The 115,343-nt window shown below is 43.1% G+C and carries 102 protein-coding genes (1 of these 102 only partly in view); 52 read left to right on the forward strand and 50 right to left on the reverse strand.

All coding sequences use genetic code 11. The features are described 5' to 3' along the window. On the reverse strand, positions 1 to 206 hold the 5' end (the start) of the coding sequence (locus tag HUO09_RS09565) for an AraC family transcriptional regulator (RefSeq protein WP_188233829.1). Its footprint begins 709 nt before the window's first position; only the first 206 of its 915 coding nucleotides appear in the window; its start codon is at positions 204 to 206; the stop codon falls past the left edge of the window. Positions 207 to 310: 104 nt separating this feature from the next. Here HUO09_RS09565 and HUO09_RS09570 point away from each other — a divergent pair, with 104 nt between their 5' ends. Further along, the gene (locus HUO09_RS09570; RefSeq protein ID WP_223159379.1) at positions 311 to 1,045 is read left to right on the forward strand and encodes an SDR family oxidoreductase; all 735 of its coding nucleotides are present in this window, start codon (positions 311 to 313) and stop codon (positions 1,043 to 1,045) included. Positions 1,046 to 1,240: 195 nt separating this feature from the next. On the opposite strand, the gene HUO09_RS09575 is transcribed toward HUO09_RS09570, so the two are convergent. After that, complete coding sequence (locus HUO09_RS09575) at positions 1,241 to 1,723, reverse strand: porin (protein ID WP_167411852.1); 483 nt, start codon at positions 1,721 to 1,723, stop codon at positions 1,241 to 1,243. A 99-nt stretch (positions 1,724 to 1,822) separates the two neighbouring features. After that, positions 1,823 to 5,752, reverse strand: a complete 3,930-nt coding sequence (gene hrpA / locus HUO09_RS09580) for an ATP-dependent RNA helicase HrpA (RefSeq protein ID WP_188233830.1) — start codon at positions 5,750 to 5,752, stop codon at positions 1,823 to 1,825. A 183-nt stretch (positions 5,753 to 5,935) separates the two neighbouring features. Here hrpA and HUO09_RS09585 point away from each other — a divergent pair, with 183 nt between their 5' ends. From HUO09_RS09585 to HUO09_RS09595, 3 genes are all read left to right on the forward strand, one after another. Then, positions 5,936 to 6,523 (forward strand): FMN-dependent NADH-azoreductase, encoded by a 588-nt coding sequence (locus HUO09_RS09585; protein WP_167411854.1) that lies wholly within the window; start codon positions 5,936 to 5,938, stop codon positions 6,521 to 6,523. A gap of 207 nt (positions 6,524 to 6,730) precedes the next feature. Beyond that, entirely contained in the window at positions 6,731 to 7,093 is a 363-nt protein-coding gene (locus HUO09_RS09590) for a hypothetical protein (protein WP_188233831.1), read from the forward strand. Between the two features lie 102 nt (positions 7,094 to 7,195). After that, positions 7,196 to 7,642 carry a TerB family tellurite resistance protein gene (locus HUO09_RS09595; protein ID WP_167411856.1) on the forward strand — a complete coding sequence of 149 codons (447 nt, stop codon included), beginning with the start codon at positions 7,196 to 7,198 and terminating at the stop codon, positions 7,640 to 7,642. Between the two features lie 59 nt (positions 7,643 to 7,701). On the opposite strand, the gene HUO09_RS09600 is transcribed toward HUO09_RS09595, so the two are convergent. Further along, the gene (locus tag HUO09_RS09600) at positions 7,702 to 8,232 is read right to left on the reverse strand and encodes a 3'-5' exonuclease (RefSeq protein ID WP_188233832.1); all 531 of its coding nucleotides are present in this window, start codon (positions 8,230 to 8,232) and stop codon (positions 7,702 to 7,704) included. Between the two features lie 310 nt (positions 8,233 to 8,542). On the opposite strand from HUO09_RS09600, the gene HUO09_RS09605 reads away from it, so the two are divergent. The 4 genes from HUO09_RS09605 to HUO09_RS09620 all read left to right on the forward strand — a co-directional run bounded on the left by HUO09_RS09605 (position 8,543) and on the right by HUO09_RS09620 (position 15,132). Further along, complete coding sequence (locus tag HUO09_RS09605) at positions 8,543 to 9,175, forward strand: DUF2760 domain-containing protein (protein ID WP_167411858.1); 633 nt, start codon at positions 8,543 to 8,545, stop codon at positions 9,173 to 9,175. Further along, the gene (locus tag HUO09_RS09610; RefSeq protein ID WP_188233833.1) at positions 9,175 to 11,079 is read left to right on the forward strand and encodes an Hsp70 family protein; all 1,905 of its coding nucleotides are present in this window, start codon (positions 9,175 to 9,177) and stop codon (positions 11,077 to 11,079) included. Before HUO09_RS09605 ends, HUO09_RS09610 begins: the two co-directional genes overlap by 1 nt. 206 nt (positions 11,080 to 11,285) lie before the next feature. After that, positions 11,286 to 14,102, forward strand: a complete 2,817-nt coding sequence (locus HUO09_RS09615) for an Hsp70 family protein (RefSeq protein WP_188233834.1) — start codon at positions 11,286 to 11,288, stop codon at positions 14,100 to 14,102. 481 nt (positions 14,103 to 14,583) lie between these two features. Then, a complete protein-coding gene (locus HUO09_RS09620) occupies positions 14,584 to 15,132 on the forward strand; it encodes a hypothetical protein (RefSeq protein WP_167411861.1) in 549 nt (182 codons plus the stop codon). A 110-nt stretch (positions 15,133 to 15,242) separates the two neighbouring features. On the opposite strand, the gene HUO09_RS09625 is transcribed toward HUO09_RS09620, so the two are convergent. Together HUO09_RS09625 and HUO09_RS09630 are read right to left on the reverse strand one after the other, a co-directional pair. Next, a complete protein-coding gene (locus HUO09_RS09625; RefSeq protein ID WP_167411862.1) occupies positions 15,243 to 15,470 on the reverse strand; it encodes a hypothetical protein in 228 nt (75 codons plus the stop codon). 161 nt (positions 15,471 to 15,631) lie between these two features. Then, positions 15,632 to 16,411 (reverse strand): GNAT family N-acetyltransferase, encoded by a 780-nt coding sequence (locus tag HUO09_RS09630; RefSeq protein ID WP_223159380.1) that lies wholly within the window; start codon positions 16,409 to 16,411, stop codon positions 15,632 to 15,634. A gap of 291 nt (positions 16,412 to 16,702) precedes the next feature. Between HUO09_RS09630 and HUO09_RS09635 the strand changes: the two genes are divergently transcribed. Further along, a complete protein-coding gene (locus HUO09_RS09635; protein WP_188233835.1) occupies positions 16,703 to 18,676 on the forward strand; it encodes a GGDEF domain-containing protein in 1,974 nt (657 codons plus the stop codon). Here HUO09_RS09635 and queC read toward each other — a convergent pair. Both queC and queE read right to left on the reverse strand, forming a co-directional pair. Beyond that, a complete protein-coding gene (gene queC / locus HUO09_RS09640) occupies positions 18,642 to 19,331 on the reverse strand; it encodes a 7-cyano-7-deazaguanine synthase QueC (protein WP_167413441.1) in 690 nt (229 codons plus the stop codon). The genes HUO09_RS09635 and queC overlap by 35 nt on opposite strands. Positions 19,332 to 19,342: 11 nt before the next feature. Continuing rightward, the gene (gene queE, locus HUO09_RS09645; RefSeq protein WP_188233836.1) at positions 19,343 to 19,993 is read right to left on the reverse strand and encodes a 7-carboxy-7-deazaguanine synthase QueE; all 651 of its coding nucleotides are present in this window, start codon (positions 19,991 to 19,993) and stop codon (positions 19,343 to 19,345) included. Between the two features lie 259 nt (positions 19,994 to 20,252). Between queE and yidA the strand changes: the two genes are divergently transcribed. Beyond that, entirely contained in the window at positions 20,253 to 21,062 is an 810-nt protein-coding gene (gene yidA, locus HUO09_RS09650; protein WP_188233837.1) for a sugar-phosphatase, read from the forward strand. A 101-nt stretch (positions 21,063 to 21,163) separates the two neighbouring features. Here yidA and HUO09_RS09655 read toward each other — a convergent pair whose 3' ends face one another. Continuing rightward, positions 21,164 to 22,105, reverse strand: coding sequence for a bifunctional precorrin-2 dehydrogenase/sirohydrochlorin ferrochelatase (locus tag HUO09_RS09655; protein ID WP_188233838.1), 942 nt, complete (start codon positions 22,103 to 22,105; stop codon positions 21,164 to 21,166). A gap of 459 nt (positions 22,106 to 22,564) precedes the next feature. Between HUO09_RS09655 and HUO09_RS09660 the strand changes: the two genes are divergently transcribed. The 6 genes from HUO09_RS09660 to HUO09_RS09685 all read left to right on the forward strand — a co-directional run bounded on the left by HUO09_RS09660 (position 22,565) and on the right by HUO09_RS09685 (position 28,168). After that, complete coding sequence (locus tag HUO09_RS09660) at positions 22,565 to 23,593, forward strand: amino acid ABC transporter substrate-binding protein (RefSeq protein ID WP_167413445.1); 1,029 nt, start codon at positions 22,565 to 22,567, stop codon at positions 23,591 to 23,593. A gap of 68 nt (positions 23,594 to 23,661) precedes the next feature. After that, entirely contained in the window at positions 23,662 to 24,867 is a 1,206-nt protein-coding gene (locus tag HUO09_RS09665) for an amino acid ABC transporter permease (RefSeq protein ID WP_188233839.1), read from the forward strand. 1 nt (position 24,868) lies between these two features. Continuing rightward, the gene (locus tag HUO09_RS09670; protein WP_167413447.1) at positions 24,869 to 25,966 is read left to right on the forward strand and encodes an amino acid ABC transporter permease; all 1,098 of its coding nucleotides are present in this window, start codon (positions 24,869 to 24,871) and stop codon (positions 25,964 to 25,966) included. A 22-nt stretch (positions 25,967 to 25,988) separates the two neighbouring features. Continuing rightward, positions 25,989 to 26,744, forward strand: a complete 756-nt coding sequence (locus tag HUO09_RS09675) for an amino acid ABC transporter ATP-binding protein (RefSeq protein ID WP_167413448.1) — start codon at positions 25,989 to 25,991, stop codon at positions 26,742 to 26,744. Positions 26,745 to 27,054: 310 nt separating this feature from the next. Continuing rightward, positions 27,055 to 27,717 carry a Bax inhibitor-1/YccA family protein gene (locus tag HUO09_RS09680; protein WP_167413449.1) on the forward strand — a complete coding sequence of 221 codons (663 nt, stop codon included), beginning with the start codon at positions 27,055 to 27,057 and terminating at the stop codon, positions 27,715 to 27,717. Between the two features lie 121 nt (positions 27,718 to 27,838). Continuing rightward, complete coding sequence (locus HUO09_RS09685; protein WP_167413453.1) at positions 27,839 to 28,168, forward strand: TusE/DsrC/DsvC family sulfur relay protein; 330 nt, start codon at positions 27,839 to 27,841, stop codon at positions 28,166 to 28,168. Between the two features lie 57 nt (positions 28,169 to 28,225). Here the strand turns inward: HUO09_RS09685 and yccX are convergent, their stop codons facing one another. After that, positions 28,226 to 28,501, reverse strand: a complete 276-nt coding sequence (yccX, locus tag HUO09_RS09690; protein WP_167413450.1) for an acylphosphatase — start codon at positions 28,499 to 28,501, stop codon at positions 28,226 to 28,228. Positions 28,502 to 28,723: 222 nt separating this feature from the next. Here yccX and HUO09_RS09695 point away from each other — a divergent pair, with 222 nt between their 5' ends. Beyond that, entirely contained in the window at positions 28,724 to 29,917 is a 1,194-nt protein-coding gene (locus HUO09_RS09695; RefSeq protein ID WP_188233840.1) for a class I SAM-dependent methyltransferase, read from the forward strand. 61 nt (positions 29,918 to 29,978) lie between these two features. Here HUO09_RS09695 and HUO09_RS09700 read toward each other — a convergent pair whose 3' ends face one another. After that, positions 29,979 to 32,876, reverse strand: coding sequence for a diguanylate cyclase (locus HUO09_RS09700; protein ID WP_188233841.1), 2,898 nt, complete (start codon positions 32,874 to 32,876; stop codon positions 29,979 to 29,981). Between the two features lie 507 nt (positions 32,877 to 33,383). Between HUO09_RS09700 and HUO09_RS09705 the strand changes: the two genes are divergently transcribed. After that, a complete protein-coding gene (locus HUO09_RS09705; protein ID WP_188233842.1) occupies positions 33,384 to 34,748 on the forward strand; it encodes a sensor domain-containing diguanylate cyclase in 1,365 nt (454 codons plus the stop codon). A 180-nt stretch (positions 34,749 to 34,928) separates the two neighbouring features. Here the strand turns inward: HUO09_RS09705 and aguA are convergent, their stop codons facing one another. Genes aguA through aguB form a run of 3 tightly spaced genes read right to left on the reverse strand, consistent with a single transcriptional unit; the run spans position 34,929 to position 38,297 of the window. Continuing rightward, positions 34,929 to 36,023: an agmatine deiminase gene (gene aguA / locus HUO09_RS09710; protein WP_188233843.1), complete on the reverse strand. Its 1,095-nt coding sequence runs from the start codon at positions 36,021 to 36,023 to the stop codon at positions 34,929 to 34,931. Next, positions 36,020 to 37,411: an APC family permease gene (locus HUO09_RS09715; RefSeq protein WP_188233844.1), complete on the reverse strand. Its 1,392-nt coding sequence runs from the start codon at positions 37,409 to 37,411 to the stop codon at positions 36,020 to 36,022. Before HUO09_RS09715 ends, aguA begins: the two co-directional genes overlap by 4 nt. A gap of 10 nt (positions 37,412 to 37,421) precedes the next feature. Continuing rightward, entirely contained in the window at positions 37,422 to 38,297 is an 876-nt protein-coding gene (aguB, locus tag HUO09_RS09720) for an N-carbamoylputrescine amidase (protein WP_188233845.1), read from the reverse strand. Between the two features lie 106 nt (positions 38,298 to 38,403). Here aguB and HUO09_RS09725 point away from each other — a divergent pair, with 106 nt between their 5' ends. After that, the gene (locus HUO09_RS09725; protein WP_167413586.1) at positions 38,404 to 39,297 is read left to right on the forward strand and encodes a LysR family transcriptional regulator; all 894 of its coding nucleotides are present in this window, start codon (positions 38,404 to 38,406) and stop codon (positions 39,295 to 39,297) included. A gap of 104 nt (positions 39,298 to 39,401) precedes the next feature. Here HUO09_RS09725 and HUO09_RS09730 read toward each other — a convergent pair whose 3' ends face one another. Together HUO09_RS09730 and HUO09_RS09735 are read right to left on the reverse strand one after the other, a co-directional pair. Then, complete coding sequence (locus HUO09_RS09730) at positions 39,402 to 40,229, reverse strand: DUF5718 family protein (RefSeq protein ID WP_223159382.1); 828 nt, start codon at positions 40,227 to 40,229, stop codon at positions 39,402 to 39,404. A gap of 29 nt (positions 40,230 to 40,258) precedes the next feature. After that, positions 40,259 to 40,903 (reverse strand): TetR/AcrR family transcriptional regulator, encoded by a 645-nt coding sequence (locus tag HUO09_RS09735; protein ID WP_167413587.1) that lies wholly within the window; start codon positions 40,901 to 40,903, stop codon positions 40,259 to 40,261. Between the two features lie 261 nt (positions 40,904 to 41,164). On the opposite strand from HUO09_RS09735, the gene HUO09_RS09740 reads away from it, so the two are divergent. From HUO09_RS09740 to HUO09_RS09790, 11 genes are all read left to right on the forward strand, one after another. Next, positions 41,165 to 42,694, forward strand: coding sequence for an ABC transporter ATP-binding protein (locus HUO09_RS09740; RefSeq protein ID WP_188233846.1), 1,530 nt, complete (start codon positions 41,165 to 41,167; stop codon positions 42,692 to 42,694). After that, positions 42,687 to 43,793 carry an ABC transporter permease gene (locus tag HUO09_RS09745; protein WP_188233847.1) on the forward strand — a complete coding sequence of 369 codons (1,107 nt, stop codon included), beginning with the start codon at positions 42,687 to 42,689 and terminating at the stop codon, positions 43,791 to 43,793. The genes HUO09_RS09740 and HUO09_RS09745 overlap by 8 nt, the downstream gene beginning before the upstream one ends. Further along, positions 43,793 to 44,722: an ABC transporter permease gene (locus HUO09_RS09750; protein ID WP_167413085.1), complete on the forward strand. Its 930-nt coding sequence runs from the start codon at positions 43,793 to 43,795 to the stop codon at positions 44,720 to 44,722. Before HUO09_RS09745 ends, HUO09_RS09750 begins: the two co-directional genes overlap by 1 nt. 412 nt (positions 44,723 to 45,134) lie before the next feature. Then, on the forward strand, positions 45,135 to 46,211 hold the full coding sequence (locus HUO09_RS09755) for a BMP family ABC transporter substrate-binding protein (RefSeq protein WP_167413086.1): 1,077 nt from the start codon (positions 45,135 to 45,137) through the stop codon (positions 46,209 to 46,211). 160 nt (positions 46,212 to 46,371) lie between these two features. Next, positions 46,372 to 47,781, forward strand: a complete 1,410-nt coding sequence (gene xdhA, locus HUO09_RS09760; protein ID WP_188233848.1) for a xanthine dehydrogenase small subunit — start codon at positions 46,372 to 46,374, stop codon at positions 47,779 to 47,781. Continuing rightward, complete coding sequence (gene xdhB / locus HUO09_RS09765; RefSeq protein WP_188233849.1) at positions 47,774 to 50,140, forward strand: xanthine dehydrogenase molybdopterin binding subunit; 2,367 nt, start codon at positions 47,774 to 47,776, stop codon at positions 50,138 to 50,140. The genes xdhA and xdhB overlap by 8 nt, the downstream gene beginning before the upstream one ends. Beyond that, positions 50,124 to 51,065 (forward strand): xanthine dehydrogenase accessory protein XdhC, encoded by a 942-nt coding sequence (gene xdhC, locus HUO09_RS09770; RefSeq protein WP_188233850.1) that lies wholly within the window; start codon positions 50,124 to 50,126, stop codon positions 51,063 to 51,065. Before xdhB ends, xdhC begins: the two co-directional genes overlap by 17 nt. Then, the gene (gene uraD, locus HUO09_RS09775) at positions 51,062 to 51,553 is read left to right on the forward strand and encodes a 2-oxo-4-hydroxy-4-carboxy-5-ureidoimidazoline decarboxylase (protein WP_167413090.1); all 492 of its coding nucleotides are present in this window, start codon (positions 51,062 to 51,064) and stop codon (positions 51,551 to 51,553) included. The genes xdhC and uraD overlap by 4 nt, the downstream gene beginning before the upstream one ends. Beyond that, positions 51,550 to 51,873 carry a hydroxyisourate hydrolase gene (gene uraH, locus HUO09_RS09780; protein ID WP_188233851.1) on the forward strand — a complete coding sequence of 108 codons (324 nt, stop codon included), beginning with the start codon at positions 51,550 to 51,552 and terminating at the stop codon, positions 51,871 to 51,873. Before uraD ends, uraH begins: the two co-directional genes overlap by 4 nt. A 1-nt stretch (position 51,874) precedes the next feature. Continuing rightward, positions 51,875 to 53,242 (forward strand): guanine deaminase, encoded by a 1,368-nt coding sequence (gene guaD / locus HUO09_RS09785; RefSeq protein WP_188233852.1) that lies wholly within the window; start codon positions 51,875 to 51,877, stop codon positions 53,240 to 53,242. Further along, positions 53,188 to 54,450: a urate hydroxylase PuuD gene (locus tag HUO09_RS09790; protein ID WP_188233853.1), complete on the forward strand. Its 1,263-nt coding sequence runs from the start codon at positions 53,188 to 53,190 to the stop codon at positions 54,448 to 54,450. The genes guaD and HUO09_RS09790 overlap by 55 nt, the downstream gene beginning before the upstream one ends. Before the next feature lie 75 nt (positions 54,451 to 54,525). Here HUO09_RS09790 and HUO09_RS09795 read toward each other — a convergent pair whose 3' ends face one another. Next, a complete protein-coding gene (locus HUO09_RS09795) occupies positions 54,526 to 55,044 on the reverse strand; it encodes a cysteine hydrolase family protein (protein ID WP_188233854.1) in 519 nt (172 codons plus the stop codon). A gap of 115 nt (positions 55,045 to 55,159) precedes the next feature. Between HUO09_RS09795 and HUO09_RS09800 the strand changes: the two genes are divergently transcribed. Further along, positions 55,160 to 56,074 (forward strand): GlxA family transcriptional regulator, encoded by a 915-nt coding sequence (locus HUO09_RS09800; protein ID WP_188233855.1) that lies wholly within the window; start codon positions 55,160 to 55,162, stop codon positions 56,072 to 56,074. 263 nt (positions 56,075 to 56,337) lie between these two features. Next, positions 56,338 to 56,682, forward strand: a complete 345-nt coding sequence (locus tag HUO09_RS09805; protein ID WP_167413096.1) for a YajD family HNH nuclease — start codon at positions 56,338 to 56,340, stop codon at positions 56,680 to 56,682. Positions 56,683 to 56,822: 140 nt separating this feature from the next. On the opposite strand, the gene HUO09_RS09810 is transcribed toward HUO09_RS09805, so the two are convergent. Further along, positions 56,823 to 57,476: a glutathione S-transferase family protein gene (locus HUO09_RS09810; RefSeq protein WP_188233856.1), complete on the reverse strand. Its 654-nt coding sequence runs from the start codon at positions 57,474 to 57,476 to the stop codon at positions 56,823 to 56,825. 96 nt (positions 57,477 to 57,572) lie between these two features. On the opposite strand from HUO09_RS09810, the gene HUO09_RS09815 reads away from it, so the two are divergent. From HUO09_RS09815 to nlpI, 6 genes are all read left to right on the forward strand, one after another. After that, positions 57,573 to 58,466 (forward strand): LysR family transcriptional regulator, encoded by an 894-nt coding sequence (locus HUO09_RS09815; RefSeq protein WP_223159383.1) that lies wholly within the window; start codon positions 57,573 to 57,575, stop codon positions 58,464 to 58,466. A gap of 212 nt (positions 58,467 to 58,678) precedes the next feature. Next, positions 58,679 to 59,623, forward strand: coding sequence for an alpha/beta hydrolase (locus HUO09_RS09820; protein WP_188233857.1), 945 nt, complete (start codon positions 58,679 to 58,681; stop codon positions 59,621 to 59,623). A 150-nt stretch (positions 59,624 to 59,773) separates the two neighbouring features. Next, positions 59,774 to 60,232, forward strand: coding sequence for a GNAT family N-acetyltransferase (locus tag HUO09_RS09825; protein ID WP_188233858.1), 459 nt, complete (start codon positions 59,774 to 59,776; stop codon positions 60,230 to 60,232). A 50-nt stretch (positions 60,233 to 60,282) separates the two neighbouring features. Continuing rightward, on the forward strand, positions 60,283 to 60,753 hold the full coding sequence (locus tag HUO09_RS09830) for an N-acetyltransferase (RefSeq protein ID WP_188234151.1): 471 nt from the start codon (positions 60,283 to 60,285) through the stop codon (positions 60,751 to 60,753). A gap of 20 nt (positions 60,754 to 60,773) precedes the next feature. After that, a complete protein-coding gene (locus HUO09_RS09835; RefSeq protein WP_223159384.1) occupies positions 60,774 to 61,106 on the forward strand; it encodes a hypothetical protein in 333 nt (110 codons plus the stop codon). A 421-nt stretch (positions 61,107 to 61,527) separates the two neighbouring features. Next, positions 61,528 to 62,463, forward strand: coding sequence for a lipoprotein NlpI (nlpI, locus tag HUO09_RS09840; protein WP_188233859.1), 936 nt, complete (start codon positions 61,528 to 61,530; stop codon positions 62,461 to 62,463). A 183-nt stretch (positions 62,464 to 62,646) separates the two neighbouring features. On the opposite strand, the gene HUO09_RS09845 is transcribed toward nlpI, so the two are convergent. The 7 genes from HUO09_RS09845 to HUO09_RS09875 form a co-directional block, all read right to left on the reverse strand. After that, positions 62,647 to 62,991, reverse strand: coding sequence for a DUF3316 domain-containing protein (locus HUO09_RS09845; RefSeq protein WP_188233860.1), 345 nt, complete (start codon positions 62,989 to 62,991; stop codon positions 62,647 to 62,649). A 780-nt stretch (positions 62,992 to 63,771) separates the two neighbouring features. After that, entirely contained in the window at positions 63,772 to 64,983 is a 1,212-nt protein-coding gene (locus tag HUO09_RS09850; protein ID WP_188233861.1) for an acetyl-CoA C-acetyltransferase, read from the reverse strand. A 15-nt stretch (positions 64,984 to 64,998) separates the two neighbouring features. Further along, positions 64,999 to 65,733 (reverse strand): 3-oxoacyl-ACP reductase FabG, encoded by a 735-nt coding sequence (gene fabG / locus HUO09_RS09855; protein ID WP_188233862.1) that lies wholly within the window; start codon positions 65,731 to 65,733, stop codon positions 64,999 to 65,001. Positions 65,734 to 65,777: 44 nt separating this feature from the next. Further along, the gene (locus HUO09_RS09860; protein ID WP_188233863.1) at positions 65,778 to 67,367 is read right to left on the reverse strand and encodes a CoA-transferase; all 1,590 of its coding nucleotides are present in this window, start codon (positions 67,365 to 67,367) and stop codon (positions 65,778 to 65,780) included. Positions 67,368 to 67,464: 97 nt separating this feature from the next. Then, a complete protein-coding gene (locus HUO09_RS09865) occupies positions 67,465 to 68,418 on the reverse strand; it encodes a LysR family transcriptional regulator (protein WP_188233864.1) in 954 nt (317 codons plus the stop codon). Beyond that, a complete protein-coding gene (locus HUO09_RS09870; protein WP_188233865.1) occupies positions 68,418 to 69,047 on the reverse strand; it encodes a response regulator transcription factor in 630 nt (209 codons plus the stop codon). Before HUO09_RS09870 ends, HUO09_RS09865 begins: the two co-directional genes overlap by 1 nt. After that, positions 69,044 to 70,429: a cache domain-containing protein gene (locus HUO09_RS09875; protein WP_188233866.1), complete on the reverse strand. Its 1,386-nt coding sequence runs from the start codon at positions 70,427 to 70,429 to the stop codon at positions 69,044 to 69,046. The genes HUO09_RS09870 and HUO09_RS09875 overlap by 4 nt, the downstream gene beginning before the upstream one ends. Positions 70,430 to 70,634: 205 nt before the next feature. On the opposite strand from HUO09_RS09875, the gene HUO09_RS09880 reads away from it, so the two are divergent. The 3 genes from HUO09_RS09880 (at position 70,635) to HUO09_RS09890 (ending at position 73,686) form a co-directional block, all read left to right on the forward strand. Next, complete coding sequence (locus HUO09_RS09880) at positions 70,635 to 71,705, forward strand: TRAP transporter substrate-binding protein (RefSeq protein ID WP_167412714.1); 1,071 nt, start codon at positions 70,635 to 70,637, stop codon at positions 71,703 to 71,705. Positions 71,706 to 71,771: 66 nt separating this feature from the next. Next, a complete protein-coding gene (locus tag HUO09_RS09885; protein WP_188233867.1) occupies positions 71,772 to 72,314 on the forward strand; it encodes a TRAP transporter small permease subunit in 543 nt (180 codons plus the stop codon). Continuing rightward, a complete protein-coding gene (locus HUO09_RS09890) occupies positions 72,301 to 73,686 on the forward strand; it encodes a TRAP transporter large permease subunit (protein WP_167412716.1) in 1,386 nt (461 codons plus the stop codon). Before HUO09_RS09885 ends, HUO09_RS09890 begins: the two co-directional genes overlap by 14 nt. Before the next feature lie 81 nt (positions 73,687 to 73,767). On the opposite strand, the gene HUO09_RS22545 is transcribed toward HUO09_RS09890, so the two are convergent. Both HUO09_RS22545 and HUO09_RS09900 read right to left on the reverse strand, forming a co-directional pair. Next, entirely contained in the window at positions 73,768 to 75,066 is a 1,299-nt protein-coding gene (locus tag HUO09_RS22545) for a PAS domain-containing methyl-accepting chemotaxis protein (RefSeq protein WP_188233868.1), read from the reverse strand. 469 nt (positions 75,067 to 75,535) lie between these two features. Then, positions 75,536 to 76,534: a branched-chain amino acid aminotransferase gene (locus HUO09_RS09900; RefSeq protein WP_188233869.1), complete on the reverse strand. Its 999-nt coding sequence runs from the start codon at positions 76,532 to 76,534 to the stop codon at positions 75,536 to 75,538. 319 nt (positions 76,535 to 76,853) lie between these two features. Between HUO09_RS09900 and sbmA the strand changes: the two genes are divergently transcribed. Continuing rightward, the gene (gene sbmA / locus HUO09_RS09905) at positions 76,854 to 78,062 is read left to right on the forward strand and encodes a peptide antibiotic transporter SbmA (protein ID WP_373563689.1); all 1,209 of its coding nucleotides are present in this window, start codon (positions 76,854 to 76,856) and stop codon (positions 78,060 to 78,062) included. Between the two features lie 132 nt (positions 78,063 to 78,194). On the opposite strand, the gene HUO09_RS09910 is transcribed toward sbmA, so the two are convergent. From HUO09_RS09910 to HUO09_RS09930, 5 genes are read right to left on the reverse strand one after another with little or no spacing between them, the layout of a single operon-like run. Continuing rightward, a complete protein-coding gene (locus HUO09_RS09910) occupies positions 78,195 to 79,436 on the reverse strand; it encodes an allantoate amidohydrolase (protein WP_223159385.1) in 1,242 nt (413 codons plus the stop codon). Positions 79,437 to 79,446: 10 nt separating this feature from the next. Further along, positions 79,447 to 80,697 (reverse strand): alanine--glyoxylate aminotransferase family protein, encoded by a 1,251-nt coding sequence (locus tag HUO09_RS09915; RefSeq protein ID WP_167412721.1) that lies wholly within the window; start codon positions 80,695 to 80,697, stop codon positions 79,447 to 79,449. 1 nt (position 80,698) lies between these two features. Further along, complete coding sequence (locus HUO09_RS09920) at positions 80,699 to 82,264, reverse strand: gamma-glutamyltransferase family protein (protein WP_188233870.1); 1,566 nt, start codon at positions 82,262 to 82,264, stop codon at positions 80,699 to 80,701. Then, a complete protein-coding gene (locus tag HUO09_RS09925) occupies positions 82,261 to 83,463 on the reverse strand; it encodes an amidase (protein ID WP_188233871.1) in 1,203 nt (400 codons plus the stop codon). The genes HUO09_RS09920 and HUO09_RS09925 overlap by 4 nt, the downstream gene beginning before the upstream one ends. 25 nt (positions 83,464 to 83,488) lie before the next feature. After that, positions 83,489 to 84,484: a bile acid:sodium symporter family protein gene (locus HUO09_RS09930; RefSeq protein WP_167412724.1), complete on the reverse strand. Its 996-nt coding sequence runs from the start codon at positions 84,482 to 84,484 to the stop codon at positions 83,489 to 83,491. A gap of 299 nt (positions 84,485 to 84,783) precedes the next feature. Between HUO09_RS09930 and HUO09_RS09935 the strand changes: the two genes are divergently transcribed. Together HUO09_RS09935 and puuE are read left to right on the forward strand one after the other, a co-directional pair. Beyond that, positions 84,784 to 85,446: a GntR family transcriptional regulator gene (locus tag HUO09_RS09935; protein ID WP_188233872.1), complete on the forward strand. Its 663-nt coding sequence runs from the start codon at positions 84,784 to 84,786 to the stop codon at positions 85,444 to 85,446. 41 nt (positions 85,447 to 85,487) lie between these two features. Next, positions 85,488 to 86,417 carry an allantoinase PuuE gene (gene puuE, locus HUO09_RS09940; RefSeq protein WP_188233873.1) on the forward strand — a complete coding sequence of 310 codons (930 nt, stop codon included), beginning with the start codon at positions 85,488 to 85,490 and terminating at the stop codon, positions 86,415 to 86,417. An 85-nt stretch (positions 86,418 to 86,502) separates the two neighbouring features. Here the strand turns inward: puuE and HUO09_RS09945 are convergent, their stop codons facing one another. Next, positions 86,503 to 87,033 carry a DUF3299 domain-containing protein gene (locus HUO09_RS09945; protein ID WP_373563693.1) on the reverse strand — a complete coding sequence of 177 codons (531 nt, stop codon included), beginning with the start codon at positions 87,031 to 87,033 and terminating at the stop codon, positions 86,503 to 86,505. Positions 87,034 to 87,249: 216 nt separating this feature from the next. Between HUO09_RS09945 and HUO09_RS09950 the strand changes: the two genes are divergently transcribed. The 5 genes from HUO09_RS09950 (at position 87,250) to HUO09_RS09970 (ending at position 92,514) form a co-directional block, all read left to right on the forward strand. Next, the gene (locus HUO09_RS09950; RefSeq protein ID WP_373563690.1) at positions 87,250 to 88,740 is read left to right on the forward strand and encodes an alkaline phosphatase; all 1,491 of its coding nucleotides are present in this window, start codon (positions 87,250 to 87,252) and stop codon (positions 88,738 to 88,740) included. Positions 88,741 to 89,092: 352 nt separating this feature from the next. After that, on the forward strand, positions 89,093 to 89,854 hold the full coding sequence (gene kduD, locus HUO09_RS09955) for a 2-dehydro-3-deoxy-D-gluconate 5-dehydrogenase KduD (protein WP_167412729.1): 762 nt from the start codon (positions 89,093 to 89,095) through the stop codon (positions 89,852 to 89,854). 252 nt (positions 89,855 to 90,106) lie between these two features. After that, a complete protein-coding gene (locus tag HUO09_RS09960; protein ID WP_167412730.1) occupies positions 90,107 to 90,745 on the forward strand; it encodes an RpiB/LacA/LacB family sugar-phosphate isomerase in 639 nt (212 codons plus the stop codon). 203 nt (positions 90,746 to 90,948) lie between these two features. After that, positions 90,949 to 91,878, forward strand: coding sequence for a sugar kinase (locus HUO09_RS09965; RefSeq protein ID WP_167412731.1), 930 nt, complete (start codon positions 90,949 to 90,951; stop codon positions 91,876 to 91,878). A 9-nt stretch (positions 91,879 to 91,887) separates the two neighbouring features. Beyond that, positions 91,888 to 92,514 carry a bifunctional 4-hydroxy-2-oxoglutarate aldolase/2-dehydro-3-deoxy-phosphogluconate aldolase gene (locus tag HUO09_RS09970; RefSeq protein ID WP_188233876.1) on the forward strand — a complete coding sequence of 209 codons (627 nt, stop codon included), beginning with the start codon at positions 91,888 to 91,890 and terminating at the stop codon, positions 92,512 to 92,514. A gap of 222 nt (positions 92,515 to 92,736) precedes the next feature. On the opposite strand, the gene HUO09_RS09975 is transcribed toward HUO09_RS09970, so the two are convergent. The 3 genes from HUO09_RS09975 to HUO09_RS09985 form a co-directional block, all read right to left on the reverse strand. Continuing rightward, on the reverse strand, positions 92,737 to 92,979 hold the full coding sequence (locus HUO09_RS09975) for a hypothetical protein (RefSeq protein WP_188233877.1): 243 nt from the start codon (positions 92,977 to 92,979) through the stop codon (positions 92,737 to 92,739). 148 nt (positions 92,980 to 93,127) lie between these two features. Further along, the gene (locus HUO09_RS09980) at positions 93,128 to 93,565 is read right to left on the reverse strand and encodes an excinuclease (RefSeq protein ID WP_188233878.1); all 438 of its coding nucleotides are present in this window, start codon (positions 93,563 to 93,565) and stop codon (positions 93,128 to 93,130) included. A gap of 70 nt (positions 93,566 to 93,635) precedes the next feature. Beyond that, entirely contained in the window at positions 93,636 to 94,904 is a 1,269-nt protein-coding gene (locus tag HUO09_RS09985) for a serine hydrolase domain-containing protein (protein WP_188233879.1), read from the reverse strand. A 473-nt stretch (positions 94,905 to 95,377) separates the two neighbouring features. Between HUO09_RS09985 and HUO09_RS22595 the strand changes: the two genes are divergently transcribed. Continuing rightward, positions 95,378 to 95,734, forward strand: a complete 357-nt coding sequence (locus HUO09_RS22595; RefSeq protein WP_223159412.1) for a CPBP family intramembrane glutamic endopeptidase — start codon at positions 95,378 to 95,380, stop codon at positions 95,732 to 95,734. Positions 95,735 to 95,919: 185 nt separating this feature from the next. On the opposite strand, the gene HUO09_RS09995 is transcribed toward HUO09_RS22595, so the two are convergent. From HUO09_RS09995 to kduI, 5 genes are all read right to left on the reverse strand, one after another. Then, positions 95,920 to 96,687, reverse strand: coding sequence for an IclR family transcriptional regulator (locus HUO09_RS09995; protein WP_188233881.1), 768 nt, complete (start codon positions 96,685 to 96,687; stop codon positions 95,920 to 95,922). Positions 96,688 to 96,882: 195 nt separating this feature from the next. Next, positions 96,883 to 98,190: a TRAP transporter large permease gene (locus tag HUO09_RS10000; RefSeq protein WP_188233882.1), complete on the reverse strand. Its 1,308-nt coding sequence runs from the start codon at positions 98,188 to 98,190 to the stop codon at positions 96,883 to 96,885. A gap of 9 nt (positions 98,191 to 98,199) precedes the next feature. Further along, complete coding sequence (locus tag HUO09_RS10005; RefSeq protein WP_188233883.1) at positions 98,200 to 98,727, reverse strand: TRAP transporter small permease; 528 nt, start codon at positions 98,725 to 98,727, stop codon at positions 98,200 to 98,202. A 76-nt stretch (positions 98,728 to 98,803) separates the two neighbouring features. Next, on the reverse strand, positions 98,804 to 99,793 hold the full coding sequence (locus HUO09_RS10010) for a TRAP transporter substrate-binding protein (protein ID WP_188234153.1): 990 nt from the start codon (positions 99,791 to 99,793) through the stop codon (positions 98,804 to 98,806). Positions 99,794 to 99,827: 34 nt separating this feature from the next. Next, positions 99,828 to 100,664, reverse strand: a complete 837-nt coding sequence (gene kduI / locus HUO09_RS10015) for a 5-dehydro-4-deoxy-D-glucuronate isomerase (RefSeq protein ID WP_188233884.1) — start codon at positions 100,662 to 100,664, stop codon at positions 99,828 to 99,830. 427 nt (positions 100,665 to 101,091) lie between these two features. On the opposite strand from kduI, the gene HUO09_RS10020 reads away from it, so the two are divergent. Next, a complete protein-coding gene (locus HUO09_RS10020) occupies positions 101,092 to 102,030 on the forward strand; it encodes a DMT family transporter (protein WP_188233885.1) in 939 nt (312 codons plus the stop codon). A 64-nt stretch (positions 102,031 to 102,094) separates the two neighbouring features. Here HUO09_RS10020 and HUO09_RS10025 read toward each other — a convergent pair whose 3' ends face one another. The 4 genes from HUO09_RS10025 to pxpB form a co-directional block, all read right to left on the reverse strand. Continuing rightward, a complete protein-coding gene (locus HUO09_RS10025) occupies positions 102,095 to 104,014 on the reverse strand; it encodes a sensor histidine kinase (RefSeq protein WP_188233886.1) in 1,920 nt (639 codons plus the stop codon). After that, on the reverse strand, positions 104,011 to 106,251 hold the full coding sequence (locus HUO09_RS10030) for an EAL domain-containing protein (RefSeq protein ID WP_188233887.1): 2,241 nt from the start codon (positions 106,249 to 106,251) through the stop codon (positions 104,011 to 104,013). Before HUO09_RS10030 ends, HUO09_RS10025 begins: the two co-directional genes overlap by 4 nt. A gap of 275 nt (positions 106,252 to 106,526) precedes the next feature. Next, entirely contained in the window at positions 106,527 to 107,462 is a 936-nt protein-coding gene (locus HUO09_RS10035; RefSeq protein WP_188233888.1) for a biotin-dependent carboxyltransferase family protein, read from the reverse strand. Next, positions 107,459 to 108,148 (reverse strand): 5-oxoprolinase subunit PxpB, encoded by a 690-nt coding sequence (pxpB, locus tag HUO09_RS10040; protein ID WP_167412478.1) that lies wholly within the window; start codon positions 108,146 to 108,148, stop codon positions 107,459 to 107,461. Before pxpB ends, HUO09_RS10035 begins: the two co-directional genes overlap by 4 nt. 227 nt (positions 108,149 to 108,375) lie before the next feature. Between pxpB and HUO09_RS10045 the strand changes: the two genes are divergently transcribed. Then, a complete protein-coding gene (locus HUO09_RS10045; protein WP_188233889.1) occupies positions 108,376 to 109,278 on the forward strand; it encodes a DMT family transporter in 903 nt (300 codons plus the stop codon). Positions 109,279 to 109,345: 67 nt separating this feature from the next. Here the strand turns inward: HUO09_RS10045 and HUO09_RS10050 are convergent, their stop codons facing one another. The 5 genes from HUO09_RS10050 to HUO09_RS10070 form a co-directional block, all read right to left on the reverse strand. Continuing rightward, the gene (locus HUO09_RS10050) at positions 109,346 to 110,302 is read right to left on the reverse strand and encodes a GGDEF domain-containing protein (protein WP_188233890.1); all 957 of its coding nucleotides are present in this window, start codon (positions 110,300 to 110,302) and stop codon (positions 109,346 to 109,348) included. Beyond that, positions 110,302 to 111,261 (reverse strand): response regulator, encoded by a 960-nt coding sequence (locus tag HUO09_RS10055; RefSeq protein WP_167412481.1) that lies wholly within the window; start codon positions 111,259 to 111,261, stop codon positions 110,302 to 110,304. The genes HUO09_RS10050 and HUO09_RS10055 overlap by 1 nt, the downstream gene beginning before the upstream one ends. A gap of 294 nt (positions 111,262 to 111,555) precedes the next feature. Next, complete coding sequence (locus HUO09_RS10060) at positions 111,556 to 111,882, reverse strand: PilZ domain-containing protein (protein WP_188233891.1); 327 nt, start codon at positions 111,880 to 111,882, stop codon at positions 111,556 to 111,558. A gap of 195 nt (positions 111,883 to 112,077) precedes the next feature. After that, positions 112,078 to 113,694 carry a diguanylate cyclase gene (locus HUO09_RS10065; RefSeq protein ID WP_188233892.1) on the reverse strand — a complete coding sequence of 539 codons (1,617 nt, stop codon included), beginning with the start codon at positions 113,692 to 113,694 and terminating at the stop codon, positions 112,078 to 112,080. Between the two features lie 570 nt (positions 113,695 to 114,264). Beyond that, positions 114,265 to 114,879 (reverse strand): outer membrane beta-barrel protein, encoded by a 615-nt coding sequence (locus HUO09_RS10070; protein WP_188233893.1) that lies wholly within the window; start codon positions 114,877 to 114,879, stop codon positions 114,265 to 114,267. Positions 114,880 to 115,343: the final 464 nt, after the last annotated feature.

The raw sequence follows: 115,343 nt of genomic DNA on the forward strand, positions 1-115,343 counted from the left end.
CACAGCAAAAAGGTATCACCCACCGACATCCAAACAGGCGCTTTATCGGCCTGAATCATCCAGCAGCCTCCAGATAAAACCGTGACCAATTTTATAATATCTCTTTGAGGTAGCCGAAAAGACCAATCCCCACCGGCTTCAAGTCGAGTGCAGCGAGCGGATTTCAAATCTACGACCGCAAAAATGTCTGTCAGTATATCGAGCATAATTTGGATGATTTAGATGAATAAATGGATATATACGCTATATGGTATTTATTGCTCGTCTATATAGTCAATCACTTCCGTAAAATATGTTGAGAGGCTATCTGATGAGCATTGAAAATAAAGTTGTAGTTATCACTGGGGCAAGCAGTGGTATCGGTAGAGCAACCGCCATTATGCTGGCGAAACAAGGTGCTAAGTTGGTATTAGGAGCAAGAAGAGAAGCGCCTCTTAAAAAACTGGTTAATGAAATTTTCGCTTACTCTTCAGATGTGATTTATGCGTCAACCGATGTGAGCAATAGAGAGGATATGCAGTGCTTGGTTAATTTGGCCTGTTCGAGGTTTGGTCGGCTTGATGTGTTAATTGCTAACGCAGGGGTTGGGCCAATCTCATCGATAGATGAATTGCGAGTTGAGGATTGGGAGACGATGATAGATATCAATCTTAAAGGCTATCTTTATGGTATAGCGGCCGCCTTACCTATTTTTAGAAAACAAGAAACAGGTCATTTTGTCAGTGTTATTTCTACATCAGGACTTAGGGTTGTGGCTGGCCAAGCAGTGTATGCTGGGACAAAAAATGCCGTTCGAACGATTAATGAAGCGTTGCGCATAGAGGCAGGAGAAAACTTGAGAGTGACTGGAGTTTCGCCTGGCTTTGTGAAAACACAGTTTACGGATTCAATGACAGATCCTGTCATGAAAGAGAAAGTCAAAGCCGCTATGGATATGATGGGTATGTCGCCTGATGCTATTGCAAGAGCAATTATCTTTGCTATTGATCAACCAGATGATGTTGATGTGGGTGATATTGTTGTTCGTCCAACAGCGCAAGCATAGAAGTTTATAAGCATTTGACCTAGATTCTCTGGGGTTTGCTAATTATTAGTTGGTTAAATATGGGTTACAAATACTGAGTGCTATTGCGTTAATCCTGTAAGTTACTTTTAGCACGAGACAGTAGACGTAAAAAAGCCAGCCTCAAAGGCTGGCTTTTTTATATGTGCACTATCAGACTTTTAGAAACTATCAGACTTATAGGAAGTGGAAAGTCGCATTTAGTGAGAATGAGTTAATGTCTTCTTTGTCTAGTGTGTAGCTGTTGTAGCTAGCACCAACAGAGAATGGACCCATGATAAAGTATTCAGCGCCTACTCCGTACATGATATCAACACCATCATCGATCTTAGTACCGTTTTGATCTAAGTCCCAAGAATGTAGGCCACCTTTCGCGTAAACGTGTAGTGGACCAAAATCAATGCTTGGTTTTAATGCGAAGTAAACTGAGCTAGCAGTTTGGTCATTGCCAGCGCCGAAATCGAAATCACCGTGCTTTGTATAACCCGCTTCTACACCGATAAATGGCAGAATACCTGTACCAGCGTGTACGTTGTAAGAAGTACCAGTTTTGCCTTTAAAGTCAGACTGACCAACAGTTGCACCACCGTAAATCCATGAATCAGCGAACGCTGTTGTTGAAGCTCCGATAAGAGCAATTGCTAATAGAGTCTTTTTCATAATAAACCTTCTTTAATAACGTGAGGCAACAGTCCCAAATTTGGCGTTCCGTTGCCACGTGGCGCCAAATTATAGTGATTTCATTCAGCTATGCAAATCTTATACCGAACAAGCATCTATAGCGTTCTTAACCCGCTTATCCGAGACAGGATAAGGCGTCCCGAGTTGTTGCGCGAAGAAACTTACACGAAGTTCCTCAATCATCCAGCGAACTTCTTTGATATTCTCCGGCAATGCCATTCCCTTCGGTACTTTGTTTAGTAGCTCTTTGTAATCATTACGAATCGATTCCACTTTAAGCATATGCAGACGATCTTTATTCGGATCGATCGGCAATTTCTCTAAGCGGCGTTCGATTGCCTTCATATATCTCAAGATATCCGGTAGTCGCTTCCAGCCACACTCTGTTGCAAAGCCCCTAAATATCAAGCCTTCGATTTGCGCTTTTACATCGGATAATGCAAATGCCATCGTGAAGTCAACTTTACCTTTCAATCGTTTATTGATATTGAATGCCATTGTCAGAATCGCTTCAACTTGCTTCGCAATATCAACCACTGTGTCACCCAATTCGGCTCTAACAAACTCCTTCTGAGACTCGAACTCTTCTGGTGTCCACGCTAATCCACCACGTTCTTCAAGTAACTTATCAATACCGCATGCAATGCAGTCATCAATTAAGTCCATCACTTTACCAAACGGGTTGAAATACAATCCAAGTTTAGACTTATTCGGCAAGTTGGAGTGGAGATATTTAATCGGTGAAGGTACGTTCAGCAAAATCAAACGGCGTTGACCTTCGCGCATCGCACTGATTTGTTCTTGCTCAGTTTCAAACAGCTTAATTTCGACACTGTCCTTCTTGTCGACCAACGCAGGATAAGCCTTAACGTCAAAACCACCACGCTTCTGTTGATACACTTTGGGTAATTCACCAAAAGACCAAGTATGCAAACCCGATTGTTCGATATCATCATCAGCAACCTGAGAAAGGGTTTCTTGTACTTTCTCTTTTAGACTCTCTTTCAGCTCGTAGAGATCTTTGTTCTCTTTAAGTTTGCGATTCCGGTGGTCTACCGCTCTAAAGGTGACTTTCAAGTGATCAGCAACTTGCGATAAGTTCCAATCATCTCTCAACACCTCTACACCTGTCATACGGCGTAGCTCTTTTTCCAATGCGTCAAGCAGAGGCAGTTCCATCGCATTTACCCGTGCCAAGAATGCGTCTGCATAGTTAGGTGCTGGTACGAAATTCTTACGCAAGGTTTTCGGTAATGACTTAATCAAACTCACGATCAGTTCATGACGCAAACCCGGTATCTGCCATTCAAAACCTTGTGGTTCAACTTGGTTTAAGATCGGCAGAGGAATATGAACTGTGACACCGTCACTATCTACTCCCGGTTCAAACTGATAGCTCAGCTTGAGTTTCAGTCCATTCTGATACCAGAAGTTCGGATAATCTAAATCTGTAATATGACTAGCATCGCCTTTGAAAAGCATCTCTTTTTCAAAGTTCATCAGCTCTGGCGATGTCTTGCTGGTCGCTTTCCACCAAGTGTCAAAATGACGACCAGAAACCACTTCTGTACCAACACGCTGGTCATAGAATTGGAACAAGTCTTCATCATCGACCAAGATGTCACGACGACGTGACTTATGCTCCAGCTCTTCCACTTCTTGCAGTAACGAGCGATTGAGTTTGAAGAAGCTGTGTTTGGTCTCCCATTCACCTTCAACAAGCGCACTGCGAATAAAGATTTCACGGCTCAATACCGGATCAATAGTACCGTAGTTCACTAGGCGCTTAGGTACGATTGCAATGCCGTAGATCATCACCTTCTCGTACGCCATTACCGCAGCACGTTTCTTTGACCAATGCGGTTCACTGTAGCTGCGTTTGATTAAGTGTTTCGCCAGCGGTTCAATCCATTCAGGCTGGATCTTCGCCACGATACGCGCCCAGAGCTTGGACGTTTCAACTAACTCCGCTGACATCACCCATTTAGGTTGCTTCTTAAACAATCCAGAGGCAGGGAAAATATTGAAGCGAGCATTTCGCGCACCCTGATACTCATTTTTCTCAGGATCTTTGATACCGATGTGCGATAACAACCCCACCAAAATAGCGGTATGAACGCCTTCATAACTGCCAGGTTCGTCATTGAGCTTATAATCCATTTCGCGCATTGACTGATGCAATTGGAAATAGACATCCTGCCATTCACGAATACGCAAATAGTTCAGATAGTCTTGCTTACACTGACGACGGAACTGGTTACCTGTTAACGCTTTCTGCTGCTGCTTGATGTAGTCCCACAAGTTGACGAAAGTAAGAAAATCCGACTCTTCATGATGGAAACGGCGATGTTTATCATCAGAGGACTGCTGCTTATCACTTGGCCTTTCACGAGGATCTTGTATAGAAAGCGCAGAAGCAATAATCATCACTTCTTTTAAACAACCCATACGTGGTGCTTCTATAACCATACGAGCCAAACGAGGGTCAATCGGCAAACGAGCCAGTTTTCGACCCACTTCTGTAAGCTGCTTACTGCTGTTTTTCGACTCTTCTTTAATCGCACCAAGCTCTTCAAGCAAACGTACACCGTCTAGAATGTTGCGTTTATCTGGCGCTTCCACAAATGGGAAGGCTTCGATATCACCCAGACCAAGAGCGGTCATTTGCAGAATAACGGACGCTAAGTTGGTACGAAGAATTTCAGGATCGGTGAACTCCGGACGCGAGTTAAAATCTTCCTCGGAGTACAGACGGATACAGATCCCCTCTTCCACACGACCACAACGACCTTTACGCTGGTTGGCGCTCGCTTGAGAAATAGGTTCAATAGGAAGACGCTGAACTTTAGTTCGGTAACTGTAACGACTGATACGCGCCGTACCCGGATCAATCACATACTTAATACCCGGTACGGTAAGCGATGTTTCCGCCACGTTGGTCGCCAATACAATTCGACGGCCAGCATGAGGTTGAAAAATCTTATTTTGTTCACCTGCTGAAAGGCGAGCATACAAAGGAACGATTTCAGTATCACGAAGGTTACGTTTCGACAGCGCATCCGCCGTATCGCGAATTTCGCGCTCACCGTTCATAAAGATAAGAATATCGCCTAAGCCTTCATCGCAAAGCTCTTCTACTGCTTCAAAAATGCCTTCAAGCTGGTCACGTTCGCTATCTTCGTCGCTCGACAATGGACGGTAACGAGTATCCACCGGATAGGTACGTCCAGAGACTTCAATGATAGGTGCATTGTTAAAGTGATTTGAGAAACGCTCAGGGTCGATCGTTGCCGAAGTAATGATGACTTTCAAATCAGGGCGACGCGGCAACAATTGTTTCAAATAACCGAGGATGAAGTCGATATTTAAGCTGCGCTCGTGCGCTTCATCGATAATGATGGTGTCATATTGGTTGAGAAAACGGTCGTGCTGAATTTCAGCCAGCAAAATACCGTCTGTCATCAATTTAATTTGAGTTTGATCGGAGATTTGGTCGTTGAATCGGACTTTGTAACCGACAAAGTTACCCAATTCGGTTTCCATCTCTTCAGCAATACGGGTTGCGACCGAACGAGCAGCAAGACGACGCGGCTGAGTATGGCCAATTAGACCATATTTGCCTCTGCCAAGCTCGGCACAGATTTTAGGTAGCTGAGTGGTTTTACCTGAACCTGTTTCACCAGCAACGATAACCACTTGGTTCTCTTGAATCGCTTTTGCAATGTCGTCGCGCTTTTGGCTGACGGGCAGAAGCTCTGGATATTCAATAGTGACTTTCTGGTTGATTCGCTGCTGCACAACCATCATGGATTGCGCGATATCTAAAGCGATTTCATCAAACACGGCATGACGAGCGGCATCTTTTTTGATTTTACTTGCGCCCGAAATACGCTTGCTTAATCGAAAGCGATCTTTCAGCAAACATTGCTTCAGTGCCTTCTTAAGAGATTCGGCACTGTTCGCTTTTGCTGAGTTATTCGTTTCTGTATTTGGCTGTGACTGAGTCAAAGCGTTTACCTATTCTTTTAATTAACAAAACTGCGCGGATTGTACCACAGAGTGCAGTCAGGATTGGCAATTCCTCTTATTCAATTTTTTTGAATGAGTCATGCAAATATTCCTGCTTTTTATGTGTCCTACCTCTCACTATGATGTAACCATCAATGTGATACCTCCAGTAAAGGAAAAATTATGTCTCAAGTACTTGCACTTAAATCCAGCATCCTTGGTGATTACTCTCAATCAAGTAAACTGATTGATGCTTACCTAACCAAATTCGATCAAGACAAACTTGTTGTTCGTGATCTGGCTGCTTCTCCTCTTCCAGTACTTGATTTATCAGTAGCGACAGCTCTTCGCGCTACTGATGATCTGACTGCAGAACAAAAAGAAGTTGTAGAACTTTCAGATGCGCTTATCGCTGAAGTCAACGCAGCAGATACACTTGTTATCGCAGCACCTATGTACAACTTCACTATCCCTACTCAGCTTAAAAACTGGTTTGATTTGATTGCTCGCGCTGGCGTGACATTCAAATACACTGAAACAGGTGTACAAGGTCTAATTGAAGGCAAGAAAGCAGTTGTTATCACCACTCGTGGTGGTATCCACAAAGATTCTGCAACTGACAACGTGACGCCTTACCTAAAAACAATTCTAGGTTTTGTTGGTATTACAAACGTTGAGTTTGTATACGCAGAAGCCCTAAACATGGGCGATGAACCAGCGGCTAAAGGGATTGAATCAGCACAATCTCAATTAGAAGCTATCGCACTGTAATACCGAATACTACGACATAGCCAGTAGTCCATAACTCAGTGCATTCAAAGCAGTCCATCAAGGGCTGCTTTTTTATTGGCACAACTTAATTTGGACAAAATTAGTGGCACGCCCCACATTTATTAAGAGAATGAAGTTAAGAATACTTAGTTTTCATGACGTTTGGCCGTTAATATACGCAGACAGGAATACCAATAAGACCACATTTTGAAAGCATCAGAACTTAAAGCGTTACTAGACTCACTTCCACAAGACTTCGACCCAGATATCGTAATGGGTGAAGATTGGCTGCCAGAACGCCTGATTAATACCCGTATTAATGACGATTTCTTGTTTCTGGAGTTCGACAATGCTCCTGAAGAAGATCAAGGTGATGAAGAAGGTCGCGGATTTGTCGAACATGAAATTGAGATGATCCGTAGCCAAATTGAAGCTCTCCTTCGAGAAGAAGACAAAGGCATTAAAACCAAAGCAGAAATGTTGCTGACTTTACTGGTGATGGCACATGAGCGTACCAGTTCAGAATTTATTGAATTGATTGAACCTTTTGTCTCCGATGACGATTACTGATCTTCCCTTTCTTGCTGATTTAGCGAAACCTGATTGAACTGTTTGGCTTAAAATCGGTCTTTAAAATAATAGATGTAATATATAAATGAGTGAGATTTCATTATGTTCAACGCTATTACCTCGTTGTTTAAACAGTTACTTGATGGACAAGATCTTAGTCAACAAAAGCACAGTCCAAATCTTGCGATAGCCTGTTTATTAAGTGAAGTCGCAGGCGCTGACTACCAAACTGATAGCAAAGAGCAGGACGCAAAACTGCATCTGGTCCAACGTTTATTGGGACTGGATGAAGCCGAAGCTGAATCTTTAGTCAACAAAGCAGATGAACAGATTAAACAATCAGCTTCACTGTACGATTTTACTTCGCAATTACGCGATCTTTCACAAGAAACACGCTTTGAACTGATTAAAGCCATGTGGGAAGTTGCCCATGCTGATGGCGAAATTGACCCGTTAGAAGATGCTGTCATTCGCAAAGCCTCAGAACTGCTCTACGTGGATCATAACCAGTTTATTCGCGCAAAACTGATGACGGCAAATAAACAGTAAACCTCAACAGATACAACTAAGGGCACCTTAGTGCCCTTAGTCTTTAAATGTTTACCGATTTACAGCATGGTTAATGCGAGCTTCGCTAAGTTGTAGGCATCCACGTAACCAGAGTGCTGGCGACCTTCCCACTCAATACCTTTTCCTTCTTGAGCAGCACGGTGACCAATACGTTTATCCTTCATTCGATTTTGAATGCGAAAGATAGTAGCGAGATTAAGAAACTCTTTAAACGGAACCTCAATCCCCTTTTGTTGGCACTCTTTGATTAAGATTTGATCATCTCGTCCCCAAGACGCGTAAATCTTATGTGGGCCACCAAAATTCTTCACCATCGACTTTAAAACCTCAGCCAATGGACGACCTTGCTTCTCTATTTTTCTCGGCGTAATACCCGTTAGCTCGGTGCAAAACAATGAAATTTCGTCATGTTCAGGTTTCACGTAATACTGAGCGCGTTTTACGATTTCGCCTGCTGATAAATCAATTTCGGCCAGTCCTATTTCAATGATCTCGCCAGTCGTGCCCACTCCGTTTTCATTCCAGCAGCACATTTCCAAATCGAAGCAAACAACACGGTTATAGTTCATTGGTAAATCTGGTCCTATGTTCTAAAAATGAAAAGCCGCTATGTTACCTTAACAAATACGAAAACTCGACGCTCAAACGTAATTTAGCCTTTCTAAGCCGTCCCCAACGGGCTTATTTGCTTACTTATCCTGCAAAGGTGTTTAAAAGATGGTCTATTGAACGAGATTAATAGTGAGAAAACCGCATTTCTGTAAGCCTTAATCCTTGAATATGGTAAGATTCGCCCCTATTTTTTTGCTAACTTTTATGTATTCGTGCAGTAATTTTGCTCAACATTGTCTGCATTCATCCATCTATAGAGAATTCATCATGAACTTCGATTTAAACGCCATTCCAACCACTTTCGATATCCTTCATGCTGGTTTAGCCGCGTCTAGCGTTCTGCTTCTACTTATTGCCGTATCTCGTAAATCCAAAGTGGTCGAGAAAGTGGTTGAGAAACCAGTAGAAAAAATTGTGGAAGTGGAAAAGCCGGTTGAAAAGATCGTTGAAGTGGAAAAAGTTGTCGAAGTGGAAAAAATCGTCGAGAAAGTGGTCGAAGTAGAATCAAAACTGGCAACAGCCAATACAGACTCTGCAATGCAATTACTGTCTCTGTTGCAACAGGAAGCGCGTCTTATTGATTTCCTGAAAGAAGATGTGACAAGTTTCTCAGACGAAGAAGTCGGTGCCGCCGCTCGTGTAATCCACGCTGGTGGTCAAAAAGTGTTAAAAGAGTATGTTTCTTTGTCTCCTGTACGCACTGAAGACGAAGAGACTCGTATTACACTGGAAGAAGGCTTTAATGCTCAGCAAGTTAGATTGGTAGGTAATGTTTCTGGCTCTGCGCCGTTCACTGGCACTCTAATTCATAAAGGTTGGAAAGCGGACTCTATGACGCTGCCAAAACTGGCTGAAAACTACGATGCTTCAATTATCGCTCCAGCAGAGGTTGAGCTGTAATGGAACAAAACGCAAAATTCAGTATTGGTATCGACCTAGGTACTACGCACAGTGTGCTCGCTTACGTTGATACGCAAACAGAGAGCCCCGCGGTTAAAGTCATGGGCATCGCTCAAATGACAGCACCGGGTACCGTTGAAACTCGAGAACAATTAGGTTCATTTTTATACCAGCCGCATGAACATGAAATGTCCGATGCTTCCAAAAAGCTGCCGTGGACAGATACACCACCAGCTCTGGTTGGCGCAATTGCGCGTAATCTTGGTGTGAAAACGCCGATTCGCCTGATTGCTAGTGCGAAATCTTGGCTGTGTCATGGTGGCGTGAACCGTCGCGATGCGTTTCTGCCTCAAGGTAGCCCTGAAGATGTGGCAAAAGTTTCGCCACTACGTGCGACGGAGCTTTACTTAGAGCACATCAAGCAAGCTTGGGATCATGAGCACCCTGCTCACCCAATTTCAGAGCAAGATGTCACCATTACTGTTCCTGCATCGTTTGACCCTGCAGCACGAGACCTTACCGCAGAAGCGGCACGTAATGTGGAATTTACCCATTTAACTCTATTGGAAGAACCACAGGCGGCACTTTACAGCTGGATTAATAACAGCAGTGATGCTTGGCGCAATGAAGTGTCAGTCGGTGAAGTGATTCTGGTGGTTGATATCGGCGGCGGTACAACTGACTTATCTTTGGTGGAAGTAACCGAAGATCAGGGCAACCTTTCACTGAACCGTATCGCGGTTGGTGAACATATTTTGCTGGGTGGCGACAACATGGATCTTGCGCTTGCTTACCGTCTGAAGATGAAGCTTGCTCAAGAAGGCAAAGAGCTCCAACCGTGGCAAGTACAGACGATGACGCACGCTTGTCGCGATGCTAAAGAAGCGCTTCTGAAAGATTCTGAACTGCAATCTGTGCCGATTGTAGTGCCAAGCCGCGGTTCTAAATTGTTGGGCGCGACGCTAAAAACGGAATTAACCAAAGAAGAAGTACAGCAAACATTGGTTGATGGTTTCTTCCCGCAAGTCGCTATCACCGATCACCCTGTTCAAAAAACTCGTGGCGCTCTGACTCATATGGGTCTGCCGTATGCACAAGATGCCGGTATTACTCGTCACATCGCCGCTTTCTTGTCAAAGCAGGCTGATGCTCAAGGACACGATAACAGCGCTCAGGGCTATGGTGAGCCTGCGCCATTCAATATGGCGGGGATTCCGGGCATGTCTGCGCCGGTGGCAAATTTCATCAAGCCAAACGCAATTTTGTTTAACGGTGGTGTACTTAAGTCTGATCTGTTAGCTAACAGACTGTTTAATACCATTAACCAATGGCTAAGCGGCTCGCAAGCTCCTGAGGCAAAGCGTCTTTCTGGCCTTGACCTAGATCTCGCTGTTGCAAGCGGCGCAGCATACTACGGTAACGTGCGTCGTGGACAAGGTGTTCGAATTCGTGGTGGTATTGCTTCAGCTTATTATGTCGGTATTGAAAGTGCTATGCCTGCTATTCCGGGCATGGCTCCACCAATGGAAGCTCTTTGTGTCGCACCATTTGGCATGGAAGAAGGTTCACATGTTGAAGTCCCAAGCCAACAATTTGGTCTTGTGATTGGTCAACCGGTTCACTTCCAATTCTTTGGTTCAACCACTCGCCGTGATGACATTGCAGGTACCCACCTTGATTATTGGGCACCAGAGGAACTGGAAGAATTGCCTGAAATTCAACTCACACTGCCTGTTTCAGAAGGTCGTCGCGAAGGTGAAGTAGTTCCAGTGACTCTTGCTTCACGCGTTACAGAGTTGGGTACTCTTTACCTCGAAGCCATTGCAGCGGATAACGGCCAAAAATGGCATGTTGAATTCGATGTAAGGGAATCAGGCGAAGATTCTCAACAGTCACAACACTAACGTTTAAACGGCATCCCTAGCGATGCCGTTTATCTATACCCAAACTGCCTGAAGTTGCAGGTAGGCGGCAAGTGAGCGAATCCCCATGACCACAAATTACCATGCGTGATTGGGGTGAACAAGCGTATCCCCTATACCAAAACATAAAGCGCTGCAACTTCAAGTAGGAAGGGTATATCTGAATATATAACGAGGTTTCTATTATTATGGCAACACCGCGTTTTCTTGTCGGGATCGATTTAGGTACCACTAATACAGTGGTCGCATTCTGTGAACTGATGGATGATCTCGAACATGCCGCTGTAGAACTCTTTCCTATTGATCAGTTAATAGGTCCCGGTGAAGTGGTTCGTAAACCACTGTTACCTTCATTTAGATACCACCCTGCACCGGGTCAAATTGCAGCAAGCGATTTAACTCTTCCTTGGGATAATCAACCCGTCGAAGGCGACAGCAAACTCGCTATTATTGGCCAATGGGCAAGAGATTTAGGCGCAAAAGTCGAAGGTCGACAAGTCTCCAGTGCCAAAAGCTGGTTGTCTCATCCAAGCGTGGACCGCTCTGAAGCCATTCTTCCTTGGGCTGGTGCAGCCGATGTCGAAAAAGTCTCCCCTGTTGTAGCAAGCGCCAGTTATCTCAACCACATCCGCCAAGCGTGGAACTACCGACATCCGAGTCATCCTCTGGAAGCTCAGGAAGTGGTAGTCACAGTTCCAGCCTCATTTGATGAAACCGCACGAAACCTGACCTTAGAAGCGGCGAAGCTGGCGGGTTTAAACAACATCATTCTGTTAGAGGAACCACAAGCGGTTTGCTATGACTGGTATTCGCGTCATAAAGATTCCGCCAATCAACAACTATCTGAAGTTCCATTGATTTTGGTCTGCGATGTGGGTGGTGGTACTACCGACCTGAGTTTGATTGAAGCGAAGTTTGAAAGCGGAGAGCTGACTTTAAATCGTATTGGCGTTGGTGAGCACCTAATGCTTGGTGGTGACAACCTCGACCTAGCGCTCGCTCATTTAGCAGAAAGCCGATTTAATCAAAGTAAGAAGCTCACTGCGGCGGGATTAACAAAGCTTATTCAGCAAACCCGACAAGCGAAAGAAAACCTGCTCTCCAGCAACGCTCCAGAGACGGTGAAAATCACCATGTTGGGCAGCGGTTCAAAACTGCTTGGCGGTACAAAGAGTGTCAGCTTAACCAAACAAGAAGTCCACCAGATTGCTTTAGATGGTTTCTTCCCTGTGTCTGACTTCTCCGAACTGCCAAACAAACGTCGTAGCGCGATGATGGAGTTTGGTCTGCCTTATGTCGCCGACCCTGCTGTCAGTAAACACGTAGCAGAGTTTCTTACTCAGCATCAGCAAGTGTCCAAAGCGGCACTAAACGAAACTGAGCTTAGCTCCCCTTCAATCCCTGTTGGTCTATTGCTAAACGGTGGTGTTTTTAATAGTGATTTGATTACAAACCGCATGATGAACCTTCTTGGTCATTGGCGTGGCAAAGCGATTACCCAGCTGGACAACCCTCATCCAGACTGGTCGGTTGCTTTGGGCGCGGTGGCTTTTGCCAAAGCACGCCGTGGCGCACAACTGAAAATCGGTGGTGGCTCAGCTCGCTCTTACTTCCTTCACTTGCAAGAAAAAAACAGCATGGGCAAAGCGCTATGCTTGTTGGCGAAAGGAACGGAAGAAGGCCACGAAATTCGTCTAAGCAGTCGACGTTTCTCGCTAACGCTAGGTATGCCTGTTCGTTTTAACCTGCTTACCTCAACGCACGATCAAATAGCTGACAACACCAAAATACAAAATGGTGTGCTCGTTGAGATTGATGCAGATAAGTTCCAACCTTTGCCACCTTACATCACTACGTTACAGGGTGACGATGATGTTCAATTACAGGCAAACCAAAAGCAACGCGAAGAGGTGTTTATTGCTTGCCAGTTGACCGAAGTCGGCACATTGAAAATGGAGTGTGTATCCACCAGCGATGAGAACAAACGCTGGCTGATGGAGTTTGAAGTGCGTAACAACAGTCAAACTCAGAACAATGAAGAATCAGAAAAGCCGAATCCAAAACTTGAACAGGCGAAAACACTGGTGACGCAGATATACAGCGGCAATAAAAACAGCGCTGATAGCAAAGCCGTGAAAACCTTGAACAAAGATCTGGAGAAACTGCTGGGTAAGCGTGACGAGTGGGATTTTTCCGTTTTGCGTTCCCTATTTGATACTTTGGCACAAGGAAGAAAACGTCGTCGTCGCTCTGAACAGCATGAAAAGAACTGGTTACGATTAGCGGGTTTTGCATTGCGCCCAGGTTTTGGTGATGCCACAGACAGTTGGAGAATCGAACAGATTTGGGGTTTATACCAACAAGGTATTCAGTTCCAAAACCACCAAAGCTGGAGCGACTGGTGGGTATTCTGGCGTCGCATCGCTGGGGGATTAAACCAAGATCAACAAGAGACACTACTGGCAGATATCGCTAAGTATCTGCATCCGGGAGCTTCGCGTAATCCAAAATCTCAGCAAGAAGCGCAGGATAAAGGTTACGAAGCCATGGTTCGTTTAGCCGCCTCTTTAGAACATCTGGATGTGGAAGATAAGGTGCTGTTGGCGACTTGGTTTATTAATAAAGCTTTGAACCAAACTCAGTTTGAGCAAGCTCATTGGTGGGCTGTCGGCCGTCTGTTGTCTCGTACGCCTCTGTATGGCAGTGCGCACAATGTCGTTGCTCGTGAGCAAGTTCAGCAATGGTTACCAAAACTGCTAGAAAAAGACTGGCTGAAAGAACCAATGATCGCGTTTGCAGCAGTAATGATTTGCCGTAAAACGGGTGATAGAACACTGGATATCTCAGACGACTTTAGAACTTTGGTTCTTGAGAAACTCAAGCAAAGCCGAGCGCCTGAAGCTTGGGTACAGTTGGTAGAGAATGTCTGTGATCTCAGTGAAACGGAGTCTAAACGTATTTTTGGTGATGCGCTACCCCATGGTTTAACGCTCATTTCTCACTAAGAAAATCTAAACTGAAGCCGTCTTAAACGTCTCGTTAAGCGGCTTCAGTTTTTTGAAAATCCCGCCTTTGTTAAAACAAACCATGCTTAAACTCTCTTTGTTCGTTCATTTATAACTATATTTTCTTTCAATTAGGCCAAAAAATGCGCATTTTTAGACTCGCATTTGAGCTATAAACCGTTGTAGAATGTGCGCCCTCGCCGCCTAAGTGTCTAAATCACCACAAGCGGCGAGAAATTCTCTTGCTTGATTTGAATTTGCAAACCATCGAGACGTTGCTGAACGAAATCACTTGGCGAATGTGATTTGCCTATGTGAATACCATCAACCTTATTGCAGATTCAGTTGAGAAGAGTATAAGTTGATTTACACTCAAACGAGTTCAACCCAAGGTGTAGATCGTTTTCGATACCTTATATTCGAAATGGCAATAACTTTCGTATTAACTTCTTACAGCATTACTTAAAGATCGTGAAAGCCAATGAATCAAGATAAGTTTACTAACGTTTATCGTCTGCCGGGTTCTATTCAGGTTCGTATTGCCAAATGGCAAGCGACGTTTCGTGGCACCTCGGATATTGTGTTGCACAAAGCACTCATCGTTCGAAACAAGCAATTCCAAAAACCAGATTTTCTACCCAGAGGCTGGTGCCTGACACCTTTCTCTGAAGACGATATTTCTATCACTCATCATGGCAAATACATTCAAACAACTATGCTCACCATGATTGATAAGAAAGTGTCGTACAAACGCGTTTATTTGTCTCGCGTACCTCTTGAACAAGCAGAGCCAGCTTTACGCCAGTACAAAATAGAGTGGATGCGTAAGTACAACGATATCGTCAACAAATATAATAAGATTAAGAAAAAAGAGTTAATGGTTCACGCATGGGAGGAAGTAGAAACGCTTTATCCTTCTATCCCTAAAGCGCAATTTGATAAGAATTTATGGAATAAACTGGTGATCTCTCAGTTTGGTCCAGAGCGCAAATATTCTAATCCGTACTATGTAAAGAAAGCTGATTTTTAGCTTTTACTGTCTGCATACAAACTAAGCATAGTTCCCAAATACTTAAGGCTCATGTGAATTCACATGAGCCTTTTTGTTTTTAACATATTAAGCGTTCAAGCTTTGATTGATCAGTGTTGAACACCTGATGGATTAGAACCGAAATCAGATTGTTGATAGATATCGGCAAGGGATTTGTTTTTGTGCTTTGTGGTATGACGTCGAGTACGTTTAGGTTCAAACTCTTGCTCGACATGTTTGAGTGTGGCTTCGTGTTCCTTAGCCATTTCTATGAATTCAGGGTTAGACATCGCCTCTTGGCGTAGGCGGTTAATGCGTTCCAATGTTTCTAACAACATAAGTTACCTCCTCTAGCACTGTTTATGTATACAGTATAGATAAGGTTACACAATTGTCAATAAAACACTGGTTATTAACACAGTAATTGTGCTTTGCCTCTTACTTTATGATCTTTAAGGATCCTTAACTATTCATGCAGTAAATATTTGTTTTAAATACATTAGTTAATGTCAGGGTGTCGATAAAAATACGGTGTTGTTTTGGCGATTACTTTAAAACCATATCGCTCCACAATAGGTCGACTCATTTCAGAGGCATCAATATACAAATAGTGTTTCCCCGCAAGGATTGAGTCTCTGATGCGCTGCTTGAGTAATGCTTGATAATGCCCTCGTCCGCGATGAGTTTGAACCGTACTTCCGCCCCAAATCCCAGCGAATGGCGACGTATCACTGTTGAAGATCACCCATGCAGAAGCGACGGGCTGCTCACCATCATAGATAACATAGATGCGGATGTTTTCAGGGCGTGTTTGTTTAAGGTTTAACAGATGCCAAAAGTAGCCACTGCAATCTTCACCAGTTTGGGATTGCTTCACTGCAATTGCATCACGAATGCCAAATTCATCATTCGCTTCTACACACCGGGTCTGAAGCTCTGGGACTGAATCATAGACACGAAGATCCAAAACCATGAAAGACTCTGGTTCTTGTTCGTAAAAGCCTTTGTTGAGAAGCGTGCTGTCTATATCGCTTGGTTTATCGAGGTCATAGACTTTCCACTCAAAGTTTTTACCTAAACGGTAGAAGTATTCCATTTGTTGATCGATAACTTCAGACGCTTTTGAGCTATCTAATTTAAAATAAGCAATAAAGCTCCCATCCTCATCAGGAGAGACCACTCTCACAAGCGTATTATCCGAATAAATTTCCCAACCCGGTACGTCAATATTCATACGTTCATAGCAGTTAAATTGAGTCATGATGTCAGTCGCGTTCAAGGCATTTCCTCTCAAAAACAAAATTTAAGGCGTCTAAGTTCAATTGACCTAAGTTAGTGCGCGGCATTATCTACTTAGTTTTCAATAAGTGTTAGTAATTTCGAACCTACACGTATTTTCTTATTTTAATTTAGTGGGTTAAGTCCAATTTTGTTCTAAAAATGCAACTTATTTGAATCTTACTTCGGCGCATTTCACAGATTATTATCTGGAAAAAATTACAAATTGAGAGCCTCTTTCCAGAAGCATATAGTTGTCAGGTTTCCAGCAACTCAGCTTACAGTGCTTGCAATGCTCAATATTTACACGGCGATTCTTTTAATCTCATTCTTCATTTTTAACCCTATCAGCCAAGCAAGTGAAAGAGCTGAATGGGAAGCGGTGGTTAACAAAACCCAAAGTCGCAATCCCAACTCAGTGCTGCAACTTCTTAAGGATCGGTATATCTCACTCCCACCGAGTTCAGAAAAGCTCTATATTGCCAGTCGTATTCATGAATATATGACAAAGCTTGGTCAGCAGTATTTCGCTAGTGACAACTCTACTCTGCTTTCTTATAGCAAAGAAGAAAAGCAATTTATAGAAGCGCTCAATGCGGAAAAAAACAAGCAATTCATCAAAGCCAGCGACCTTTACCAAGACCTGTATTCACAAGTGAAGCAACGACAAGACAGTGATGGCATTATCTTGTTTGAATATCATCTTTGTCGCTTGTTTAACCTGAGCAAGGACAGTCTGCAAAGCCATAACTATTGCGACCAACTCAATAACTCACTCAAAGAGAGCCTTGACCCTGTTGTCCCTCGCTATCGTGCTTTAACGGTAATTGCAAAACATCATGAACAAACGGGAGATTACAAAGGAGCTCTAGACAGTTATAAACGCCTGTTAGACGAGCTTCCTGAGGGAACAAACACGACTGCAATATTCGGTGACATTGGGCTTTTACTGTGTCACTTGGGGCAATATCAACAAGCCCTAGAATATCTATATCGTGCTCTCACTCTTCACATAGAAAACGGTAATAACGAAGGTATTGCACAAATTGAGCACAGCTTGGGTGAGGTATATCATCACAAAGGCGATTTGCATCAGAGTATTAACCATTTCAATAAAGCACGTCTGATCCATATTAAGCAAAACGATATCAGAGGCTTGGCTTACGTCCATCTTGGTTTAGGTAAATCACATACTGAATTAGGTGCGTTTCATGAAGGTATTAACCATCTACTTAAAGGGCTGGATTATGCTATTCAACATAAGGATATCAGTCTAAAAAGTGAGCTCGTGCTTGCCCTATCTAACTCCTATGTTCAAAAAAAGTATTACAGACAGGCCGAGTATTACGGATTAAAAGCAAAAGTCCTTGCTGAAGAATCACAAAATATCCGAACACTAACACAAGCCTTGCGGCAGTTAGCGAAGATTGCCGACAAGAGTGGCAAGTATGAATTGGCGTTATCGTATTATCGTGAATATGTTGAACATGAAATGACTATTCGCAACCATGAACACTTCAAAGCCTTAGAGGCTTTGGATCAATCGACATCTTCGTTTGAACAAAAAAAAATAATGTCAGAACTTTTAGCTCAGACTGAGCAGTTAAACAACCACGTCGAGTCAATGAAACAAGAGCGGCGTTACTTACTACTGCTTATTGTATTGTTGTTACTAGCGATGGCTTATCTTGTTCACAAATCAGGGCGTTCTACACATGAAAAGAGCATGGATTGCCTTACCGATGCCCTTCATCGAACGGTCTTCATCAATCAATTGAAAACGGTCACCGCCCCCTCAACGATAGAAACAAGAAATGTGGTGATCCTTTTTGATATCGACAATCTTAAGTTGATTAATGACAACTACGGTTATGAAGTGGGTAACAGAGCACTGAGAACAATTTCAAACATGGTTAAACAGTGTTTGAAAACGGACGATTTCTGGGGGCGCTTAGGAGGCGATGAATTTATCACCGTATTAAACAATGTAGATCAGTACGAAGTGCAACAGCGGGTTGAATCGTTACACAAGGCACTCACCTCTAGACCTTATTGGTATCACACTAACGAAATAGGTAAAAGAAAGCCGCTGTACCTGTCCACCAGTTTTGCATTTATAGCAACGACTGGACAAATCAGCGACTTCAATCAGCTTTATTCTGTTTTGGATCAGGCGTTATACAAAACCAAACAAAAAGGACAAAACTGTATTTTCGATGCTTGCAGCGACTCTATTGATTGTTCTTTTGCTGTAAAGACGCAATAACAGCAGCTCGATTATCTAAGTAATCGTTCAGCCCTGCCTTACGTAAATGACAGGCTGGACAATCACCACATCCGTCACCGATGATACCGTTATAACAGGTCAGTGTTTCATTACGCACAAGATCAAGCGATTGGTATTGGTCAGCCAATGCCCAAGTTTCTGCTTTGTTTAACCACATGAGCGGAGTACGGATTTCTAACTCACGATCCATCCCTTTTACGAGCGCGCTATTCATCGCTTTGATGAAATCATTTCTGCAATCTGGATAACCTGAAAAATCGGTTTCACAAACACCCGTAATGACCGTTTGCGCGCCAATCTGGTACGCGTAAATACCCGCTAGCGTTAAAAACAGGATGTTTCGACCCGGTACAAACGAGTTCGGAAGACCGTTTTCCTGAAGTTCATGAGAAACCGGGATATCGTCGCGCGTCAGTGAACTGATGGCGAGTTCATTAAGCAAGCCAACATCCAACACTTTATGTGCAGTTACGCCTAACTTCTTGGTTAACTCTTGAGCCACTTCTATTTCAAGTTTGTGTCTCTGCCCATAATCAAATGTAATGGCATGGACTTCATCAAATTCTTGTAGCGCTTGGACCAAACATGTCGTTGAATCCTGACCACCACTAAATACAACAACCGCTTTTTTCATGGGTAAATCCTTTAGGCAATACTGAGATACTTATGAGTTTGAATAGACAGACGCCAATTACGCGCCACACAAGTATCGATACACAATTGTGTTGCTCTCGGCTTCTGACTAATGGGCTGCAGAGCAATCACGGTTGAATCGGGAACATTGGCAGATTGGAGCAACTGATCCAAATTCTCAATATCTTTGTCTGTCGCAACGGGATGTTTAATCTCATTCGCCCGTAACAATGCCGACTCAATAACCGGTAGCTTACCTTTCATTGCCACCTTTGGTGACACTGTCACCCATGTATCTTGAGTCGCTTTTACTTCAAACGTTCCGCTTGTCTCAATCTGACACTGGCAGCCAAACGCTTCAAACGCCTGAGTTAGCGGAACTAAATCATAGATACAAGGCTCACCGCCAGTAATAACAATGTGTTTCGCTGTATAACCTTGCGACTGATACATCGCAATAATTTGTTCTGCTGAAGCGGAGCACCAGTTTGGAGAATCGCCAGCTTTTACAATAATCTGGGCGAAATTCTGTTGGTCTTGTTCACTGGCTTCCCACGTCTGCTTGGTATCACACCAAGCACAACCTACTGGGCATTCTTGTAAACGAACGAAAACGGCAGGAACGCCTGTAAATACGCCCTCGCCCTGTATCGTTTCAAACATTTCGTTAACTTTGTACAAAGTATTTTGCCTAATTCAAATTTCCGAAAAATCGCAGCCGCAGACCTTAATAGAAGGTCTGCTTCAGGTCAATTTAAAACCTCGCCAGAATCACAAATATCATCACTGAGCTAAATAAATAGTCGGTATTCCAGCTCAAACTAATCATGCAATTTGTTTTGCTCTTTGCATCACAAACGAGCAAACTGTCATAAATAATAGATATTCTTTTCCGAATTAATTTAAGCATTCTAGGTATCACATGTACAAAATCATCGCCCTTGATATGGATGGCACTCTTCTTAATAGCCAAAAACAAATTACGCCACGTACAAAACAAGCTATCGCTCTAGCAAAAGAGCAAGGTGTACGAGTGGTTCTTGCTTCAGGTCGCCCAATTGATGGTATGCGTAGTAAACTTGAAGAGCTGGAATTAACCTCAGATGAAGATTATGTCCTTCACTACAACGGTTCTATGGTTCAAAACGTAGCGACTGGTGAAGTTATCTATAAACAAATTATTGATGGAAAAGCCGCGAAAGCGATTGCCGAACTAGCAATAGAGTTAGGTGTAAACACGCATGCATTCAGTCAAGTTCACGGACTTATCACACCACGCATCAGTGAGTTCACAGAACTTGAATCAAAAATCAACGACGGCTTAAAGATCACTGAGATGGATTTTTCAGAACTCGAAGACGACCATCCTATTATCAAAACCATGATCGTGGCGGAGCCAAGCTTGCTTTCAGAGGCGATCAAAAAAATTCCAGCGCATTTGCATCAACAATTTACTGTGGTGCAAAGTGCCCCACACTTTCTTGAATTTTTGAACACACAAAGTAATAAAGGTGTCGGCGTTAAAGCTATTGCAGATCATCTTGGTGTACCAGCGAGTCAAGTGATGTGTATGGGCGATGCTGAGAATGATCACCATATGATAGAGTACGCAGGAATGGGTATAGCGATGGCGAATGCGATGGAAGAAACCAAACGCATTGCAGATTACATTACACTCAGCAACGATGAAGATGGCGTAGCTTTGGCTATCGAGAAGTTTGTTCTGTTGTAACAATCAGGCACAAGATCAAAAAGGGCTGAATTCAATCGTATAGATTCAGCCCTCTTCTATTAATAACGCATTGAATTAAAAACTTTCATGCCTAAGCCCTATTATTTCTTTTCGCTACCGGGCTTAATCACTCTTTGTTGGCTGTGTAACAAAGAAAACTCTTGGGTTAGCTGAGAGACTAAGATACAAATCCGTTGTTTCTCCTTTTTTGCCTGTTTTAAACGCTCTCCCAATTGTGCAGGGCTTGTAAATTCTTCCCTTTCTGCATCTCTGCGACAAAGATCAATGACGTCATAAGAACAGTCTTTTTCAAACAGAATCAGCTCAGCTTGTTGCATATATCGCATGGCTTTCATTGGCAGAAGTTCAACGTCGGAACCATATTCGATCCATGTGACGTCACCAATGTTTTCGATATTTTTTTCTAGAGCTGTGAGATAAAGCTTCTCCAACTGTTCACGCGAAACGGCTTCTTTAACTTCTCTGATAGCAAAAAACATTTCCCAAAACTTGCGACGTAGATCAACTGTTGGCAGACGTTCTTTAATGGAAGTTCGTTTAGATGCACCAAACTCTGCAAGTAGACCTAAATTTTGTGGCAATACCGACTCCAAAGTTTCACGAATATTGCGCACAAGCACAGGTGACGCGCCTCCGCTGGAAATAGCTATCTGAATTCGGCCTCTATCAATCATCGAAGGGGTGATGAAATCACAGTAAGGTAAATCATCCACCACATTGACTAAAACACCAATGTTCTTTGCATCTTTATGCACTTGATGGTTCAAATCTGGGTTATCGGTTGTAGCCCATACTTGTACAAAGCGATTACTTAAAACACTCGGCGAGTAGAAGTTCTGTATCCACTCGCATTTCCCCTGTTCTACAAGCGAATACAGGTACTGAGCGATCTGAGGAGAAACAATAGTCACTCGGGCACCAGCACGTAATAGCGCGTCAATTTTACGACATGCAACCTCGCCTCCACCAACGACTAAAACGGCTTTATTTGAGAGATCTAGGAACAGAGGAAAATATTGCATTTAAATTTCATCACAATGTAAATAACTATTCGGCAATGCTAACAAAAAAGGTGCAATAAAATCACTAGCTAATACTCATCAAATAATTAATGACTAAATTTTCAACCAAAGTCAGATGATTATATAAGTTTCGTTCGTTAACAGCATGTTAATGTGTTAAACATTTAGTCAATTATCCCGAAGACATCCTGTTGCACCAATGGTGAGCCTAGTTGCACTATTTACATTGCCACAACATTTCGCCATTCTAAACCAAGCTTAGGTATGTGATTTCCCTCGAAAGTCTATTTAAATTATGTATTTGAGAAATCCAGAATTTATATCTACGCTTTTAAATGACTGATGGGTAAGCACCTTAAAAGTGCAGACTAATCAGGAAACTAACAATAAAACACAACATATATAAAGCTTGTATCAGGTGTCACCTGGTCAAACATGGATCATACAGGAAGGATACAAATGGCGAATAAACTCACACTTTTAGCCACAGTTGTAGCGGCATCTTCTGCCTTTGCAGCCACTTCGGCTTCAGCAGCAGAAAGCACTTTAGACAAAGTTATGGCTGCTGGCGTTTTATCTTGTGGTGTAAGTACAGGTCTACCTGGCTTTTCTAACCCTAACTCAAAGGGCGAATGGGAAGGCATTGACGTAGAATACTGTCAAGCAGTTGCTGCTGCAGTTCTTGGCGACAAAACAAAAGTAAAATACGTACCATTAACTGCTAAAGAGCGTTTTACTGCACTACAATCTGGTGAAATTGACGTTCTTTCTCGTAACACAACATGGACTCTACAACGTGATACAGCGCTAGGCTTAAACTTTGCCGGTGTGAACTATTATGATGGTCAAGGCTTCATGGTTAAGAAAGAACTTGGTCTTACTAGCGCTAAAGAGCTAGACGGCGCGTCAATTTGTGTTCAATCAGGTACCACTACAGAGCTAAACCTAGCGGACTACTTCCGTGCAAATGGTATGAGCTACAAGCCAGTCGTATTTGATACAGCAGCTCAAACATCTAAAGGTTTCGACTCAGGCCGTTGTGATGCGTTAACTACTGACCAATCTGGTCTGTATGCGCTTCGTTTGAACTTAGCTGAACCATCAGCAGCACAAGTTCTTCCTGAAATCATTTCTAAAGAGCCATTAGGACCAGTGGTACGTCAAGATGACGACCAGTGGTTCAACATTGCGAAGTGGACTCTAAATGCAATGATTAACGCTGAGGAGTACGGCATTACTTCGAAAAACGCGGATGAAATGCTTAAATCAGATAATCCAAACGTTAAGCGTATCCTAGGTGTTGATGGTCCTAAAGGTTCTGGTCTAGGTATTCGTGACGACTGGGGCTACCAAATCGTCAAACAAGTTGGTAACTACGGTGAAAGCTTCGAACGTACAGTAGGTAAAGGCTCTCCATTGCAAATTTCTCGTGGTGTTAACGCACTATGGAATGCGGGTGGCTTTATGTACGCTCCACCTATCCGTTAATAGATACTGGTATATATAGGGCGGTTTAAGCCGCCCTTTGTCTAAATGGATAATGAGGTTATCGCTGTATGAAACCTACGACAAATTCAGCGCAAAAGTCAGAGTCAGCTCCGGCTAAGAGCGCAAATCTTCTCTACAATCCAACTTTCCGCTCTATCGTTTTTCAGTTCGTTGCTCTCGCAGCGCTCGCTTTCTTCTTTTATACGATAATAAACAACGCATTAACTAACCTTGAGGCGCGCGGAATTGCAACTGGTTTTGATTTTTTGAATCAACCAGCTGGCTTTGGGATTGGGTTGAGCCTAATTGAGTACAACGAAACATTTTCGTACGGACGTACGTTTATTGTGGGTTTACTTAACACAGCTCTTGTTTCTTTTCTGGGTATTATTTTCGCTACTGTTATTGGTTTTGCATTAGGTATTGCCCGTCTGTCGTCAAACTGGCTAGTTAGCCGTTTAGCAGCAGTTTATATAGAAACCTTCCGTAACGTTCCTCTACTACTGCAAATTCTGTTTTGGTATGTTGCTGTCCTACAGGCGTTGCCATCAGCTCGCCAAAGCCTCAGTTTAGGTGAAGCTATTTTCCTAAACGTACGTGGTCTTTATATGCCTGCTCCTATTTTTGAAGCAGGAAGTGGCGTTGTGATTGGTTCATTCATTGTTGGCGTAATAGCAACGATTGCTATCGGCATTTGGGCTAGAAACAAGCAACATTTAACAGGCCAACAAACACCTATGGGTCGCATTACGCTCGGTTTGTGTATTGGTCTTCCTGTTGTTGTGTTCTTTATTATGGGCTCCCCTATTTCAGCGGAATATCCAGTACTAAAAGGCTTCAACTTCAGAGGTGGTGTAAGCATAATTCCAGAACTCGCGGCATTGCTTTTGGCGCTGAGTATTTACACAGCTTCGTTCATTGCTGAAATTGTACGTTCGGGTATCAATGCTGTGAGTCACGGTCAAACCGAGGCAGCAATGTCCCTAGGCTTACCGCGATCTAAGACCTTGAAACTCGTGGTAATTCCGCAAGCATTACGCATCATCATTCCACCGCTAACAAGCCAATACCTAAATTTGACCAAAAACTCATCTCTTGCGATGGCTATTGGTTATCCAGATTTGGTTTCAGTGTTCGCAGGTACAACATTGAACCAAACCGGTCAGGCGATTGAAATCATTGCAATGACAATGGGTGTTTACCTAACTCTAAGTCTGCTTACGTCTGCATTGATGAACTTGTATAACCGTAAAGTCGCTTTGGTGGAGAGATAATATGACTAAACATGAATTTCAACCAAGTCTTCCGCCACCAGAAAATACAACAGGTATTGTTGGGTGGTTTAAAAAGAACTTATTTAGTAGTCCATTAAATAGCATCGTCACAATTATTCTCGCGTACTTTGCGTTTATGGGCCTATGGAATATTGTCAATTGGGCAATTATTAATGCAGATTGGGTTGGTACAACTCGTGACGCATGTACCAGTGACGGTGCGTGTTGGGTATTTATCAGTGTTCGCTGGCAACAATATATGTTCGGTTTCTACCCGGAAGCTGAGCTATGGCGCCCTCGCCTGTTCTTTGCAACGTTAGCGATCTTAGTAGCCTTAGTGGCTTACGATAAAACACCAAAGCGCACTTGGATTTGGTTGTTTATGGTCAATATCTACCCATTCTTGATGGCAGCACTGCTGTACGGTGGAGTGTTCGGTCTAGAAGTGGTTGAGACGCACAAATGGGGTGGCTTGTTAGTAACACTTATCATTGCACTAGTCGGTATCGTTGTATCTCTGCCAATCGGTGTGGTTCTGGCTTTGGGGCGTCGTTCCAATATGCCAATCATCCGTAGCCTATGTACTGTCTACATTGAAGTATGGCGTGGTGTTCCACTGATTACCGTACTATTCATGGCATCAGTAATGCTTCCTCTATTTCTCTCAGAGGGATCAGAGACTGATAAGCTGATTCGTGCCCTAATAGGTGTGGTTATGTTCGCTTCTGCTTATATGGCTGAGGTTATTCGTGGTGGTCTGCAAGCTATCCCTAAAGGCCAGTATGAAGCAGCTGATGCATTAGGTCTTTCTTATTGGAAAAAAGTAGGCTTAATCATTCTGCCTCAAGCACTAAAAATCACCATTCCTTCAATCGTAAACACCTTTATTGGTCTGTTTAAAGATACCAGTCTAGTACTCATCATCGGTATGTTTGACGTACTGGGTATCGGTCAATCAGCAAATACCGACCCTGAGTGGTTAGGTTTTGCTACAGAAAGTTATGTCTTTGTCGCGTTAGTGTTCTGGGTGTTCTGCTTTAGCATGTCGAGATACTCGATTTGGCTAGAAGGCAAACTCCATACCGGTCACAAACGATAAACAATAATTCAGGGAACGTATTATGACGCAACAAACTGCAGAAGATTTCATGATTCAAATTAAGGACATGAACAAATGGTACGGTGAGTTTCACGTACTAAAAAACATCAACCTGGATGTTAAAAAAGGCGAAAAAATCGTTATTTGTGGTCCTTCAGGCTCTGGCAAATCAACCATGATTCGTTGTATCAACCACTTAGAAGAACACCAAAAAGGTCAAATTCTAGTTGCAGGTACAGAGCTGACTGAAGACTTAAAAAACATCGAAGCGGTACGCCGTGAAGTCGGCATGTGTTTCCAACACTTTAACCTCTTCCCACACTTAACGGTTTTAGAGAACTGTACGCTTGCTCCAATTTGGGTAAAGAAAATGCCTAAAGACGAAGCTGAAGCAATTGCAATGAAGTATTTGAAGCGCGTTAAGATTCCAGACCAAGCAGACAAATACCCAGGTCAGCTTTCTGGTGGTCAACAACAACGTGTAGCTATTGCTCGTTCTCTATGTATGAACCCACAAGTTATGTTGTTCGATGAACCGACATCAGCACTTGACCCAGAAATGGTTCGTGAAGTACTAGACGTTATGGTTGAACTTGCTGGTGAAGGTATGACTATGCTTTGTGTTACCCACGAAATGGGCTTCGCAAAAGAAGTCGCCGACCGAGTGATATTTATGGACGCTGGTGAAATCATTGAAGAAAACAATCCGAAAGATTTCTTCGAAAATCCACAGTCTGACCGCACTCAAAACTTCTTGTCGCAAATTCTTCACCACTAATGCCTCACAGGCAAACCGTGTGAATCATACATATTTTAAAGAGGCGATATCATCGCCTCTTTTTCTTTTGTAACTAATGGTTTATTTCCACAATAACTTACAAAAATGTGTATGGTTTAGTGTTAGTATTAGGCCAGATATAAACTTAGATGAACGGAAATATTGTGTTACAACTTGTCACGCTTATTTAAACCGTTTTTGTTTATTATTTTTAATGTCAGTACAAGGCAGAGGCTTGAAAAATGGAACTATTAGCCTCATTAATGTCTATATAAACAAGAAACACCTTTCAATGAGGAAGAGTAAAAGTATGAACACTCCAATGTATTCACGCACGTCGTCTTATGATAGTGCTCTACAAACTAACAAAGTGCTAAGAAACACTTACGCGCTGCTTTCTATGACGCTTCTATGGTCTGCTGTAGTTGCTGGTGTTTCTATGGCAATGAACCTACCTCGCCCAGGTATCATTATCATGCTGGTTGGCTTCTACGGCCTGCTTTTCTTAACCGAAAAGAACCGTAACAACAGCATGGGCCTTGTATTTACATTCCTATTTACAGGTTTCCTTGGTTACACTATCGGCCCAATTCTTAATATGTATATTGGCGCTGGTATGGGCGATGTTGTTCTAACTGCATTAGGCGGTACAGCTTTAGCATTCATGGGTGCATCAGCATATGCACTAACCACTAAACGTGACCTATCATTCCTAAATGGTATGTTGCTGGCTGGTTTTGTTGTGCTACTGATAGGTATGGTTGCAAACATCTTCCTACAAATGCCAATGCTACACATGGCGATGAGCGGTCTGTTTGTTCTGTTCTCAACTGGCGCTATCTTGCTGACTACTCAGCAAATTGTTCGCGGTGGTGAAACAAATTACATTTCAGCGACTATCACGCTGTATGTGTCAATCTACAACTTGTTCATCAGCTTGCTTAGCATCCTAGGCGTCATGAACGACGACTAATATGTCTTCAAACTGATTGAATATAAAAGCCCGAGATTTCTCGGGCTTTTTTCTACTTGAGCAAAATCACTCCCTTCGCTACCCTATGCGCAATTGGTTAAACAACTCACTGTTAGACACTATGTTTGAATACAACGGAAACACCATCGAAACTGACGCTCAAGGCTATCTGCTCAATTCAACGGAATGGGTTGAAGGCATGATGGACATTTTGGCTGAGCAAGAAGGTATCAAGCTCACTGAAGCCCACATTGAAGTGGTACTTTTTGTTCGCAAATTCTACGAGGAGTTCAATACTTCTCCAGCGATACGAATGCTGGTAAAAGCGATGGAAAAAGAACACGGCCCGGAGAAAGGCAACAGTAAATATCTATTTAAACTGTTCCCTAAAGGTCCCGCAAAACAAGCTACCAAAATAGCAGGTTTGCCAAAACCAGCTAAGTGTCTTTAGTCTTTCATTAAGTCACTCTTTCTGTAGGTGTTGCTGAATATAATAGTTAGGCTGAGCCTACAGAATTTCAAATCCTCGGTAACTCTTCTCAATAGTGCAGGTCGTACGCACTATTTTGTCTACTGAAGCCGTTCTAGGCCCTTCTTTTAACCATTCGTAGAACTCATCAACGTGTTCGACGGGACCACAAGCTATGACTTCAACATCGCCATTGTTCAAATTTTTAGCATAACCCGTTAACCCAAGTTTTAATCCCTGATGAGAAGTGTGATAACGAAACCCAACCCCCTGAACCACACCGGAAACAATAAATTTGTCGCACTTTGTCGCCATTCGAAATCTTCCCTATTTATCGACTTCCTTTAAGAATAGTCAATAGTTAGCTCATTGTTTTAACTAGCACTCACTATTGGATATTGATCTTATTTTCGAAACCAAGTTCATTTGGAATTAGGCTTAGCTTTCTCGATAACGAACATCATCAAGTCGAGTTGCTTTTCAAGCTCAGTTCCACGACAATACTCGACCTTTTCTATCATTCTTCAGAGTAGAGCAATGACTTCTGCAATCTATTTGGTCAAAGGCCGCGATAAATCATTACGTCGTAAACACCCATGGGTTTTCTCTCGTGGTATTCAACGCATCGAAGGTGAGCCAAGTTTAGGTGAAACTGTTGATGTTTACTCAAACGACGGTCAGTGGTTAGCAAAAGCCGCCTACTCTCCGCATTCGCAAATTCGTGCTCGTGTTTGGAGCTTCGAGAAACAAGACATTGATAGCGCATTTTTTGTAAAACGAATTCAACAAGCGCAAATATTGCGTGACGATTTCATCGAGCGTGACGGCTTAACGGGCTATCGTTTGATTGCCGCAGAGTCTGATGGTCTGCCGGGTATTACTATCGACAAATACGATAACTACCTCGTGTGTCAGCTTTTGAGTGCAGGTGCCGAATACCAGAAAGAGACGTTAGTGAAAGCCCTGAACACCTGTTTCCCTGATTGCCATATATACGAGCGTTCTGACGTAGCTGTACGTAAGAAAGAAGGGTTAGAAGAACGTGTTGGTGTTCTTCATGGTGAATTACCACCTAAGTCTGTAGTGATCGAAGAAAATGGTATCAAAATTAATGTTGATATCGTTAACGGTCATAAGACAGGTTTCTATCTTGACCAACGTGACAGCCGTTTGCAGTCAATGAAATATGTGAAAGATAAAGAAGTTCTTAACTGCTTCTCTTACACCGGTGGATTTGGCTTATACGCACTAAAAGGTGGAGCGAAACGCGTCATCAATGCCGATGTGTCTCAACCAGCACTTGATACGGCTAAATTCAACGCAGAACTGAATGAGTTTGATATTTCGAAAAAGCGTGCTGTATTCCTCAACGCCGATGTATTCAAATTGCTTCGTGAATATCGCGACCAAGGTACTTTGTTTGATGTGGTTATCATGGACCCACCAAAGTTTGCGGAGTCAAAAGCTCAACTGAACGGTGCATGTCGCGGCTACAAAGACATCAACATGCTAGCGATGCAAATTTTAAAACCGGGCGGTACGCTGTTAACTTATTCATGCTCAGGTTTAATGGATCAAGCTCTGTTCCAAAAAATCATCGCTGATGCGGCACTCGATGCAGGAAGAGATGTAAAGTTCGTAGAACGTTTCGAACAAGCTGCAGATCACCCTACAGACACGGCATACCCAGAAGGTTTTTATCTTAAAGGATTTGCATGTAAGGTTTTCTGATAACGGAAACAAATAAGACAGCATATAAAACGGTCGCTAATTGCGACCGTTTTTTATTTCTTTAAACACTTATTCTCTCAACTCTATTTCGGCCATTGCGTTTCGCTTTAAGCAAAGCATGATCCGCAAGTTTCAAAAGGTCTTCATAACCTGAAAGATATTCGCTGCTTGAAACGCCAATACTGACTGTAATTCTCAACTGAGATGCCACATTGTCAAAACTGTGCGCTTCTATTTCTGACCGTAGACACTCTAGATAGTCGTCTGATTGACGAGTATCACTGACAAATAAAAGGGTAAACTCTTCTCCACCCCATCTGGCCAACAGTGTATTTGAGTCTATATGACGTTTTAGAACACTGACCACTTCTACAATGGCGTGGTCACCAACTAAATGTGAGTACTTGTCATTAATACGTTTAAAGTGGTCGATATCAAGCACTGCAAGTTGCAATACTTCGCCACTATCTCTCGCAGCATCAAACAATTCTTTAAGTTTTGAGTCAAATGCTCTTCGGTTAGCTAAGCCCGTTAACTCATCTTCATGAGAGAGCTTTTCAAACATGGTTGCCTGAGAGCGAAGTTCATACGTTTGCAAGGCGACCTGCTGCTTCAGGCGCTTCTCACTACTCTTCAAACTCTGAATGCGCCATAAAACACCGGAACCGATCAAGACAAACATTGAAAGAATGAAAAATGCGATGACTTCTTTTCTCTGCCAGAACAAAGGTTCTACATCAAATTCATAAAGCACTTTAGCTTGCGTCCAATTGCCATAAGGATAACGAGCACTGACAAGAAACTTATAGTGACCTGGATGCAAATTCGTAAACTCGGCGGTACGGGAATTTCTGCGTTCTGACCACTCATTATCAAAACCATCCAACTTAGTTCGATACTGTATTCGCTCAGACATCACATACCCCAATCCAACATAGTTAATTGACACTCTGCTCGTTCCGGCTGGAACGACAGGCGTCGATTCTGGATTAATATAATCCGAATCAAAACGAACCGACTGCAACACCAGAGGTAATGGGTTACTACTCAACGTATGTAATTTATTCGGATGGATTGAAGCGACACCCTTCGCAGTTGCAAAATATATCGCGCCACTGCTGAGTTTTGCTGAAGCAGGATTCGACCCGCCATTTGCTTGGCTACTCGCCATGCCGTCGGTTTCATCAAAGTGCTCAAACACAATGCTTGATTCATTACCGTCGGCGACTTCATGAGCTTTGGCAACATTGATCTTCCAGATCCCCCGATTACTCGAAAGCCAGAAGTAGCCATCGTTATCTTTTTGAATCTGGAAAAACTTATCGATTGCCAAACCTTGGGGACGTCCGACAAGCGCACTAGATTGGTCAGACAATCGATAGCGGATTATCCCCCTATCTGTGGCAATCCACACGTAATCAGGTTCGATGTAGAAGCCGAACGCATATTGAGCCTGTTCAAGCTGCTCTAGTTCTAAGTTAACAAATTTACCTTTGTCCCAATACCCAACACCAACACCTGTTCCAACCCAAATATGACCTAACTCATCTTCTGCTAAAGCCATGACATAATCGTCACTTAGGCCATTCTGCTGAGTAAAATGTTGCATCGTTCCATCTGGCTGTCTCTTAACTAAACCAAATGGGGTTCCTATCCATAAATTGTGTTGAGTATCTTCTAAAATCGCACGAACTTCGTTGGTTGGCAGCCCCTCTTTCTCACTTAAAACGGGCTCAATGGCTCCATTACTCCATTTCATCAAACCTTGTTGATAAGTACCAACCCAAGTTTTACCGTCTGAAGCGTGTGCCATACTCAACACCGACAAAGAAACATCGTCTTTTACGGCTGGCTCTGCACTATTTTGTTTGAGGATACTAAGACCAGTGCTTGAACCCACTAACAGCGTTTCTTCCGAGATAGGTAACAAAGCACGAACATAATTACCCACCAGGCCTCTATCTTGACTAATGGTCATAAAAGGTGCGTTACGAAGTCGAATCAATCCACCATTTGTACCGACCCAAATACTTCCTTCAATGTCTTGGTACCAAGAAAGCACGCGATTATTTGGTAAGCCTTTGCTGGTATCCAAAAACTCAAGAGTATTATCCGATAAACGAGCTAAGCCTTTATTGATGGTACCCAACCAGATGTTTCCAGCAGAATCCTGCTCGACAACCGTGACAACCGTCTTATCAATTCTCGGATCAATCAGAGACAATTCTTTTCCCTCATAGCGCCAAGCACCACGGTTTGTTCCTAGAAGAAGATCCCCGTTATGAGCCAACGAAAGGTAATAAACTTTATCAAACTGGGTAGTTTCAATTCTCGTAGAGGAATGCTCAGAAAGCAGGTACAAGCCTTTCTTAGTAGCAGCAAATATCTCATTCGCACTGTTTTTGATCAGTCTGTAAGCACTGATATTTTCTAAAACCCAGACACTCTCTCCATAGGAATGGTCTGCCTTTTTTTGTCTGCGAACGACACCCTGACCTTCTATCGCTAACCATTGATTGCCTGCATCATCGAGCAATACATGATTAACCATACTCGGAGCTGCGTTTTGTGCTAGCCAATTAAACCCAACTCTTAAACTCAAGCTCCCTCGTGCACCACCAACCCACAGCGCATTGTTATTATCGGAAACCAAAGCACGAGTGCCCGAGTCCAACATATGTGTAATAGGGCTACGGTCAAAAAGCTTGAACTCCAAACCGTTATATCTCGCAACCCCCTCCCATGTGGCAAACCAAAGATAGCCATCCTGAGTTTGAGCAATCGCATTAATACTGTTATGAGGTAGTCCCTCTGTCGAAGTCCATGTATCTACATAGTAGTCAGACAATGAATTAGATGTTGTAGGTTGAGCTTTCGCCCAAACCAAAACAGAAGACAGAGTCCACAAAAGAGTGACAATGATAAAACGACTGAACGATGAATATTGGCAAGAGATCATTTAACGTTTGATTTCCTTATCTAGTAACGTTAACCACATCGAAATTTCTTATGATTCTACCAATAGATATCACCACGCTTAATAAAAAAAGTCTACGAGAAGATACAAAGACAGTTGGAAAGCTCACTAATGTATTGAACTATTACTGAACAAAGTGATGGAAACACAGATTTTCAGTGAACACCTCTTCCTCCTCCAATCCTTAGAAACTCATATAAAGAGCCCGAACCGGTAACATCACCTACTCAATATGCAATCCAGCTGTTTGCGGTAGGAATGATTAAGGCTACAAAGTGTTTACGAGTTACTTCACAAATATTAACTCAAACTGTATATTTCAATCACAGCAAAATATTTTTGGTCAGTAATTGATACATTTATATAAATAGAACTATAAATATATACGTGGCAGTAAAGATACTTTTGTTATTTGGTAGTTCTCGTTTCGATAGCTAATGCCTAAAAGATAAGTTAAACAACTGCTCAATAATCTGGATGCTTAATTACGTGTCATATAACAAGAAAACAGATTTAATTTTTGCTCTAATTTCCGTTGCTTTTTTTGCAATTGCTACGCCAATTTCAATAGCAATAAAAAATCATTACGTCGGTCAAGAATCGAGAAAAGTGGAAACGGTTGTTGCGAACAATATCTCTCTTGTTCGCTCCAACTTTGAAGCTGCCATTTTTATGGATACTTTTCTTGCCGATAGCTTGGCAACCTTAATCACCATTGATCCGAGCGCCTCGTTTAAAAAATGGAATTTGATCGCAAGCCAGCTTTTGAGTAAATCCCAACATGTACGGAATGTGACGGCTTCACCGAACAATGTGATTACCTACATTTATCCCCTTAAGGGGAACGAATCAGCCTTAGGGGTTGATCTGTCACGTATTCCAGAGCAATACAAAGCCATTCAATTGGCTAAGCAAAATCAACACCTATATATCGATGGTCCGGTCAATCTGGTACAAGGCGGAAAAGGCCTGATCGCTCGCTATCCAATATTTTCAGATTTCCCATACAACAAAGCCTACTGGGGCACAGTCAGTGTCGTTATCGATTACGAAAAATTAATGGAAAATAGTGGCATTTACGACGTTATCGACGCGGACATTGCAATTAGAAACGTAACTGGTGTACCGAAGTTGCTCTATGGTGAGATGGAAACCTTTGATAAACCAGATATTCAGCACTTCATCAACTTGCCTTATGGGCGCTGGCAATTAGTGGCCAAATATAATCTTAGTGATAGTCCACATCTAACATTCATCGAACAAGCTATCATCTCGATCGAGATATTTACAATATTGCTGATTTATGCGCTGTTTTTCTTAGTGTATCGAAACTACAAAACCATTCATAAAGCCGCAATGCAGGACGAATTAACTCATCTTCCAAACCGGCGTTATATCAATAAGTTGCTGAAGAAAATGTCTAATCGAGGTGACAACGGACAATTTTTCACCCTCCTAAGCATCGACGTAAACGACTTCAAGTTAGTGAATGATAATTTTGGACATGATGTCGGAGATAGATTTTTGCAATTCGTCGGTATGAAGTTGAAAGAACATGTTCGCAATACAGACACAGTTGCAAGAATTGGTGGAGATGAATTTCTCGTTATTTTGAATAACATGTACCTCCCAGAGAAGGTAAACAAGGTGTCACAATCGATTAAAGACAAAATAGAAAGTGAATCGTTTTACCATAACAACATAGAAATCAAACCTAGCTTGAGTATTGGTTACGCGATTTATAACGATAAAAACATCGATATTGATACTTTGATTACCAAGGCTGACCACGCTATGTATCTCAACAAAAACGCCAACGCGTTTTCTAAAAATAGTTTCAGCGATACCATTTAAATAAACTCGCAGTAAAGATGTTCAACATAGATAGTCGCCTGAAGACAATGTTGTTGATTCATGTGACTTCAACGGATTTCATCAAGTTGTTTTGGTTTAAATCAGCTAATAAATACGCACCAAAGCGACACTAGCTTTGTCACGTTGGTGCGTATTGTTGTTTAATCTTACGATTTGGAGTTAGCTAAGACTTGGAACTTGCTGCGTAATACAGTGAATATTTCCGCCACCTAGAAGTATTTCTCTGGCGTTCACACCAATCACTTCATATCCGGGAAATGCTTCCTCCAACACACCTTTGGCAAGTGCATCATTATTGGCATCCAGCAAAGGAAAAACGATTCGACCATTTGTGATGAGGAAGTTTGCATAAGATGCGGCAAGGCGTTCTCCAGTTTCTCGCACCATACCTTCACTTTGATCGATGCCAAAGGCTTCATGCTCTTCAATATAAAGAGGACCTGGCATTGGCAATTTGTGAACCTTGATTGACCGCCCTTTTGCATCAAGTTGAGTGCTCAACACATCATAAGCATTCCGGCTAATCACATATTGAGGATCACTTACATCCTCACACCAAGTTAGGGCAACTTCTCCAGGGTTCACCACGTGCAATATATTATCGATATGGCCGTTGGTTTCATCGTTGTATAGTCCGTTAGGCAACCAAATCACTTTCTCTGCACCAAGATATGCTAGCAATAATTCTTCAATCTCAAGCTTCGATAGATGTGGATTTCGACTTGGGTGAAGCAAGCACTCTTCTGTGGTGTAGATAGTACCGTCACCGTCACTATGGATTGAGCCACCTTCCAATACAAGTGGCGCTTTAAATAGGTTATCGCCAGTGATGTTTGCCATTTTGTCCGCAACAACGTCATCCAAATCCCACGGGAAATACAAACCATCGTTCAATCCCCCCCAGGCATTAAAATGCCAATCTACACACATACGCTGCCCATTGTCATTCACTAAGTACGTTGCCCCAATGTCTCGCATCCAGCAATCGTTGTAGGACATCTCCACAACTTTTATGTGATCCGATAACTGAGAACGGGCGTTTGCATATTGCTCACGTGCAACCAGCATCACCACCTGAGTCGTTTGAGAGATCGCGTGAGCAACTTCTACAAATGCTTGCTGCGCCAGTTTTCCACTAAACCGCCAGTTGTCACCGCGAATTGGCCAAGCCATCCAGACTTCACTTTGTGGTTCATGTTCACCGGGCATACGAAAACCAAAATCTTTAGGAAAGCCCTCAATAATTTTGCTCATGCTATACCTCTCACACTTGAGGATTTAGTTTGAGAATAAGCACGCTTTAGAAGCAACTCACCAATCATAATTGTTGCAATAACACCCACCAATACTGGCCCTGTGTACTGCCAATCTATCGTACCAGCTATCACATCAGGAAAGATGAAAAGAACCACTGCCTGAAGAATAATGAGCAAGCAAATCAAAGTCATAACTGCCTGTACCATTATGCCACCTGGAGCTTTAAAGGGACGTGGACAAGCAGAATCTGATAGTCGAAGTTTTAGGTAAGCTGGGAACATGAATAGGTACGGCATTAAGAACACACAGCTAGAGAAAGCGAAGATAGACCAGAACAGTTCATCGTTACTATTAGCAAAGAACGCATAAATTACAATGACAGCGCTGGAAACCATACCCGTACACACATTAGCCCCTACAGGTGTTTTATAACGGCTAGAAGTTTTACCTAGAACTTCTGGAAGCTCTCCCTCTCTTGCGGATTCGGCAGCAGCACGACTTGATCCCATCGTCCAACTCACCATATTACCGATGAAAGTAATCAAAGTGACGACGCCTAATGCCATAGTCATAAAATGACCGAATGCACCGTCACCGAACAAGACTCTTAACGTATCGATAATTCCAGTTACCAATCCGACTTCTTCGACTGGTAGTGCCATTAGAATGCCCAAAGTACCAATCACATAAAGTAAAGCAGTTACCGTTATTGCTAGGAAGACCACTTTCGGCATCTGTTTAACATCTTTCATCTCTTTGGTCATTGTGGCAACCAATTCAAAGCCCATAAGGTTGAAAACCAAAGCAGGAAGAAAGGCGACTCCTGAGTCAAAAGAAGGCAAAACTGCTTCAAAACTGAATTCATTCGCCAAACCATGATTTGCGGCATAGATGAAACCACCGATACCTAACACTGAAATGATGATCACTTTCAATACAGCACAGAAGTTTGTTACCCAAACACCAATATCTACAGAGATATTGCACACCCATACCGTTAACCAAGTTAGAGCAATACACATTGCGACTTGAGCAAACAATGAAAGTTCTGGAACAAACAGTTCGGCAAACGTACCAGCGAACAAGATATATACTGCGGGCATCCACAATCCAACGTTAATCCAATAGAACCAAGTGGTACGAATCGCCCAACTGGAGCCGAATGCTCGTTTAACCCAATCGTATATCCCACCTTCACCCGGATAGGCAGAGCTGAGTTCAGAAGTAATTAAACCGTATGGCAGTACAAATACCACCAAAATTAACGCCCACCATCCTAGCGAGCTAACCCCAATAGATGCAGATGCTGTTAGAGTATCCACTACTAACACTGCACATAGGCTAAATAGTGCTAAAGGCGTTACGCCCATTTTTTTGTCTTCCATGACACCAGTCCTATAGTTGTCCATCAAGTGTTAGAAGGTGCTTGTATTGCTCTGGGCGTCTGTCTCTGAACAGCCCCCATGCACTTCGTTGGAATGCAATTTCGTCTAGGTCGAACTCGTGAACGAGAATACCTTGAGTTTCGCGGTCGGCTTTTGCCAAAATTTCACCGTTGTAATCAGCAATGAATGATGAGCCAAAGAAGTTGATTTCTAAATCACGAGTTTGTGCCTGTTCACGACCAATGCGGTTGGAAGCAATGACTGGCATAACATTAGAAGCAGCATGACCTTGCATTGCATTTTGCCATGCTGGTTGAGAATCGAGTTGCGGCTGACTTGGTTCGCTACCAATAGCCGTTGGAAAAAACAGAAGTTCCGCGCCTTGAAGAGCCATACTTCTTGCTGTTTCTGGGAACCATTGATCCCAACAGATACCCACACCAATACGACCATAACGTGTATTCCAAACTTTGAAGCCAGTATCACCAGGGCTGAAATAATATTTTTCTAGGTAACCGTCACTATCTGGAATATGTGTTTTGCGGTAAACCCCCAATAAAGAACCGTCTGCATCAATCACTGCAACAGAATTGAACTTGACGTTCCCTGCTCTCTCAAACCAGCTGAAAGGCAGAACAACTTGCAGTTCTTTAGCGAGGGCAGTAAGTCTTTTAAAAGTGTCATTTTCTTCCAGAGTTGAAGCCAACTTGTGGTAACCCTCGCTAATTTCAATACAAAAATACGGCGTTTCGAATAGCTCCTGTAAAAGAATGATTTGTGCACCTTGTGCAGCAGCTTCACGTACAAGCTGTTCAGCTCTTGCGACATTATCATCAATATTCCACGAACATGGCATCTGAGTCGCGGCAACAGTGACTTTTCTCATTTTATTCCCTTAATTGATAGTCAAAACTTGTAGATATTTTTAACCCTTGTTAGGTTATTATTGAAATGCAAAATTTTTATTTTTATATGAGAGATTTCGATAACTTATGGATATGGATATCAACCAGTTGCGATTGCTCGTCGTACTGGAAAAAGAAAGAAACTTATCAAAAGCTGCCCAGAAAATGTTTATGAGTCAATCTGCTGCAAGCCATGTGCTTTCAAAGCTGAGAGACCGTTTTGATAACCCGCTTTTTATTAAAACTCGCAAAGGGATGGAGCCCACACCTTTGGTTCAAATGCTGTTGCCAGACATTCAAAAAGGGCTATCTTCCATCGATATGGCATTTGCTAAAACCAAACCTTTTAACCCGAGCGTGGATGCAAAAACGTTTTACATTGGCGCAATTGATTACTTTGAGTTTTATGCTTTACCGCGTCTAGGAAAGGCACTGGAAAAGAACGCACCAAACGTCAGAATCGCAATTGAAATCCTTTCTGAAAACATGCAGATGGAACGTGTTGAACAAGGGCATATAGACTTAACCTTGGGTGTTGATCATTTGCAATCTATGCCTCGATATTACCATCGGTATCACTGGCTCACTGACCCGTACGTTGGGATTGTTGCAAATAACAACCCACTACCCAACAAGCTGAATTTTAAAACTTTTCTTCAGACTCCACAGATACACTTACCTTTGATCAACTCCGGAGCCGATCCCATTGAACGATGGTTGCTGGAGCAACATCAGGCACGTCAAATTTCGATGATTGTGCAAAGTTATGCTGTAGGTGGGTTGGTTACATCAAATACCAGTAATTTAATGTGCGTTCCCCTTAGAATAGCGACTGAACTATGCAAAATGCTACCAGTTAGAATTGTGGAGTTACCCCCAAACATACCCGAATTATCGCTGAGTATTTTTACCCATCAGCTTTACGATAGCCAAGACAGCGTTCAATGGCTTATTAGAGAGGTTCAGAAATGCATTCTATAGGTGAGTAATAAAGTCGTTGGGTATAATCAATGCGCCGAACCGAAAAACGGCTTACCTGCATCCGATAAGCCGTTCTACATATTCATATGTAACAAGTGCCTGTTTCATTGACACTCTTGCAATAAAACAACGTGATTGCGTTTCAACTGTTGCGCTTCCCCACGCTCAACAAACGACTGAATCTCATCAAGATCAATACGTGTAGAGTCATACAGTACAGCGCACACTTTGTCTTTAGAACTCAGTTGATGACTTTCACCGAATAGTGTGTAGCGAGAAGAGCCAAGTGAGATCAAAATACGTTCGGGATAACCCGCCTGACCTAATAATTCCTGAATAGAATGCAAAGCACCTTCGTGTTTCTGTGCATTGCTCTGGCTGACTAGCCACGCTATTAACTGTTCATAACTGTAGCTGTAATCGCCCAATGAAACGTCATTGCAACAGAGATTCCATTGGTTGTCTCTGCCAAGAAAACTGCAAAAACGGTACTTATCTAAGTCGGCATTTTTGCTGAAGTCTGAAAGAGGAATAACTTTACTTGCTATCCCTTTAGACGCAGCCCCCCAGTTCTTCTTCTGAGCCAGCTTATCAGCGACAGCGTTACGGTAAGTTGCATCATTAAACAAGGTCATCCCTTCTGGTTCAAAACCAAGCACAGAGGTTCCTAAATATTTGACCTTGGTAATTAGCGCAATTTCGGGCTCCATTTGCACTTTTGCGGTAGGATCGCTAGGTAGCATAAGAACATCGAATGAGTATGGATTGAGGTTCAGATAGGATTCATTGGCACCCGGAACATAAAAAGGGAACAACGCCTGTGGACTCTGCGTATCAACGCTTCCCTGTAAACCCTTTTCTTCACCTGTTTGTTGCAGATGCCCTGCAAAATTTCCTGCGATTCCAATACCAAAAATAGGTATTTCAAACATTGGCTGACTCAAGTTTCCCTCACTTTTACCTATGACGTTTCTACCGCTAAACCGCGGATTATTATGTTAACCAAAAAATTCTGTGCGTCTTCAAATTCACTTTCTGACATGGGTGCCCCTTTGATCAACTCAATCTCAGTGTCAAAATCTGCATAGAACTGAGTTGAGCTCCAAATCAAAAACAGCAGATACAAAGGCTCAACTGGAAGAATTAAACCTTTATCCACCCATGTCTGAATCACTGATGATTTACCGGTAGCCCACTCCACCACCGGAAACTGGATTTCATCCCGAATATTAGGTGCACCTTGAATAATCTCCTGTGCAAAGATCTTCGACTCCTGCGGATGTGTGCGGCTATAGCGCATCTTGCCAACAATATAATTGCGTAACACTGTCTCGGGCGGCATATTGGCTGCGTCTTCCGAAAACCCCTCATTCCATAAGTCTAAAATGTCTTTGAGTAGCGCCTTATACAGCCCTGTTTTCGACTTGAAGTAATACAGAATATTGGCTTTTGGCAAATTAACTCTGTCCGCTATCGCCTGAACCGATGTTCCTTTATATCCGTGTTTTACAAATTCATCGGCCGCGGCTTGCAAAATTAACGTTTCGTTACGCCTGCGTATTTCTCCAGAAATCGTCCGCTTGTGCTGCGCAAGTTCAGTATCCAAAAGAACTCCTTTCAATTTAGGCTTATATTTAAAGTAATCAATGGATAGCACACAGTTGTCAAGTGTCTATTTTTTGCACCATTTTCAACACTATGCACCAATATAAAGCAAAGCAAATGAAAGTTCTCAAGGCTAAGCCTTACGCCTGTTGATGTTGAACACTTGGTCAGGTTTTTGCATTTGGCTCTTATAAATAAAATAGAAGAACAAATAATCCAACAAAAATAGCCGTAAAATTAATTAGAAAGGAATCTGCTCAACATGGACACACCACTACTCGAGCTGTGGAACATCAGTAAGTTCTTCCCCGGCGTCGTGGCGAATGACAAAGTGAATCTTAAACTTCATCAAGGAGAGATCCTTGCTCTATTAGGAGAAAATGGCGCAGGAAAATCAACGCTGGTAAAAATGATCTATGGCGTAAACAGCCCAAGTGAAGGGGCTATTCTGTGGAACAACCACGAAGTCACAATCAGCTCGCCAAACCAAGCAAGAGCCATGGGTATCGGCATGGTATTTCAGCACTTTTCCGTTTTTGAGACACTCACCGTACTGGAAAACATTCAACTGGGTCTAGATAAGGAATTTCTCGACTCAGTTTCCGATTTACGCAAACTCATCATCGATAAGAGTGAACAATACCAACTGCATGTAGACCCAGACAGATATGTACACAGTCTCAGTATCGGAGAAAGGCAGCGTGTTGAAATACTCCGCTGCTTGATTCAGGACGTTAAGCTCTTAATCCTAGATGAACCAACGTCCGTGCTTGCACCACAAGAAATCGAAGGTTTGTTTGAAGTGTTAAACCAGCTTTCAAGCGAAGGTTGCGCCATTTTGTTCATCAGCCACAAGCTTAAGGAAGTAACATCTTTATGCCATCGCGCTGTGATTTTGCGTGGCGGTAAAGTCACGGGTGAGTGTGACCCAAGCCAAGAGACACCAAACTCGATTGCGCGCATGATGGTCGGCGATGAAACACAGCTATCAGAAAGCTACCCAAAAACCGAAACCACAGAAGTCGTTCTGCAAACAAGTAACCTGACACTTTCTCCGTCCCACCCCTTTGGATGTGGGCTTGAGAATGTAAATCTGCAATTACGCGCTGGCGAAATCTTTGGCCTTGCCGGTGTTGCTGGCAATGGTCAGGAAGATTTGCTTGCGGTACTCAGTGGTGAAGACACACGTAGCAAAGCCCAAAGCATTCAATGGCAAGAGATCAATATTGGCGATTGGGACGCAGGTAAACGACGCGAACTTGGCCTCGCCTACGTGCCCGCCAACCGCCTTGGTCAGGGAGCCGTGCCCGAAATGAGTTTGGAAGAAAATACCCTGCTCACTCACTCTCGTGCATTAAGTTCACGCGGGGTGATTAACTTCCCTAAGCTCAAGCAACTTGCCAAACAGCTTATCAGCAGTAACCAAGTGAAATGTCGCAACGAAAATTCTCAGGCGAAGAGTCTTTCCGGCGGTAATTTACAGAAGTTCATTATGGGACGTGAAGTTGCTCAGCAACCGAAAGTCCTTATTTGTGCACATCCGACTTGGGGTGTAGATATCGGTGCTGCCAGTGCCATCCATCGTCAACTCATCGCATTGCGCGATGCAGGTACTGCGGTTCTGGTTGTCTCTGAAGACATCGACGAACTGTTTATTTTGTGTGACCGATTAGCCGCGATTTATGAAGGCCAAGTGTCGGACGCCGTCAAAACCAGCAATACCTCTATCGATCAAATTGGGGAATGGATAGCCGGTGGTTTCGTTTCTCATGTGGAGGTCGCAAATGCTTAAGGTTCAACCCCGTTTAGAAAGTTCTAAGATGATGTCTTGGCTTTCACCATTCATTGCCGTGGTGCTGACTATGGCTGTTTCCAGCTTAATGTTCATTTGGTTAGATGTTGATCCACTCAAAGCCTTCCAAGTGTTTGTCATCATGCCTTTTTCTGACAGCTACAACTTAGGCGAGCTGCTAGTAAAATCGGCACCGTTGATGCTGTGTGCGATTGGCTTGGCATTGTGTTATCGCGCCAATATGTGGAATATCGGCGCTGAAGGTCAACTATTGATTGGAGCTGTCGCCAGTAGTGCCGTAGCGGTAACCGCAACCGACGATTCCGGTTTTGGTACCTTCCTGCTGACTGTTGGTGCGGGTGTTATTGCAGGTGCGTTATGGGCAGGTATTCCTACTTGGCTAAACCGTCGCTTTCACACCAATATCATTCTCACCACCATCATGCTTAATTACATTGGTTTGTACATTCTGCTGTGGGCGGTGCATGGACCACTACGCGATCCCTCAGGCTTTGGTTTTCCTGAATCTGCCATGTTTGTTGATGCAGTAATGATGTCACCGCTTACCGAAGCAGGGCGAGCAACCATGTCGATTGTGATTGCAGTGATTGTTGCGATAGCAGCAGGATTAGTGCTGTTCAAAACATTACCCGGCTTTAAATTACGAGTGATGGGATCTGAGCGCGCAGCCGCTAAATACGCAGGTTTCTCCGAGAACAAATTGGTCTGGGGCGTGATGTTATTCGCGGGTGCTATGGCTGGGTTTGCCGGAGCTGCTGAAGTGATGGGACCGATTGGTCAGTTGGTTCCATCCGTTTCTCCCGGTTACGGCTATGCTGCGATTATCGTGGCTTATCTTGGTCGCTTAAACCCGATAGGTGTGATTATCGCAGCCCTGTTTATGGGGGCTCTTTATATGGGAAGTGACCTTGCTCAGATTGAACTCAACCTGCCAACTGCCGTTACTGGTTTGTTCCAAGGTACCCTGCTCTTCTTCTTATTAGCGTGTGATTTTTTAATCTACTACCGATTCGTTCCGAATCGTTCTTTAAGCAAGAAAACCGCTAGTTCACTGGTTAATGAGAAAGGAGCCGCATAATGGATGCAATGCTAATTCAGTCGCTGTTTATCGCGGCACTAAAAACAGGTACCCCCCTGCTAATCATCGCTTTGGGCGAGTTGATATGTGAAAAAACTGGGGTACTTAACCTTGGTCAGGAAGGCATGATGCTGATGGGCGCAATGGCTGGCTTTGCTGGTGCTATGGTTTCTGGCAGTCTGCTTGTCGGCGTCTTAGTAGCCATGTTGGCTGGTATGATGATGGCTTGGTTATTCGGCATACTGACGTTAACACTTAGCTCAAATCAAGTTGCTACAGGTTTAGCACTGACGATATTTGGCACTGGCCTGAGCGCGTTCTTAGGCGGTAGTTTAGTCGGTAATACTATCCAAGGGTTCAAGCCAATCGCGATTCCCCTGCTCAGTGACATCCCATTTTTGGGCCCGCTGTTGTTCAATCACGACATTTTGGTCTACACAAGTTTTATCCTTGTTGGTACCGCTTGGTGGGTGATGCATAAAACGCGTATTGGTTTGGTAATTCGCGCTGTTGGAGAAAACCCGCACTCTGCAAACGCATTAGGTATCAAGGTGATTAAAGTTCGTTACATGGTCACATTACTTGGTGGTGCATTGGCAGGTCTTGCAGGTGCTTACATGTCGTTATCGTATACACCGATGTGGATGGAAAACATGACTGCTGGCCGCGGATGGATCGCGTTAGCTCTGGTTGTATTCGCTTCATGGCGCATTGGCTATCTGGTGTTGGGGGCATACTTATTCGGTTTCACTTCCATCATGCATTTGATGATGCAGGGTGCTGGAATCGACATCTCTCCTAACCTACTCGCGATGACCCCTTATGTTGCTACTGTCGTTGTCATGGTATTACTGAGCTCGAATGAGCTGCGTCAGAAACTGGCAACGCCAATGAGTTTAGGCAAACCGTTCGACCCTAAACGTCAATAACAACAGATAGAAATCAGCCCGCGTTTGCGGGCTTTTTTGTATATCGCTGCATTTGTTCGAAATGGTCTTTTTAAACAAACGGTAATTTCCCAAGCTCTTCAGCCCACACTTGCGCATCAAATTGGTGCATTTTGTATACATGTAAGCACCATTGTAAAACATTCACTTAAAGTCAATTCCGCCTCAGTGTCTATACTGACTGTATACAATCTATCTAACCCCTTTGTGCACAATGCTTACAAGCCCATTCGAAAATAATTATTTAAAACACGACCAGTTGGTCAACTTTTTGCTAACAATCTCGTATCACGAATTTTTTGCAAGCAACTCCTTATCAATACTCTTTTGCAAGCAAAAATGGACAACCAAATAGCTATCTTAAAATAGCGATATCTTTGAAATGGAGAATTTCATGAAAATAAATCAGTGGATGACGGTTGCAGCACTTTCAGTGTCTGCAGTGTTTTCAACTTCTACCCTTGCGGAAGATCCGATGAAAGTCGGTTTTGTATACGTGGGTCCTGTTGGCGACCACGGTTGGAGCTATGAGCACGACCAAGGCCGTCTGGAAATGGAAAAACACTTCAACGGCAAAGTGCAAACAACATTCGTGGAAAACGTACCGGAAGGTGCGGATGCTGAACGTGTCATTACTCAGCTAGCCAAGTCAGGCAACGAAGTAATCTTCACGACTTCATTCGGCTTTATGAACCCAACAGCGAAAGTAGCCAAACGCTTCCCTAAAGTGACGTTTGAACACGCTACGGGTTACAAAATGGATAAAAACCTAGGTACTTACGTACTTCGTACCTACGAAGGTCGTTACGTATCTGGCGTTGCGGCGGGTATGGCAACAAAATCAAACACGCTTGGCTACATTGCAACTTTCCCAATCCCTGAAGTTATTCGTGATATCAACGCGGTTTATCTTGGTGCGAAAAGCGTAAACCCAGATATCAAACTAAAAATCGTTTGGGTGAACACTTGGTACGATCCGGGTAAAGAATCGGATGCTGCGAACGCTCTTATGGATCAAGGCGCTGACATTATCCTTCAACACACTGACAGCCCAGCACCACTCATCGCAGCAGAAAAACGCGGCATGATGGGTATCGGTCAAGCTTCTGACATGAGCCACTTTGCGCCAAAAGCACACATGTTCTCTGTACGTGACCACTGGGCACCACACTACATCAAAACTGTGCAAGCGGTTATGGACGGTACTTGGAAACCGGAAGACTACTGGGGCGGTCTAAAAGATGAGTTGCTGCAAATTGTTGCTATCAACCCTAGCCTTCCTGAAGAGATCAAGACTGCAATTTCTGACACAGAAGCGAAGATCATTTCAGGCGAAATCGTTCCATTTACTGGCCCGATGAAAGACAACCAAGGCAAGGAAGTTATCCCGGCAGGTCACTCTTTAACAGATAAAGAGCTGGCAACTGTGAACTGGTACGTTGAAGGTATCGACGCAAAAATTCCTAATTAATCACGTCGGGACTCGTCTGCTAGCTCACAGCAGACGAGTCTTTTTTTAACCAAATAGTTGACCAGTTGGACAAGTTTAATAATAAAAACCCGTACTCATTGAAGCAAGGAAGCGCAGAAAGTAAGGCTAAAGCTACAATTAGAAAGGGAGAGAGGAAGTTATGTTAGAGCTAATGATTAATAGTGAGGTCGTCAAAGTGGCGTCTGCCAAAGCAGATACCATGCTATTGAACTACCTACGCGAACAAAAGCAAATGACAGGCTCTAAAGAAGGATGCGCAAGCGGAGACTGCGGAGCTTGTACTGTCGTTTTAGTCAGCTTAAATGGTGATACGCTCAACTATCGCCAAATCAACGCCTGTATTACGCCAATTCATTCACTGCACGGTAAACAGGTGATCACAGTAGAACACCTAAAACAGGGCGATCAACTTCACCCTGTACAACAAGTAGTGGTGGACAAACACGGTACCCAATGTGGCTTTTGCACACCGGGTTTTGTGATGTCGCTATACGCCCTATCGAAACAAAACGAGAAGCCACAACACCCTGCTGATTTCTTAGCGGGAAACTTATGTCGTTGTACCGGTTATGGGCCGCTGATAGAAGCCGCCAACACTATTGCTACCACAGAAATTGAAGATCCACTTAACGCAGAAGTCGAAAGTGTTAAAGCATGGATGAAATCTGTTCAGCCATTGGAAAGTGCTCAGTATATTAAGCCAACCACTCGTCAAGCTCTGGCAAAAGCACGCGCTGAACATCCGAACGCGAAACTGATTGCTGGCGGTACTGATTTGTCGCTGGAAGTCACACAACAACTTAAATCAATTCCGGAATTGATTGATATCTCAAACGTTGATGATCTGCTTGGTATCACCGAAACCACATCAGGCTGGCGTATTGGTGCAGCCGAGCCAATGAACATTGTTCATGAATTTATGAAGAAACACTTCCCAACCACGGATGAAGTGATTGAACGTTTGGGCAGTTTGACCATTCGTCATCGAGCAACATTGGGTGGCAGCCTTGGTCACGCATCTCCTATTGGTGATATTGCACCATTGCTGATGAGCCTTCAGGGTAAAATTGAACTGGATGATGGCGTAAACAAGACTCTTTATGCACCAGAGGATTACATAACGGGTTATCGCGAAACTCTGATCAAACCAAACCAGTGGATCAGTGCGATTCATCTACCTCGTTTAGCTCCAAACCAACTCCATGCTATCTACAAGGTCAGCAAGCGTTACGAGGACGACATTGCAACCGTCACTTTTGCTATCAACATGACCATAGGTTCAGACAAACGCGTCAAGAGCTGCATTATTTCAGCTGGCGGTGTGGCCGCTAAATCTGTACGTCTATTTGAGTTAGAAGAAGTCTTTGTCGGTCACTCTCTCACACAGCCTATCGTGAATAAAGCACGCCAAAAGGTTACTCAGGTGATTCATCCGTTAAGTGACGTTCGTGGCTCTGCGGAGTATCGGGTAAAACTGGTACAAAACCTGCTGCAACGCTTTTACTTAGAATCACAGCAAGTTGAAACAAGGTTGGTGCAACATGCGTAAATTAACTTCTGTTGATACACAAACACCTGCTCAACAACCTGTCACTGAGGTTGTTGGCAAACCGCACAAACATGAAAGTGCGGATAAGCAAGTGAGTGGCGAAGCGTTGTTTGTTGATGATTATGTGACGCCAAGAAATTGCCTTCACGCTGCTGTGGTTATTTCATCTATCGCCAAAGGTAAAATCACCAATCTGGACCTTTCCTCTGTCGAGAACGCAGACGGTGTGGTTAAAGTCTTCACTGCGGATGCGATTCCCGGCGAAAAAGACATTGGCACCATTTTTAAAGGCGACCCACTTCTGGCTTTGGATAATGAAATCCGCTATTTCGGTCAGCCTATCGCTTTGGTATTGGCAACCACTCATGATCAAGCGTGGAAAGCCGCGCGTTTAGCTTCTGTTGAATACCAACAAGAAGCTGTGGCGCTAAACCACGAAAACGCAAGCGAATTACTCCCTTCGCACCAAATGGGCAAACACATTGAACAGAGCGTGTTTGATGATGCGGATATTGCTATCGATAGCGATATGCACGTCGGCGGTCAGGAGCATTTCTATCTGGAAGGACAAGTCAGCCTTGCCGAAGTCACCGAAGATGGCGGTATTTTTGTACGTTCATCGACACAGAACCCGTCTGAAATTCAAAAGCTCATTGCGGAAGTCCTACACATTGATTTTAACCATGTAACGGTTGATATGCGCCGTATGGGCGGTGGTTTTGGTGGTAAAGAAAGCCAGGCCGCACAATGGGCATGTTTGGCATCGCTTGGCGCTTATCACACAAAACGTGCCGTTAAAATTCGACTGCCTCGCGGTATTGATATGACGGCGACAGGTAAACGGCATCCGTTTTACAACCGCTACCAAATCGCAGCCAATCAACAAGGTGAAATCATTGCAGCAGATATTCAGGTGAACGGTATTTGCGGTCACTCCCCTGACCTGTCTGATGCGATTGTAGACCGCGCAATGTTCCATGCAGACAACGCTTATTTCCTTGGTAAAGCATGCATTGAAGGTAATCGCCTGAAAACAGATATGGTTTCTCATACTGCTTATCGTGGATTCGGTGGCCCGCAAGGGATGATAGTGATCGAAAAAGCGATGGAAGAGTTGGCGCTAACCGTCAAACAAGACCCACTCGATATTCGTCTTAAAAACCTCTATCGAGCAGGTAAAAACATCACGCCTTATGGCATGCAAGTTGACCAACACGACGCCATGCTAGAAATCATGAAACAGCTTGAACAAAGTAGTGATTATCGTGCTCGCCGTGAACAAGTTAATCAATGGAACAAAACTCACGCGGTATTGAAGAAAGGCTTATCGTTAACACCGATTAAATTCGGCATTTCGTTTACTGCCACACACCTTAACCAAGCAGGTGCGCTTATCCACGTGTACACAGACGGCACTATGCAGGTTTCTCATGGTGGTACCGAAATGGGCCAGGGTCTGCACACTAAAATCCAACAAATCGTCGCACAAACTTTTGGCGTGAGCTTAGAGAAAGTACTGGTTACTTCTACTCGTACTGACAAGGTGCCAAACACCTCGCCAACCGCAGCATCTTCGGGTGCTGATTTGAACGGTATGGCAGCGCACATAGCCGCATTACAAATTAAACAGCGTCTACTGGAGTTTGCACGTTGCCACTACAAGGTAGAAGAAGTGGATATCGTCAACGGCCAACTAGTGGGTGTAAATGAAACGGTCACTTGGGCTCAACTGGTGCAAAAAGCGTATATGGCGCGCGTTTCTCTTTCTGCAACTGGTTTTTACCAAACACCGAAGATTGGTTACGACAGAAAAACCGCGACGGGTCACCCCTTCTTCTATTTCTCACTAGGTGCATCTTGTTCCGAAGTCACGATTGATACTCTCACAGGTGAGATGCGTGTTGATCGCGTGGATATCCTGCACGATGTGGGTAACAGCTTAAACCCAGCCATCGACCGAGGTCAGATTGAAGGTGCCTTCGTGCAAGGTTTGGGATGGCTGACCACCGAAGAACTTGTATGGCATGAAGACGGTCGCCTACTGAGCAGCAGCCCAATGAACTACAAGATCCCAACCATTGGTGACTATCCAAAACAGATGCACATTGACCTGTATGAGAAAGCGAATCCAGAGCACAGCATCTATCGCTCGAAAGCGGTGGGCGAACCGCCTTTCATGCACGCCATCAGTGTTTGGTGTGCAACGTATGATGCGGTGGCTTCGATTAGCGGCCACAAGCATGCGCCACAGTTACACGCCCCAGCAACTGGCGAAACCATTTTGAGTGCCTGTGAAGAGCAACTTCAATGGATAGAGCGCAGCGTGGTGAAGGAGACTGAAGATGCCGTCACACCATAACCCACAAGGCTTTGAGCAGTTCAATGTTAATCAGTTCAACAAGAATGAGCTGCTCAACAACCCAAGTATGCACTGGCTTAAAGCATGCCAAATGCTTGAACAGCAAGGTGAAGCTTATTGCATCGCAACTGTGGTTGCCTACGTTGGCTCGGTTCCGAGGTCAAGCGGCTCTAAAATGGTGATAACACAAGCGTGCCAGTTCGACACGCTAGGCGGTGGTAACCTTGAGTATAAAGTTATCGCACAGGCTCGCGAAGGATTAGCTTCTCATCAAAGCCAAGTGGTCATTGAACGTTTCTCGCTATCCGCCGATCTGGCGCAATGTTGCGGCGGTGCGGTTCAGGTGATGTTTGAGTATTTTCATACCCAAACACCTCAGGTGGTTATCTTTGGTGCTGGTCATGTGTGCCAGGCGTTAACCACAGTGTTAAATGAGTTGCCTTGTCAGTTGACTGTGGTCGATAGCCGCCAAGAGTGGCTAAACCCCTTGCAGGACAAAGGCATCAAGGTTGAACTGCTAGAAAACCCTATTGAAGCTATTAGTCAACTACCTAACAACGCCTATGTGATTGTGATGACTCAAGATCATGGGCTCGACTTTGAGATTACCCGTCTGGCATTGGAAGAAAACCGCTTTGCGTTTGTTGGGCTGATTGGTTCACAAGGTAAAAAACAACGCTTTGAATTCCGTTTGAAAGAGCAGCTAACAGACACCCAACTCATTGATAACCTCACCTGCCCGATTGGTCATCCGGATGTAAAAGGCAAACTACCGATGCAGGTTGCAGTTTCGGTAACGGCTCAACTGATCGGCTTATTCAGTGAACATGAGGCTAGCACAGTTCATCGTGATACCAACATCGAAGAAGTGCAATGGAAGCAGGCAAATGAAGCTCGGAAGGTTTTAAAGGAAGAAAAGCAATGACAGCAGTACCAACGAGCTTGGAACTCGACGATCAAGCATTGAATAAAATCTGTACCAGTCAGAAGTGGGTATCGTTAGTGAAAGCAAAAATGCCTTTCAATGGTTCTTCAGAGTTCAAAAACGCAGCAGAAGAAGCGTTTGCAGAACTTGAAGAACAAGATTGGCTGGAAGCTTTCTCAGGTCACCCAATGATTGGTGATATATCCACACTGCAAAAGAAATACGCGCAGGGAAAATCATTAAGTGAAAAAGAACAAGGCGGCGTGAAAAATGCCTCAGATGAAACCTTGCAGCAGTTGCTGTTACTTAACCAAGAATACGTTGAGAAATTTGGTTTTATCTTCATTGTTTGCGCCACCAATAAGAGTGCTGATGAGATGCTGAGTTTGCTGCAAGAGCGCATTAACCGCACGCGTGCTCAAGAGCTGCATCAGGCCTCAATAGAACAACAAAAAATTAGTCAGATAAGAATGGAAGCTTATTTATGAACAAACTCAGTTGCCATGTATTGGACACAGCGAACGGTCACCCCGCCGCAAATATCGTTGTAAAACTTTATCGATTGGGCAGTTTTGATTGCCTTGCAGAGCAAACCACAAACGAAGATGGTCGCGCCGTTTTTGAAGGCATCACGCTTGATAAACATAACTTTACCTTGCGCTTTCTGGTACAGCCCTACTGTGAAGAACAATTCGGGGCATCTTTCTTTCCAATGATCGACGTGCATTTCACGGTTAGCGACGACAGAAACTACCACATACCGCTACTTCTTTCGCCTTACTCATATTCTAGCTATCGAGGTAGTTAATATGACGTTAAAGGTACATAGAGGAAGCTTACTTCACTTTGCAAAAGTGACATCGTCACCATCTGAGAACTATCAATATTGGAATGACGGCGTGCTCGTAGTGGAAAATGGGCGTATTACCCATGTGGGAGATGCCAAAGAGTTCTTTTCAATCTCTGCCAACAAAGCGCTGTTGATTCAAGGGCATGTGACTCAACACCACGGATTGCTCATTCCGGGTATGATTGATGCCCATGTGCATTTCCCTCAAATAGAGATGATTGCCAGCTATGGTAAGCAACTGTTGGATTGGTTAAACACATATACTTTTCCAACAGAGCTAATGTTCGCTAATCAAGATTACTGCAATGCTCAAGCAGAGTTCTTCATTAACCAACTTTTTGCTCATGGAACAACCACAGCCAGCGTGTTTGCCACGGTTCATCCACAGTCGGTTAACGCATTTTTTACCGCAGCAGAGCGACATAATGCGCGAATGATTTGCGGCAAAATTATGATGGATCGCTTCTGTCCTGACGAACTGCAAGACACGCCGGAATCAGGCTATCGTGACAGTAAAGAGTTGATAGAACGTTGGCATAAAAATGGACGTGCACTCTATGCGATTACGCCTCGCTTTGCGCCGACAAGTACACCGGATCAGCTAGCCAAAACCGGACAACTTGCCAACGAGCATCCGGATACGTTCATTCAAACTCACTTAAGCGAAAACCACGGTGAAATGGCGTGGGTGAAAGATCTTTTCCCTGAAGACAACGATTACCTAGCCGTGTATGAGCGCTACAACCTTGTGCGTGACCGCGCCCTGTTTGGACATGCTCTGCATCTTAATGATCGGGAATTCAAATCTCTGGCTGCAAACGGTGCGGCGATCGCGTTCTGTCCTTCATCGAATCTATTTTTAGGGAGTGGTTTGTTTAACTATCAAAAAGCAAAAGAGTCTGGAATTCCAGTCGGCATCGCCAGTGATGTCGGTGCAGGAACCAGTCTGAGTCTGCTGCGTAACCAAAGTGACGCCTACAAAGTATGTCAGTTACAAGGCATGAGTTTAGATGCGTTTGAATCTCTCTATCTCTGCACTCAGGGAGCTGCGGCTGCAATGGGGCTCGATCACCTCATTGGCAATTTTAATATCGGCACTGAAGCCGATTTTGTAGAACTCGATCTCACAGCATTTCCGATGCTCAAACAGCGCATTTTGCGTTGTCAGGAATTGTCTGAACAACTTTTCGCTTTGGTCACACTGGGTGACGAGCGAGTGATCGAGAAAACCTATGTTCATGGAAAATTAGTTTATCAAAAGGATGTAATGTTATGTGGCCACAACTCTACGAATGGATTGCGTTATTTATCAAGTGGTTCCATGTAATCTGCGGTATTGCATGGATTGGCGCGAGTTTCTATTTCACTTGGTTAGATAACTCCCTTGAAACTCCACCAAAATGGAAACAGGACAAAGGAATCAAAGGCGATCTTTGGGCAATACACGGTGGTGGTTTCTATGAAGTCGCCAAATACCAAGTCGGCCCAGAAAAAATGCCTGAAAAACTGCACTGGTTTAAATGGGAAGCCTACTCCACTTGGCTAACAGGTACTGCGTTACTGATTTGGATGTACTACTTCAACGCGCAAGCTTACCTAATTGATCCTCGCGTAATGGAACTGACGACTCTTCAAGCCATTGGTTTAGGTGTTGGAGCTATCTTCCTTGGCGTAGTCGTGTATGAGGGATTAATGCGTTCTCCACTGAACCGTTCAACACCTCTGTTTATTGTCGTGTTAGTGCTATTCGGTGCCCTATTCTTCTACGCTTTTGCGCATATGTTCAGCGGTCGCGGCGCGTTTATTCACATGGGGGCGTTGATCGGTTCAATTATGGTGAACAACGTTTTCCATAAGATCATCCCAGGTCAACGGAAGATGGTAAAACAAGTAGCCGCAGGCGAACCTGTGGACCCAGCTCCGGGCTTAGAAGGAAAACGCCGTTCAATTCACAATAACTACTTCACGTTACCAATCATCTTTTTGATGATCAGTAACCACTATCCGATGATTTACCAGCATGCGCAAAGCTGGCTAATTGGGCTGTTAATCATGTTAATCAGCGCTTATATTCGCCATTACTTCAACCTTAAGCATTCCGGTCAGTCAAAACCGAGTGTTATTTACACTGGTGCAGCAGCGATGTTTGCACTGGCGGTTGCTATCAGTTGGCAAGCAACATCACAGCTACACGCGCAAAAAGTGGTGGCTGCTCAAGGCTCTGAATCAATCGTGACGGCAACGGTGGCTAGTACTGCAGTAGAATCAGTACCTCAACTGACAGAGCAACAACACTCTGCACTAGGAATTATTGAAGCTCGCTGTAGCCAGTGCCACAGTTCAACCCCCACAGATGATGTGTTTAAAGTAGCGCCAAGCGGCGCGGTGTTCGACACATGGCAGGACGTTGAACGTTGGAAATCACGCATTCTTGCCCGAGCAGTGGTGAGTGGTGATATGCCGTTCCTCAATAAAACCAAAATGACAGACGCAGAAAGAGATGAGCTGAATAAAATACTCAACACTGTCGAATAATCGAAAAACCACCAGCGCAATGCTGGTGGTTTTTTATCATTAAGGTAAACCTTGATATCGTCGGGAACTTTTCTTCTAAAGTGCTTCCGAAGAATTGATAAGTGGGATTCGAACAGATACCGCATTTAAAGCAAGATTATGAATCATCTCATCCGTAGTCGTACAACAGTCTTCAACGATCGACACTTTGTAATTTTCCGCTTGTTTCGACATCGCCGTATGCGTAACGCAGTTTTGCGTCATCATTCCACATATCAGCAATTCATCAATGTCGAACTTACTGAGCAGGTTCTCTAAGTTAGTTTGATAAAAACTATCAGCATGATGTTTTTCAACCACTTGTGCAGAAGAACAGATTTGCTTTATTTCAGGGTGTATATCTACGCCATGGCTGCCTCTTTCGAAGAAAGGAGCCATTCCTTTCGGCGCTGAAGATACATGCTGAACAAGGAACACCGGAACATTCAATGCATTTGCTTTAGTTGTTAAGTTCTTAATATTGCTCAGCGTCCTATCGGTATTCCACAAAGGGAAATTACCCTTCTCAAAGTAATCATTCTGGATATCAATCACGAGTAGCGCTTTATTGCTCATTTTTATCTCCTATTGCATAAGTCTTGGTACAGGAAAATTATGAGCGACTTGCTGCATTGATTTTAGAGGCTAAAATGACACAAAAGATGCCATAAACGACAAATCAGAGAGAAGCATGCAGAAAATATCCATTGGAATTTGTGAGTACCCTTCAGTATTGAAGTCTGCGGTTTATGGCCTTGAAGAGATGTTTTTACTCGCTAATAGAGTTTGTCAGGAGCACAACATTGACGTTCAATTTGAACCCATTGTTATTCCCCATACCGCGCTGGCTGCGAACAGTTTAACCGTTGTTGTATTGCCACCAGCGTCAGGTGGTGATTACTACTTAAATCCTCAACCCGAGTACATTAAATGGCTACAAGAGCAGTATTCACAAGGTGCTGTCCTTGCCTCTGCGTGTGCAGGCGTCTTCATTCTTGCTCAAACGGAGTTAATTTCGACTAGAGAAGTGACTACCCATTGGGCGCTAGCGGAGACTTTCTCCGCAGCGTTTCCTAGTATTGCTCTTAACAGCAATAAAATATTGGTTGATCATGGCGATATAGTCACTGCAGGCGGGATGATGTCATGGTTAGACTTAGGGTTTGAGCTCATTGCAAAACATGCTTCGCCTAGGGTTGTACGTCAACTGGGTAAAACCTTGGTTATCGACACTGCGCATCGAGAACAACGTTATTATCAGCAATTCAATCCATCGTTCGCCCACGGCGATATAGCCATTGTTGCCGTTCAACAAATCATGCATCAAAATTATGCCAAATCGCTATCGGTACAACAGTTATCAAAGCAAGCGAACCTGACTGAACGTACCCTGCAGAGACGATTCTTAAAAGCGACTGGCTATAACCCAAATCATTACTTGCAACGCCTTCGAGTACAAAATGCGTGTGACTATCTGGAAAGTACATCGCATTCATTTGAATGGATTGCCAATCAGGTTGGTTATGAAGATATAAGCGCCTGCCGAAAAGTGTTCATCAATATTGTAGGTTTAACCCCGCGAGAGTTTCGAAAACGCTTTTGCTGATTCTGGGTAGCTAAAGCATTATTGATGAATAAAAAGGACAAGTATCAGAATATGAGTGAGCCAGAAATGCATGAATGGAATCAAAAACGTTATCTTGTGAGTACTGATAATGAGAAATTCGATATTCAGGAAATACATCAAGATCTGACTCGATCGCCCTGGGCGAAAGGAATCTAGCTTGGGACTGTAGCTTAACCTTGGTCAATTTATACAATTTATGCTTATGCTAGTGTCAGAGCTTAATTAATACATGGGGATACCACATGTCATCAGACTATTATGGAACCAGTGCCAGCTATGCACGAAAGGAAGCCGACTATCGGGAGAAAGCACTTAAATTATATCCTTGGGTATGCGGTAGGTGTGCTAGAGAGTTTGTGTATTCAAACCTGCGTGAGTTAACCGTTCACCACAAAGATCATGATCATACGAATAATCCAGAAGATGGCAGTAACTGGGAATTATTGTGTCTTTATTGCCACGATCATGAGCACAGTAAATACCTTGACCATGATCGTTATGGAAGTGAAATAAAACCCGGTGAAGATGAACACCAAGGGGCGACATACAATCCCTTCGCGGATTTAGCGAAGATGATGAAGAAGTAATTCTAGGGTATCAAAGCGCTTACGGTCGCAAAGTAAAGATTTACAGGGTGATAACCAAGACTAAACCACACCTGATTTAAGCGGACAGGCATCAGCCTAAAAACGCTCACCTGTCCCTTCGCTGTGCCTGCCTTGTTAAGTTAGCTGTAGCTTTTGCTAACATCACTATTATGTGTTTCCTTCCGCAATCCAACATTCGAAAGTTTCATAGGAACAAAGCTTGGTAACGCCTCTACTCTTTTAAGCCACGCTTCCACGTCTGGGTAGTCAGCCAAGCTTATACCGCCCTCTGGCGCTAGCTTGATATAACTGTAGAGTGCTAAGTCAGCAATGGTCGGCGTTGTTCCTACCAGCCACTGGCGGCCATTTTGGTAGTTCTCAAGTTGTTTGAGTAATTTATAAGCTTCTTGAGTAAGTGGTTCACTGTCGATGCTTCGATTGAATATGTTCGCTGCGCGCAGTTTGGCTATTGATCCTGCGAGTCGATTCGCCGCTAGAGAGAGAAACTGCTCAATATGAGCACGCAGTTGGGGTGATTCTGGAAGCCATTGCTGCTGTTTATCATAAACGGTGGCGAGATAAACCAAGATCGCGTTTGAATCAGCAATAACCGTGTCACCATCGACCAAAACAGGTATCTGCCCAAAGGGATTAAGTGCCAAAAATTCTGGTTGTTGATGTTCTCCAGCAGGCAAATCGACAGTAATAAGCTCAAAATTCAATTCAAGCATACTTAATAGCATGTGTGCGCGGTGAGCATGTCCCGAGAGCGGGTACCAGTATAGTTTGAGCATGGTTTTCTCCTTATCGTTTTTTACATTTAAGAACAACTTGCTAAGAAGAAAAACCCCGCTAACATGGAATGATAATTTCCAATATGTTGACAATTTATGGATACTATCGATGGAATGAGAACAGTTGTGGCAGTGATAGAGACTGGCTCTTTTACTGCTGCTTCAGAACGTTTAGGGATATCTAAATCTCTTACTTCCAAATACGTTAATCAGGTTGAAGAGCGGCTCGGAGTTAAACTGTTTCATCGCACTACCCGAAAGCTTTCAGTCAATCAGTCTGGTCAAGAGTACTACCTTCAAGCGCAACAGGTTTTGGCCAACCTTGATAAGCTATATCAACAACTGCACTCAAACAATAAAGATGTCGCTGGACCTTTACGTGTAACCGCTTCTCAGGGATTTGCAGAGGAATTATTGAGCCCTCTTATTCCTGAATTTTATGCGCGCTATCCAGATATCCAGATTGATATGATTGTTACCAATCAAAAACTTAATTTGGTGGAACAAGCCATAGACATCGCTTTTCGTGCCAGTGAACTTGAGGACTCCAACTTAAAATATCGTAAGATAATGTCACTTCAAAGTTCGGTGTATGCGACTCCAGACTTAGCAAAGCAATATGAGCGTGATATTGATTTGTCACAATTGCCATGCCTTATAGATACTAACCTTCATCCCACCGCTCGTTGGCCTGTGAGCAGTTCTTCGAACCAGAGCAATAGCGGTAATAGTCTTGCCGTTCACGCCATTTTCAAAAGCAACAGTCCAAGGATGATCCGTCAATTGACACTATCTGCCGTCGGAGCTAGCTATCAACCCGATATTATCGCCGCACCTTATGTGAAAAAGGGACTACTGAAAAAGCTTGATGTCGGTTTCAAGCCTCTTGAGTATCCGTTGAACGCTCTCTACCGTGGAGGTGACTACCAGCCTGAACGAGTGAAAGTCTTTTTAGACTTTGTTACTGAAAAATTTGGCAAGTTCAAGTAACAATATTTAAATACAAGTGTTTATCTTGGTCTCTAGAATCTTATCAATTACGTTCTCAAAAGCTCGAACTAGTCTTGGTTCAAAATGGCTACCAGCGTCGTCTCATATTTTTTGAATGGCTTTTTCTGTTGTTCAAAGGCATTTTTACTGTACATACATACACTAGTGGCGCACAATTATTGAAAATAATTGAGTGTCCATAGGTGGTATCAGTGCTTAACCAATTAGAACCGGGAATCAGAGAGTTGGTCGAGGGTTTCATTGCTGAAGGAAAGCAATGTCCTTCGACTTTTGATATCGATAGTAGAAGGGCTGGTTACTTATCTAGCACCGCTTTATCTGGCAGTAGTCCTGAGATGTTTGAAGAGTTCATTGATGAGCTTAACGGAACTACAGTCAAAATATACAAGCCAAATAACACAATGGGTTTACCCATTACTATCTATTTCCATGGTGGCTGTTTTATCAGTGGAGGATTTAAAACTCACGAACAGCAATTGAGACAGATAGCAAGTTTATCTAACAGCATAGTTATCTGTATTCAATATCGTTTAGCGCCCGAACATTGTTATCCAGCAGCGCATGACGACGTATACCATGCAGTGCTTGCAATAAAAAAGTTCGCAAGCAAATGCGGTGGTGATACAAACAGGATTATTTTCGTTGGAGATAGCGCTGGAGGACAATTAGCCTTAACTACATCTATACGTTTAAAACAACACCAAAACTGGCTTCCTAAAAAGCAAATATTGATTTATCCAATGCTGGATCCCTTCGGAAAATCGGTTAGTTACATCGAAAACGGTACAGACTACGTTATAACAGCGGATATGCTGCTTTCGGGGTTTGCAATGTACACCGCTAACATGGAAAAAGACTCGATTAATCAAAATCCAGAGCTTAACCCACTTGCATTTGCAGATTTTAACGGACTACCACCAACCTACATTATTACGGCAGAGTTTGATCCTTTAAGAGATGAAGGCGAGCAATGTTATAAACAATTACTCAATGCTGGGGTAGAAGCATATTGTGAACGGTACTTAGGTGTTATCCACGGATTCCATCAATTATCGGGAGTAAGTGAAAGTGCTAGGCGCTGTCTTCGAAATATTTCCGATGAGATTAAGCAAACAACAAAATCGTTTAGTAGTTAATTATTGACCATAGTTTCAAGCAGTGATGACAGGAACACTTATGCCCTTTCATTACTAACTCGAAATTTGAGGCAGCCTTCTTTGGGTATGAATTGACCTACTTTTTCTAATAACGGAATATAGCTGTATTAAATTAGGGGGCTTAAAAGGATGTACTTAAGAAAAGCCAAGGTATCTGAGTTAGACATCGTCTATTCAATGGGGTTTGATGTTTGGAATGATGGTCAACCTTTTGAGGAATACTTAACTGATTGCCGGAACAGCAAAAAATATCAATCTGGCAATTGGTATGTGCTAGTCGCAGGTGAGCAGCTTGTCTCTTCCCTCATCGTCTATAGTGGTCTCTTTGGTCTCAAAGAAGGGAGCTTTGGCATTGGTTCGTTTGCAACGATTTTTGAGCAACGAAACAAGGGCTATGGCTCGACGTTGATAAACTTGGTTAAAAGAGAGCTGTTCAAGAATCCAAGTTGTAAATCAATTTACTTGCACAGTGATATTGAGCGTCAGTATTACGAGAATCTTGGTTTTGTCAGTGTTAATGGCTCAGACTGCATGTGTGCAGTAAAAGAAGGTTCGATGATTGAAAGTTCAATACCAGATTACTTTTAATCCTTAGTTTATAGATATAGTTTCAAATTAATCAGAGCGTCCTGATGAACATGAAAATCAACTTAGTACCAGTAAAAAACCAAGAGTTCGATACTTTGTTTTCTGTTGTGAAACAAGGACTTTACTCGCACGTTGATACCGTCTTTGGTTGGTGTGATGACTTTCAGCGTGAACGTTTGATAAATGAATATGATCCTCATTGGTTTAATTGGATTTATGTTGAAGAAATGTGCGTTGGCATGCTTTGTTTTAAGCCTTATGAAGATGCAATCCATGTACATATGCTCGTTATTTTTCCAGAGTTTCAAAAGAGGAAATTCGGTGAAAAGGTTATGAAGCATGTGCATGAAATAGCTAGGAAGCAAAATCGAAATCAGGTGACGCTATCAAGCTTTGTGTGTAATGAATCCGCGACAAAGTTCTATAAATCACTTGGCTATCAGGTGATGCCAGATAGTGACGAAAACTTCCTTTCTTTGGCATTTAAGGTTGATTTCCACAAGCCATCACACAAAAGTTAGTTGAATCCAGTGATTCTATCATGAGTGCTGCCAGCGAAATATCGCTGGCGGATGCTCAGATGGCGGATGTTATGGTAATTACTTCCGATGAATCAACATCAGCAGCCGTTCATATTGAGCGCGGTCGTGGTGTGGTGACCTCCTCCCACGCCAGTATTGATTCATTAGTCGACAATATTGAAATGGCAATGACCAAAGCAGAAGAGTTGGAGAAAAACTCAGAAGCCATATCATCGGTTCTGGAAATCATTCGTGGTATTGCAGAACAAACCGACTGCGTTGATAGAGCGTCTAAAGAGATTCACCAACAGTTTAACGATCTCAATAGTGTTTATCTTGAACTGAACAACTAGGTTTTTAAGTTTCGAGTCTGAGTAAATTCTATAGAAATAAACAATCGAAATTTGGAAGATTTACTACTCTGCACATATACACGTCGTTTAATGTCTCATTACTGATCGTTGTCGCTCCTTAGCAAAAGTGACAGCAAAGGAACGTATAGATGGAAAAATAAACCAGCGAACCAATTCTGCGAACGCCAATGAATCTCCCCCTACACTTTTAGCAATCCGAACAATATCAAAAAATATCAAACACTTAAAAACATTTTCTTTGATTTCATACTGTTAGGTGTCCCTTTAAGTTCAGAAACCCAGGAACTGTGATTGCACTAATGATTAAACACTCAACAGTTGACTAATTGGTCACTTTTTGTGCTATAAAGGTGCCGACGTTACTTCCATCGGGTATGCGGAAGTAAGAAGGAGTAGATTTATGTTTAAACAGTTCGGCTTTCTGTGTGTAAGTATTGTTGCTATTACTGGGTGTAATCCGGTCGGTTCAGTCGATACACTTGTTAATACAACAGTCGCTGCCCAGCAAGAGAGCTATCCTGCCATGGCAGTCCCTTTACAGCCGAATGCATTGGCAGAAAACAATATCGCAGAGCTGACCCAACTCCTGTCTGGAGACAAAGTTAAAACTGACGATAAAGCCCAGATATACCTAGATCGTGGTCGTTATTACGACAGTATGGGCTTAAGAGACCTTGCCAGAATGGATTATTTTAAATCATTAGAAATTAATCCAAGACAAGCCGATGTTTATAACTTACTCGGTATGTACTATACGCAAATCGGTAAATTTGATACGGCATATCAAGCTTTCGATTCAACCATCGAACTTGACCCTTCAAATTTAAGCGCCGTATTTAATCGAGCTGTTGCTCAGTACTATGGTAAAAGACCTGATCTCGCATTAGAAGACATGAGAACTTACTACGAAAGTAATCCTAGTGACCCTTTCAGCGCATTATGGCTCTATATCATTGAATCTGAGTCAGATAAAAATGCTGCTCTTACCCGACTAAAATCAACTTATGAAAACAAAACAGACCAATGGGAATGGATGCTAGTAGGCATTATATTAAATGAGGTAAGTGAAGAAGATATCTCAAATTATATTGTCAACAGCACAGTAAACAATACCGTGATGGCACAAAAGTTCACCGAAGCATACTTTTATTTAGGTAAGAACTATATGGCCAATGGCGATATTAAAAGAGCGCTATGTGTTTATAAGCTTGCTTTATCATTAAACGTATTCAACTTTAGTGAACACAGCTATTCTTTATTAGAATTGGACAGGATTTCTGATAAGTTTAAATCTGAAAGTAAAAATGGCAAGCAAGACAAATTTGTTTATCGTTAATAGATTACCGTTAATATTAATCGATATAAATTCTCGAAAAGAAATACTGAAAAGGTGATTAACAATAATCACCTTTATTTCAGCATAGTAATCAACTAAGTATGTATTCACTATAATGTACTTCTCGATATAGATAATAACTATATATTCACTGTATCAAACAGATCTGAGATTTAAGTTAAATTAATTATCTGAAATTGCTTTGTAGTTGTAATCGACTTCTACAATCGCACGATACTGCATAGCGTCTCTGCTTGCTGGAAACTCCTCTATTTTTACTTGTGCACTTTCAACAACCATAGTGCCGCCAATTACTGTATCTCCGGTTGTGTTTAGTTTCCATCGTAAATCGCTGTCGCTGGCTGTTTCTAGAGCTTCATACATGTTGAAGCCAGCATCGATTGCTTCTTGTTTGGAAGCAAACGCGTCGGAATACAAAGTTGCATCTCTATGAATAGTTTCACGGGGTCCTGCTGTAGCGGTAAACGCAACTAGCATAGAGCATGCTAAGGTGATTAACGCTTTCATAATATTTCCTTACAATGAACTAACCAATGAAAGTATCGTAAGTAGTATTGGTACTTGCTTTACCTTCCCATTACCAAGAAATTTAGCAACTTACAGATCATATAAATAAATTCCTATGGTAAATGTAAGCCAAGGTATTGTTGGTCATACACCTATACTTTAGTAGTAAAATGATTTAGATCAAGTTTAATAAATATAATTATTGGTAAAAGAAAGTAAATTTTAAATCAAAAAACCACCTGTTATATGAAAATAAAAACCAACAAAATAAAAACAACCTAATAAACATATTGTTATATATAAAAACATATGAATATGAAGTATAAGAACTAATATAGACATATTTAACAATAACATACTAAAATATCTTTAAATTTTCTATCATAATTAAGTAGTTATATTGATATTATTCGGTTATATATAAAACTCACTCTGATAACAATTAATTTATATTATTAATCAATGGCTAATACGTATCCTAAAATTTATACTAACGACTTATGGTTATTTATGAAGGTAAATATTGGTCTTCTAATAACTTATTTTCATATAAGATCCTCAAACCTAAACCGTTTCCTCCATACATCATCCACTACGTGCCTATGTTAGAAGCTAATGATGTACTCAATTTTATAGACGACCTCGAGATCGAATGTCGTTTCAGCTATTGAGCAAACTTCATCGCCATCCTGTTTAAGTTCATAACCATCTGAATTTTATAAACTAAATAGAAATCAAAACAGCTCCTTTTCGGAGCTGATCAGTCACTCATTGATCTGATTAGTTAGGATTTTCTAGAACCAGCGCGGTTCCCATTCCACCACCAATACATAGAGAAGCGAGTCCAAACTTAGATTGAGAACGCAGCATTTCATAGATTAAGGTTGTGACTATTCTCCCACCTGAAGCGCCAATTGGATGCCCCAAAGCAATAGCCCCACCATTCACATTGACGCGTTCTTCAAACCAATTTGATTCAAGATTGTATTGTTGAGCAAGGCTTTTCATAACACCGATAGCTTGCGCCGCGAAGGCTTCGTTAAGCTCCACTTTATCAATATCCGAAAGATTGAGCTTCGCTCGGTTTAACGCCTGTTTAATCGCAGGTACAGGCCCTAAGCCCATGACTTCTGGATCTACGCCGCCCTGACCTGTGGATACCACTTCCACTAACGGGTTCAATCCGTATTGTTTCACTGCACTCTCACTTGCCACGACAAGAGCAAATGCTCCATCGTTAATACCGGAAGCGTTGCCTGCAGTTACAGAGCCTTCTTTTTCAAATGCGGGACGAAGATGAGAAAGCGATTCTAACGTCGTATTAAAACGAGGATGTTCATCCACTTCTACCGTAATGCTTCCTTTGCGCGTTTTGATTTCAAGCGGGATGATCTCTTGACTAAAGCGCCCTGTTTTTATTGCGGCTTCCGCTTTATGTTGGCTGGCTAAAGCAAACTTATCCTGTTCTTCACGGCTAATTGAATACTGCTTAGCAATGTTTTCAGCTGTTATGCCCATATGAATGCCGCTGAAAGCATCCGTTAATCCATCTTTTAATATGGTGTCGATGGCAGAGAAGTCGCCCATTTTGTTACCTGAACGCAGGTTGCCATTCATGACAAAGGGCGCATTACTCATACTCTCCATTCCCGTGGCAACAACTATTTCTGCATCACCAGATCGAATGGCATTCACTGCATTCAATATGGATTTCATGCCACTACCACAGATCATATTTAACGTATAAGCGGGCTTTTCTGCGGGAATACCAGCCTGAATAGCAGCCTGACGCCCGACACCTTGTCCTTGTCCTGCACTGAGCACATTTGCAGCGATCACCTCGTCCACCCTTTCAGGTGCTACTCCTGCCTGTTGCAATGCGGCTTTAATGGTCGCAGAACCTAGCTCCACTGCTGACAATGGCGCTAAGCTTCCCAAAAATGAGCCTATCGCCGTACGTTTAGCTGCAACAATATAAACTTTGTTTTCCATAACTTCGTTTCCCAATTAGAGCACCAGTCCACCGTCGATTTTTAGCACTTGTCCAGTAATGAAACTCGACTTATCACTGGCTAAAAACTCTACGCCGTTAGCGATGTCCTCAGTGGTTCCCATACGCCCTAGCGGTGTTTTCTGTTTCATCATATTGAGAACTTTTTCAGGAAGATCCGCCGTCATCGGCGTTTCAATAAAGCCCGGTGCTACACAGTTTGATCTGACCTGTGCGCCTTTACGTGCAAACTCTTTCGCCCAACTCTTACTCATAGCAATAACGCCACCTTTGGTCGCTGCGTAGTTGCTTTGGCCTATGTTTCCGTCTGTACCCACGACAGAAGACATGGTCACAATTGAGCCATAGTTGTTTTCCATCATTAAAGGAGCAACCGCTTGAGTAACGTTGAATACCCCTTTTAAGTTGACATCAATAACTAAATCCCAATCCGCTTCTGTCATTTTGTCGATAAGCGCGTCTCGCGTAACGCCGGCATTATTGACGAGTACGTCTACTCGCCCGAACTGGGCTTGAATGCTGGTAACGAGCTCGGCTATTGCGGCTCTGTCACAGATATTAATGGTGACAGGAACCACGCGCTCCATGTGACAATACGCTTCCATCAAAGCCTTATCATTCATATCTAATGCGTAGACCATTTCAGCACCCTGAGTATAAAAGCGCTCAACAACCGCTTTACCGATTCCTTGAGCTGCACCGGTGACAATACATACCTTGTTTTGAAACATAGTTACTGACCTTTCTTTTATCTTTTTTATTGAAATATAGGGATTTAATCTGCACCTGATATCAAATCAGAGTGCAGGTTTAATGAAAATTTGGTTTGGAAAATCGCGCTGTTCATAGTTATTAACTCAGGACTAATGAAAGGCTTAAAAGCCATGTGACGAAGAATGTCGCGCTCAATATCGATACCTGGGGCTATTTCAATCAGTTCAATACCTTGTTCTACCATCCGAAACACAGCTCTTTCAGTGATGTATAGCACCGGCTTATTGGCTTTTAATGCCTGATTAGCACTGAAAGTAATTTGTTCAACTTGGGAGATAAATTTGCTCTGATTACCTTCATTGATGATTTGCAGTTGCCCACCTTCAACTTGAACATCTAAACCTTTAGCCGTGAAAGTGCCGCAGAAATACACTTCTTTGGCGTTTTGAGTTATGTTGATAAACCCACCACAACCAGCGATTTTGGTACCGAATCGGGAAACGTTGATGTCGCCTTTTGCATCACATTGGGCAAGCCCGAGAAAGGCTTGATCAACGCCGCCACCATCATAGAAATCAAACATTTGGTCTTGCCCGATAATAGCTTCGGGAAAAGCTGAAGCTCCGAAGTCAAGTCCACTGGCTGGAGAACCACCCACAGCACCCGGTTCCACCGTTAAGGTGAATTTGTCTAGAATGCCAGCTTGTTGTGCCACTTTGGCTATGTATTCAGGCGCGCCTATACCAAGGTTGAGCACCGAATTCTCTCTCAATTCCATCGCAGCTCGGCGAGCGATAATGGTTTTCGCATTTATCGGTTGTTCACTAGTGGAAAGCGCATCGGAGTTTTGGGGTAATTTAAGACCACGCCCGACAAACTCAGGGTTCATTTGGGTAGCAAATGTCTGCATGTGCTCGTTAAGATCGTCACACACCACCACAGCATCGACAAAAATGCCCGGAATTTTGACTTGATGAGGATCTAACGTTCCGGCGGGTACAACTTGTTTAACCTGAACGATCACCTTCCCGTTGTTATTAGTCGCAGCTTGCGCAGCAGCAAGGCTTTCAACAATCAAACACTCATCCTCCATCGTAATATTGCCGTTTTCATCGGCAGTAGTACCGCGCAAAATCGCAATATCAATGGGGATTTTGTTGTAAAACAGATACTCTTCATCATCAATTTCGACAACGCGAACCCAGTCTTGAGAGGTAATAGCGTTCAGCTTACCGCCCTCAATGCGAGGATCGACAAAAGTGCCCAATCCCACCTTAGTCATCAAGCCCGGCTTACCTGCAGCGCCATCTCGTAACAAATGAGAGATCACGCCTTGCGGTAAGTTGTAACCTTCAATTAGGTTGTCCACCACCAGCTGTTGCAGTTTGGGAACCAGCCCCCAATGTCCACCAATCGCTCGTTTCACTAGCCCATGCTGTGCTAGGTGGTTGATGGCTTTGGTTTTACCATCCCCCTGACCCGCAGCAAAAACCAGTGTGAGATCCTTAGGAAAACCCGATTGCTGATAACGTTCACCAATTGCTCGCTCGATAGCTTCAGGCACAACACTGCCAATAAACCCACCAAGCATGAGCGTTTGCCCGTCTTCAATCCAATGTGCAGCTTGCTCTGCCGTTAGTTTCGTAACCACAATTCACCTTCCTTGATTCGATGAATTTCAGGTTAGACATAAAGATGGAATTTGATAATTGCACATATAGAGATTGTGAATTTCGAATCTGAAACAATCATTGGCATTGACGACTATTTTCGTTTCGCATTGAGGCGACGCGTTCCAGTAGATACTGTTTGAAGCGAACGCAACGTTCCGGCATCGGCGCTCGGGGACGATACAAAAGGTCGATATCAAAACTGGCACATCGGTAGTCAGGCAAAATCTGAATCAGGTCACCACTTTCAATACATTTATGCACCAGTGAATGAGGTAAATACGCGATCCCTGCATGCGCCATTGCAAAATCAAGCAACATTTCACTGTTGTCACACTCTAAAGTGTCCTGAATGGTGACAAACTCTTGCTTGCCATTCAGTTCGAAACTCCAGCGGTTTCCACCCAACAACGTCCTTGCATACAGGCAGCGATGCTGTGATAGAAACTCCGGCGTTTCAGGCATGCCGTGTTGTTGCAAATAGTTTTTAGACGCACAAAGATAAAGTGGCTCGGTGAGCACTCTCTTGCGTACAAGCAGAGAATCAGGAGAAATATCGCCGTCGTAATTCGCTGTCGCTCTAAATGCGAAATCGATAGTGAGCGGATCAAAATCCCCCGCTTCGATGAAGATTCGAAAGTGCACCTGTGGATGCTTTTCCATATATTCCGCAACAATTTTCGTCAAATACTGGCGAGCAAACAGTGGCGTTGAAGATATCTTAATTTCTCCTAGCTGCTGAGCAGCTAGATTCTGTACTTCTTCACACAGATTATTGATGTCTGGCAATAGAGGAGACATTCGCTCATAAAGCAGTTGTCCAGCTTGAGTAGCCACCAATTGACGAGTACTTCGCTTGACTAACTCGACAGACATCGCCTCTTCTAGCTCTTTCACCCAACGACTTCCGGCTGCAGGAGAAATCCCTTGCTGTATCGCAGCTTCTCGAAATGAACCGGTTCTCAGTACCGCACAGAAAAAGACAATTTTGTCTAAGATAGGCTGGCGGCTGGACAGCAATTTACCCGTCATTAGCTTACCAACCCTTTATCTAATGCGAGCTTAACCAGCGCTGCTGTGGATGTGGCACCGAGCTTTTTCTTAATTCTCAACCTATGTGTTTCAACGGTTCTGACACTGATGTGCAAGGTGTCTGCAATATTTTTATTGCAAGCCCCATTGACTATGAGCTTGAGAACATCAAACTCACGTTTGGACAGTTCATCGTCTTTTGGCTCTGGCTTGTCGTTGATTTGTTCAAGTAGACGGTCGGATGCTTGAGGGCAAAGATAAGAACGCCCCTGAGCAACCTGATTGATTGCCATCACCAGCTCTTCAGAACCGACATCTTTTAGCACATACCCTTTCGCTCCAGCTTTCACCGATCGAACCACATAGTCTTTGCTGTCGTGCATCGACAACATGATGACCGCCGTTTGCGACTTAGACTGGGACAACTTCTCTAACATCTCAATACCATTCATATTGGGCATATTAATGTCCAACAAAAGCACGTCTGGTTTGAGTGTTAATGTTGCTTTTAGCGCATCCGCACCGGTCCCGACGCACGACAATATTTCAAGGTTCTCTTCTCGTTCCAAACGTGATTTCAAACCGTCCTGCATCAAGCGATGATCATCGGCAAGTACCAATTTAATCATACAAACTCCATATTTAAGCTGACGCGAATTTCTGTACCTTCGCCCGGAATGCTCGATACAGCAAACGTTCCGCCAATGGCATGAATACGATCCTTCATATTCTGTAACCCCATGTGTTCCAAATTTGGTTTATTGCGTTTACCCGGTTTTACTATAGTGGGTGCGATACCGATTCCGTCATCACTCACGGTTAAAATCAGCAGTTGCCCTTCACGCTGCATAATGATGTCGACACCTTGTGCCTGAGCGTGTTTTTCTACGTTATGCACCGCTTCCTGAATGACGCGATACAAAGTAGTTTCAACCTCTTGCAGCATCTCCACACCATCAATGTCGTGCTCAAATACCAATTCAAGGTCTGTTCGTTGACGCATGTCGTTGATGTAAGCTTCAATCCCCGCAACCAAACCTAAGTCATCCAGTTGCGGAGGTCGCAAGTCGCGGGAGATCCTTCGCAGTTCAACTATCGCCTGCTCCATCACTTTCTTGCTTGCATTCAACTCGTTCACCTGCTTTTCCTGATGGAGCTCTTTGCCCACATTGTCCAGACGATACTTAGCGGCGACTAAAAGTTGGTTCACACCATCGTGCAGTTCTCGAGATACTCGCTGACGTTCGTTTTCTTGAGAGTCAACGATCTGCTGATTCAACACGCTCAACTGTTCATTGGCTAAACGTCGTATATTTAGATTTAAAGAAGCACCTAGAGCAGCAATGACAGAAATGGAAATAAGCATAACAAAGAACAAGGCACTGCTAGTTCTGCCTACGTTTTGATCGTAGCCGTTTTGCATGTGGGCGACTTGATGTTCGATGTCGTCGAGATACACGCCGGTCCCAACCATCCATTGCCATTTATCTAATGAAATGGCGTAACTGAGCTTGGGCAATGGTTCTTTGGTTGACGGTTTGTGCCATAAATAATCAACAAAACCGCCACCGGCTCTACCCACTCGAATCAGTTCTTGTAACAGTTTCTTGCCTTTAACATCTTCGACTTCCCACCAGTTAAGACCGATCCGTTCGGGTTGATAAGGCAACACAATCGCGTCACCTTTCCAGTTATAAGCAAAAAAATAACCATCCACGCCATATGTTAACTGGCTCAACTTTTCAGCAACTATCTGCTTCGCATCTTCATCGCTTAACGACTCATCTTGGTAGTAAGGCATGATACTTTTCACTGCCATTTCTACGTACTGTTTCAGTTCTTGTTTTTTCGCGGCCAGTATATTGTTTCGTGTTAGTTGAACTTGGTCTTCAACTAATTGTTTTGCTTGGCTAAAAAGAATAGCAGCGACAATCGCCACCACAATAATCAAGGGAACAATCGACAATAAAATGATGTTAACGGTTAGCTTTCTGTTCCGAACAAAGCCCATATTTGCTTCCAATTCTTATACGTAGTTTTACGGATTCTCTTCGCTGATAACTGCACAAACTACCGACACAATTTGCGCAATTTCACCAATAGAGCATCCGTTTACCCCTGCTTATACTCAGCTCAAATGTAACATCCATTTAACATCATTAAATACGAAACGTTCACATTTATTCGCACATAAAAAACCAAACAAGGATTACGTTATGAACTTGAAAAAAGCTGCCATTGCAACTGCCATTGCTTTAACGTCAGTTGGACTCTCGCTAAGTGCACACGCTGAGGACAAGAAGATCCTGCTCAAAACCCCTATTGCGTTTGGCAGCCACTTGCCTGCATTGGGCACACCGATTCAATGGTACGCAGACCACATCAGCCAAACGTCTGGTGGCACGATAAAAATGAAGATTTATGAACCGGGGAAGTTGGTGAATCCCGCTGAAATTTTAGATGCAGTATCAACGGGTAAAGTGAACTCTGGTTATTCAACAGCAGGTTACTGGCAAGGTAAACTGCCTGCTTCAGCGCTATTTTCTGCCGTTCCTTTTGGCCCTGAGGCGGGTGAATACATGGCTTGGATGTATTTCGGAAACGGCTTAAAACTTTACCAAGAAATGTATGACCAAGGTGGTTACAACGTAAAGGTTCTGCCTTGCGCCATTATTTCACCTGAATCTTCAGGCTGGTTTAGAAAACCGATTGAAAAGCCTGAAGATTTGAAAGGCTTAAACATGCGTTTCTTTGGCTTAGGTGCTTCCGTGATGGAGAAACTTGGAGCCGGTACAGTGCAGCTTCCGGGAGGCGAAATCTTCGGTGCACTTGAGAAAGGCGCTATCGATGCGTCTGAGTTCTCTCAACCAGCCATTGATGAGCGCTTAGGCTTCTACAAAGTCGCTAAATACAACTATTTCCCAGGCTGGCACCAACAATCCACCATCTTTGAACTGCTGATTAACAAAGATACGTGGAACGAAATGAGCCAAACCCAGCATGACGCTATTGAAACAACCTGTATGGCATCCATGACCTACTCCATTGCTGAAGGTGAAGCGATGCAGTTCTCCGCGATGGAAAAAGCCAAACAGAATGGCGTAGAAATCCGTTACTGGAACAAGGAGATGTTGGATCTGTTTAAGAAAACATGGTTAGAAGTGGTTGAAGAGAAAAAATCTGCGGATCCTTTCTTCGATAAAGTTTGGGCAGACCTAAGCACATTCCGTCAAGGATATGCTTTGTGGCAAGCGAATGGTTTCCTACCACGCGCAACTCTAGAGTAATCCTTATATAAATCGGAAATACGGGCTGGATTCGAAATCCAGCCCTAATCAGGCAAGGAGAAAGCAATGAGTAAGGTGTTATGCTCAACCCCACCTATCCCTGTTTACTACCACATCGAAAGAATCGTTCAGTCTGCGAGTAAATTTATTGCTTGGACCAACGTCATTCTTATTGGTGTAATTGTTCTTCAAGTCATTCTGCGCAAAGTGTTTTCTAACGGTCAGATTACCTTAGAAGAACTGCAATGGCATCTGTACGCCACCGCCGTTATGTTCGGTACGGCTTACGCACAAGTCCGTGATATGCACGTGCGGGTCGACCTTTTCTACCACAAATTTAGCGAGCGCAAGAAAGCGCTGATTGATTTGTTAGGCCTGCTACTTTTGGCTGCGCCCTTTGTGATTGTGGTGATTATCCATTCTTACGAATTCACCTATGAGTCTTGGCGTGTCAATGAAAGCTCCGCTTCTCCGTCTGGCTTACCTTTTCGCTGGCTGATCAAAAGCGTTATTCCAATCAGTTTCTCACTGCTATTGCTTTCAATGCTGGCGAAAGTGCTACGCAATTTAGAAATCATTTATAAAGGAAATAACCATGGAACCAAATGAGTGGATTGTCATCGCGATGTTTGGCTCGTTTATCTTGCTTTTGTTTACCGGAATTCCCGTAGCCTATGTCTTGGGTGGTATTGGCGTCTTTTTCGCGGGCGTAGGATACCTCGCTGATATTTATCTCGATACGTTTACTGGATTAAATTTCACTAGCCTAGGTTTAGTGGTGAATCGTATCTACAAAATCATGGATAACTGGATTTTGGTTGCGCTTCCTATGTTTATCTTCATGGGTAACATGCTTGATAAATCAGGGATCGCCGAAAAATTGATGGCTTCCATGCAGGCTCTGTTTGGGAAAGTTCATGGCGGACTTGCGGTGACTGTAATGGCAATAGGCATTATTCTCGCCGCTTCCACTGGTATTATTGGTGCTTCAGTTGTTTTGTTAGCGGTGATGTCATTACCAACCATGATGCGTCAAGGGTATCACCTACCTCTTGCTCTCGGCACAGTCGCGTCTGCAGGTACATTAGGGATACTCCTTCCACCATCAATCATGTTGGTGATTATGGCTGACCAGCTTGGCTTGTCTGTTGGCGACCTGTTTATGGGTGCCATAATTCCGGGTCTGCTTTTGGGGCTGTTTTATATCATTTACATCTTGATTGTCGGCAAGATGAACCCTATTAAAGCTCCGGTTCCGGAAAACATTCAGCCTGTTGAGTGGAACTTGATTCTGCGCGTATTTAAGGACATCACACCCACTGTACTGCTCATTTTTGTTGTACTAGGTTCTATTTTTGCCGGTATTGCGACACCAACTGAAGCCTCGGGCATTGGTGCACTGGGGGCAACATTACTTGCGGCCTACAACAAGAAGCTCAATTTGAAAGTGGCGAAAGAAGTAGTGCTGGCATCTTATGGCACGACAGCCTACATCTTTATGATCTTTTTAGGCGCATCGTGTTTCGCACTGGTATTGCGCGAACTGGGTGGTGACGAGCTGATCGAAAGTTTCCTAAGTGGATTACCATTTGGTCCGTACGGCATTATTGCGTTTATTTTGATGATCGTTTTCTTCCTAGGGTTCTTCTTAGATTGGATAGAGATAACCTTAATCGCGCTACCATTACTTGCACCTGTGGTGAAAAGTTTAGGTATCGAGCTTGACGGCCACGGCGTGGTTGATGATCCGTCACTGGTTTGGTTTGTAATGCTGGTCGCCATGGCGCTTCAAACCAGCTTCCTAACACCGCCAGTGGGATTTGCTCTTTTCTATCTTAAAGGGGTTTGCCCAGAAGGCGTAACCTTGAAAGATATCTACCGTGGCGTAGTACCCTTCATCATTATCCAGTTGGTGGCTTTGGTTTGCTTGGTTGCTTGGCCGCAATTGGTGCTGTGGTTCCCTAGCGTAGCGTACGGATAATCTAAGGCGTCAATGACAGCAAAAGTAAAAGCCAGCGAAATAATCGCTGGCTTTTTATCTCAATGAGAGAACTGCACGAAACTAGTTCTCAGATAAACGCATAACGGTTTTTGATACATTTTCCGCACCACGATAGATTTCATCCATGACTGCCGACACCTCTGTTATTTTATCCTTACCCATACCAGAAATACTTGCCACGTTTTCCATTGAAACTGATAGATCTTCAGTCAACTTTTGGTTGGCACTGACCACACTCGCGATATCTGCAGTCGACTGACTGGTTCTCGATGCCAACGTTCTAACCTCATCAGCTACCACAGCAAATCCTCGTCCCTGTTCTCCGGCACGTGCGGCTTCTATCGCTGCATTAAGAGCCAACAAGTTGGTTTGCTCTGCAATGCCTCTAATAATCGAAACGATATTAAAAATGTTCTGAGACTGAACATTCAACATTTGTACTTTTTCTGAAGTAACACGTACATCGTCAGCGATTTGTGTTGAGATCTCGACAGAGTCATTCAAAAGAGCGGCTCCTTGCTTTGCAATTTGTGAGGTTTCAACAGACGTTGACAATGCGATTTCTGATGCCTCTTTAACAGCGAGGTTCTTATTCACTTCATGTGTTATGTTTGACGCAAATTTAATGATTTTTGTCACTTTACCGAAGCGGTCTATCACTGGGTTATAAGTAGCTTCAAGCCAAACATCTTGACCATAGCTGTCCTTCCGTAAGAATTGACCGGATTTAAAGATACCTTTGGCTAACTCTTCCCAAAAGCGTGGGTTCTCTTGATAGAACTCGCTATGACATAACGTTCTGTGGTGCTGTCCCTTTATTTGCGACAACTTGTAACCAAACAGACTTAGGAAGTTTTCGTTTGCATCAACAATGTTTCCTGATGGATCAAATTCGATCACTGCTTGTGAACGGTTTAGTGCGTCGATAAGGTTCGTTTGTGCTTCATCCTTTAAACGCCGCTCAGTAATATCAGAGGCTATCTTCATAATTTTAACAACTTTACCAGAGTGCTTAACTGGAAAATACGTTGCCTCTAACCATACAGTTTGACCACTTTTCCCTACTCGCTCAACAGCTCCAGACTGAGGGATACCATTGGCGAGATCTTGCCAAAATTGGGCGTATTCTTTCGATTGACTAATGTTTTTGCTACAGAAAATGGAATGATGTTTGCCTGTGATTTCAGCGAGTTGATAACCAACAACGCCAAGAAACAGTGAATTAGCGGTTAAAATATCTCCGCTAGGAGTAAACTCTATCACAGCAACGCTGTCACTAATTGAAGCGAATAATGAATCGCGTTTTGCGATTTCTTCATTTGCATTTTGCAATGCCATTTTTGATTTTTTGCCAAACATACATATCCCGTCAATGTGAATAGTAGTAAAAGCCCTTTCACAAATCATTTCTGGAGCAAAGCTCAGAAATATAGAGAAAGGAATGAGTTAGTCATCCATATAAGTAACTTATTGTTTAGTCAGTTAAAAAGTGACCAAGCCAATAACAGGAAACCTCAAAGCCATTCTTTCCCAGTTTGGCTTAACCTGTAACGTTGACGAGAACTAACAGCAATTGATATACCAATTATTAACATTCACTTTTAATAAACTGGTGTGATGATTATGATTAAACAAAGGTAAGTGACAGAATTTTATAGACAAATAACTATAAGCAGCCGCACATGATGGGGATAATGTTGTTTGTAACTAAATATTAACAACCAAATAAAGCATCATAAGCCGGGTTTTAGGGATGAAAAACAAAAAAGCCAGCGGAATAATCGCTGGCTTTCTAATGGTTTAGTTTCTAACTATTGGCTAGATTGAACTAAGCAATCTTAGTTAGCCAGTTATGCGTATCTGGCGCTTTGCCCCACTGAATGTCGTTCAGTGCTTGGCGAAGTTTCTGTGCAATTGGACCCACTTCACCATTGCCTACTTTCACATCTTCACCGTTGTGAATCAGAGTACCTACAGAGGTCAGAACCGCTGCAGTACCAGAAAGCATTGCTTCTACGCCCGGTTTCGCTGCGCGCTCTAGAAGTTCTTCTACAGATACTTCACGTTCACTTACTGTCATACCCAGATCTTTAGCGATAGTCAGGATACTTGAACGAGTGACACCGTGTAGGAAGCTAGAATCCAAAGCTTTAGTGATAATTTCGTTGCCATCAACCAACAGGAAGTTCGCTGCGCCTGTTTCTGTAATGTAGCCGTTTGGACAGAACAGAACTTGATCCGCTTTGTATTTTGTTTTCGCTTCTAATGTTGGAGAAAGCGCGCTTGCATAGTTACCGCCACTCTTAATCATACCCATGTGAGGAGCGCAACGTTGACCCGTTTCGTCTAGGAGTAAGCGCAAAGCTGTAGCGCCACCAGCAAAGTAGTCACCCACTGGAGAAAGCAGCACATACATCATCGAAGATAGTGATGGAGCTGCCGCCTTACCAACCGCTGCTTCTGTACCAATATGAGTTGGACGAATGTACATAGAACCCGGAGGCGCTGGTACTTCTGATGCAAACTCAGCAACAACATCAACGATCATCTTTGAAAGCTGTTCTTTGTTTACTTCTGGTAGAGAAAGCAGTCGGCTGCTTTGCGCAAAACGCTCGACGTTCTGGTCCATTCGAAAGACGTGCACGCTACCGTCTTCATGACGGAATGCTTTTAAACCTTCAAAACACGTACTTGAGTAATGTAAGACGTGCGCACCTGGGTGTAGAGAGATGCTGTCAGATGCTACGATCTCTGCGTCTGACCATTGATTATTTTCGAATGTTGCTAATGCCATCTTAGGCATGAATACAGTACCAAAAGCCGCCATATGTTTTCCTACAAATAAATTACTACTAAAGATAAGTCCGTTAAGTCTGGGCTGGCGATGTGAGATGCATGTCCAATACTTAGTGTTCTGATACTAAAACAGATTGAACCTGTAAGAAAAGAGGTTTGTTGGATTAAATACTCATTAACACCAATTAATAGTTTTTTTACAAATCAAGCCATGTCTAAAATGGTTTAAATTACGATGTGTATAAAACTAATCGTATTTTATGCGGTCAGTAATATACTGAAATCAAAGATACCCTGACTCAAATTCTTAAAGGCTGGGTATTGCGTGTTCTCATCAAAAGGAAGTTGCCGTGTTTAGTTCTTTTTTTCCAAAACCCAAATTGTTTTTTCTGAGCTTTGTTCTTTGGGCTCTCGTTTGTGTTATTGGCTGGTATACCGTTATTGAGGATCTTGGCCCTCACCTTAGTCTGGCTCATATTTTCGGTATCGATTACCCACCAGCATTAGCTGAAGGCGCAAGTGAGGCGGCCACGGCAGAATTTCAAGCCGCGACACAGTCCGCGATTAATGCTTGGCTCTATCAGTTTATGACGCTGTGCTATGCATTGTTTATTGGTGGCTGGATGATGCTCGGCGGACAAAAGTGGGCAAAATGGTCAGTACTTGGTTCAGGCTTGATTGTGTTTATCACTTGGTTCCAAGTGGAAGTCAGCGTCATGCTAAACGAATGGTACGGTGACTTTTACAACCTGATTCAAAAAGCATTAACAGCGCCTAACAGTATTACCCTCGCTGAGTTCTATTCTGAGCTTTCCACGGTAATGGTACTGTTGATGATCGCGATTATGGTGGCAGTAGGCAACGCCTTCTTTGTCAGCCATTTTGTGTTCCGTTGGCGCACGGCTATGACCGAGCATTACACCTCAAGGTGGGAACATGTGCGCCATATTGAAGGTGCTGCGCAGCGTATTCAGGAAGACACTATGCGCTTTGCCAGCATTATGGAAAGCTTAGGCGTTCGCTTGCTCAACTCTATTATGACGCTGATCGCCTTCCTGCCCATTCTTTGGGGCTTGTCTGGTTACGTTACGACCCTTCCGTTTGTTGGTGAAGTCCCTCAAGCGTTGGTTTTCGTCGCTATTATTTGGTCAATTTTTGGTACTGTACTGCTTGCTTTTGCCGGTATCAAACTACCGGGCCTGGAATTTAACAACCAGAGAGTTGAAGCGGCGTATCGTAAAGAGCTGGTTTACGGTGAAGACTATGAAGACCGCGCGCACCCACTGACGTTGGAAGAGCTGTTCGGTAATGTTCGCCAAAACTATTTCAAGCTTTACATGCACTATGTGTACTTCAACGTAGTTCGCTACGGTTACTTACAGTTCGGTGCATTTATTCCGTTTATCGCACTTGCTCCGTCGATCGTTGCTGGCGCATTTACTCTGGGTGTAATGCAGCGAATCATGAATGCGTTCAACCAAGTAGAAAACTCTTTCCAATACTTGGTGAACTCATGGACCACGAATTGTAGAGCTGCTTTCTATCTACAAACGTCTTAAAGCGTTTGAGCACGCTTATGAAGCGAAAACCGCGAGTTTAATTGAAGCAAAAGAAATCGGTTAAGCCAAAAAAGAACCCCACTCATGTGGGGTTCTTTTTATATCTTGTTGAGGGTGAATAACCCGTTTTAATCAAACGTTAAAGCTTTTAATCATCTCAATAAAACAAGTCAAGCCAATCTCTACATCTGACGTTAACACCTGTTCTCTAGGGTTGTGACTGATGCCTTTTTCACAGCGAATAAACAACATTGCCGTGTCGGTCAAGTCAGCCATTACCATAGCGTCATGTCCTGCTCCACTCGGCAGAAAACGGGCAGACGACTTAGTGACTTTTTCAATCGCAGAAGCCCACTTCTGCTGGAGCTTGTTGTTACATTGAACCGCTTTTGCTTTGTAGATGTTTTCCCCAACAAAAGTGAGTTTTCGTTTCTTAGCAATCTGTTTGAGCAGTACCAGCATTTCATAGGTTGCGTTTTCTAACGCTGACTGAGATGCACTACGGATATCAATTGTAAATTTCACTTTGGCAGCAATCACATTAACTGCTCCTGATACGATTTCACATTTGCCCACCGTTGCTACAACGCCTTGGTCTTTGGCTAGTTGCTCAATCGCTAAAATCATTTCAGCAGCGCCAGTCATCGCATCTTGACGTAAATGCACAGGAACAGTTCCAGCATGCCCAGCCATACCAGTCACTTCACATTGAAAACGCTTCGCTCCGGCAATACCCGTCACCACTCCAACAGCTAAATTCTCAGCTTCAAGTACCGGACCTTGTTCAATATGCGCTTCCAGATAAGCTTGTACCTCTTGCGCCTTACGTGCATCACTGCCCGCTTTTGCTGGGTCAAGACCAAACTCTCGCATCGCCTGTGCCATGGTGACACCGTTCGCATCAGCCACCTCTAGCCAGCTCGGGTCGAAACAACCCGCGGCTGCACTCGAACCAATTAACGTGGTGTTAAACCGTGTGCCCTCTTCATCAGCAAAGGCCACAACATCGATGTGAAACGGAAAGCTCTCCTCACGAAGCGCCGCCAGTGTTTCAATCGCTAACAGAACTCCTAAATTACCGTCGTATTTACCAGCGTTAACGACGGTGTCACTGTGAGAACCTAAGATCAACGTTGGCTTAGTTGGGTTCGCTGAAACTTTTCTGCCCCACTGGTTACCAACGCTGTCTTGCCAAGTTTGTAAACCTGCTTGTTGCATCCACTGTGCGAGTTGGTCATGTGCCGCGCGATGTTGAGGCGTTAAATACGCACGCGTTAAGCCCGTGTCACTCTCGCTGAGTGAAGCTAGCACATCTGCTTGCTCCATAAGTCGTGCAGCGCGACTTTGTCCTTCCATCTGATTAAGAACCGTCATACCACTCCTACTACTGATAAAATGCCATTGCCGCAGCAACAGCTTGGCCCGGATCGATTTTCGCTTTGTGCTTAATCAGCAGCGCTTCTAACGCTGCCAAAGTTGACAATACACACTCTTGGCGAGCGTTATAGCCCATAGTGCCAATTCGCCAAATCTTTCCATGCAGTGGGCCAAATGAAGTACCTATTTCGATACCAAATCGGTTTAACAATTCGAGTCGAACCTCATCACCATTCACGTTTACCGGAATATACACACCGACGACGTTATTCATCTTATAGGTTTGATTACCGAACAGCTCAAGCCCCATCGCACGTAAACCTGCAGCCATAGCATCACCCGCTTGTTTGTGGCGCGCAATAACCTTTTCAGGACCTTCTTCAAGGAAGAGTCGCGCACATTCACGAGCCGCGTATAGCATACTGGTCGCTTCTGTATGGTGGTTAAGACGTTCTGGCCCCCAGTAATCCATGATCATTGCTAAGTCGAAATAGTTCGACTGGATCATCGCATCTTCACCTTGGGTATGGTGTTCGGCACGAATACCCGCTTCAACGTGTTTGCGTCGATTGATCAACTCCGCACATCGGTCACTTAAAGTGATAGGTGCCGAACCAGAGGGACCACCGAGACATTTTTGCAAACCCGCCGATACTGCATCCAAATGCCATTCATCGACTTTAAGATCGTTACCCGCAATGGATGCTGTAGCATCACAGTAGAACAGAACACCGTGACGTTGACAAATCTCACCCATCTCTTGCAACGGCTGATTCATGGTTGTGGATGTATCACCCTGAACGGTGGCAAGTAACTTCGGTTTAAACGCTTTGATTGCTTGCTCGACTTTTTCTGCTGGACACACTTCTCCCCACTCAATATCAATGGTTTGAACCACGGCACCCACACGTTGTGCTATTTCACACAACAGATGACCAAATCGTCCAATGACTGGTACTAAGACTTTATCGCCCGGTTGAAGAACTGAAACGAGAACCGCTTCAATCCCAGAGCGCGCGGTACCATCCACCAACATAGTTTGTTGGTTTTGGGTGAAAAACACACCACGATACAGCGACTGAACTTGGTTCATGTAACCTGTCATGACAGGATCATACTGTCCAATCAGTGATTGAGAGATAGCTTGATGTACGCGCGGATACGCGTTGATTGGACCCGGTCCCATAAGCAGACGTTGTGGCGGGTTGAGCGTTTCAAAAAGATTGCCAGTTGAATGCAATTCATTATGGGCTGTCATTTTATTCTCCAAGTAAATAAGTTCCATCGCTACGAGGATCACTGGTCGCCGAGGCTTTTCCATGCGTATCAATAATGATTGCGCCAGCGTGTCCCATTAATTCGTTGTTATCAGCCACGTAAGTAACATCGTGACCTCTTTGTTTAAATTGTTCTCCGTACTGGTGATACAAAGATTCTTCTAGCCGTAAGTTATTGGTTGAGTCACCCCATGTTCGACCTAACAACCATCTTGGCAGCGCTACCGCTTCATCCAGTTCATAGCCCTGATAGTGATAACGGCTAAACAAACATGCCTGAGTTTGTGGTTGGCCTTCGCCTCCCATGGTTCCGTAAACCATTCGTCGGTCATCGGCTAACTCTGCGTAAGCTGGGTTTAATGTATGGAATGGTTTCTTACCACCCGCCAGTACATTGTGATGTTTGGCATCTAAAGAGAAGCTTTTCGAACGGATGTTCCACAATATGCCAGTACTTGGCAGCACAACTCCTGAGCCGAACTCCCAGTAAATACTTTGAATAAAGCTCACCATGGTGCCGTACTGATCGGTCGCCCCCATCCAGATGGTGTCCCCCGGCTGCGCTTGGTGTGGCCAAGGTAACGCATGTTCCATCGACACTTGCTCAGCACAACGATCAATCACCGATTCATTCAGCCACTCTTGCAAAGGTTGAGTCAGATACTCTTCATCACACACTTCTTTATCACGAATGATGAAGGCTTGCTTGGTCGCTTCTACTAATAGATGAATATGGTCAATTTCGCTTTTCGCTTGTGAAGCGAGACGATCATAAATCGCCAGAATCAACAACGAAGCCACTCCTTGAGTCGGAGCACCGAAGTTGTACAGTTTACCTTTCGAGGTATTGACACTCAGTGGTGCCATTACCTTGGCTTGATGGTGATGAAAATCCTTTAGAGTAATTGGGCTACCGGCTTGTTGAAGCTCCTCAGCGGCGCTTTGGGCTATCTCGCCACGATAAAAATCATCCAGTCCATTTTCCGCTAAGGTTTTTAGTGTATTGGCTAACGCAGAATTAGTGACAATGTCACCTACTGCCAGTGTTTTTCCTTCTTTAAGAAAGTGTTCAGCAAACGTTTTGAGCTGAGCTAATCTGCCGAAGGTTTTTTCACTGGCGTTGACTAGGCTCTGAGTCACCTCTATACCCTGCTGCGCGGCTTCAATGGCTGGGTTTAATAGTGTGTGTAAGCTGATATTGGATGAATCCAGCTCCAACGCCTTTTGCCACGCAGCAACAGTGCCTGCCATTGTAATCGCCGCGTCCCCCCCAAACTCAGGGAGTTCATCACCTCGGCTTCGATAGTGTTCAACATCAACCTCTAACGCAGCGGCGCCACAACCATCGATGGCGACAGGTGTTTGACCTTTTTTGGCAATCAACCAAAAGCTGTCACCACCGATACTGTTCATATGCGGATACTGAACAGCAATCATCGCCGCTGCAGCGACCATCGCTTCGCTTGCTGTGCCACCTTGGTCGAGAATCTTCTGCCCTACTTGTGCGGCCTTGTAATGAGGAGCTGTAAAAGCGGTTTGATATTTCATTTACTTTCTCCTTGAGCAAGCTTTTCTCCTTGGATAAGCGTTTCGCCCGTTGTAATGAGGTCTTCTTCACGGTTGGATAAGCCCATAACGGAAATACCGCATGGCCCTTCTTGCAATCCTTGCATAGGTAAATGCAATTGCGGTAAACCACTTAAGCCCGCAATACTGGTTAGACCCATAAGCTGAGTTCGGTATGTCGCAAGTGCTTCGCCATTCATCGTCAACGCTGGCGGACCTGATGGTGTGGTTGGAATTGCCCAAGCCAGTGCATATTCGGTTAGGTGATGAGTTATCAGCTCTCTGAACTCTGCTTGCTTATCCAAGGCTTGCGTATAATCTTGCTCGGAAATGGTACGTGACCATTTCACTCTCTCGAATATGGTGGGGTCTAAGCTCTCGCCATGCTGCTCAAGCCATAAACCGTGCTTCTGAATAATCTCAAAACCTTGAATGGTTCTGAACAATAAGCTGAGGTCATTCAATAGCCAGCCGTTTTCTTGCAACAGTTCACCGCATATCAACTCAATTTCAGCTTGTTCACACCAGTGTTTAAGGCGAGCTAATCGCTCTTTACTGAGAACTTGAGCACACTGATTGTCTAGATACAAATGCGTGGCGCTGCGACTTTCTGATTTTGACCCAGACAGCACACGCCAAACTTTACGTAACAAAGGCAAATCACGACTAAACACGCCAGCGGTATCGAAGCTTTTTGATAATTCAAAACAAGCGTGAAGATCAAGTGAACCGAGTGTAGGTCGAAGCCCAAACAAGCTACAATAACTGGCGGGAACACGAACCGATCCTCCGGTATCCGTCCCGATTGAAAAGTCACACTCGCTGCGCGCAACCGCGACTGCGCTGCCACTCGATGAGCCACCGGGAATGCAATCGGGAGCCACAGGGTTAACTGGCGTGCCGTAATGGATGTTCTGTCCGTTTAAGCTATACGCCAGTTCATCTGTTTGTACACGGCCAACGCATTCAGCACCATTGTTGAGCAGCTTAGATATCAGTGAAGATGTGGCTGGCGCACAGGGATGCGTCGCCAACCATTGTGGATTCCCTGCGCCTGTTTTAAAGCCTTTAACATCAAACAAGTCTTTAAACACAAACTGTGTGCCGCTTAAACTTCCTCGTTCTTTGGCAGGTAAATGTTCGGGCCCTTGAGAGCAATAGACTCGACTATCCTTAGTCATTTCGCTTCCTTACTTTTTAATTGTTTTAGTTTGTTACTGCTGCGCCTTCTGTTTGGCGAGCATAGCGATTCGCTAATATTGCACAGTAGAAAATCTGGATTGGGTGGTAAAGCATGATAGGTAATAAGATCATACCGAGTGTTGGATCCGTTCCAAAAATCACTTTTGCCATCGGAATACCCGCAGCCAGTGTTTTCTTGGTGCCACAGAATACCGCCGCCACTTCATCTGGAAGTTCAAAGTTAACACGACGTGCACCCCATTGAATGAAATGCACCATAAACAAAAGAACCACTAAACAAATAGCAACAGAACTCGCTAGAAGACCAATAGAGAATTCATGCCAAATGCCGTTCTCCACTGAATCACAGAATGCGTTATAGACGATCGCTAAAATGACGTATTTATCAACCTTACCTACAGCACTTTTGTGTTTACTAATCCAGCTAACAAGGTATGGACGAAGAATTTGACCAACAATCATTGGTAACAACAGCAGTTTGGCGATGGAAAGAACGGAAGCCATCAGATCGAGCTCAACCCCTTCTACGCCCATAAACAGCTGAATAAGAAACGGCGTGATGAAAACACCAATAATGCTTGATAGTGACGCGTTGAAAATGGCGCCCGGAACGTTACCTTTACCGACACTGGTCATCGCAACAGAAGATGAAATTGTGCTTGGCAGTACGAGCAGATAGCAAAAACCAAACGCCAAAGCTGCAGGCATATAAGCCATAAATGCTTCACCGAAGATGACCCACAAAAGTGGATAAACCACAAACGTTGCGGCTTGAATGTACAAGTGCAGACGCCAGTTTGTCATACCCGCTTTGATTGCCTGAGGAGAAAGTCCCAAACCGTGTAAAAAGAAGACAATTGCGACACCAATACCTGTAAGTTTATCAAGGTGGATCCATCCCCCTGATTTACCCACATCTGAGCTCACCGTTGCTAATGCAATTGCCACAACCATGCCAACGAGAAACCATTCCTTTTTCAACTTTTCTAATACGTTCATATATCGTGTCTGCTCTTTAATTATTCCCTACACTTCCATGTAAGCTTTTATTCGCGTCAATTGTATACAATTATAAATACAAGTAGTGTGCCAAACTCACAAGCTACCATATCACTAGCTTACCGAATATTGTACACACAGTTTTGTGCACCAGAGTCGAACAAATGCTGCATCTTAGTGCAAGATATTGGTGACATGACCGCCAGAGATTGGCTGGTTCTTACGGAAAACAATAAAAGCCTGTTTGGTATACATATTGCACTATCGCTTTGTATACAACCGTAATTAGAGAGTTCTACATGTCTAACGACGATATCATTTATCAAAAAATGCTTAAGGCCATTGTTGAACACCAAATACCACCGGGTGAACGGCTGCCAGAGGACAAACTGTCTGAAGCTTTTGGTGTCAGCCGCACGGGTATTCGCAAAGTTTTGCAAAGATTAGCGTTGGAACGATTTGTCGTTATTCAGCCAAACAAAGGTGCGCAAGTAAACCGCCCGAGCCGCAGAGAAGCTTCTGAAGTGTGGGATAGCCGAATTCTGCTAGAACCTTTGCTTATCCCTTCAATTAGCGACAACTGGAATGAAAAGCTGTCACATCAGTTTAGAACAATGGTTGAGATGGAAAAACGAGCCAATAACAATGGTGATATGGCTCAAGCTATTCAGCTAACTGCTAAGTTCCATTACGAGCTTGCGCGAGTCGGTCACAACTTAGTATTGGCAGAGTTTGTCGAGCAGTTGTGTTATCGCTCCTCACTGGTTATCGCAGCTTATGGCACGCGTGAAAGTGTCAATTGTGACTGTGGTGACCACTCCAATTTAATTGTTCTGCTGGATAAAAACTTAATCAGTGAAGCTCAACATTGGATGCGCCATCACTTGGAACAATTAAAAGCTTCAATATCACTAACCAGTAAACAAGATACACATGTTGATTTCAGCAAACTCTTCACCTAACGCATAACATAAAAATGTGGACGATTAGATAAGGAATTCGAATGAAAGATTGTAATCCTCGCGATTATATCGGTTACGGACGCGATAATGTCCCAAACGCCAACTGGCCAAACAAAGCGAAAATTGCCATTCAGTTTGTTCTTAACTATGAAGAAGGCGGTGAAAACTGCGTGTTGCACGGCGATTCACACTCAGAAATATTCTTGTCTGAAATAGCCGGCGCAGAAGCTTACCCTAACCGCCACATGAGCATGGAATCACTGTATGAATATGGTTCTCGCGCAGGGGTTTGGCGCATTCTAAACGAGTTTAAAAAACGCGAACTGCCGTTAACCATTTTTGGCATTGCCACCGCGTTGGAGCGCAACCCAGAAGTGACCAAAGCGATTGTGGAAGACGGGCACGAAATAGCTTGCCACGGATTAAAGTGGATCCATTACCAGAACATGCCCGTTAAAAAAGAACGCAAACACATGAAACAGGCACTCGACATCATTGAACGTTTGACAGGTAAACGCCCTATTGGTTGGTATACAGGAAGAGATTCACCCAACACCCGAGAATTAGTCGCAGAACAAGAAGGCCTTTTGTATGACTCAGACTATTACGGCGATGACCTGCCTTTCTGGACTCAAGTGCCCAATAGCCAGAAACCCGGAGAAACACGCCCTCACTTAGTGATCCCGTACACATTGGACACCAACGATATGCGTTTTTCCTCGCCCTACGGATTTAGCCACGGCGAAGAGTTCTTCCAGTACCTTAAAGAGAACTTTGATTGCTTGTATGAAGAAGGCAAAGATAAGCCGAAAATGATGTCGATTGGTCTTCACTGTAGAATCATAGGTAAACCAAGCCGCTTTATGGCACTGAAGAAGTTCCTTGATTACGTGCAATCTCACGAAGGCGTTTGGATCGCGACTCGCGAGCAAATTGCCCGCCACTGGATTGAACACCACCCGCCTAGGTAGCGCTTAAACACAGATGTACAGCCGCTGAGTATTACCTTGATTCAGCGGCTTTCCTGTTTTTATTCTTCCTGTTTTTATTCCAATGCTACGAACTGGAGTCGTCATAAGTTTCGACGCTCACACCATTAATCAGATAACCGGCTTGCCCCAAATCAGATTCAACCATTTCTACATTCAATGTACCCACAATGTAAACCACATCCCACAGCCCTTGAATAGGGACACCTTTATCGAACTTTACATAAAGGATCTGATTCGGTGGCGGCGGCGGAACATGAATACAAGCACCAAAATAAGGCACTAGGAGGAGTTCTGTTACCACTTTATCGTCCCCTTCCAAAGGGATAACAAAGCCCGGAATACGAACTTGTTTTCCATCTAGATCATCACGAAATCCACCAGCCATATTCTGCGGTGGAGTATCACTATCGTGATTTAGCGGCGCCTTATTTGGTAACAGCGCCGCATTGCGTTCGCTTTCTGGAATTAAATCGATCCAGTCCAGAGTGACTACCTCAGTAGTCGCTGATGTGGTGTCTTCTTGAGCGTAAGAACCAGAAATACTGCCTATCGCCACTACTAACCCAATAGCGCTCACGCGCAAAAATTGTTTAATCAGAGCTAAATTCATAAGTTGTAATGTCTATTGATATCAAAAAGATACGTTGTTTACTGTTGTGAACAAAATTACTCGCTGCATAAGACAGTAATATGACAATAATAAAAACTTCATAGATCAGTAACGCGTTATTCATAAATTTATTGGGTAATTGGACTCCGTTAAGCCTTTGAGCAACATGGAAATTCGAATAAACAATTGGAGCCTATGCCCGTGAAAAGTAAAAAACTTCTATTAGTCAGTGGTATTTTGACAGCCCTAGCTGGCTGTTCTACTCAGAGCCAAACCGCTGGTGTTGACGCACCACAGAAAGATGACGTGTGGTTTAAACAAGCTCAGGAAACTATCGCAAAAGCAAAAGCGAATATGCCTATCGACAAACCAGCTAAGAATGTGATCTTATTTGTTGGTGACGGCATGAGCGTGGGTACTATCACCGCTGCGCGTATTTTTGAAGGTCAGCGACGTGGTTTAATGGGCGAAGAATACCGCCTAAACATGGAATCCATGCCTAACATGGCTTTGTCAAAAACTTACAATACCAATGCACAGACACCCGATTCAGCGGGTACTGCCTCTGCGATGGTAACAGGTGTTAAAACTAAGCAAGGCGTGATCAGTGTTGATGACAACGTTAAGCGCGGTTTCTGTAATACAGTGAAGGGCAATGAAGCAAAAACGGCTTGGGAAATGGCCGCTGAGAAAGGATTGTCTGTTGGTGTTGTGTCCTCTGCACGTATCACTCATGCGACGCCAGCAACCACTTATGCACACTCTGCTGACCGCAACTGGGAAAATGACGCAACCCTTCCAAACATTGCAAAAAATCAAGGCTGTGTGGATATCGCTCAACAGTTGCTTAGCTTCAATGAAGGTAAAGGCATGGACGTCGTATTTGGTGGTGGACGCCGCGAATTCCTGCCAGTTGATGTGGTTGACCCTGAAGGTAAAAAAGGCAAACGTAAAGACGGTCAGAACCTAGTTGAAAAATGGCAAGCTCAACACCCTGATGGTCAATATGTTTATGATCAAAAAGGATTCGAAAGCATCCCAGCAGACACGAAAAAAGTGTTTGGTCTGTTTGAAAGTAGCCACATGAAGTACGAAGCGGATCGACGTGGTGATGAACCATCATTGGCTGAAATGACCTCTAAAGCGATCGACCTTCTATCTAATAACAAAGATGGTTACTTGCTAATGGTTGAAGCTGGACGTATTGACCACGCTCATCATGATGGTAACGCAGCACGTGCACTTTGGGATACGGTTGCTTATGACGACGCAATCAAAGCAGCGCTTGATAAAACAAATCCAGAAGACACTCTGATCATTGTAACTGCTGACCATGCGCACACTCTAATTTCCAACGGTTATGCAGAGCGCGGTAATCCAATTCTTGGTCTTTCTAAGTCAAACGGTAAATTAAACGTGGATGCTTACGGTAAGCACTACACCACATTGAGCTACGGTAACGGTCCTGGCGCGGTTGAAAAAGGCGGTGCAGATCGCCCTAATCCAACTGAAGATGAAGTCATGGACATCAACTACCGACAACAGTCTCTAATCAAACTTGGTTCAGAAACTCACTCAGGTGAAGACGTTGCTATCTTCGCACGTGGTCCTCAGGCTTACCTATTCCAAGGTGCGGTTGAGCAAAACTACATCTTCCACGTTATGAATGAAGCATTGGGTTTAACTAAGTAATTCCTGAATCTTCATCTCACAAGACATATACAGCCACCTTCTAAACGATTAGAAGGTGGCTTTTTTCGTTTAAAAGACAGAACGGCATGAGGCTAACCCTCAAATGAACCTTGATATCAGTCCACAAAAGGCTAACGAAATGTTCAAAACAGCGCTCATTAATTTCGAATGTAAAATGTTATTTTGATTTTTTACGAAAGCTCAATTCACTTCAAAAATTAGATATCAATTATATTTTTTGAAACGCTCTTTCATTTTTATTTGTTGAAGCGTTTTTTTCTTGTTATATTCCTCACTATGATGTTCAGGACGTTCCTGTTCATATTTAATTAGGTACGTTGAGGAAAAAGTAATGATTCTTGATTCATTTGATGTGAAAGGTAAAGTTGCAATCGTCACTGGTTGTGATACTGGTCTAGGTCAAGGTATGGCACTAGGTCTTGCACAAGCGGGCTGCGACATCGTTGGTGTAAACATTGTTGAGCCAACTGAAACCATCGAACTTATCAAAGCAACTGGCCAAAAGTTCATCGACATTCGCGCAAACCTAATGAAACTGGACGACATCCCTTCAATCATTAGCCGTGCTGTAGAAGAGTGTGGTCGCATCGATATCCTAGTCAACAACGCTGGTATCATTCGTCGTAACGACGCTATCGACTTCTCAGAGCAGGACTGGGACGACGTTATGAACATCAACATCAAGTCTGTATTTTTCATGTCGCAAGCCGTTGCTAAGCAATTCATGGCTCAAGGCGACGGCGGTAAGATCATCAACATCGCTTCTATGCTTTCTTATCAAGGCGGTATCCGTGTCCCTTCATACACGGCTTCTAAGAGTGGTGTAATGGGAATTACACGTTTGATGGCGAACGAATGGGCTAAGCACAACATCAACGTGAACGCGATTGCACCGGGCTACATGGCGACGAACAACACAGCAGCTCTACGTGCAGACGCAGACCGTAACCAAGCTATCCTAGAGCGTATCCCTGCTGACCGCTGGGGTACACCAGAAGACTTAGCTGGTCCATGTGTGTTCCTAGCTTCTAAAGCTTCAGACTACATCAATGGCTACACTATCGCTGTTGACGGTGGTTGGTTAGCACGTTAATTCGGACTCGCGAGTAGATGATGGGAAAGTGATCAACTCACGATCACTTTCTCTGCTCAGCGACTCAGATTTCTTAGATTCCAACTCTATTTTTATTAAATTACATAGAGTTAGAAATTAAGAATGTTAGTTGTGAACATTGAACTTCGGTGTTTAGAACTAACAGTATTGATTACGTCAACGTTAGTGAGCTTCATTGAAGAGTGCTAAAAGTTTAAATATTTTAAGCAACTACGGTTGCAGGAGATTCTGATGAAAATTGCATTGATGATGGAAAACAGCCAAGCAGGAAAAAACGCAATGGTTCTTAATGAACTAAATACAGTTGCCGCTCCTCTTGGTCATGATGTTTTCAACGTGGGTATGAGCGATGAGGCTGACCATCACCTCACTTACATCCACCTAGGCATCATGGCTAGTATCCTTCTTAACTCAAAAGCCGTTGACTTCGTAGTTGCAGGTTGTGGTACTGGCCAAGGCGCAATGATGTCGCTAAACCTACACCCAGGTGTGGTTTGTGGTTACTGCCTAGAGCCGTCTGACGCATTCCTGTTCAACCAAATCAACAACGGTAACGCTATCGCATTGGCATTCGCGAAAGGCTTTGGTTGGGCTGGCGAACTGAATGTTCGTTACATGTTCGAAAAAGCATTCACAGGTCCACGTGGCGAAGGTTACCCGAAAGAGCGTGCTGAACCACAACAACGTAACGCAGGTATCCTGACTCAAGTTAAAGCTGCGGTTGCGAAGGACAGCATTGTTGATACTTTAAAATCAATCGACCAAGAGCTAGTAAAAACTGCGGTCGGCGGCGCTCGCTTCCAAGAGTGCTTCTTCAATAACTGCCAAGACGCAGAGATTGAAGCTTATGTTAAGTCTCTTATTGCTTAGTAGGATGCAAATCGTTTATCGGGAATAAATGATTTGAAGCCAACCAGCTCTGGTTGGCTTTTTTCAGTTAAATATGGTCGAAATATTATAATTTTTTATAAAACGACTGTTTTATATAACCATAAAAATGGTTGTTAATTTTTGCTTGTTACGCCTTGTTTCATTACGTGCATAAATTCACGTAATACATACGGAGTTATCCTATGAACCAAATCAAAAAAGTCGCGATCATTGGCGAATGTATGGTCGAGCTTAGAAAAAACGAAGGTGCAGTCGAACAAGGATTTGGTGGCGACACGTTAAATACTGCTGTTTACCTTTCTCGACTGACTCAGTCTGCTGGCGTTACCACTTCCTACGTCACAGGACTTGGTAAAGACCCTTTCAGTGCCGAAATGCTATCCGCTTGGAAACATGAAGGACTGAATACCGATTTGGTCTTCCTGTCTGAGAAAAAATTGCCGGGTATTTATACCATCCAGACTCGTGAAGATGGTGAAAGAAGCTTCTTTTACTGGCGTAATGATGCTGCAGCAAAATACTGGCTGCGTGATGTGCAACTTCAAGCTCTTGAGACACAGCTGTGCGAACACCAAATGATTTACCTAAGCGGTATCAGTGTTGCCATTCTTCCTGAGGATTGCCTGAAGTCTCTTATCGACGTTTTGACTAAATGCCGAGCAAAAGGCGTAAAGATTGCCTTTGATAACAACTTCCGCCCTGCTCTGTGGTCTTCTATTGAAGAAGCTAAAAAAGTGTACACTGAGATTCTGAAAATCACGGACATTGCTTTCCTCACCTTCGACGATGAAGTTCTTCTTTGGGGTGACAGTGAAGAGACACAAGCCATAGAACGTACTCAAGGTTTAGGCGTTAAAGAAATCGTTGTTAAACGCGGTGCCGATGCCTGTTTCGTTATTTCAAATGGCGAACAATATACGGTTGCAGCAAATACGATCTCAAACGTCGTTGATACAACCGCCGCGGGTGACTCATTTAGTGCAGGTTACCTAGCCAAACGAATTCTAGGAGGCGGCGAACAACAGTCTGCCTCTGCTGGTCACTTAGTGGCTGGCACCGTTATTCAGTACCGTGGTGCTATCATTCCAACTAGCGCTATGCCAACACTTTAAGGAAAAAAGATGAAAGATTTAAACCAACAACTTGCTGAAATCAAAGTCGTTCCTGTAATTGCAATCAAAGATGCAAACAAAGCCGTTAAGCTTGCTGAAGTTCTGATTGAAAATGGCTTACCATGTGCAGAAGTAACTTTCCGTACTGAAGCAGCGGCACAAGCAATCAAAAACATGCGTGAAGCTTTCCCTGAAATGCTGATTGGTGCTGGTACCGTTCTGACCACAGCACAAGTAGACGAAGCAATCGACGCAGGTGTGGATTTCATTGTAAGCCCAGGCTTCAACCCAACTACCGTGAAATACTGCCAACAACGTGGTGCGACAATCGTCCCAGGGGTGAACAGCCCTAGCCTTGTTGAACAAGCAATGGAAATGGGTCTACGTACTCTGAAGTTCTTCCCGGCAGAACCATCAGGCGGCACAGCAATGCTTAAAGCATTAACAGCCGTTTACCCAATTAAGTTCATGCCTACTGGTGGCGTTAGCCCTAAAAATGTTAACGACTACCTAGCTATCCCAAGCGTTTTAGCTTGTGGTGGTACATGGATGGTGCCAAACGATCTTATCGATGGCGAAAAATGGGATGAACTCGCGGCACTGGTCAAAGACGTAGCAAACGTTATTGCAAAGTAATCTGCAACTATCCCTAGAAACCTGTAACTATCCCTAGAAACAATGCAGAAAACTTAGTTGTTTGAAGTTAATGCCGTTCAGGTAAAAGTAACTACTTATCTGAACGACATTAAACATTCATGAATGGATAGCGTACCTTTGCTCTATAAAATAAAGACTGCACGCTCATCTATCCCAGTAACAAAACTCATATAAGTTAGTTCCGATTATCCAACCGATAACCTATTGAAACTCGTCACCGTAATTCTCCAGAGTTTGTTTGCCACACTTAGTACAAACAATGTACCTGTCTGTTAACTCTAAAGAAGCTCCCGCAGGTAAAGATGTTGCTGCCCCGCTAAAAAAGCCGTCCAGAAAAGCTTTGAACTGCTCTTTTTTTGACTTCCCGTACTTCGACGGTTTTTGCTTCATGACTTCTTTATGCGCTGTTTCCTCACCGCATTGTTCACAAAATCTAGTATTCATACACTCTCCCCAAATTAAGGCACATATATAAAATGACTCATACGCTTGTATAACGAGTAACAAACTGGGTTGCATCTGAGCCGAATATCTTGACCTTGTATTCCATACGATGAGAAAAGCGAAAAGAGCCCTAAAGTTTCCGCAGAACTTACTTCAACTTCACCACTTTACCCGTTAAAGCAACGCCCGCAATCATAGTGCCAGCGCCACATTGGAACGTGCTCTCACTTGATGTTAGGTTGCTCTTATAGTTTGATTTAATATTGACGACAGCATTACCGCCTTCTTTAACTGCTCTTTCTTTTAACGCGATCATGGCTGACAAAAAGACCCAATCACACGCTTCTTCATCGGTTTTATTGAAGGCGTTGGTTTTTTTGTTGGTTTTGAATTCACCGAATTCTTTAATGATTTTCGGGTGCTTTTGTTCACCAAAATAGAACTTAATATCTGTACCCAATTTTGCTTTTGCAGCTTCTAAATTCAATGCATTTTCGATTGAATAAGCGCCGATATCATCTCTTGCAAAAGAACTCGCAGAAAAGAAAGCTAAAGAAAACATCGTCAATATTGCTAGTTTTTTCATATTGTTAAATCTCCTTGATTAAAAATTCCTGATTTTAAGCCAAACGTTGTACTAAGGAATGGGTAATGGATCACGACCAGAACATCCACCATAAATTAAAACGTTGCTTTATCACCTTCTCAGACGCCCAATTAATCCCCTGAACCGCTTCGCTTGAACCTGAATTACTTAAAATAACATAGCCAAAGTCAGAATCAGGAAATAGCATTGTCACAGCGTAGAAGGTACCTGCACTGCCACTGTAAGTGAAAATCTTTTCACCCAGTGAATCTATATTCACGACACCATAAGAGAAACCTTGGTAACGATTATGAATGATATCGTAAGTCTCTGAACTAACATAATTATCTTCCCCTATTAGCCCCTGTAAATGGATATGCCCATATTTGGCATAATCCAAGGGACTCATACTCAAATCTCCGGCAGGAGCTATGACGCTAGGAAGTCTAAATTTGTTATCAGGAGAAAATGCATATAACTCATTGGGGTCAAAATCGATGTCATTGATTTGTTGCCACTCCAACCAATCAGCGTATGGCGCATCGCCAATTTTAGTGTGCCCCCACGGTTGTTCCGATTCATTGCTATTCGGCCAATCAAATATTACCGATAACCCAATTTCTTTGGCTAAACCATTTGCAATGATTTCTTCCCATGAAGAACCCGTTATGCGCTCCAGCATCATCGCAGCCATTGTATAGCTTGAATTTGAATAGACAAATTCGAATTCACCGTTGATTTCCTTTGAAACAGGAGTCTGTTTGACAAGGTATTTAACAAACTCCAGTTGCTTACTCTTTTGTTTTTCGTTCAAGCCTTTCATCTCCAGATAGGATGTAAAAGGCTGCATTCCAGAACGGCATGACAATAATGTATTCAATGTTATATCGAAATACTCTGGTCGTGACTCAGACTTCAGCTCAGGGAAAACATCAAAAAATTTTGTTTCCCACGTCATTTTTCCTTGTTCAACAAGTTTTCCTGCTGATATCGCCAAGAGTGACTTTGCACTTGAACCAATATGATAGTAATCATTCAATTGAGCCAATTCTTCTGCTTCAGCTCGACGCCTGCCTCTGATTTCCTTCTGCAGGATACCTTGGGAATTAAAAGTCACTATAGCCATAGACGGTATATGATACTTCGCCATGGCTTGATCTATTATATTGACAATATTCATATTATCGTTCGATTTTGCAGAACCACTATTGACCGTAAACATCCCGACAAGAATAACTGCAATTTTGGGAAACAAGTTTATTTTCAATCTCAACCTCACCCATAAGAAGAATACCTTCCAACCAGACTCACTAATGAAACCTAAACGAGCATTATTCACAGCCCTTCTTGAGTAATTTGTATATAACTGAAACCAAAACTTTACTAATCATTACTTTTAAAAGTGATATCCATGGAAAATAACGAGGGTAACAATAGTCAAGAGAAAATACACTTGATATGGATACTGAATCAACAATTAAACCCACGTTCAATCAATATATGACAAATCTTAACTTCAGGAATAACACTTTTAAATCTAATGTGAAAAATAGGACCTTAAACATCAGAGATATACGAATTAACCGAAGCCTACTAAGCTATACTATTTTTCTCTTTTTCACTTGGACTGTTATGGAGCTATATATATTTCCATACTCAGATTACTTGCGCCCGCTTTGCAAAATAGCAGTTTGGATACTACCCGTCTATATCTACATAAAAGTGATAGAAAAATGTTCCCCAAGCTCATATTTAAAGTTAACAAAATCGATAGACAGAGATGGTCTGGTATTGATTTTATTATCAACTTCAATGTTGACCATAAATAAACTGTTTCATTTTTTATTTGATTCCCCAAGCACCTTTGATATTGATGTTCTCAAGTTCGTTAATTCCGTATTGTTAGCAGGATTAACTGAAGAAATTGTCTTTCGAGGCTTTTTGCTAAGAAAATTATTAGAAGATAACCATTTTTTAACGTCCAATATTTTTCAGTCCTTTCTATTCTCCCTTATTCACATTCCAATTTGGTTTCACCATAATCAGAACATTTTAGTATTGATTATTTACATATTTATTTTTGGTTTAATCATGGGTTGTATCACAAAGAGATCTAAGTCGCTTTGGACCGTCATTATTATCCATTCGCTACACAACCTTCTGGTATAAAAATCGATGTAACTCTCGCACCTTGGCTAATATTTTAGTAGTTCAAATGGAATGGAAGTTAATATTGAGGAAAGTCGCAGTAGCAAAGACAGTGTGAGAGTTATTTCGATACAGCGAAGATCAAATCTTTCCCCTTTTCCTTTGTTGAAAAGGGGAAAGATTTGAAATAAATATGAACGTTGAATTTACGACAAGTTTTGATTCAACTTGCTCGCTAGCTCAATGAGTTCGTGTTTGGTATTTTCTAAATCTTCAATATGGTGGTGAACGGTGTTTGAGTTCAGTGTCATATACGGAATTGTGATGGTCGCTAACACATCACCCAGCACACCAAAAATCGGTACACTGATATTGGTTACGCCCAAGATCTGCGGACTTTCGCCTACATAGTAGCCACACTCTCTTGTGGCTTCAACATGGCTTAGCGCATGCGCTTTTTCTTCTGGCGTTGCATCGAGTTTGTCCAAAACCGACTGGCGTTTCTCTTCATTTAGGAAACTCAAGAACACAATTCCCGACCCCGATGAACAGATATCAATGATAGAACCTAGTCTTAAGCTGAAACCCATTTTATAAGGGCTCTCTTGGCGAGCGATAACGGTCATTTCTCCGTTGCTGTATGCCGACATATGACAAGATTGGTTCACCTTATTACAGATCTCTTCCATCAAAGGCGTAGCACGCTTCAAAAGTTGAGCTATGGGTGGGTGCTGGTTCGATAACGCAAACATTTTTAGCGTTAACGCATAAGTTGACGTAAAGCTGTCATATTCAATGAACTGCTTTTCCACCAGCACAGACAACATGCGAAAAATTTCGTTGATACTTCTATCTAAGCTTTCTGCTATCTGTTTTTTTGTGAGCGGTTCATCTTGCTGTGCAAGCAGTTCAAGAATATCTAAGCCTTTCTCTAGTGCAGGCGCTCTATATTCAGTTTTCTTAACTGATTCCATTGCTATGTACTCAATACATGTTCATCAAAACGAGCCGATAATACTCGAAATGAACTTTGTTTGTCTCATACCAGTGCCCGCTATTTTGAAACTGGCATTGGTATAACCTCATTTTGTTGATAAACGCACGTTGCTTACCCCCAAACGAAAACAACCTCAGACTTGGCTGAGGTTGTTTTTGATAAATCATCGAACTTACTTAATCAAGCCCATCGCTTCAGGAAGCGTCATAGAGATGGCTGGAATGTAAGTCACTAACATCAATACTGCGAAAATCACAAAGAAGAACGGCAGTAATGTTTTGATCACTGAGTCGATACTGATACCACTCACCTTACAACCCGTAAACAGAATCGGTCCTACTGGAGGGGTAATCGTACCTAGTGAAAGGTTGAATACTAATAGGATACCGAACTGCACTGGATCCATGCCTAAGCCCATACAAATTGGTAGGAAGATTGGTGTAAAGATCAGTACTGCTGGTGTTGGGTCCATAAATGTACCCACAAACAACAAAATAACGTTAATGATCAGTAGGATGATGATTGGGTTATCCGTCAAACCTAATAGCATGTCTGCAATCATTCCGGGGATCTGTGTAAATGCCATCACCCAAGACATAATCGACGACGTTGCCAGCATAAAGATAACAATTGCCGTCATTTTTGCTGATTGTAGGAAAATCTCAGGTAATCGAGTGAAATCCAGAGAACGGTACATTGCACTCAATAGTAGCGAGTATACAACCGCGATGGCTGACGCTTCTGTTGCTGTAAACACACCACCTAAAATACCGCCGATCACCACGATGATTAAAGACAAACTTGGGATAGCATCCACTGTAACTTGACCGCACTCTTTCAAAGTCATGCGATGTTTTGCAATGTAACCACGGCGTTTCGCCATAACACCAGCAACAAGCATCACACCTAAACCCCAGAGAATACCTGGGATGTAACCACCCATGAACAGTGCCGAGATAGAGACACTCCCCGCCACTGTCGCGTATACGATCAATGTGTTACTTGGCGGAATCAACATACCTGTTGGCGCTGATGCAATGTTAACCGCAGTACTAAAGCGTTTGTCGTAACCTTCTTTGTCTTGGATGGGTGACATGATGCCACCGATAGCCGCTGCAGAGGCTACGCCAGACCCACTGATTGAGCCGAACAACATGTTCGATACAACGTTGGTTTGAGCAAGAGAGCCCGGGAAGAAACCACTGACAATCTTAGAGAAGTTAATTAACCGTATCGCTATACCGCCGTTATTCATTATGTTACCGGCAAGAATAAAGAACGGAATCGCGAGCAGCGCAAAGGAATCTAAGCCCACAAACATACGTTGTGCTGACGTTACCATTGCACCCTGCGTTGGCAGAATAACCATCATTGCGCCGAAAGAGGAAATACCTACAGCGATGGCGATCGGTGCGCCAATCACAAGGAAGAAGACGACACCGGCTAACATAATTAAGGCAGCTGTTAATGCTAAGTCCATGACTCACTCCTACTCTGCCGAAGAATGTAATTGCTTCCAGCGCTCGACTAGCTGCAATTCATTGTAAATAAAATAGAAAACCATTAACGCACCGCTGATTGGAATCGCTGCGTAAATCGTTCCCATTGGAGTTTGTAGTGCAGAATCTAGCTGCCACATTTGGCGGGTTGCACTGCTGTAACCGCCGAAAATCATGATGGATAGAGCGAAAGTTACGATGGCTAGCTCGATAAACGCTTCAACAATGATTTGTGTTTTGTGGGAGAACTTCTCTTTGATAAAAGAGATAGCCATATGTTCTTTCAAGCCAAATACCAGCGCACTACCAAACAACACTAACCAGATAAACAGGTAGCGAGAAAGTACTTCACTCACCGCACTTGGGTCATTAAATACATAGCGAACAATAACTTGATAAGTCACAAGAATGGTCATTAGAGCGATTAGGGAAATACAAAACCAAGAAACAATCTTGTCTAACCAATGCTTAACAACAGAGAAAACTTTAAATAAGCCACTTGGCGTATGGTCTAACATAACATCTTACCTTTTTATGGCTAAAGCCGAAGGCTAATGAGGCCGAGCAAATGCCCGGCCATATTGCAGGTGAAAATTATTGCAGTGCTGCAACTTTTTCGAATAGATCTTTTTGTTCTGGAGTCTTAATTAGGTCTTTTTGTAGAGCGCTACAAGACTCTTGGAAAGGCTTGATATCAACCTCTACGAAAGTTGCCCCTTTATCCATCGCTGTTTTCTTAGCGGTTTCGATTTGCGCATTCCATAGAGCGAATTCGCTTATCGTGCTCTCTTTCGCTAGCTTTTTGAATGTCGCTTGATCTTCTTGAGACATCGTTGACATGAAGTAGCTGCTTGCTACTACTAAGTCTGGAACCATTAGGTGACGAGTCGTCGAGAAGTATGGCGCAACTTCGTATTGCTTAAGGTCCGCGTAAGTGATTTCGTTATTTTCTGCGCCATCGAGAACGCCTTGTTGTACTGCAGTGTAAACTTCACCCTGACTCATTGGTACACCAGTACCGCCCATGCAAGAAAGCATCTTGATCATAGTGTCAGACTGCATAACTCGGATTTTCTTACCTTTCATGTCGGCAACGTTTGCTACTGAGTTACCCTTGGTGTACATGCTACGAGCACCAGCTGTGTAAGCAGTTAGCACTTCGAAACCAAATTTTTGAGTCGATGCAAATAAGTTGTCTAGCACGCCAGAAGTAAATACTTTCTCTTGGTGCTTAGAGCCTGTGTATACATAAGGCATACCGATTACCGCAAAAGTTTTGTCGTAGTTTTCAACCAATGGGTTAGCAACAACCGCCATTTGAATCGCACCGTTTTGTACTAGCTCAAGTGCTGCACGCTGGTCGCCCAATAGTTCGTTAGGGAAAATGTTTAGCTTGTAACGACCGTCGGTTTCTTTGTTTAACTTCTCGCCGAACTCTTTAAGAGCTAGGTATTGTGGGTGCTTGTCAGATTGGTTGAAAGCAGCTTTGATTTCAGTTGCAGCAGATGCAATTGAAGAGTAGCTCAGTGCGCTACCCACTACAGTGGCAATAGCGGCGAGTTTTAGGGCAGAATTCTTAAACATCATGTTTCTCCGTAAAATACAAATAAGTTTTTCGTTATCGAATTTCGTTCATATCAACGAAATCCATATCGTCGAATGTTTGGTTCTCACCCAACATTCCCCACACAAAACTGTAATTTTTCGTGCCACAACCAGAGTGAATTGACCAGCTTGGCGATAGCACAAGTTGGTGATTTCTCACTACGATGTGACGAGTTTCTGTAGGTTCACCCATGAAGTGGAAAACCACTTGAGATGGCTGAACGTTGAAATAGAGGTAAGCTTCCATGCGACGCTCATGGGTGTGTGCCGGCATAGTGTTCCAAACGCTACCCGGTTTTAGATGAGTTACGCCCATGCAAAGTTGGCAAGTTGGCAAAACATCTGGATGCAGGTATTGGTTAATCACGCGGTCGTTAGCCGTTTCTAGTGAACCCAACTCAACTATGCGGGCTTCGTTACGCAAAATAGTGCGTGATGGGTATGTATGATGAGCAGGCGCGCTTAAGCAGTAGAGTTTTGCAAATTCGTCTTCCAATGCGCGGAACTCAATATCTTGTTCGCCTTTGCCTAGGTAAACCGCATCCAAGTGCTCTAACACGTAAACACCATTTTGAGTACGAACTTCCGCTTTCTCACCTAAGTTGACAATGCCCAACTCACGACGTTGCAGGAAAAAATCCGTACCAAAAGCTTTGTTATCAACAAAATCTTCCAGTTTCAGTGCTGTATCCGCAGGGCTGATACCCATAGCCACGACACGGTCGATGTGACTGTATACAAGAGTGATTTCACCTTGTTTGAAAAGCTCTTCTGTTAGGAATTCTTCTCTTAAACGATCCGTATCATACGACTTAGCGTCTTTGGGATTGTTGTTGTAATTAATGTGCATAGCACCCTCCTTTAAGATGTGGCAAATCTAACACTTGTTCATATTTGAATAAATTCATTCATATTTGATTTGTGATCTTTTAGGTACTTTTGAAACACCGTTCCTATTATTTCTTGAGCTAACTCAAACAAAATTCAGATTAATGAACGCGATTGTGGGGAAAAACAGATTGAATATGCTTGTAAGTAAAGACACTTAGATTTGAAACAAGCATTTGATATGAAAACAAGGGCAAGATTTACCGTAATCAATTACCAACGAAAAGCTCAGTATCGAAACGGAGCGTCTAATTAATCTCAGCCCAAATCTTTTATGCAACAGAGATTAAAAAAGTACACAATATGGTATAGAATCAACCACTCAAAAAATACGAACTACCGTTTCAAAAATAAACCTCTATTAATTCACCCTTTAGGTAATCTGCCATATGCCATCGCAATCAGCTCATTTCTTCTCTCGACCTATGGTCGTATATGCATTAGCTATACTCTGCACTTTGTTGTGGGGAAGTGCTTATCCGGCTATCAAAACCGGTTATGCTTTGCTCAACATCGAAGCAAGCGATGTCGCTTCACAAATGGTGTTTGCGGGGCAACGATTTTTATTGGCGGGTATTTTTCTGATCATTCTATCCGTACTGTTTCGACGTCATACCGGAACCATAACTAAAACAAAAGTACGCCAAATTATTGTGCTGGGTTTAACGCAAACCAGCCTACAGTACATCTTCTTCTATTTGGGTGTAGCCTTTGCAACAGGTGTGAAAGCATCCATCTTGAATGCAACTGGTACTTTCTTCAGTGTATTGCTCGCGCATTTCATCTATCACAATGACCGCTTAACACAGAGAAAAGCGATTGGCTGTACGGTTGGTTTTCTCGGTGTGTTTATCGTGAATTTCAACCAGTCATTGCTTGATTTCCAATTCAGCCTGCTGGGTGAAGGTTCGGTGATTTTTGCCGCTTTCATTCTTGCAGCCGCTTCTATTTATGGTAAGAAAATCTCGCAAGGTATTGATGCCATGGTCATGACGGCATGGCAATTATCCATCGGTGGTTTAGCGCTACTGTGTGTGGGTTATGTATTCGGGGGGCAATCAGGTGACTTTGACTTTGCCAGCCTATCATTACTCATCTATCTCGCTTGTCTATCGTCTGCGGCGTTTGCTCTGTGGAGTGTGTTGCTAAAGCATAATCCCGTTAGCATGGTGACTATCTTCAACTTCTTGATACCGGTATTTGGTAGCAGTCTATCTTCCATATTCCTTGGCGAAACAATATTGGAATGGAAATACATGATTGCACTGATACTGGTTTGTAGCGGTATCTACATGGTGACGATGAGCAAGAAGCAGAAACCGCAATAAAGGTTTCAAGCTCTCTGAATACTCAAAGAGCAGCACTGACGAACACAAATGAGTTCTGCTCTTTCTAATGACTAACCGAACCTGCCTCTTGTTTCTCTATGAAATGCTTCGGCAATTTAATGATGAAAGTTGTACCTTTTAATAATTCAGATTCCACGACTATTGAGCCATTTAGGGAACTGGTGACCCATTGATGAACGAAGTGCAAACCCAAACCTGTATTGCCTTCCGCCCGATTAGTCGTTACAAATGGGTCAAAAAGATTCGGCAGAACATCAGGATCAATACCTTTACCGTTGTCTATTACCCTTATTTCGACGTCCCTCCCATTGTTGCATAGCTGAGCGCAGACCTTAAGTTTGCCACCCGTTTCCTTCTTGAAAGCATGCTGCATTGCATTTATCAGCAAGTTTTGAAGAACATGAGACACACTGCCCGGTCTTCCTACCATCTCGATAGGTTCTACCTCATATTCAAACTCTACCTGACCAGCTCTAAAACGTGGTTTTAAAGTGGCCACTAGATCTTCAACTACCAGATCTAATCGGTATGAAACCACATCCTCCCGCGTTCTATCTATCGCTAAACGTTTAAAACTACGGATTAACTCTGCCGCTTTTTTTTGGCTTTTATCAACAAGATCAAGCCCTGTTTGAGTTGAAACCAGATATTGTTCCAAATCGCTCTTGCTTAAGCCCTGTAACACAGCCGTAGACAGACGATTATGGTCAGATTTTAGACGTGATGCCGCTAATATGGCCGTACCAATTGGTGTATTGAGTTCATGTGCAACCCCCGCAACCATCATACCTAATGCTGATAGCTTACGTGACTCCACAAGGTCGTTTTGCAACAATTGCTGTTGGTTAAGCAAATTCCGCGTGTACTCTGAGGATTCTTCAATTTTCTTCTTATCTCGTTCTTGTTCACGATATAGCGCTATTAGCTTTAGCCGAAAATCCCATTCACGCCTAAGAATAAAAATGCCAAATATAGCGATTGCTGTACAAAGTAAAAGCGAGGGAATAAGCGCCTCTCTCTTAAGTTGATTCAACACAGATACAGACGTGGTTGCGATAAAACATAACGACGGACTGCGAACAATATCTTCGGATAAAAGGGGGCCAGTTACGTTGTTACACTCGTAACTCGCAAAACCCAAAGAGTGATTGAAACGGCTGAAGGACTGATGTTTGTTCATCTGAGCCCAGACTTCTGGATTCTTCACTGCAATGTTGTGGCTTTCTCTTTTTAAATCTCTCCCCCATTCGAGCTCAGTATCAACGTTCTTCAACCAATATCCGTCAGTATCCACAAGCTGCAGATTCACTCTGTCTGAATCAAATGAACTAATGACTTTCAGTAACCCTCCAACATCATAATTCAGTACCAGTAAACCCGTATGCAAACCGTGGGTAGTTCCTGTTTTTATCGATGCTCTTATCGTAGGTCGAAACGGTACTTCAATTACTCCGTTTTCCACATTGAGGTCGACATTTGAGAGATATATTTTTCCGTCGTCGGTCTTCATTCCTTGCTTAACGTAATAACGACTGCTTTTGTCCTGCAAAGCGCTTTCACCAGCAACAACAGCCATACCATCTTTTACATCCACCCTGACTCTCTCAACGCCATTTTCATCGAGCCAACGAACCTGCATAAGTGGATCGACACTTTCAGCAAAGGAGATAAAGATTCGCTGTATCAGCTCGGTATTTACTTTCGAGTCTGAAGCAAGGGCATAAATAAACGCTGGAGATCTAAAGAGAATTTGTAACGTGTGTCTTATATCTCCAATATTTTGCCCCCATAGCACTTCTGCCTGAGCAATTTTCCGTTGTTGTTCGAACGCCACTGCATCTAAGCGTTGATTGATATTGTTTCGATACACCAGCCCGCCGATCAGGCTAGTGATAACCAAACCAAACAACAACAACGCAAATATATTTCGTCGTGACGACTTCTCTAATTTCCTTACTTTCATTCGCTCAATTCAGATTCATTATTTTTGAGCCAAACTAACAGCTCATCAACCATCATAGGTTTTGCATACAGATAGCCTTGCCCAAGAGTGCACCCTCTTTCTAACAACGCATTGCGCTGCTCATCCGTCTCAACACCTTCAGCGACAACAGAGAAATCAAACAAACCGGCCAGACTCACTACCAAATCAACCACCTGTTGGCTCGCCATATCTTCGTGTAGATGTCGAACAAAAGAAATATCTATTTTGATGGTATCTACACCAAGCTGAGAAATATGAGAAAGCGAAGAATAGCCAGTACCGAAGTCGTCAATGCTAATTTTTATGCCCGCATTATGTAAGTGATCAAGTATCGGTTTAATTTCTAAATAGGATTCCATCGTTTGGCTTTCGGTAATTTCCACCTCAATTAAGTCTGGGTTGAGATTTTCACCACGTACTAGATCCAGTAGCAAAGCGATATATTCCGGGTCGGTGAGATCTTGCACTGTTGCGTTAATTGAGGTGGGAAGGCTGTAACCCGCATCTTCTAATCGATGTAACGCTTCGAAAGTTAGTTTTGCTGCAATCGTATCCAACTTGTTAATTAAACCGCTGCGCTCTGCTATGGGGATAAAAATATTCGGCGGAATCGTGGTTTCTTGCTTTTTCCAACGTAGCAACGCCTCTAAACCCACAGCTCTTCCAGTCTTGAGGTCACATTTCGGCTGCAAGACAATATAGAATTCTTTGCTTTCTATTGCGGACTTTAAGTCCCCAAGTATTTGATAGTCACGAATAAGACTTTCACGGTAGGACGGTTCATAAGTCACAACCTGCATTTTTTTGTCTCTGGCAGAACAGAGCAAACTTCTCGCCATGTGTAAAATTTGCTGCGCGGGATAATTTGCCAGCTGTTTAAGTTCAACTCTTGCAAATGTTAACGTGCAGCGCACTTGGAATTCACCAACAGAGTGCGGCAAGCTAGACAAACTTATCAGTTCGTCATCGGTCAACGCAAAACCACGACTATGTAAAATGGCAAACCTATCGGATCCTACTCGACTTACAACCGATGAAGTATGAAAAGCGTCAACAAGACGCTGACATACCGAACCTATAAGTGCCATCAAAGACTGGCGGTCGAAAGAAATAGCATGAGTATCGTAATCATCAAGTTCAACTACCAGCATCTCAAGCTCACTGAGTTCATCTTGATTCATGACGTCTAACTCACGTAGCAGCCAGTTTTTATTTTTTACATTCAAATCACTATCTTGATAAGCCAATTTTGAAAGTTGGTTAACCAAAGCGATTTGCATAAAACCAGAGCTGATATTTTCACTGAATACTTGCAACAAACGAATATGGTAGTCACTTAAACATTGTTTAGTTTCCGCTAACACCAAATAGTAATAACTTCCGTCACTGTCTCCGGAGAAATACAAAACAGACAAATTATTTTGGAATTTATGATTTTTCTCCGCGATGGATTCACGGCACAGTTTAACGAATTTTAATTTTATCTCGTCGGGTAATGGTTCGCCCTGTTCAACTCCTGTTACTCCAGAAGAAGCCACAACCAGAGCTTGTTCGCAATTCATAGCTTTATCGACGCGTAAAACACACAGGCTTGGCTCACCGAAACCACCAAATAGCCCTACAATTTCTTTAATTACAACTTGAATGAAAGTATTGGCGTCATACTTACTCGCAATCTTTCGCGAAGCATCAACCAACAACTGCAAGCCCATTCTGGCTTTGTCCAACTCGATCATCGACTGCCAAGAACGGAAATTTGCAGCGGTTATCGACTTCAACGTTTCATGGTCTACTTCAGATTTGTTCCAGTACTCGTTGATATCATATTGCAACATGACATCTTTTCTCGGTGCAAACCCAGGTTGCCCAGTGAGTAAAATAATACGAACCAGAGAGTTACCTTGTACATTACGCACGGTTTCAACAAGACGTAACCCTGCATCATCTTGTTCCATCACAACATCTAACAAGATAAGCGCTATATCATTGTGCTGCGACAGTATATAAGCCGCTTCTGTTGCAGAATTAGCGGAAAGCACTTCGACGGAACGTCCATTGACTTCCAAATCATTCAAACTGTAGATAAGCGATTGTTGGTATCCTTTGTCATCATCAACCGTAAGCACTTTCCAACTGGGTTGGACTTGGTACTCAATCGAATTGAGTGACATTGAACGACTCGAATCGTCTGCGTAAACGAAGCGACCATCTGACATGATTTAAAGCCTTTAGTTTATGAACCGGTGTGCGGTTTCTTAATTCTTTACCTTTAAACGTCTAGTTCTAAATAATTAAGGCTGCAAGTAATTACGACTAAATATGTATCAATAATCATATGTCACATGTAACAGTATTTTAACGCCACACACATTTAGGCGGCCTTATCCAAACAGCGATGTCACTGAAACAGGGAGAAAAATTGAGGGTTTAGAATGAACTTTTAAACAAAAGAATCGTTGTAAAGGAGGGGGAAGTTCTACCCCCTATTAAATTAAAGAGAAAAGAAGTTCATAAACTGACAGTACGCTTCTGTCTCGCGATCTATGTCGCCTCTATAGAAATGGATGACACTACCCGGCTTTGCCTGAGCTAGCTTCATTAAACTCATTTTCGACACGCAACCGATCTTTGGATAACCTCCAAGAGTTTGACGGTCATTTAACAGAATGATTGGTTGTCCATTAGAAGGAAACTGGATGGAACCGTAAGCAATACCTTCAGAGATCACGCCTTCCACATCCATTTGAACGGGGTTTCCCTGTAATCGAATGCCCATACGGTCCGACTTATCGCTAATCCGATAAGCATTAGCATAAAACTCGTGCTTTGCCTGACGACTAAAAAGGTGAGACTGATAAGATTCAATCACAGACAAGCTCACTTCATCGGGGTATTTCGGAATGAAAAGCCGTGGTACCCAATTAAATGGCTTACCGTCACTTGTGTACGATTTAGAAACGGGCAAAACATCGCCTTTCTGTATTGCTCGACCTGATCCTTCACCTAGTCCCCCCATATGATTACGTACGACCGTCGCACTACTACCAAATACCTTTGGCACATCGAAGCCACCAGCGACACTTAAATAACTACGAAACCCCGTTTTTGCATAACCGAGTTTGAGTGTTTGCCCTTTTCTCAACAAAAAGCTACGCCATGTAGCAATAGGCTCTCCATCAATTTGTGGATTGGTCTCAGCACCCGTGAGTGACATAAGAGTATCGTCGAGCGCTAAGAATGAAGCATTGCCCATGGTGATTTCTAATACAGAAGCATTACTTGGATTATCCAGCAATTGATTCGCCCAACAGTGAGCATGAAGATCCGCTGGCCCACCTACGCTTAATCCATGATGAGCCACACCGTATCGGCCTAAGTCCTGAATAAGGCTTAACATGCCCGACGATATAACTTGTAAGCCGCTCATACAACACCTCCCAGATCCAGAAACTGCTCCTTGGAAATAGGTTCAAAGCGCACTTTATCGCCCACATCGAATGGCATTATTGGGTCGCTTTCAATGTCGAACAACGCTAATGGGCAATTTCCAATAATCTTCCACCCTCCCGGTGTTTCCTGAGGGTAAATCGCCGTTTGTTGGTCAGCAATACCTACACTGCCTTTCGCTACTTTCAAACGGGGTTCTGCATGACGTGGCGTTGCAATCTGGGCGTCAACAGTCCCCAGAAAAGCAAAGCCCGGAGCAAAGCCTATTGCACAGACGGTATATTCTCTCTGACAGTGGATCTCGATGAGTCTTTCGACACTCATTTGTTTTTCTGAGGCTAAACTTTGTAAATCTGGCGCGACTTCTGGGTGATAATAAACGGGAAAAGTCACTGTTTTGGATTTCGAAGGTAATACGTTGCTGTTGGCTATTTTGTCAGCTTGCAAATGGCACCATTGTGTCAACTCTCGGATATCGATTTTAAGTGGATTGTATTCAATCAAAAGCGTAGTGTAAGAAGGAATCACTTCATAGATTTTTCCATGATACTGATCCTTTACCGCATGACTAAACGCGGCTATTCGCTCTATCAATTTCAGATCGATAGAATGCCCAAAGTAAACCATCAAACTCGCTTCAGAAACCCGACAAACTTCTACCTTCATCGAACAATCACTTTAGCCTGTTGCAACTTCATTGCAGAATATCCCTATTTCACGAACCCGTCAGATTCATTCCTGAACATGTTATATATCACCAAAATCGTAAAGACTTTTAACATGTTGTCAATTTGTTTAGATATCGTTATTGTGGACACGAAGACCCACAGTCTTTGGCGTGACAAGCCTCACGAGCAGTACGCTCTTTATCAGTGAATTAACGGATTAATAAGATGCAGGTTCATGCAAAGCACTATCTGATGCTTCTATTGCTAGCGGCAATATGGGGAAGTTCGTTCCCTTTTCTTAAAATAGCTCTGGAAAGCTATTCACCCATATTAACTGTTGCTATGCGTTTAACTCTGTCTGCCATCGCTATGTCCGTATTTATCTGGACCTTTAAATTGCGTATTCCGGCTGAATTGAAAGTTTGGAAGCACTATGCCGTCGTCGCCATTATCGGCAATATTGTTCCATTCTTTTTGATTACATGGGGTGAACAGTACATAGATGCTGCTTTGGCTTCGGTGTTGATGGGCTTAATTCCTCTCGCAACCTTGATCTTCGCTCATTACTTAACGGATGATGAGAAGATGTCTTTGAACAAATTATTCGGCGTTGTTCTTGGCGGAGGTGGTGTAGTGGTGCTTATCGGGGTTGATGCACTGCATGGTTTTGGCGCGCATATTCTAGCGCAATTGGCGGTTATCTTTGCCGCTTGCTGCTACGGTTTATCTGCTGTCTATGCTCGCAGGAGCAAAATCACCCAGTATCACCCTCTCGCAAACGCTGCAGGTGTTTTAATTTGCTCTGCGGTAATATCTTTGCCAATTGCGCTGTTGGTTGATGACGTCAGTTCCTTTACTTTTGACGTTCGTTCTCTTTCAGCACTGCTGATACTGGCGCTTGCTTGTACCTGTTTTGCGTATTTCCTGCTTTATAATTTGTTAGCGCAAGTAGGGGCAACCTTTACCTCATTCAACAACTATCTGGTTCCGGTATTTGGTATGGTCATAAGCGTTATTTTGCTTGGAGAACCAATAAACTCGTCAACGTATACCGCGCTAACACTAATATTTATCGGACTAGTACTATCCCAGAAGAAATCCAAACGGCTCAGTTTTATGTCCAGATAAGATGTATTAAAAAGCCAAATCGAATCTAACTTCACTACTAGATGCGATTTGGCTTTGAATTGCCGAGTCAAGCGGCAACGGTCGTTTGATTTCGTCCTTGCCCTTTCGACTCGTACAAGGCTTTATCCGCATGTTCTAACCATTCCGAATGCGTGCGGAACTTCTTATCAAACGCGCACACGCCTAGGCTAATGGTATATCTGATTTCACCATGCTCAGTGCTGACAACCTCAGCCTCAATTCGCTTACGCAACCTTTCAGCGAAATATCTTGCTTGGTCAACCGTCGTGTTTGGCAATAGTACGGTAAACTCCTCACCACCGTAGCGACCACAATGATCAGAGGCTCTGGCTGTCTTACGTAACACCTCCGCTGTTTTGCGGATAACCACATCACCAGCAGAATGACCAAAGGTATCGTTAACTTTCTTAAAATGGTCGATATCAAAAATAACCAATGACGCAGGCGCTTCCGTTGCGCTAATTTTCTCGTACTTTTTCATCAGTAGAGATTCCCAATAGGATCGGTTCAGTAATTGCGTCAGGCCATCAGTGCGACTCATGGTCGATAAATGCTGATTTGATTGTTCTAAATGCAGCTTGTTTTTTGCAATATCAGAGACGTCTTGAATCATTATGCACACGTGAGACACGTCGCCGTTAAGAGATTTCAACGGTGTCACCACCATGTTTTGATACATGATTGTGCTTTTATTGGTATACGGTGAGTAGTTTTTAAAATGAAAGACATAAGGTCTGTCTTCCCAACGTGAAAAGGTTCTTGTATCTAACTTAACTGCGGCATCTATTTTTGCTTTGAGCCACGCTTCAGGAAGATCCGGCACGACATCAAACAACACCTTTTCCATGATTTTCGTAGAAACAATGCCTGAATAATTTTGCATAAAACTATTCCAAAGGCACACTTCATAATTGATATCAATTACCACTAATCCAACATCTATAGTATCTAACGCTTGGATTCCCCAATGAAAATCCCGAACGTTTACAGTCAAGTTCGTCATTAGAAAGGTTCCATCAATTTATCAATCACTTTTACGGATTCCATATCGATCAACAACAGAATGTCACATTGAAAATCAAGGTTTTCAGCTGTATATGAAAACTCGACCGTAAAAGCAGACTTAGTTATCTCTTGCTGTGCTAGCAGCTCTTTTTCATAGCCATTAATTAAAACTGGCTGACGCAGAGTAAAGCTGACCATGATCAGTTCAGCCAGTACACTCAGGAAGGTCGAAACCGCTAAATTTGAGATGTTAAGTAGTGATTCACTGCTGTTTGCATCTTGTAGCGGGTAACCGAGACGCTCCCCGACTTTGGCGACTTCTCTGCCTCTGATGGTGACCAAAGACTCTCCATGAATCCCAGCGCCCGTAAACCGCTGTGATACAGCATTAACATTGTCTCGGTATAAGACATCGTGAACAGCCATTTCCAGCTCAGACGGCTCCAATATACCAACCGCAGGTAAAGGCATGTTGATGAAGTCTCCTACGCTGTCTGAAATAAGCGCAACGCACCGACCTAAGGCGATATTGGTCAGTTCCCTAAATTTCGAATCTGAATCAATATAGGGCTCTGAAGTTATACTTTTATGAATGGAGTTTTCAACATGATACCCTTTGAAAACAGTTTCCAGCTGCTCTATCTTGAAAGGCTTTTCAATAAAGTCAGACGCACCTAATGCAAAACAGCGTTCTTTCGCCGCTTTCTGCACATCGCCCGAGATAATAACCATTTTGGTTGGATATGAGTTAACGGGAAGCGAACTCAATACGTCATACCCATCCATAACTGGCATAGTCAGATCTAGGAAACAGATATCAATTCTATTATGAGCAAGTAGGTTGAGTGCTTCTCTACCGTCTTCCGCAAAATAAATCTCAATATCGTAATAATGGACAAGAGTACGGCTTAAGGATTTTCGCGCTAATGCAGAATCATCACAGATCAGAACGTTCATAGTTTAATGTTGCACACTGGGCCATTCGTTAAAACTGATAAATAATACTCATATTAGAAAGGCATCTTCAATGACGAAACACTGTCGCCCTTATTCAAAAACAACTGATTTTAAACTATGGGATTAGATAAAAAATGAACTAAAGTCTTTGTATTAAAGGCTTCAAGCGAACGGATTTTGTTCAATATATTTATTTAGCTATCGAAATTAATTAGCTAACGTCTCAGGATTGAGACAAATTCGGTTTAATATCTACGACTTACAAGACTAAATATCGCCTAAAATCTGAGTGTTTTATAAGTTAGCTAAATACGCTATCTCTTCATCCGATATTTCATTGCCTTCCTGCACCATAAATCCGCACATATATCCGCCATCTCGTTTATGACGCCATACCACCTTGCCTTTCACATCTGCTTTTAATGCGCTGATGCGGATAGTCGTACTAGATAAGTCTAAAAATACGTTAGTGAAGAGCTTCATGCCGTGATTGGAAACATCCACAATTTGAACTTGAATGACAGGTCTAAGCCAGCGATTAAAGAGACAAGATGCAGGAATCAATGTATCGAGTTCTACACGGGAAGATTTACGACGATTGGTAAAAGATGGGGCTGACACGGCTTTACTCTATAAGTGAAAATTACAAATTAACAACAAGTTTTTTCTCTACGCATAATAAACTTTAGTTGCGGGTTGATATCGGCGCCACACCATATAGATAAAATCGCTGCGTGTAGAGTAAAAAGTCTACTACTGTTGTGAGAAGTATAGGAAAGCGCCAAGAGCGGCGTTCATACCCAACATAGTAATAGGTTAATTAATGAGGGTAAACGCCGAACAACTTTCGCTTTGAGGCTCAACACGATTTCGTCCTCGATTTTTCGCTATATAAAGTTGCTTGTCTGCGAGTCTAAACAATTGATCCAAATTCTCATTTTTCATTCGACTAGAAACCCCAAAACTGGCGGTTAAAGAAATGATTTGACCGTCGATTGTCAGTGGCGTGGTTTCTATTACTAAACGTAAATTTTCAGCACACCTTTGCGCTTCTGACATTACAGTATTTGGCATCAAAATAACCATTTCTTCCCCGCCCCAACGGGCAACGACATCACTATTCCTACAGTGTTTTTGTAATAAGTTAGAAATATGGCAAAGTGCCCTGTCTCCGATATGGTGGCCATAATTATCATTGACAGATTTGAACAAATCCACGTCCAAGATAATGAAACTTAGTGGGGCGTTAAGCCTTGTTCCATCTTGTAAAATCTTACTACCGGCCTGAACAAATGAGTGCCGATTAAACAGTTGGGTTAGAGGATCAAACGAAGAAAGAAATTTGGCGGTGATACGTTCATTTTCGATAACCTTTAGTCGATTAGCTAAAACAAACGCCAATATTAACGCTTCCAACAGCACACCATAAACGGCACCGTTATAGCCGTGATAAGTATAGGGAATCAAACCCCAAACGGATAATGTGGTAAATAAAAGCCCCGTCATGCTGCAACACACTGCCAATAGAAAAAAGTGAGCATCGCGGATCTTGCCCAAATTAGCAAAGCCAATCACGATCATAACTAAGGTTGTTAACGAAAGATAAGCAAATGCGAACACCGCACTAAGTAAGTGTTGCTGAAGCAAAACAAACAGCGAAATTGCCAGAATGCCAAACGCAATGTAGACACGTAATGCTCGCTGTAACTTAGGCATACGAGTAGATAGGTGCAGAAAGTGAGAGGCAAAAACAATACCGCACACCCCATGCAGTACCATGAAGAAAAGCGTACTGTAGTTTTGTATTACGGGGAAGTTGGGATACAACCATAAAAACGCGTAACCGCTATACCCCAAATTCATGACCACAAAGCAGGTAATATAAAGACAATAGTAGAGGCTATCAGCCTGCTTCAAGGTGAAATAGAGAATAACGTTATAACCAACTAAGGCTAACAAAATACCGTACAGAATGCCTGACATCACATGGTTAACCGTGTCTTTTTGCCTTGCTTCTTCATTGGTAATTAATTCTATCGGCAACGCCATTGGGTCAAATGACTGAGTTCGTATTAAAACCGTGCTTTCACCCGGTGGCAATTCAAGGTCAAAAACAACGCCGACATCCGGAACTAGATGATGGTTTGCTTTTTCACCATCTCCAGAATGCCAATGCTGCTTGAGCGTCTCACTCACTAGATAGACATCAATGTTTTCTATCCAGGTTTGCCCAGCTGTTAATCTTCTATGAACAAAATTCTCATTCGGATTGTTCAGTGACAGACGAATCCAACTGGGTCTGTCGCTGATCCCAAAATTAAGAAAACCATTTCCTACTGAAGTTACAGCGTTACTTTGAAAATACTGCTGAACCTGTTGTAAATTCAAAGGCTCATCTGAAGATTCTTGAAAATACTCAATACGAGTAACCATCTGGTTCGCTTCATCATCCGAGGCAAAAGCAAGATACGGATATAAAATGACGGCAAGTAAGATAGGAAAACAAAATCTCAGCATTCTGGAGTCCCTACAATGAGGGTTTGTAAAATACGTTGTTTCATTGACCCTCCCTGTTCAGACAATTATTGATCGTGTTCCACCGCTTGATCAGCTCCACGAAACAACTAAACGCCATTTATGATTAAAACCACATTTATTAATAAAACTAATAGTATGACGTGAGTTTATTACCTTGCAATTAAAACCATCAATCATTCGTTAATTTTTGATGTTCGCAGGAGTATGAGTTCAAGAGAAGGAAGTAACTTTTGTATTAGTCGGGGCAAACTTGGTAAAGGTTTCGATTCGAAACAAAGAAGTGACGTGTAAACAAGTTCTCTCTGCAATTGGGAATACTGCTGTTCCGCATAGTGAGGTCTTCTCACTGTCCTTACTATGACCACGACGCTCAACCAGTAGGGAGTTGAACAAAATGAACAACTCCCTGTAGATTAACAATCCAGTTCGCAGAGTAGCTGCTGTCCTACTGGGCGTCATGTTCTATCAAAAGTTATACGAACCACCAATAAAGAACATACTGCCTACATGAAAAATATCGTAGACCGATGAGTCCTTATACTCCGCGGCCGAAACTGCGTACGCGGCGCGCAATGTCAATTGGTCCATAGCTGCTGGTGTGTAATCTAGCCCCGTCGTTAACTGGAACACGAAAGAGGTATCATCTGAATTAAGAGTATAAGTCGTTGAATCAATAGTGACATCAGCATTGAGCTCTAACCAACTAACCCCAATTGAAGGCGTTGCAAATGGGCGTAATCCGTTATCAAAGGTGTAACCCAAATTTGCTCCCAGAGTTAACGTAGACTTACTAGCGTATGCATTACGTCCCCCAGTGTAAGTCTTTGATGATTCTCCATAGTCCGTGTATTGCATTTCCACGCCAACAATACGGTTGAACATCCACCCACCGTAGGTGACATAACCAAATTGGGAGTCATCTTCAACGATGTAATCATCATTGTCATTTTCATAGGCTGTTACCGCAGCGATACCTACCCCAACACCCACATATGATTTTTCTGCTGCATAGCTAGCAGCAGATAAGAACGATGCTGCAAACAGCGTCGAGACACCATAAACCCATGTTGTTCTCTTCATTCTTCTTCCTCACAAAATACAAGATAATTTCCATTTAGACACATATAGAATCCATCCAAGCGATCCTGTACTAAAGCACTTTGCAGAAAGCTTCAGCGGCTCGGTCTAAACAGTGACAAAAGTTTCATATTAAATGTATGCATGAAATGTATAGAACTCCAATGAGGTTCACTCAGCTTGAGTTTTATTGGCTGCTTGTCTTATTTTTAAGCATTCATGACAACTGGCGCTTAAGGCGTAAGGCATTTCGCGTAGATATTACGTTTACTAAGGTAAGCCTCGGCAAAGCAGAATAATTTAGGTGTGAGTATGCTTTGTAGTACAGATTCCACAAGTAAAAATGTGAAACTCAGGAAGGGAAACTTGGATTAAACTAGGTAACGTCCAGAAACAACAAAGCCCGCTAGAAGCGGGCTTTGTTGTTTGTTCACGAAGAACGAATTTGGTGGGTCTAGGCAGACTCG

The sequence above is a fragment of the Vibrio sp. Y2-5 genome, assembly GCF_014596725.1.
GTDB lineage: Bacteria > Pseudomonadota > Gammaproteobacteria > Enterobacterales > Vibrionaceae > Vibrio.

Excerpts from the sequence above, each read along its gene's own strand:
- HUO09_RS09570 (WP_223159379.1), top strand. The coding sequence starts at position 311 with ATGAGCATTGAAAATAAAGTTGTAGTTATCACTGGGGCAAGCAGTGGT.
- HUO09_RS09575 (WP_167411852.1), bottom strand. The coding sequence starts at position 1,723 with ATGAAAAAGACTCTATTAGCAATTGCTCTTATCGGAGCTTCAACAACA.
- HUO09_RS09585 (WP_167411854.1), top strand. The coding sequence starts at position 5,936 with ATGTCTCAAGTACTTGCACTTAAATCCAGCATCCTTGGTGATTACTCT.
- HUO09_RS09595 (WP_167411856.1), top strand. The coding sequence starts at position 7,196 with ATGTTCAACGCTATTACCTCGTTGTTTAAACAGTTACTTGATGGACAA.
- HUO09_RS09600 (WP_188233832.1), bottom strand. The coding sequence starts at position 8,232 with ATGAACTATAACCGTGTTGTTTGCTTCGATTTGGAAATGTGCTGCTGG.
- HUO09_RS09605 (WP_167411858.1), top strand. The coding sequence starts at position 8,543 with ATGAACTTCGATTTAAACGCCATTCCAACCACTTTCGATATCCTTCAT.
- HUO09_RS09610 (WP_188233833.1), top strand. The coding sequence starts at position 9,175 with ATGGAACAAAACGCAAAATTCAGTATTGGTATCGACCTAGGTACTACG.
- HUO09_RS09615 (WP_188233834.1), top strand. The coding sequence starts at position 11,286 with ATGGCAACACCGCGTTTTCTTGTCGGGATCGATTTAGGTACCACTAAT.
- HUO09_RS09620 (WP_167411861.1), top strand. The coding sequence starts at position 14,584 with ATGAATCAAGATAAGTTTACTAACGTTTATCGTCTGCCGGGTTCTATT.
- HUO09_RS09625 (WP_167411862.1), bottom strand. The coding sequence starts at position 15,470 with ATGTTGTTAGAAACATTGGAACGCATTAACCGCCTACGCCAAGAGGCG.
- HUO09_RS09635 (WP_188233835.1), top strand. The coding sequence starts at position 16,703 with ATGCTCAATATTTACACGGCGATTCTTTTAATCTCATTCTTCATTTTT.
- queC (WP_167413441.1), bottom strand. The coding sequence starts at position 19,331 with ATGAAAAAAGCGGTTGTTGTATTTAGTGGTGGTCAGGATTCAACGACA.
- queE (WP_188233836.1), bottom strand. The coding sequence starts at position 19,993 with ATGTTTGAAACGATACAGGGCGAGGGCGTATTTACAGGCGTTCCTGCC.
- yidA (WP_188233837.1), top strand. The coding sequence starts at position 20,253 with ATGTACAAAATCATCGCCCTTGATATGGATGGCACTCTTCTTAATAGC.
- HUO09_RS09655 (WP_188233838.1), bottom strand. The coding sequence starts at position 22,105 with ATGCAATATTTTCCTCTGTTCCTAGATCTCTCAAATAAAGCCGTTTTA.
- HUO09_RS09660 (WP_167413445.1), top strand. The coding sequence starts at position 22,565 with ATGGCGAATAAACTCACACTTTTAGCCACAGTTGTAGCGGCATCTTCT.
- HUO09_RS09665 (WP_188233839.1), top strand. The coding sequence starts at position 23,662 with ATGAAACCTACGACAAATTCAGCGCAAAAGTCAGAGTCAGCTCCGGCT.
- HUO09_RS09670 (WP_167413447.1), top strand. The coding sequence starts at position 24,869 with ATGACTAAACATGAATTTCAACCAAGTCTTCCGCCACCAGAAAATACA.
- HUO09_RS09675 (WP_167413448.1), top strand. The coding sequence starts at position 25,989 with ATGACGCAACAAACTGCAGAAGATTTCATGATTCAAATTAAGGACATG.
- HUO09_RS09680 (WP_167413449.1), top strand. The coding sequence starts at position 27,055 with ATGAACACTCCAATGTATTCACGCACGTCGTCTTATGATAGTGCTCTA.
- HUO09_RS09685 (WP_167413453.1), top strand. The coding sequence starts at position 27,839 with ATGTTTGAATACAACGGAAACACCATCGAAACTGACGCTCAAGGCTAT.
- yccX (WP_167413450.1), bottom strand. The coding sequence starts at position 28,501 with ATGGCGACAAAGTGCGACAAATTTATTGTTTCCGGTGTGGTTCAGGGG.
- HUO09_RS09695 (WP_188233840.1), top strand. The coding sequence starts at position 28,724 with ATGACTTCTGCAATCTATTTGGTCAAAGGCCGCGATAAATCATTACGT.
- HUO09_RS09700 (WP_188233841.1), bottom strand. The coding sequence starts at position 32,876 with ATGATCTCTTGCCAATATTCATCGTTCAGTCGTTTTATCATTGTCACT.
- aguA (WP_188233843.1), bottom strand. The coding sequence starts at position 36,023 with ATGAGCAAAATTATTGAGGGCTTTCCTAAAGATTTTGGTTTTCGTATG.
- HUO09_RS09715 (WP_188233844.1), bottom strand. The coding sequence starts at position 37,411 with ATGGAAGACAAAAAAATGGGCGTAACGCCTTTAGCACTATTTAGCCTA.
- aguB (WP_188233845.1), bottom strand. The coding sequence starts at position 38,297 with ATGAGAAAAGTCACTGTTGCCGCGACTCAGATGCCATGTTCGTGGAAT.
- HUO09_RS09725 (WP_167413586.1), top strand. The coding sequence starts at position 38,404 with ATGGATATGGATATCAACCAGTTGCGATTGCTCGTCGTACTGGAAAAA.
- HUO09_RS09730 (WP_223159382.1), bottom strand. The coding sequence starts at position 40,229 with ATGTTTGAAATACCTATTTTTGGTATTGGAATCGCAGGAAATTTTGCA.
- HUO09_RS09740 (WP_188233846.1), top strand. The coding sequence starts at position 41,165 with ATGGACACACCACTACTCGAGCTGTGGAACATCAGTAAGTTCTTCCCC.
- HUO09_RS09745 (WP_188233847.1), top strand. The coding sequence starts at position 42,687 with ATGCTTAAGGTTCAACCCCGTTTAGAAAGTTCTAAGATGATGTCTTGG.
- HUO09_RS09750 (WP_167413085.1), top strand. The coding sequence starts at position 43,793 with ATGGATGCAATGCTAATTCAGTCGCTGTTTATCGCGGCACTAAAAACA.
- HUO09_RS09755 (WP_167413086.1), top strand. The coding sequence starts at position 45,135 with ATGAAAATAAATCAGTGGATGACGGTTGCAGCACTTTCAGTGTCTGCA.
- xdhA (WP_188233848.1), top strand. The coding sequence starts at position 46,372 with ATGTTAGAGCTAATGATTAATAGTGAGGTCGTCAAAGTGGCGTCTGCC.
- xdhB (WP_188233849.1), top strand. The coding sequence starts at position 47,774 with ATGCGTAAATTAACTTCTGTTGATACACAAACACCTGCTCAACAACCT.
- xdhC (WP_188233850.1), top strand. The coding sequence starts at position 50,124 with ATGCCGTCACACCATAACCCACAAGGCTTTGAGCAGTTCAATGTTAAT.
- uraD (WP_167413090.1), top strand. The coding sequence starts at position 51,062 with ATGACAGCAGTACCAACGAGCTTGGAACTCGACGATCAAGCATTGAAT.
- uraH (WP_188233851.1), top strand. The coding sequence starts at position 51,550 with ATGAACAAACTCAGTTGCCATGTATTGGACACAGCGAACGGTCACCCC.
- guaD (WP_188233852.1), top strand. The coding sequence starts at position 51,875 with ATGACGTTAAAGGTACATAGAGGAAGCTTACTTCACTTTGCAAAAGTG.
- HUO09_RS09790 (WP_188233853.1), top strand. The coding sequence starts at position 53,188 with ATGTGGCCACAACTCTACGAATGGATTGCGTTATTTATCAAGTGGTTC.
- HUO09_RS09795 (WP_188233854.1), bottom strand. The coding sequence starts at position 55,044 with ATGAGCAATAAAGCGCTACTCGTGATTGATATCCAGAATGATTACTTT.
- HUO09_RS09800 (WP_188233855.1), top strand. The coding sequence starts at position 55,160 with ATGCAGAAAATATCCATTGGAATTTGTGAGTACCCTTCAGTATTGAAG.
- HUO09_RS09805 (WP_167413096.1), top strand. The coding sequence starts at position 56,338 with ATGTCATCAGACTATTATGGAACCAGTGCCAGCTATGCACGAAAGGAA.
- HUO09_RS09810 (WP_188233856.1), bottom strand. The coding sequence starts at position 57,476 with ATGCTCAAACTATACTGGTACCCGCTCTCGGGACATGCTCACCGCGCA.
- HUO09_RS09815 (WP_223159383.1), top strand. The coding sequence starts at position 57,573 with ATGGATACTATCGATGGAATGAGAACAGTTGTGGCAGTGATAGAGACT.
- HUO09_RS09825 (WP_188233858.1), top strand. The coding sequence starts at position 59,774 with ATGTACTTAAGAAAAGCCAAGGTATCTGAGTTAGACATCGTCTATTCA.
- HUO09_RS09830 (WP_188234151.1), top strand. The coding sequence starts at position 60,283 with ATGAAAATCAACTTAGTACCAGTAAAAAACCAAGAGTTCGATACTTTG.
- HUO09_RS09835 (WP_223159384.1), top strand. The coding sequence starts at position 60,774 with ATGAGTGCTGCCAGCGAAATATCGCTGGCGGATGCTCAGATGGCGGAT.
- nlpI (WP_188233859.1), top strand. The coding sequence starts at position 61,528 with ATGTTTAAACAGTTCGGCTTTCTGTGTGTAAGTATTGTTGCTATTACT.
- HUO09_RS09845 (WP_188233860.1), bottom strand. The coding sequence starts at position 62,991 with ATGAAAGCGTTAATCACCTTAGCATGCTCTATGCTAGTTGCGTTTACC.
- HUO09_RS09850 (WP_188233861.1), bottom strand. The coding sequence starts at position 64,983 with ATGGAAAACAAAGTTTATATTGTTGCAGCTAAACGTACGGCGATAGGC.
- fabG (WP_188233862.1), bottom strand. The coding sequence starts at position 65,733 with ATGTTTCAAAACAAGGTATGTATTGTCACCGGTGCAGCTCAAGGAATC.
- HUO09_RS09865 (WP_188233864.1), bottom strand. The coding sequence starts at position 68,418 with ATGACGGGTAAATTGCTGTCCAGCCGCCAGCCTATCTTAGACAAAATT.
- HUO09_RS09870 (WP_188233865.1), bottom strand. The coding sequence starts at position 69,047 with ATGATTAAATTGGTACTTGCCGATGATCATCGCTTGATGCAGGACGGT.
- HUO09_RS09875 (WP_188233866.1), bottom strand. The coding sequence starts at position 70,429 with ATGGGCTTTGTTCGGAACAGAAAGCTAACCGTTAACATCATTTTATTG.
- HUO09_RS09880 (WP_167412714.1), top strand. The coding sequence starts at position 70,635 with ATGAACTTGAAAAAAGCTGCCATTGCAACTGCCATTGCTTTAACGTCA.
- HUO09_RS09885 (WP_188233867.1), top strand. The coding sequence starts at position 71,772 with ATGAGTAAGGTGTTATGCTCAACCCCACCTATCCCTGTTTACTACCAC.
- HUO09_RS09890 (WP_167412716.1), top strand. The coding sequence starts at position 72,301 with ATGGAACCAAATGAGTGGATTGTCATCGCGATGTTTGGCTCGTTTATC.
- HUO09_RS22545 (WP_188233868.1), bottom strand. The coding sequence starts at position 75,066 with ATGTTTGGCAAAAAATCAAAAATGGCATTGCAAAATGCAAATGAAGAA.
- HUO09_RS09900 (WP_188233869.1), bottom strand. The coding sequence starts at position 76,534 with ATGGCGGCTTTTGGTACTGTATTCATGCCTAAGATGGCATTAGCAACA.
- HUO09_RS09910 (WP_223159385.1), bottom strand. The coding sequence starts at position 79,436 with ATGACGGTTCTTAATCAGATGGAAGGACAAAGTCGCGCTGCACGACTT.
- HUO09_RS09915 (WP_167412721.1), bottom strand. The coding sequence starts at position 80,697 with ATGACAGCCCATAATGAATTGCATTCAACTGGCAATCTTTTTGAAACG.
- HUO09_RS09920 (WP_188233870.1), bottom strand. The coding sequence starts at position 82,264 with ATGAAATATCAAACCGCTTTTACAGCTCCTCATTACAAGGCCGCACAA.
- HUO09_RS09925 (WP_188233871.1), bottom strand. The coding sequence starts at position 83,463 with ATGACTAAGGATAGTCGAGTCTATTGCTCTCAAGGGCCCGAACATTTA.
- HUO09_RS09930 (WP_167412724.1), bottom strand. The coding sequence starts at position 84,484 with ATGAACGTATTAGAAAAGTTGAAAAAGGAATGGTTTCTCGTTGGCATG.
- HUO09_RS09935 (WP_188233872.1), top strand. The coding sequence starts at position 84,784 with ATGTCTAACGACGATATCATTTATCAAAAAATGCTTAAGGCCATTGTT.
- puuE (WP_188233873.1), top strand. The coding sequence starts at position 85,488 with ATGAAAGATTGTAATCCTCGCGATTATATCGGTTACGGACGCGATAAT.
- kduD (WP_167412729.1), top strand. The coding sequence starts at position 89,093 with ATGATTCTTGATTCATTTGATGTGAAAGGTAAAGTTGCAATCGTCACT.
- HUO09_RS09960 (WP_167412730.1), top strand. The coding sequence starts at position 90,107 with ATGAAAATTGCATTGATGATGGAAAACAGCCAAGCAGGAAAAAACGCA.
- HUO09_RS09965 (WP_167412731.1), top strand. The coding sequence starts at position 90,949 with ATGAACCAAATCAAAAAAGTCGCGATCATTGGCGAATGTATGGTCGAG.
- HUO09_RS09970 (WP_188233876.1), top strand. The coding sequence starts at position 91,888 with ATGAAAGATTTAAACCAACAACTTGCTGAAATCAAAGTCGTTCCTGTA.
- HUO09_RS09975 (WP_188233877.1), bottom strand. The coding sequence starts at position 92,979 with ATGAATACTAGATTTTGTGAACAATGCGGTGAGGAAACAGCGCATAAA.
- HUO09_RS09980 (WP_188233878.1), bottom strand. The coding sequence starts at position 93,565 with ATGAAAAAACTAGCAATATTGACGATGTTTTCTTTAGCTTTCTTTTCT.
- HUO09_RS22595 (WP_223159412.1), top strand. The coding sequence starts at position 95,378 with ATGTTGACCATAAATAAACTGTTTCATTTTTTATTTGATTCCCCAAGC.
- HUO09_RS09995 (WP_188233881.1), bottom strand. The coding sequence starts at position 96,687 with ATGGAATCAGTTAAGAAAACTGAATATAGAGCGCCTGCACTAGAGAAA.
- HUO09_RS10000 (WP_188233882.1), bottom strand. The coding sequence starts at position 98,190 with ATGGACTTAGCATTAACAGCTGCCTTAATTATGTTAGCCGGTGTCGTC.
- HUO09_RS10005 (WP_188233883.1), bottom strand. The coding sequence starts at position 98,727 with ATGTTAGACCATACGCCAAGTGGCTTATTTAAAGTTTTCTCTGTTGTT.
- HUO09_RS10010 (WP_188234153.1), bottom strand. The coding sequence starts at position 99,793 with ATGTTTAAGAATTCTGCCCTAAAACTCGCCGCTATTGCCACTGTAGTG.
- kduI (WP_188233884.1), bottom strand. The coding sequence starts at position 100,664 with ATGCACATTAATTACAACAACAATCCCAAAGACGCTAAGTCGTATGAT.
- HUO09_RS10020 (WP_188233885.1), top strand. The coding sequence starts at position 101,092 with ATGCCATCGCAATCAGCTCATTTCTTCTCTCGACCTATGGTCGTATAT.
- HUO09_RS10025 (WP_188233886.1), bottom strand. The coding sequence starts at position 104,014 with ATGAAAGTAAGGAAATTAGAGAAGTCGTCACGACGAAATATATTTGCG.
- HUO09_RS10030 (WP_188233887.1), bottom strand. The coding sequence starts at position 106,251 with ATGTCAGATGGTCGCTTCGTTTACGCAGACGATTCGAGTCGTTCAATG.
- HUO09_RS10035 (WP_188233888.1), bottom strand. The coding sequence starts at position 107,462 with ATGAGCGGCTTACAAGTTATATCGTCGGGCATGTTAAGCCTTATTCAG.
- pxpB (WP_167412478.1), bottom strand. The coding sequence starts at position 108,148 with ATGAAGGTAGAAGTTTGTCGGGTTTCTGAAGCGAGTTTGATGGTTTAC.
- HUO09_RS10045 (WP_188233889.1), top strand. The coding sequence starts at position 108,376 with ATGCAGGTTCATGCAAAGCACTATCTGATGCTTCTATTGCTAGCGGCA.
- HUO09_RS10050 (WP_188233890.1), bottom strand. The coding sequence starts at position 110,302 with ATGACGAACTTGACTGTAAACGTTCGGGATTTTCATTGGGGAATCCAA.
- HUO09_RS10055 (WP_167412481.1), bottom strand. The coding sequence starts at position 111,261 with ATGAACGTTCTGATCTGTGATGATTCTGCATTAGCGCGAAAATCCTTA.
- HUO09_RS10065 (WP_188233892.1), bottom strand. The coding sequence starts at position 113,694 with ATGGTTACTCGTATTGAGTATTTTCAAGAATCTTCAGATGAGCCTTTG.
- HUO09_RS10070 (WP_188233893.1), bottom strand. The coding sequence starts at position 114,879 with ATGAAGAGAACAACATGGGTTTATGGTGTCTCGACGCTGTTTGCAGCA.